98 protein-coding genes, 6 tRNA genes and 1 pseudogene are annotated in these 107,956 nt (G+C 41.4%); 23 read left to right on the forward strand and 82 right to left on the reverse strand.

Features of this window, described 5'->3' with window-relative positions; genetic code table 11:
* The 4 genes from LZG71_RS26355 to LZG71_RS26370 form a co-directional block, all read left to right on the forward strand.
* The coding region (locus tag LZG71_RS26355) for an enoyl-CoA hydratase-related protein (RefSeq protein ID WP_233825626.1) at nt 1–456 on the forward strand (456 nt) is incomplete at its 5' end.
* 142 nt (nt 457–598) lie between these two features.
* Nucleotides 599–675, forward strand: a tRNA-Arg gene (locus LZG71_RS26360).
* A gap of 1,077 nt (nt 676–1,752) precedes the next feature.
* Nucleotides 1,753–3,399, forward strand: a complete 1,647-nt coding sequence (locus LZG71_RS26365; RefSeq protein WP_233825628.1) for a glycosyl hydrolase family 28-related protein — start codon at nt 1,753–1,755, stop codon at nt 3,397–3,399.
* On the forward strand, nt 3,399–5,867 hold the full coding sequence (locus tag LZG71_RS26370; RefSeq protein ID WP_233825630.1) for an alpha-L-fucosidase: 2,469 nt from the start codon (nt 3,399–3,401) through the stop codon (nt 5,865–5,867). The genes LZG71_RS26365 and LZG71_RS26370 overlap by 1 nt, the downstream gene beginning before the upstream one ends.
* Before the next feature lie 1,031 nt (nt 5,868–6,898).
* Here the strand turns inward: LZG71_RS26370 and LZG71_RS26375 are convergent.
* The 6 genes from LZG71_RS26375 to LZG71_RS26400 all read right to left on the reverse strand — a co-directional run bounded on the left by LZG71_RS26375 (nt 6,899) and on the right by LZG71_RS26400 (nt 10,275).
* The gene (locus LZG71_RS26375) at nt 6,899–7,288 is read right to left on the reverse strand and encodes a hypothetical protein (protein WP_233825632.1); all 390 of its coding nucleotides are present in this window, start codon (nt 7,286–7,288) and stop codon (nt 6,899–6,901) included.
* A gap of 104 nt (nt 7,289–7,392) precedes the next feature.
* Complete coding sequence (locus LZG71_RS26380) at nt 7,393–7,614, reverse strand: hypothetical protein (protein WP_233825634.1); 222 nt, start codon at nt 7,612–7,614, stop codon at nt 7,393–7,395.
* 65 nt (nt 7,615–7,679) lie between these two features.
* Nucleotides 7,680–8,639, reverse strand: a complete 960-nt coding sequence (locus LZG71_RS26385; RefSeq protein WP_233825636.1) for a DUF3871 family protein — start codon at nt 8,637–8,639, stop codon at nt 7,680–7,682.
* Entirely contained in the window at nt 8,617–9,450 is an 834-nt protein-coding gene (locus tag LZG71_RS26390; protein ID WP_233825638.1) for an AAA family ATPase, read from the reverse strand. The genes LZG71_RS26385 and LZG71_RS26390 overlap by 23 nt, the downstream gene beginning before the upstream one ends.
* 74 nt (nt 9,451–9,524) lie before the next feature.
* The gene (locus LZG71_RS26395) at nt 9,525–9,857 is read right to left on the reverse strand and encodes a hypothetical protein (RefSeq protein WP_233825640.1); all 333 of its coding nucleotides are present in this window, start codon (nt 9,855–9,857) and stop codon (nt 9,525–9,527) included.
* Between the two features lie 175 nt (nt 9,858–10,032).
* The gene (locus LZG71_RS26400) at nt 10,033–10,275 is read right to left on the reverse strand and encodes a helix-turn-helix domain-containing protein (RefSeq protein WP_233825642.1); all 243 of its coding nucleotides are present in this window, start codon (nt 10,273–10,275) and stop codon (nt 10,033–10,035) included.
* A gap of 136 nt (nt 10,276–10,411) precedes the next feature.
* Between LZG71_RS26400 and LZG71_RS26405 the strand changes: the two genes are divergently transcribed.
* Together LZG71_RS26405 and LZG71_RS26410 are read left to right on the forward strand one after the other, a co-directional pair.
* Complete coding sequence (locus tag LZG71_RS26405; RefSeq protein WP_233825644.1) at nt 10,412–11,068, forward strand: hypothetical protein; 657 nt, start codon at nt 10,412–10,414, stop codon at nt 11,066–11,068.
* Between the two features lie 116 nt (nt 11,069–11,184).
* Nucleotides 11,185–11,523 carry a hypothetical protein gene (locus LZG71_RS26410; RefSeq protein WP_233825646.1) on the forward strand — a complete coding sequence of 113 codons (339 nt, stop codon included), beginning with the start codon at nt 11,185–11,187 and terminating at the stop codon, nt 11,521–11,523.
* Nucleotides 11,524–11,714: 191 nt separating this feature from the next.
* Here LZG71_RS26410 and LZG71_RS26415 read toward each other — a convergent pair whose 3' ends face one another.
* From LZG71_RS26415 to LZG71_RS26430, 5 genes are all read right to left on the reverse strand, one after another.
* A complete protein-coding gene (locus tag LZG71_RS26415; RefSeq protein ID WP_233825648.1) occupies nt 11,715–13,244 on the reverse strand; it encodes an AAA family ATPase in 1,530 nt (509 codons plus the stop codon).
* A 260-nt stretch (nt 13,245–13,504) separates the two neighbouring features.
* Nucleotides 13,505–13,861, reverse strand: a complete 357-nt coding sequence (locus LZG71_RS26420) for a hypothetical protein (RefSeq protein ID WP_233825650.1) — start codon at nt 13,859–13,861, stop codon at nt 13,505–13,507.
* 2 nt (nt 13,862–13,863) lie between these two features.
* The gene (locus tag LZG71_RS30745; protein WP_409013680.1) at nt 13,864–14,133 is read right to left on the reverse strand and encodes a helix-turn-helix domain-containing protein; all 270 of its coding nucleotides are present in this window, start codon (nt 14,131–14,133) and stop codon (nt 13,864–13,866) included.
* Nucleotides 14,134–14,236: 103 nt separating this feature from the next.
* Complete coding sequence (locus LZG71_RS26425; RefSeq protein ID WP_233825652.1) at nt 14,237–14,947, reverse strand: hypothetical protein; 711 nt, start codon at nt 14,945–14,947, stop codon at nt 14,237–14,239.
* A 48-nt stretch (nt 14,948–14,995) separates the two neighbouring features.
* On the reverse strand, nt 14,996–16,240 hold the full coding sequence (locus LZG71_RS26430; RefSeq protein WP_233825654.1) for a site-specific integrase: 1,245 nt from the start codon (nt 16,238–16,240) through the stop codon (nt 14,996–14,998).
* A 341-nt stretch (nt 16,241–16,581) separates the two neighbouring features.
* On the opposite strand from LZG71_RS26430, the gene LZG71_RS26435 reads away from it, so the two are divergent.
* The 4 genes and pseudogenes from LZG71_RS26435 to LZG71_RS26450 all read left to right on the forward strand — a co-directional run bounded on the left by LZG71_RS26435 (nt 16,582) and on the right by LZG71_RS26450 (nt 19,388).
* Complete coding sequence (locus tag LZG71_RS26435; RefSeq protein WP_409013681.1) at nt 16,582–16,947, forward strand: transposase; 366 nt, start codon at nt 16,582–16,584, stop codon at nt 16,945–16,947.
* Nucleotides 16,948–16,990: 43 nt separating this feature from the next.
* Entirely contained in the window at nt 16,991–17,926 is a 936-nt protein-coding gene (locus tag LZG71_RS26440; RefSeq protein ID WP_233825783.1) for a transposase, read from the forward strand.
* A gap of 89 nt (nt 17,927–18,015) precedes the next feature.
* A complete protein-coding gene (locus LZG71_RS26445) occupies nt 18,016–18,408 on the forward strand; it encodes a transposase (protein ID WP_233825657.1) in 393 nt (130 codons plus the stop codon).
* A gap of 46 nt (nt 18,409–18,454) precedes the next feature.
* Nucleotides 18,455–19,388 (forward strand): annotated as a pseudogene (locus LZG71_RS26450) (transposase).
* A 302-nt stretch (nt 19,389–19,690) separates the two neighbouring features.
* On the opposite strand, the gene LZG71_RS26455 reads toward LZG71_RS26450, so the two are convergent.
* The 6 genes from LZG71_RS26455 to LZG71_RS26480 form a co-directional block, all read right to left on the reverse strand.
* Nucleotides 19,691–20,341, reverse strand: a complete 651-nt coding sequence (locus LZG71_RS26455; protein WP_233825659.1) for a hypothetical protein — start codon at nt 20,339–20,341, stop codon at nt 19,691–19,693.
* A gap of 127 nt (nt 20,342–20,468) precedes the next feature.
* The gene (locus LZG71_RS26460; protein WP_233825661.1) at nt 20,469–21,104 is read right to left on the reverse strand and encodes a bifunctional 4-hydroxy-2-oxoglutarate aldolase/2-dehydro-3-deoxy-phosphogluconate aldolase; all 636 of its coding nucleotides are present in this window, start codon (nt 21,102–21,104) and stop codon (nt 20,469–20,471) included.
* Nucleotides 21,105–21,127: 23 nt separating this feature from the next.
* Nucleotides 21,128–22,102: a hypothetical protein gene (locus LZG71_RS26465; protein ID WP_233825663.1), complete on the reverse strand. Its 975-nt coding sequence runs from the start codon at nt 22,100–22,102 to the stop codon at nt 21,128–21,130.
* A 112-nt stretch (nt 22,103–22,214) separates the two neighbouring features.
* The gene (locus LZG71_RS26470; protein WP_233825665.1) at nt 22,215–24,359 is read right to left on the reverse strand and encodes a xanthine dehydrogenase family protein molybdopterin-binding subunit; all 2,145 of its coding nucleotides are present in this window, start codon (nt 24,357–24,359) and stop codon (nt 22,215–22,217) included.
* Between the two features lie 2 nt (nt 24,360–24,361).
* Nucleotides 24,362–24,823, reverse strand: coding sequence for a (2Fe-2S)-binding protein (locus tag LZG71_RS26475; RefSeq protein ID WP_233825667.1), 462 nt, complete (start codon nt 24,821–24,823; stop codon nt 24,362–24,364).
* 370 nt (nt 24,824–25,193) lie between these two features.
* A complete protein-coding gene (locus tag LZG71_RS26480; protein WP_233825668.1) occupies nt 25,194–25,601 on the reverse strand; it encodes a Dabb family protein in 408 nt (135 codons plus the stop codon).
* 245 nt (nt 25,602–25,846) lie between these two features.
* Here LZG71_RS26480 and LZG71_RS26485 point away from each other — a divergent pair, with 245 nt between their 5' ends.
* Nucleotides 25,847–27,049 (forward strand): ATP-binding protein, encoded by a 1,203-nt coding sequence (locus LZG71_RS26485; RefSeq protein WP_233825670.1) that lies wholly within the window; start codon nt 25,847–25,849, stop codon nt 27,047–27,049.
* Between the two features lie 26 nt (nt 27,050–27,075).
* Here LZG71_RS26485 and LZG71_RS26490 read toward each other — a convergent pair whose 3' ends face one another.
* On the reverse strand, nt 27,076–28,152 hold the full coding sequence (locus tag LZG71_RS26490; protein ID WP_233825672.1) for a glutaminyl-peptide cyclotransferase: 1,077 nt from the start codon (nt 28,150–28,152) through the stop codon (nt 27,076–27,078).
* Nucleotides 28,153–28,418: 266 nt separating this feature from the next.
* Between LZG71_RS26490 and LZG71_RS26495 the strand changes: the two genes are divergently transcribed.
* Complete coding sequence (locus LZG71_RS26495; protein WP_233825674.1) at nt 28,419–29,390, forward strand: hypothetical protein; 972 nt, start codon at nt 28,419–28,421, stop codon at nt 29,388–29,390.
* A gap of 120 nt (nt 29,391–29,510) precedes the next feature.
* On the opposite strand, the gene LZG71_RS26500 is transcribed toward LZG71_RS26495, so the two are convergent.
* The 17 genes from LZG71_RS26500 to LZG71_RS26580 all read right to left on the reverse strand — a co-directional run bounded on the left by LZG71_RS26500 (nt 29,511) and on the right by LZG71_RS26580 (nt 46,374).
* A complete protein-coding gene (locus tag LZG71_RS26500; protein WP_233825676.1) occupies nt 29,511–29,840 on the reverse strand; it encodes a DUF3467 domain-containing protein in 330 nt (109 codons plus the stop codon).
* 212 nt (nt 29,841–30,052) lie between these two features.
* Nucleotides 30,053–34,375 carry a DNA-directed RNA polymerase subunit beta' gene (gene rpoC, locus LZG71_RS26505; protein WP_233825678.1) on the reverse strand — a complete coding sequence of 1,441 codons (4,323 nt, stop codon included), beginning with the start codon at nt 34,373–34,375 and terminating at the stop codon, nt 30,053–30,055.
* 90 nt (nt 34,376–34,465) lie between these two features.
* Nucleotides 34,466–38,329 (reverse strand): DNA-directed RNA polymerase subunit beta, encoded by a 3,864-nt coding sequence (rpoB, locus tag LZG71_RS26510; protein WP_233825680.1) that lies wholly within the window; start codon nt 38,327–38,329, stop codon nt 34,466–34,468.
* A gap of 333 nt (nt 38,330–38,662) precedes the next feature.
* A complete protein-coding gene (gene rplL / locus LZG71_RS26515; RefSeq protein WP_233825785.1) occupies nt 38,663–39,046 on the reverse strand; it encodes a 50S ribosomal protein L7/L12 in 384 nt (127 codons plus the stop codon).
* 88 nt (nt 39,047–39,134) lie between these two features.
* On the reverse strand, nt 39,135–39,665 hold the full coding sequence (rplJ, locus tag LZG71_RS26520; protein ID WP_131960411.1) for a 50S ribosomal protein L10: 531 nt from the start codon (nt 39,663–39,665) through the stop codon (nt 39,135–39,137).
* A gap of 1 nt (nt 39,666) precedes the next feature.
* Nucleotides 39,667–40,365, reverse strand: coding sequence for a 50S ribosomal protein L1 (rplA, locus tag LZG71_RS26525; RefSeq protein ID WP_233825682.1), 699 nt, complete (start codon nt 40,363–40,365; stop codon nt 39,667–39,669).
* Nucleotides 40,366–40,397: 32 nt separating this feature from the next.
* Nucleotides 40,398–40,847: a 50S ribosomal protein L11 gene (gene rplK / locus LZG71_RS26530; protein WP_233825684.1), complete on the reverse strand. Its 450-nt coding sequence runs from the start codon at nt 40,845–40,847 to the stop codon at nt 40,398–40,400.
* Nucleotides 40,848–40,924: 77 nt separating this feature from the next.
* Nucleotides 40,925–41,479 (reverse strand): transcription termination/antitermination protein NusG, encoded by a 555-nt coding sequence (nusG, locus tag LZG71_RS26535; protein ID WP_233825686.1) that lies wholly within the window; start codon nt 41,477–41,479, stop codon nt 40,925–40,927.
* Between the two features lie 36 nt (nt 41,480–41,515).
* On the reverse strand, nt 41,516–41,707 hold the full coding sequence (secE, locus tag LZG71_RS26540; protein WP_233825688.1) for a preprotein translocase subunit SecE: 192 nt from the start codon (nt 41,705–41,707) through the stop codon (nt 41,516–41,518).
* Between the two features lie 19 nt (nt 41,708–41,726).
* Nucleotides 41,727–41,797: transfer RNA gene (locus tag LZG71_RS26545), tRNA-Trp, on the reverse strand.
* 104 nt (nt 41,798–41,901) lie between these two features.
* Nucleotides 41,902–43,089, reverse strand: coding sequence for an elongation factor Tu (tuf, locus tag LZG71_RS26550; RefSeq protein ID WP_233825690.1), 1,188 nt, complete (start codon nt 43,087–43,089; stop codon nt 41,902–41,904).
* Between the two features lie 286 nt (nt 43,090–43,375).
* Nucleotides 43,376–43,447 (reverse strand) — tRNA-Thr (locus LZG71_RS26555).
* A gap of 98 nt (nt 43,448–43,545) precedes the next feature.
* Nucleotides 43,546–43,618, reverse strand: a tRNA-Gly gene (locus tag LZG71_RS26560).
* A 58-nt stretch (nt 43,619–43,676) separates the two neighbouring features.
* A tRNA-Tyr gene (locus tag LZG71_RS26565) sits at nt 43,677–43,759 on the reverse strand.
* A 166-nt stretch (nt 43,760–43,925) separates the two neighbouring features.
* Entirely contained in the window at nt 43,926–45,014 is a 1,089-nt protein-coding gene (locus tag LZG71_RS26570) for a hypothetical protein (RefSeq protein WP_233825692.1), read from the reverse strand.
* Nucleotides 45,015–45,026: 12 nt separating this feature from the next.
* Entirely contained in the window at nt 45,027–45,803 is a 777-nt protein-coding gene (locus LZG71_RS26575) for a hypothetical protein (RefSeq protein WP_233825694.1), read from the reverse strand.
* Nucleotides 45,784–46,374 (reverse strand): RNA polymerase sigma factor, encoded by a 591-nt coding sequence (locus LZG71_RS26580; RefSeq protein WP_233825696.1) that lies wholly within the window; start codon nt 46,372–46,374, stop codon nt 45,784–45,786. The genes LZG71_RS26575 and LZG71_RS26580 overlap by 20 nt, the downstream gene beginning before the upstream one ends.
* Nucleotides 46,375–46,642: 268 nt before the next feature.
* Between LZG71_RS26580 and murI the strand changes: the two genes are divergently transcribed.
* On the forward strand, nt 46,643–47,452 hold the full coding sequence (murI, locus tag LZG71_RS26585) for a glutamate racemase (protein ID WP_233825698.1): 810 nt from the start codon (nt 46,643–46,645) through the stop codon (nt 47,450–47,452).
* Here the strand turns inward: murI and LZG71_RS26590 are convergent, their stop codons facing one another.
* From LZG71_RS26590 to smpB, 21 genes are all read right to left on the reverse strand, one after another.
* Nucleotides 47,453–49,981 (reverse strand): glycosyl hydrolase, encoded by a 2,529-nt coding sequence (locus tag LZG71_RS26590; RefSeq protein ID WP_233825700.1) that lies wholly within the window; start codon nt 49,979–49,981, stop codon nt 47,453–47,455. It lies immediately after the preceding gene.
* Between the two features lie 144 nt (nt 49,982–50,125).
* A complete protein-coding gene (locus LZG71_RS26595) occupies nt 50,126–50,413 on the reverse strand; it encodes a hypothetical protein (protein WP_233825702.1) in 288 nt (95 codons plus the stop codon).
* Nucleotides 50,410–50,955 carry a DUF420 domain-containing protein gene (locus LZG71_RS26600; protein ID WP_233825704.1) on the reverse strand — a complete coding sequence of 182 codons (546 nt, stop codon included), beginning with the start codon at nt 50,953–50,955 and terminating at the stop codon, nt 50,410–50,412. The genes LZG71_RS26595 and LZG71_RS26600 overlap by 4 nt, the downstream gene beginning before the upstream one ends.
* A 2-nt stretch (nt 50,956–50,957) precedes the next feature.
* Nucleotides 50,958–51,548, reverse strand: coding sequence for a hypothetical protein (locus LZG71_RS26605; RefSeq protein WP_233825706.1), 591 nt, complete (start codon nt 51,546–51,548; stop codon nt 50,958–50,960).
* An 11-nt stretch (nt 51,549–51,559) separates the two neighbouring features.
* Nucleotides 51,560–51,889: a cytochrome C oxidase subunit IV family protein gene (locus LZG71_RS26610; protein ID WP_233825708.1), complete on the reverse strand. Its 330-nt coding sequence runs from the start codon at nt 51,887–51,889 to the stop codon at nt 51,560–51,562.
* A gap of 31 nt (nt 51,890–51,920) precedes the next feature.
* Nucleotides 51,921–52,691: a cytochrome c oxidase subunit 3 gene (locus LZG71_RS26615; protein ID WP_233825710.1), complete on the reverse strand. Its 771-nt coding sequence runs from the start codon at nt 52,689–52,691 to the stop codon at nt 51,921–51,923.
* A 13-nt stretch (nt 52,692–52,704) separates the two neighbouring features.
* Complete coding sequence (locus LZG71_RS26620; protein ID WP_233825787.1) at nt 52,705–53,292, reverse strand: cytochrome c oxidase subunit 3; 588 nt, start codon at nt 53,290–53,292, stop codon at nt 52,705–52,707.
* A gap of 12 nt (nt 53,293–53,304) precedes the next feature.
* Entirely contained in the window at nt 53,305–54,186 is an 882-nt protein-coding gene (cyoE, locus tag LZG71_RS26625) for a heme o synthase (RefSeq protein ID WP_233825712.1), read from the reverse strand.
* 16 nt (nt 54,187–54,202) lie between these two features.
* Nucleotides 54,203–55,213 (reverse strand): heme A synthase, encoded by a 1,011-nt coding sequence (locus tag LZG71_RS26630; protein WP_233825714.1) that lies wholly within the window; start codon nt 55,211–55,213, stop codon nt 54,203–54,205.
* A complete protein-coding gene (locus LZG71_RS26635; protein ID WP_233825716.1) occupies nt 55,191–57,065 on the reverse strand; it encodes a cbb3-type cytochrome c oxidase subunit I in 1,875 nt (624 codons plus the stop codon). Before LZG71_RS26635 ends, LZG71_RS26630 begins: the two co-directional genes overlap by 23 nt.
* Nucleotides 57,066–57,094: 29 nt before the next feature.
* Entirely contained in the window at nt 57,095–58,204 is a 1,110-nt protein-coding gene (locus LZG71_RS26640; protein ID WP_233825718.1) for a cytochrome c oxidase subunit II, read from the reverse strand.
* A 21-nt stretch (nt 58,205–58,225) separates the two neighbouring features.
* The gene (locus LZG71_RS26645) at nt 58,226–59,581 is read right to left on the reverse strand and encodes a quinol:cytochrome C oxidoreductase (protein WP_233825720.1); all 1,356 of its coding nucleotides are present in this window, start codon (nt 59,579–59,581) and stop codon (nt 58,226–58,228) included.
* Nucleotides 59,582–59,615: 34 nt separating this feature from the next.
* Nucleotides 59,616–60,227, reverse strand: coding sequence for a cytochrome c (locus LZG71_RS26650; RefSeq protein ID WP_233825722.1), 612 nt, complete (start codon nt 60,225–60,227; stop codon nt 59,616–59,618).
* 10 nt (nt 60,228–60,237) lie between these two features.
* Entirely contained in the window at nt 60,238–60,768 is a 531-nt protein-coding gene (locus LZG71_RS26655) for a DUF3341 domain-containing protein (protein ID WP_233825724.1), read from the reverse strand.
* A gap of 45 nt (nt 60,769–60,813) precedes the next feature.
* Nucleotides 60,814–62,247, reverse strand: coding sequence for an NrfD/PsrC family molybdoenzyme membrane anchor subunit (gene nrfD, locus LZG71_RS26660; RefSeq protein ID WP_233825726.1), 1,434 nt, complete (start codon nt 62,245–62,247; stop codon nt 60,814–60,816).
* 53 nt (nt 62,248–62,300) lie between these two features.
* On the reverse strand, nt 62,301–65,393 hold the full coding sequence (locus LZG71_RS26665) for a TAT-variant-translocated molybdopterin oxidoreductase (RefSeq protein ID WP_233825728.1): 3,093 nt from the start codon (nt 65,391–65,393) through the stop codon (nt 62,301–62,303).
* A 49-nt stretch (nt 65,394–65,442) separates the two neighbouring features.
* Entirely contained in the window at nt 65,443–66,729 is a 1,287-nt protein-coding gene (locus LZG71_RS26670; RefSeq protein ID WP_233825730.1) for a c-type cytochrome, read from the reverse strand.
* A 275-nt stretch (nt 66,730–67,004) separates the two neighbouring features.
* Nucleotides 67,005–67,075: transfer RNA gene (locus LZG71_RS26675), tRNA-Cys, on the reverse strand.
* Nucleotides 67,076–67,166: 91 nt separating this feature from the next.
* Nucleotides 67,167–68,999 (reverse strand): 30S ribosomal protein S1, encoded by a 1,833-nt coding sequence (gene rpsA / locus LZG71_RS26680; protein WP_233825732.1) that lies wholly within the window; start codon nt 68,997–68,999, stop codon nt 67,167–67,169.
* A gap of 197 nt (nt 69,000–69,196) precedes the next feature.
* The gene (locus LZG71_RS26685; protein ID WP_233825733.1) at nt 69,197–69,706 is read right to left on the reverse strand and encodes an HNH endonuclease; all 510 of its coding nucleotides are present in this window, start codon (nt 69,704–69,706) and stop codon (nt 69,197–69,199) included.
* A 143-nt stretch (nt 69,707–69,849) separates the two neighbouring features.
* Entirely contained in the window at nt 69,850–70,308 is a 459-nt protein-coding gene (smpB, locus tag LZG71_RS26690; protein ID WP_233825735.1) for an SsrA-binding protein SmpB, read from the reverse strand.
* A gap of 54 nt (nt 70,309–70,362) precedes the next feature.
* Between smpB and LZG71_RS26695 the strand changes: the two genes are divergently transcribed.
* Nucleotides 70,363–70,833 (forward strand): nuclear transport factor 2 family protein, encoded by a 471-nt coding sequence (locus LZG71_RS26695; RefSeq protein WP_233825737.1) that lies wholly within the window; start codon nt 70,363–70,365, stop codon nt 70,831–70,833.
* Between the two features lie 87 nt (nt 70,834–70,920).
* Here the strand turns inward: LZG71_RS26695 and accD are convergent, their stop codons facing one another.
* Nucleotides 70,921–71,763, reverse strand: coding sequence for an acetyl-CoA carboxylase, carboxyltransferase subunit beta (accD, locus tag LZG71_RS26700; protein ID WP_233825739.1), 843 nt, complete (start codon nt 71,761–71,763; stop codon nt 70,921–70,923).
* A gap of 259 nt (nt 71,764–72,022) precedes the next feature.
* On the opposite strand from accD, the gene LZG71_RS26705 reads away from it, so the two are divergent.
* Nucleotides 72,023–72,565, forward strand: coding sequence for an NADPH-dependent FMN reductase (locus LZG71_RS26705; protein WP_255713242.1), 543 nt, complete (start codon nt 72,023–72,025; stop codon nt 72,563–72,565).
* Between the two features lie 45 nt (nt 72,566–72,610).
* Here the strand turns inward: LZG71_RS26705 and ftsZ are convergent, their stop codons facing one another.
* The 17 genes from ftsZ to LZG71_RS26790 all read right to left on the reverse strand — a co-directional run bounded on the left by ftsZ (nt 72,611) and on the right by LZG71_RS26790 (nt 88,374).
* Nucleotides 72,611–74,038, reverse strand: coding sequence for a cell division protein FtsZ (ftsZ, locus tag LZG71_RS26710; RefSeq protein ID WP_233825741.1), 1,428 nt, complete (start codon nt 74,036–74,038; stop codon nt 72,611–72,613).
* Nucleotides 74,039–74,073: 35 nt separating this feature from the next.
* A complete protein-coding gene (gene ftsA, locus LZG71_RS26715; RefSeq protein WP_233825743.1) occupies nt 74,074–75,435 on the reverse strand; it encodes a cell division protein FtsA in 1,362 nt (453 codons plus the stop codon).
* A gap of 15 nt (nt 75,436–75,450) precedes the next feature.
* A complete protein-coding gene (locus LZG71_RS26720) occupies nt 75,451–76,227 on the reverse strand; it encodes a cell division protein FtsQ/DivIB (protein ID WP_233825745.1) in 777 nt (258 codons plus the stop codon).
* A gap of 25 nt (nt 76,228–76,252) precedes the next feature.
* On the reverse strand, nt 76,253–77,656 hold the full coding sequence (murC, locus tag LZG71_RS26725; RefSeq protein WP_233825747.1) for a UDP-N-acetylmuramate--L-alanine ligase: 1,404 nt from the start codon (nt 77,654–77,656) through the stop codon (nt 76,253–76,255).
* Between the two features lie 15 nt (nt 77,657–77,671).
* Nucleotides 77,672–78,769 carry an undecaprenyldiphospho-muramoylpentapeptide beta-N-acetylglucosaminyltransferase gene (gene murG / locus LZG71_RS26730; protein WP_233825748.1) on the reverse strand — a complete coding sequence of 366 codons (1,098 nt, stop codon included), beginning with the start codon at nt 78,767–78,769 and terminating at the stop codon, nt 77,672–77,674.
* 5 nt (nt 78,770–78,774) lie between these two features.
* Nucleotides 78,775–79,929 carry an FtsW/RodA/SpoVE family cell cycle protein gene (locus LZG71_RS26735; RefSeq protein WP_409013683.1) on the reverse strand — a complete coding sequence of 385 codons (1,155 nt, stop codon included), beginning with the start codon at nt 79,927–79,929 and terminating at the stop codon, nt 78,775–78,777.
* A gap of 29 nt (nt 79,930–79,958) precedes the next feature.
* On the reverse strand, nt 79,959–81,302 hold the full coding sequence (murD, locus tag LZG71_RS26740; RefSeq protein ID WP_233825792.1) for a UDP-N-acetylmuramoyl-L-alanine--D-glutamate ligase: 1,344 nt from the start codon (nt 81,300–81,302) through the stop codon (nt 79,959–79,961).
* A 140-nt stretch (nt 81,303–81,442) separates the two neighbouring features.
* A complete protein-coding gene (gene mscL / locus LZG71_RS26745; RefSeq protein WP_233825750.1) occupies nt 81,443–81,769 on the reverse strand; it encodes a large-conductance mechanosensitive channel protein MscL in 327 nt (108 codons plus the stop codon).
* Nucleotides 81,770–81,796: 27 nt separating this feature from the next.
* Complete coding sequence (locus tag LZG71_RS26750) at nt 81,797–82,762, reverse strand: DUF3078 domain-containing protein (protein WP_233825751.1); 966 nt, start codon at nt 82,760–82,762, stop codon at nt 81,797–81,799.
* A gap of 26 nt (nt 82,763–82,788) precedes the next feature.
* Nucleotides 82,789–83,616 (reverse strand): mechanosensitive ion channel family protein, encoded by an 828-nt coding sequence (locus LZG71_RS26755; protein ID WP_233825752.1) that lies wholly within the window; start codon nt 83,614–83,616, stop codon nt 82,789–82,791.
* 29 nt (nt 83,617–83,645) lie between these two features.
* Nucleotides 83,646–83,828, reverse strand: a complete 183-nt coding sequence (locus LZG71_RS26760; RefSeq protein WP_233825753.1) for a hypothetical protein — start codon at nt 83,826–83,828, stop codon at nt 83,646–83,648.
* A gap of 12 nt (nt 83,829–83,840) precedes the next feature.
* A complete protein-coding gene (locus LZG71_RS26765; RefSeq protein WP_233825754.1) occupies nt 83,841–84,479 on the reverse strand; it encodes an RNA polymerase sigma factor in 639 nt (212 codons plus the stop codon).
* Nucleotides 84,480–84,615: 136 nt separating this feature from the next.
* Complete coding sequence (gene tsf / locus LZG71_RS26770; RefSeq protein ID WP_233825755.1) at nt 84,616–85,452, reverse strand: translation elongation factor Ts; 837 nt, start codon at nt 85,450–85,452, stop codon at nt 84,616–84,618.
* A gap of 184 nt (nt 85,453–85,636) precedes the next feature.
* Nucleotides 85,637–86,452, reverse strand: a complete 816-nt coding sequence (gene rpsB, locus LZG71_RS26775) for a 30S ribosomal protein S2 (RefSeq protein ID WP_233825756.1) — start codon at nt 86,450–86,452, stop codon at nt 85,637–85,639.
* A 172-nt stretch (nt 86,453–86,624) separates the two neighbouring features.
* On the reverse strand, nt 86,625–87,011 hold the full coding sequence (gene rpsI, locus LZG71_RS26780; protein WP_233825757.1) for a 30S ribosomal protein S9: 387 nt from the start codon (nt 87,009–87,011) through the stop codon (nt 86,625–86,627).
* A 3-nt stretch (nt 87,012–87,014) separates the two neighbouring features.
* A complete protein-coding gene (gene rplM / locus LZG71_RS26785) occupies nt 87,015–87,458 on the reverse strand; it encodes a 50S ribosomal protein L13 (RefSeq protein ID WP_233825758.1) in 444 nt (147 codons plus the stop codon).
* 217 nt (nt 87,459–87,675) lie between these two features.
* The gene (locus LZG71_RS26790; protein ID WP_233825759.1) at nt 87,676–88,374 is read right to left on the reverse strand and encodes a hypothetical protein; all 699 of its coding nucleotides are present in this window, start codon (nt 88,372–88,374) and stop codon (nt 87,676–87,678) included.
* A 150-nt stretch (nt 88,375–88,524) separates the two neighbouring features.
* On the opposite strand from LZG71_RS26790, the gene LZG71_RS26795 reads away from it, so the two are divergent.
* The 4 genes from LZG71_RS26795 to LZG71_RS26810 all read left to right on the forward strand — a co-directional run bounded on the left by LZG71_RS26795 (nt 88,525) and on the right by LZG71_RS26810 (nt 91,844).
* Nucleotides 88,525–89,253, forward strand: a complete 729-nt coding sequence (locus LZG71_RS26795; protein ID WP_233825760.1) for a DUF1080 domain-containing protein — start codon at nt 88,525–88,527, stop codon at nt 89,251–89,253.
* A gap of 52 nt (nt 89,254–89,305) precedes the next feature.
* Entirely contained in the window at nt 89,306–90,109 is an 804-nt protein-coding gene (locus tag LZG71_RS26800) for a Rossmann-like and DUF2520 domain-containing protein (RefSeq protein ID WP_233825761.1), read from the forward strand.
* 63 nt (nt 90,110–90,172) lie between these two features.
* Nucleotides 90,173–90,703, forward strand: coding sequence for an HAD family hydrolase (locus LZG71_RS26805; RefSeq protein WP_233825762.1), 531 nt, complete (start codon nt 90,173–90,175; stop codon nt 90,701–90,703).
* 25 nt (nt 90,704–90,728) lie between these two features.
* Nucleotides 90,729–91,844, forward strand: a complete 1,116-nt coding sequence (locus tag LZG71_RS26810; RefSeq protein WP_233825763.1) for an acyltransferase — start codon at nt 90,729–90,731, stop codon at nt 91,842–91,844.
* Between the two features lie 30 nt (nt 91,845–91,874).
* Here LZG71_RS26810 and LZG71_RS26815 read toward each other — a convergent pair whose 3' ends face one another.
* Nucleotides 91,875–92,747 (reverse strand): polysaccharide deacetylase family protein, encoded by an 873-nt coding sequence (locus tag LZG71_RS26815; RefSeq protein WP_233825764.1) that lies wholly within the window; start codon nt 92,745–92,747, stop codon nt 91,875–91,877.
* Nucleotides 92,740–93,210: a DUF1016 N-terminal domain-containing protein gene (locus tag LZG71_RS26820; RefSeq protein ID WP_233825765.1), complete on the reverse strand. Its 471-nt coding sequence runs from the start codon at nt 93,208–93,210 to the stop codon at nt 92,740–92,742. Before LZG71_RS26820 ends, LZG71_RS26815 begins: the two co-directional genes overlap by 8 nt.
* A gap of 84 nt (nt 93,211–93,294) precedes the next feature.
* Between LZG71_RS26820 and LZG71_RS26825 the strand changes: the two genes are divergently transcribed.
* Nucleotides 93,295–94,518, forward strand: a complete 1,224-nt coding sequence (locus LZG71_RS26825; RefSeq protein WP_233825766.1) for an exonuclease subunit SbcD — start codon at nt 93,295–93,297, stop codon at nt 94,516–94,518.
* On the opposite strand, the gene LZG71_RS26830 is transcribed toward LZG71_RS26825, so the two are convergent.
* The 6 genes from LZG71_RS26830 to LZG71_RS26855 all read right to left on the reverse strand — a co-directional run bounded on the left by LZG71_RS26830 (nt 94,519) and on the right by LZG71_RS26855 (nt 104,356).
* Nucleotides 94,519–95,553 carry a dienelactone hydrolase family protein gene (locus LZG71_RS26830; protein ID WP_233825767.1) on the reverse strand — a complete coding sequence of 345 codons (1,035 nt, stop codon included), beginning with the start codon at nt 95,551–95,553 and terminating at the stop codon, nt 94,519–94,521.
* 150 nt (nt 95,554–95,703) lie between these two features.
* Nucleotides 95,704–96,090 carry a TraR/DksA C4-type zinc finger protein gene (locus tag LZG71_RS26835; protein WP_233825768.1) on the reverse strand — a complete coding sequence of 129 codons (387 nt, stop codon included), beginning with the start codon at nt 96,088–96,090 and terminating at the stop codon, nt 95,704–95,706.
* A 213-nt stretch (nt 96,091–96,303) separates the two neighbouring features.
* Nucleotides 96,304–97,287 carry a pyruvate dehydrogenase complex E1 component subunit beta gene (locus tag LZG71_RS26840; RefSeq protein WP_233825769.1) on the reverse strand — a complete coding sequence of 328 codons (984 nt, stop codon included), beginning with the start codon at nt 97,285–97,287 and terminating at the stop codon, nt 96,304–96,306.
* Between the two features lie 187 nt (nt 97,288–97,474).
* Nucleotides 97,475–98,353: a transglutaminase family protein gene (locus LZG71_RS26845; protein WP_233825771.1), complete on the reverse strand. Its 879-nt coding sequence runs from the start codon at nt 98,351–98,353 to the stop codon at nt 97,475–97,477.
* The gene (locus LZG71_RS26850; protein WP_233825773.1) at nt 98,343–100,898 is read right to left on the reverse strand and encodes a circularly permuted type 2 ATP-grasp protein; all 2,556 of its coding nucleotides are present in this window, start codon (nt 100,896–100,898) and stop codon (nt 98,343–98,345) included. The genes LZG71_RS26845 and LZG71_RS26850 overlap by 11 nt, the downstream gene beginning before the upstream one ends.
* Nucleotides 100,899–100,927: 29 nt before the next feature.
* Entirely contained in the window at nt 100,928–104,356 is a 3,429-nt protein-coding gene (locus LZG71_RS26855; RefSeq protein WP_233825775.1) for a DUF2126 domain-containing protein, read from the reverse strand.
* Between the two features lie 666 nt (nt 104,357–105,022).
* Between LZG71_RS26855 and proC the strand changes: the two genes are divergently transcribed.
* The 3 genes from proC (at nt 105,023) to LZG71_RS26870 (ending at nt 107,587) form a co-directional block, all read left to right on the forward strand.
* A complete protein-coding gene (proC, locus tag LZG71_RS26860) occupies nt 105,023–105,826 on the forward strand; it encodes a pyrroline-5-carboxylate reductase (RefSeq protein WP_233825777.1) in 804 nt (267 codons plus the stop codon).
* Nucleotides 105,827–105,971: 145 nt separating this feature from the next.
* On the forward strand, nt 105,972–106,991 hold the full coding sequence (locus tag LZG71_RS26865) for a ParA family protein (protein WP_233825779.1): 1,020 nt from the start codon (nt 105,972–105,974) through the stop codon (nt 106,989–106,991).
* Nucleotides 106,991–107,587, forward strand: a complete 597-nt coding sequence (locus LZG71_RS26870) for a HEPN domain-containing protein (protein ID WP_233825781.1) — start codon at nt 106,991–106,993, stop codon at nt 107,585–107,587. Before LZG71_RS26865 ends, LZG71_RS26870 begins: the two co-directional genes overlap by 1 nt.
* Nucleotides 107,588–107,956: the final 369 nt, after the last annotated feature.

The raw sequence follows: 107,956 nt of genomic DNA on the forward strand, positions 1-107,956 counted from the left end.
GGAGCAGGCGCCTCTCTTGCCCTTGCCTGCGATGTAGTGATTGCCAGCGAAAGCGCCTACCTCAGCCAGATTTTCGTCCGTATTGGACTCATGCCTGATGCAGGAGCCACATTCCTTTTGCCGCGCTTAATAGGCATGGCCAAAGCATTTGAAATTGCATCAACCGGCAGAAATGTATATGCTCCGGAAGCTGCGCAGATTGGCATGATCAACCGCGCTGTACCGGAAAATGAACTGGATGCCGCTGTTGACGAAACCGTTGCTTACTACCGCAATGCTCCTACCAAAGCAATAGGCACAATGAAGGCTGTTTTGAACCAATCATACCAGTCTGACCTCGGTAAAATGCTGGAATTGGAAGCCCTTAACCAGGATGCATTAAGCAAAACCCACGACGCTGCGGAAGGAATTATGTCATTTATTCAAAAAAGAAAGCCTGATTATCAGGGTAAATAAAAATAATTTAAAATATTTTCTACCCTACATTTGGTATCAACAAGGTCAATACCTATCTTTGCAGTCCAATTAAGAATGTCGGTTTCGTAGCCGCAGCGGCGGACCGTTCAATTGGATAGAGTATCAGCTGCAAATAATACAAGGTTTCGTAGCTCAATTGGATAGAGCACCTGACTACGGATCAGGAGGTTTGGGGTTCGAATCCCTACGAGACCACCACATTATCAAGGACTTATGAGATGAAACTCGTAAGTCCTTTTTTATTTGATACACAATTTGATACACAAGTGCAGGCCATGTCAAATTCTAAAAAAATTGCTGCGGCAGCTTGTAAAGCGTTAATGTGATGTATTTATTGAATTCAACAAAGCATTAATTACCTGTGCATAATCAATGACTAGCACCTTCATCTACTGATAGATCTCATGACTTCAAAATTGTAGACACATGTTCACACCCATCCGATAAACTCCTATCAACAGATTCCTATAATTTGTAATCTTGTTTCATCAAAAATGATCCAAAAAGAATGCTGGCTTTATGCCCTGTTACGCTCACGTACCTTACACTTTACAAACTAACCAATAACCAGAAATACCTAAATTTGAGGTAAATGCAATAAACCAAATTAGTGTGATCCAAATCTATTCCTAACCTCCTATAGTATTCAGAATAAATATCACATATTGAAAGATGAGTTAAACTTTATCAAAATGGGCAGAAAACATTTTACCTCCATTATTTTATTACTAGCGTTATTGCAATTTATCGCATACGCCAATCCAAAAATTGATCCAATTCGATTCTCAATGGAACTAATGCCACACAAGTATCTTTAAATGAAAAGTTTGAAATCGAAATCTCCGCGAAGCATCTGAACATTCCTTCATTTGCCTTCTTCCATTTGGAAAAATACCAAAATACTGCCTTCCGGCGAGGATAGTTATCGAGTAAGCTTCTCCACTAGCATCGCCGCGGCGCACCGCCCAGTTCTCAAAATATACAAATCGCATCCATAACATCTCGTAAATCAATCCTTCGTTTACGCTTTGTATCAAAAAATACCGATATTACCAACCATTGAGGGTCAGTCAGCCTAATGTACTGTTTAATCAATTTTTTAAGGTTTCGTTACCACAAAGATGATACTATCCTCATATTTTACGAAATCCCAAACACGCTCTAAAAAATTGCTATTCGAATAAATGGACGTATTTCACAAATTTAATCATTCAATTGGGTAAGTAATTTTAAAAAAAAACAGTAGAATATTTTTCACAATAACACATAACTAAAATGGGAGTAATCGAAGAAATGGGAGTTACAATTAAAGGGCAGAACAGGGTTCTTGATTCATTAGAATCATTATCTTATGCTGATAGGGGAAAGCCCTGGACCGACGTGCCCAAAAACCTAATCGGAACCAATAGCAATGGAGGAACCGCCAGCACAACAACTAGCGTTATTACTGTCCCGGTGAATAGTACCGGAGCGGGAACCAAGCTTGAACAGAAAATAGATATCTTGCCAACTGACTCTATTTATCAAGAAGGAGATAGGTTGACTTTTCGAATTGTAGTTTCGGAATCGGTTGAAAACTCTATTGAAAGTAAACTGGACTTTACATTTTATGTAAATGATATGTTGACCACCGTGGAACTCAATGCTGCGCTTTATAATAGTCCAAAAACAGTAGAAATTACCTTTGACTACATCATCCAGCTAGCAAACGGCAATTTGCCAAAATTTAAAATAGCGGTTGCTGTAAAGACTACCACTTCATTTGTTTCTCAAATTCATACATATACAGTTAATTCTTTTTGGGTATATAATAACACCACGAGATTCAAGCAGTTTGTGGAGCAGATATCAAGTGTTGTTTCTCTACCAACACTACCCAATAACAGAGGCGCCATATTTCCACATATGTTTGGGGCAGTTGGAAATGGTGTTACAGATGATACATTGGCGATGCAAAAAGCAGTTGATCTGGCTGTATCGTCCTCCAAGCTGGTCGTTATACCATCCGGGTTATATAAAATCACATCAAGCATAACTATCTCGGGTTCTGTAACCATTATTGGTACAGATAATACTACAATTTATGGAGATTCGAGTAATGAAATATTCGTTGTTAATACAAATGAACCGTTTCACTTCCAACAATTAAAAATATCTAAGAGAGGTATTTTTAATACGAGGTTTCTCATGATCAATAACGGATATAATAATAAAAACAGTAGTATTGAGAATGTAGAATTTTCTGGATTGAATGTAGGCATTTCGTTAAATTATTGCACTGATTTATCCATTAACAAATGTAAAATAATTAGTGGATCTTATGGAATTATAATAGGTGATGCAGACGCTACCTCGGTGAGTAATATTTCAATAAATAACTGTCATTTTGAAAATTTGATACAGGAAAACATACTGGTGAAAAGTGGAACAGGTCTTAAAATAGTGGATAATGTATTTAGGAACACGACTCCAACTAGTAAGGCCTGTGTATTTATATCAGCAGATAGTGGACTGCATGATGGGATAGTCATTCGAGCGAATAATTTTAATCTTGGTGTAAGTTCATGTATATCTATAGGACCTAATAGCTCCGCGATATATAGTAATATTCTTATTGAAAGTAACACAATCAGATCAATAGCAAGCACTAGTGCATACGCAGTCGTTATAACAAATCAGACAAACGACACAAATGGGTTAATTATTTCTAATAATTATGTATTCAATAACAAATGGGGATTTTTGATCTGGTCTTCGAAAAACGTCTCATTAATAGGGAACATTTTTAATGGGCTGAGCGGGAGTACTCAATCGAAGGCACTTGAAATGAGTAATGGATGTACCTATATCAAAATGGGAAACATATATCACAATCAGTTTCTGCCAAACACTTTTAATAACTCAACCCAATTAACCGATTAATGATAACAATCACAACAACTTCCAGCACAGAATATTATGTGGACAAGAACGTGCATGATAGGGACAACGCCATTTATCCTGCGTTTGTTGATAATCTCCCTTATCAATCATGGTCGGAAACACAATCTTTTGATTATTTTCAATTAATGGCCACAGGTGGAAGCAATTATAGTTGGGAACTTATTTCCGGGAAATTGCCGACAGGATTAATTTTAAGTGAAGACGGAAAAATAAGTGGAACCCCAACGGAAGAGGAGAGCTTCTCTTTTAAAGTAAAGGTGACTTCGGGTGCTGAATTTGACACAAAAGAATTAGTCATGTGTGCGCATCCTTTTCGCTCGTCTTGGCTGGCAGAAGCAAAGTTTGGCGTTAATCCAGGATGGGGCGACTCCTGTGATCCAATAATTACACTTAGAGGTGAGATTCCTACATTGGTATCGAGGGCAACAAATTTTAACCCCGTTTCATGGGCAACGCAAATTAAGGCCATGGGAGCCAAATTTGTTGTTTTTCTTACGAAGGGGAACAAGGGTATTCGTTGGTGGCCTTCCGATACATCTACCGAGCTCTCTGCCTGGCATTTTTTTATTAACAGAGATATTGTCGGCGAATTTATATCGGCATATCATAGTGAGGGTCTGAAAGCAATAGGATATTTTGCTGCAGATCACAGTGCTAAAATGAAAAATTTACCTTCGGACGAGTACTATATTCAAGACTATGCAAGAACTGTCGATGGCGTGGACCAAACCATTGGTAGACTCAACATTAGTTTATTGAAACAACTGATACTTAAGGGTATTGATGGTTTTTGGTTTGACATGGGCGCCAATGCAGATATGTATCCTCCATCTAGTGTCGATCCAGATTGGCTTCGCTGGAGTGAATTTATTCCAATGTTACGCTATTATAATCCATATGCTATATTCTACTTGAATCCTGGCATTCATAGAGGTGGGACAGCCTTGAAATATCCCCATACCGACGTTCTTACTTGGGAAGGTAATGTGGATCACGGCAGTGGTCTTGGCCTCGAAGTGGCAATTCCCTCTGTTTTACCAAAGAAAGTAGCACTACAAGTAGATAATATTTTGACCGACAATTGGGTATGGCCAGCCGGTACTCCACTGGATCCTAAGCCATCGGAAATGATCATTAAGTCTATTCTGGAAACTTGGGCCGTTGGTGGTACTTTTGTATTAAATTGGCCGGTTCCTGCTGACGGAACTTTAATTCACAACGCATACACAAATGTCTTATTTGATATTGGCAGTTTTGTATCAGCGAATCAGGGTTACAGCAAAGAGCCTAAAATATCACTGGTAAATTCTCATGCAGTGATTCAAATTGTTGAGAACACGCGTGTATATTATACAACAGATGGGACCATTCCGACGACAAAAAGTAACATCTATTTGTCGCCTATACCACTGGTTAGACGTACAACAATCAAGGCTTTTGCGGTGGAGGTGGACAAACAAAAGAGTAAAATTGTAGAACTCACCTTATTAGGGAGCCTACAGATATCTCAAATGCAAGGCAAAGCTGGCAAGTTGTTTACAGCAGTGTCGGGAGATTCGTTAAAGACAGAACCTTATGGCTATTATCGAGGCATGAGGGTGACGGTAGGTGTAAGCCCCATCATTCTTACCCACATTGGCAGAAAGTCTGTTGGAGTAGGTTCACATCAGGTATTGATACGAAGGTATTATGACAATTTCCCGATACTTGTTGACACGCTAAATACGACGGATATTGAGGAAGATGGATACAAATATATTATAATTTCCCCTCTTAAGCTTGAAGCTGGAACATCTTATATCATTGCCTTTAAAGAAGAAAGTTCAGATCAATTTTACGCGAACCAGTTCAGTTTTATACCGGTTAATAAGGATGTCAGAATTGTAGAAAAATATGTTCTTAATGCGTTGGGAGACCAAGAAATGCTTAGTATCAACGATGATGGGAGCGGTGCCTTTATTAATTTGAAATATAGGATCTTAACTAGGGAAAAAGGGAAGAATCTGGCGCTGGGGGCATCGGTTACATTAAACAGTAATAAGGTTGGAAACAAGAGTCTACCCCCAACTCAAGTTAGTACTTTAAAGATGTATGCAGAGAATGCAGTTGATAATAATCTGTTAACTTTTGCTGCTGCAACGGATGAATATGGATGGAATTTGGTTGTTGATCTTTTGGATATAAAATCTATTAGCCGGATTAATCTATTATTTCAGGAAGGAAACTTTGCCACGGTATTAGATATTTACACTTCGATTGAATACAGGACAGATTTAAGGTTCCTGTGGCGAACTAACAATACAATACAAAAACTGGATTATACATTTAAATTCGATAGCCGTCAAGCGCGATATGTATACATCCAAGCTATTAAGCCCAATGGAGAGAATCAGGAAGGAAATCAGATGGGCATAAAGAGTTTTGAAGTTTTTGAGAAAATCTGGTAATCTAACATATATTAACCAAGACTTGATTTGTCGGACAGACCGGAATTAGTCGGCATCAAGTCATCCACCTTACCTCGAACATTTTTTCTCGCATCCCCTCTCAGTCAATTACGGAGGGGTTGTGAGAGAAAATGCGGATTTATAAGATGGTACTTTACCAATTTCAGTTCAGGTGTCATAGGATGTCTCCAGCTTTCACATAAAATGGTTGGAAATCAACCTTGATGTAATGCACATGTATCAACCGTAACACCAGTGTACTTTATATTATTCGTATCCATCCGACGGACTCGAGCCGATTTTTCCCGTCTCAACTATGCTTTCACCTTCCAATCCAGTTTTTCTTCCCGCATCTACTGATCGAGAGAGTACCTACATGATTTCAAGCACGTAAGTCGATCTTTCTTAATTAGATTTAAGAGCGTCTACAAATTTGCGACGGGGGTGGGCCATACAGTAGACCAAAAGAATATCTGGGTGGTTACCAAAAGCTTTTCATAGACCGCGTAGCCGTCTACCTGCGGCGTACCGGCATAGCCTTCCAGCGTCTACTTAGGATCACTTTGGCCTCGGTCTTTCTGGTAATCAAACAGTGTCAGCTTATCATTGGGGGCATTGAATATCCAATGTTTTAGCCTCAATGGATTCCTTTTTATGGCCTCTATCAAATACTTTCAGCAGCGTTTCATCAGCTATAGACACTTCACTATTGAGGCCAGGAGTTTTAAAAGCCCCCTCAAACGGGCAAGGTGCTACCACCCTTAATGATCCAATCGGAAGCGGTGGAATCGGGAATTTTTGCTACTAACCGTCTTAATTTAACTATAAATCACCTCCCTCCCAACACATTTGACTTAATTATTGCCTATAAAAGCTCCTCTATCCAAACATACTTAAATTGATCAAAAATGTACATTATCAGGACACTCCTTTTCATTCGCACCTTTAACATGTCATGTTTTAGTACAGCCACTCTTTGTTTCCAGATTCCATAATGTAAAGTCTGTCAAAAAAAAATTAGATACAATTCATTAAAATGGACAACCTCTTTTTGAATCAATATACACTTTATGCCCACTTCTATCCGCCATGTCATCCGAAAAACAATAGCATTCATGAATACCAATTACTCTTCCTTCTTTCGTTAAAATGTTAATCTCAATATAATCTTTCGATACGTCGCCACTAAAAATGAAACTCTCACCATTGTTGGCTGAAAATTTACATCTTCCCGGCGTCCTTACGAGAAGGCTATTACCTTTGCGTCTAAACAGGTCAAAACAGTTGGCGAAAATCCTTAAAAAATCCTGCTTCGACTCATTTAGACACTTCACATCCGGATCCAAAATCGATCCGATCATCTCTATATCCAGATCCTCTATAAAGTAAATAAGAGCACTTTTTTGGTCTAAAATGTTCATTGCGTATTAAAAAATAGAGTATTTATCCTTGATCACCATTTGATGATTCCCGCCCAAATAACTAAAAGTAATGTCTGAGCGGGAATTTATTGGCATACAAACTATCAAATAGTAAAGTCGGTGTGACTACACACCTGACCTTCGATCAAATAGAAGAGCTGGTTATCAAAATTTTTGTAGACCATTTCAACCAACATATCTTTGGAAGACATATCGGCCAAAATCGGGACAACTTTGAAGGGACAGAAGAGCCTCTTCAAAATTCCCCTTTCATCAATGATGAGAATAGAAAATGGATCAATGTAATGAAGAGAGGCTTCACTCATGGCTGTTTTAACAAAGTTTGAAGAATAATAAATTCTGAGTAAAAAATTCCTAGAACACATACCCATCAACTCAGAAACCAATTGCCGTTTCCAGCATCAAGCGACTCAACCAGGTTTTGTACCAAATTAGAAGCATTGGCGGAACGGGATAAGAAACCATCTATATAGCTGGATTTATTCGCTCCGGTGAATAGGTTATAAACCTTCCATAAGTTTATCGAACCGTCTTGCTGCCTGCAAAAAGAATGATCCTGATAATAGTCCTTGGCAATGCTGTTAATTTGATAATCACCGAACGCCATTGCGGGAATTTGGCTCTTTTCCTCTGCCGACAGATATTGATACAACTTACACCGTCCAACGAGTGAAGCAAACTGACTTTCAGCAAGTGAATAGTTCGGGAATTGCTGCAACAAAGAAAGCTGCCTTTCAAACTGAAACTCACCTAACAATTTTTGAACAGCTTGCATAAGCTGCATGGAATTCTTCACTTTCACGTCCGACAGCAAACCATCAGTACAAACGCAGAGATTTGTACATACCTGATTTTTGAAACCTACGAATATTTTAAAATGTTCATCTGCTCCTTTTTTGCTCGAAAGATTATCCTGAGAATAGCTTTTCACTCCTCCAATGGTTAAGTTCAAAACGTTCCCGTCTATGGTTTCCCGGATTGAAGGTATCTCTACAACAAACATCATACGTTCGTAGTAAATGGTTTTCTCCCATTCTTCAAGCTGATTGGCCGGTTTGTTTCGAGCATCAGGAATTCTTCCTTTAACCGGATGTGAAACCCTGATGTTTGCAGGAACAATCACTTCGTCTCTGAACTGACTGAAAACTGCTTCCTCAGCTATTGTTATAAAATCCCGGTGGGAAATAAGTGGTTCGTTGTCTTTGGTAAAGACTGGAATGATGTGACTGTTTTCCAATTCAGTAAACAAAATTGGCGCCGTGTTTGCTTCAATAAAAGAAGGAGAGGCTATACTTTGAGACTTTGTGTTATTGATTACTAGCGTATCCATTGGTAGATAAAATTTGGTTTTTACGATTATTAAACTGGCTTCTTAGGGCATTCTGATATAGCGGATGTTGCTCAAAAATTTCTTTAAGAGATTGTATATCAGAACAATTGTTAATTAACATACCTATTTCAAGTTCTTCAAATTTATCCTGCTCACACCAACAGCGTATGAGCTTACCCGTTTCTTCCGTGATAACGAAGTCAGGTTTATCAGCAAAAAATTCGGTACGATCCTTGATCACTGTTGCGTAATGCTTCATGGATAATTGAAATACGAGCGATAACTCATAATCCATGTCTTCACGTTGAATTGGTTTGAGACCTACTTTTTCAGGTATATGCTTCCCATTTTTCTCGTTCAAAACGTAAGCTTGTTTGGAGCGAAGCGTACAAATGATATGTACATCAGATTGGATGATCATATCTACAAATAGCTGATGCCGTGGAGTAAACTTTGACCAATTGGTATAGCTATTCCCTGTTAAAGAAGCATGTTCGCTAAGAATATTCTGCCATTCCGATGAAATTGAATCCAGGATGACTACTTCCATTCCGGCATTTACGCAGGTATGAATTGCTTCCTTGAACTTTTCAGGAGTGAAGGGATAACTGAGTGGCAATACATTGTATGCACCTAAATGAGCATACAATTCTGAACTACGGCTTTCTGTGTCAACCACAGCTATTTTAGTCCAATCATCGGTTAACCCAAAACCAAGCAGTAATGCCGACTTTGTTTTACCACTACCAGCGGGTCCCTGGATTCCGATTTTTATTTTGACATTGTTCCGTTTTGCTTTATGTAACTGCATGGTTTCCAGATTTAAAATTCATAAAAAAAGACAGAGCCTTACGACCCTGTCTCTCAAAACTGTTGGTGGTTTTATTATGCAAATACCGCTGTTTCTGGTGTACCCATTTCAACAGGTTGGTATTCATATCTATGGTGGCGTGTAATTACCTCACCTGTTTCCTGGATGGTGAACTCGTAAGGTTCGCACTCAACTTTGGCAATAGAGCCGGGAATTTGTTTCCCAAGCATGACTTTACAAACGGATTCCGGAAAGGAAGAACTCATACTGCATTTTTTGGTTGTGACGTAATACCTACCAGTAGCTGACATGACAATTTCCGGTTCGTCACTTGTAAGTTCAAGTGCAAAGTACTGACTACCATCCTGTGATGATGTGCGATTTGAATAAGATGTGATTGTGAGCATGACTGTAAAATGTTTAGATTGTTTTTTTGTTTGAGCAGTCGCAGCACGGTTGTATGTAATATATAATATAAACAAAACCGGGGGATACGATGCAATACATCTGTCAGGGGGGCGTGAATACTACCAAAAGATTCATGCTCCCGGCCAGAAAATATTCCCTCTACAAATTCACAAACTATACAGGATGGGAGTACTCGAAGTTAAATAGATCGGCCGGGGCGACTTTTAAAGCAACCGAAAGTATGTATACAGAGGTGATAGAAGTATTTACTTCCCCTCGTTCGATATTGCCAATTTGGTTCTTTGAAAATCCGGCCTGATGACATAACTCCTCCTGACTCAGTTTTTTGATTTCCCTGAGTTTGCGAAGGTTGTCACCAAACGCTTTAAGGTAAGCTTTGTCTCTCGTTTTAGTCACGGTTCAAAACTGAACCGAATAGTAAAATTTTACCACCCAATATATTGGGTATTTAATAAAAATAGATAAATTGTGCCTTCAAGCAGATTTGCCAAACTAAAGATATAATTCAAACATTCATCAAGAAACTTCCACTATGACAACAGAGGAATTTGCCGGTTTTCTGAAATCGACCCTAAACACTACAAAAGCAAATGATTTGTTTTTAAAAGACCTTCATAGTAGTACCGCCGCATCTTTTCTTAAAAAATCATTAGATTCAATTAGGGAATCCAATACGGAACTGGCCTTAAAAATGGTTAGCGCAGTGCTTGAACTTAGTGGCCTCGAGGACAATTCTCAATTACTAACCAGAAGAGCACAGTGTCATGTTTTGCTCCGCAATTACCAAGAAGCAGAGAATGACTATGAGGAGGCTATTTTACATTGTAACCGATCAAGTAACAGTGGATTCAGCCACTTCCTTTTTCTTGAATATGCCGAGTTCGTGTACACGAGAAACCGCAACGGTTCCTCGGAATTTGCACTGCAACGGGCACTTCGGCTTCCTGAAATAAAGGAGTCAATAGCGTTCAATAATTTTGAATTTCAAGCCAACTATTTATTGGCAAGGCTGACATTGGAAGATGGCGATATTGACCAAAGCAAACATTTACTAGAGCTGGCACAAATGAATCTTGATGACCTTCACGAACTTGGGGAATACCCGAAAACTCATTCCATTGAAGCCTATGAACAGCTTAAAAAATTCAGCTCTCTTAGGAAAGATATCTTGGTCGCAGAAACTTTTTGATCTTAGCCCTTCTCTTATTTACTTATAAAAACTCTCAATTTAATATGACTTGGATTATATTTATCATCATAATTGCCGGGGCTATTATCTATAACTTCACAAAGGATAGAGATCAATTGATTTCTAATATAGCTGCGGACGGCGGAATGGCAAAAAAGTATAAGCATCTCGTGGATAAGCTGTCCGCACATCCATCTGCTTACATAAAGAATCAAGGAACCAATGATCTTCTCATTGTTAGCGAAGGGCGTACGACTCACATCTCTTTTTATCTTATGGAAAACTTTGGCACTTTGGAAGTAGAATGGCTGGCAGATTATGGACCAACCGGTCAACTGCAAAAAAAATGGAAGTTCCCTAGTAACGCTTCGCAGCAAAGTATGGTAGAGGAAATAGAATCGTACGTCGTAATGAAAACCAGCCAACTGCTTCGGGGGGGTGTAATACCGTTGTAGTGTTTAAATGAAAATCCGGCAACAGTTACATTGATTTGTAACCTGCGCCGGATTTTTTTATTAAATGATATGATTGATAAGTACACTGATTACTCTATAAGCTGAATACCTTATCCAGAGTTAACCACCTGCCCAACCAATACAAACAGCTATATATGTAAAGTATCTTGGTTGAGTACTAATTTACCCCATTAACCAGGATCAACGGTTAATATCGGGATCAAGTCATACGTTGTAGGCGTACCACTCCTTTGGTTGATCCTCAGAAATTTTGGCTCTCCTAACTCATTCTGAACTGGTAACGCTCTATCTGACAACTCTTGCAAACGAGCTTTCAACGTATTGCCAGAACAATCGAAGTCATTAGAAAGCAGAGTCAAAAGATCTTTCTGGATATAAGGAAAGGCTGTATAGCTACTCAACTTCTCTGCAATACATTCAACGTCAGCTTTGATTCTGCGTAAATCAGTTACCGTTTTTACTAATTTAGCATCGGCAACTTTTAAAGAATTAGTTCCCTGACAAAATTGAATAGCCAGCGGTGGAGCTATTTCAGCATGACGGTTCTTTATTTCTTTCAACCATAAGAGATCTGTAACTTCATTCTTGCTATTTCTTTCAAAACCAACCTGGCATACGTAACTCGCTTTATTTATAAGCTCTGTTCCTGTATGTCCGCGTGCTTTACTTGAACCTGGGTTTTCGTGTATCACCAGAAGGAACGTACAGTTAAATTTGGTGCACAAGTTCCCAATATAATCATTCAATATCATTGATTCTTTAACATCATTAAAGTTGCCGATACAATCTGTAACTACATCAATAAAAACAAACATCGGATTTACTACATCCTGCCGTACCTCACCCAGGTACTCAGCTATTGCATGTAGTCTCTGACCGCGGGGAATATCCTTTATTGAAGTAAACCGCAAATTAGGCACATCCTCTTCTTTATCATATCCGGCATTTAAAATGATGGATTGCATTGATTGCGCAAATTCTTCCTCCATATTCCGCTCCGTGTCTATGTAAACAGCGGTAATCTCTTCGGTAATAAGCTTCTCAAATCCCAAAGTTTCCATCGGAAAATTATCCTTTTTAATGAACAAACCGCACATCATTCCAGCTAATCGGCTTTTGTGAGAACCTTGTGCACCTTGGATTACGTTAATTGTCCCTCGTTTTATTACAGGCCTGCCGTTCCGTTCAAAAATAGCCGGTGACGCAACAATATCACGAGACATTAGATAAGAGATTCGATTCTCATTCTGAAACAAGATGTTAGCCAACTCCTTGTTTGACGTATATGTCCTTTTCTCTGCGATGGCTCTGTCACCCTCAACACCATACCTCCCCACCACAAAATCTAGCAAAAAAGCATCTTTATTTAATTCAGAAGCGTCCAGTGTAACCTGAACGCTCTTCTCTATATGTTCTTCATTAATGATTTCAAAAGAATCAGCCTGAACCGTACCTGTGACATCTGCCACAGCAACATCGCCAGACTCTATATTAGTTGGATCAACTACAACTCCAACTGTATGGGTATCAAGAGACACCATTATGTCATTAAAATCAGGATATACTTCTCCTGCTATATTTAAATGTGCAGCCGTATTCTTAGCAACACTTTCTTCATTAAAATTCAGCCATTTTACTTCATTTACCACGTCCATATCATTTATCTGAACGTTATCAGAAGGTCTTACATCATCTAACATTGTATATTACTGCTGCAAGTCTATTAATGAATTTTATCCCCAAGTCCGACACCAGAATCACGGGGTAGGTTTTGGAACCACCCTGCCATGAGGTACGTCTAAATTCTACCGTAAAGTATCCCATTGCCACGAACTGGGGTGCAGGTATACCTTCATGGATGATCCCGAAGCTGCGACAGAACTTAAATAGGTCTGTGCGGTTTTTGATGTATTGATTTCGAACTAATTTACTAGCCGCTAACATATTGTGCGGAAATTTACTACTTATCATTACTTGAAAAATTTAAGTTGTTAAAAGTTATAGTTTTAACCGGTGTTATAGGACCCAGTTTTTCCTCTACAAGTTTCTCTATGAATTCCAGTCCTGCTGGTGAGATCATTATTTTGTCGTACCACTTCTGCAAGTTATGAGCCCAACATCGCTGTATTTTCATGTAACCATTTTCAATAGCCAAAGCTGTTGGGTAATCTCCTCTCATAAGTCCTTCTTTTCTAAGAAATTTTCGAAGGGTGATTAGTCCAGTAATCTTTGGATGATTAATGTACTTCGCTACGTCGTCGGTGGTGTAGGGAAAAATCCCTTTGGGTGCAACGGCCAAATCTCCTGTAAGCTCCATATCTACCGTTTGATTAGTTGGGAAAATGTGGGTTTTTCGGCTTCCTTTATCCAACTCAGTAAAGATTCTCTGAGAAAGAACAGGGCTCCGTTCCGTTTTGAGTACGGAATTCGTCGCTTACTTACATATGTGTATAGAGTGGATGCAGATAGGCCTAAGAAGACAGAGGCCTGTTTAACGGTCATTACTTCGGCACTGTACGTTGGCAGTACTCTTTCTTCTTTCGAAGCGCTGGTTTCAGCGTGAGATTGGTAAATCATATTTTCAACCATAAATGAAAAAATTTAAATGGGACCGTGGTTGATCCGCATTACAAAAGTCTTCATTTAATGATGAAAATATGGTCGATCGGGTACCCGATATTGCACCCGATATTTACTTCCTTATATCCAATTGTGCTATTTCAGCATCAATCCTTTTCACAATATCGTCTAATCCGATGTTGCTAAAACTAGATCGTAATCGGTTCAAATCATCAAGTGTGGGAGTCTTATTTATGGCCTGATATATGTTAGTATTTTTTATAGGCGTTTTCATATCCCCTCTACCAGTAACATACCTAATAAACTCTGCATATGTTGTATTGTTCTGATTCACACCGTTTTTTTTCAACAAGTACATTATCGCGCGTACTTGCTGCATTAGTGGGGTCTTATTAACAGTTTCTGACTCTTCTGCCGCAGCCATTGGTATATATGTTAGTATTTTCTCAAAAAATGAATCAAACTGTTCCTGAACTTTTTCTCCTTCATATGTTGTCACTTTAACCCTAACTTCTTCTATCTCCTTTTTAAGCTGGTTAAAAAAGGCTGTCCGATCTGCCGGGTTTGAGTTACTATAAGTGAAGTCATCTATCGCTGCACTAATCTCCTGTGCCAGTTTGTTCAAATCATCTCGAACCGCCTGATAAAAATAATAGGGCATATCTTCGCCATGATCCATACCTGGGAGCATCACAAAGCCTTCACGGTGTACATCTGTATGATATTCTTTGTTCAGCGCATCGGCATCATGAAAAGTACTATAAGAATTAAAAAATCCTTCTTGAACATAAATCTTTAATCCTGACAGAGGAGCTGTAACCATATTATCTTTGTCGTTTATACTCTTCTATAAATAGAGGATATAGGTCATTTAATCTGCTATATTCGGATCAAATTCTGTCAAAAGCAAACTGTTGCGACTTTTCACACCATCTTCAAACGAGTCTAAATAGCTCTGAGTAGTTTGCGTATTAGTATGGCCTAATGTTTCGGAAATGTATTCTACCGATACCCCCTTCCATTTAAGTACAGTGGCATAGGAATGTCGCGCCGTGTAGGAAGTAATTGGCTTGGATATTTTTAGATCTTCACCAATTTTTTTCATGTACTTATTCACAAGCTTTGTAAAATACTTAACGAGCTCACGTTCCCGTTGCGGCGTTATGTCCTCTTTTAGAACATCAAAAATATAATCTGTGAGTTTGGCGTTTTTCACTCCCCACTTATCGATGATTTCCTTTGCCGCAGGTGGTAAGTAGATAGTAAGCCACTTTTGATTCGATTTAGTGGACAACTGCGTTTTGGCACGAACCAATCTTACATTATTACCATCTATTTGATTGTATCGCAACCGGCATATATCTTTCAAATTCAACCCGCAGCACAAATATGAAAATATCCAAAAATCCTTAGCCTTATCCATACTACTAGCAGGAGGAGCAGAGTACCTGAATACTTTTTCAATCTCTGATAGTGTTAGCGCCTTTTTAACATTTTCTCCGGCGGGAATCTGAAATTTCGTCTTCTTAAACGGATATAATTCTCTTTTGACTACACCAGAATCTATGGCTTGGTTGTACACAGTTCGCAATGAACGAAGGTAGATACCAACCGTTGTTCTGCTTTTGCCGTCCGCAATCATTTTTCGTTCGTAGCCATCTAAAAAATCGGGCGTCACTTCTTCAAACTTCAATTTAGGTTTATACTTCCTCAAAGAAACCAACGCATTATCGTATGACTGACTCGTTGACACCCTTCCTTCTACTTCTAATTTTTTGACATAATCATTAAGCATAGAATATACATCATGAGGTACAGAATCAACCTTTTTTGAAAAAAAAGCCTTTTCAAAATCTTCAAAAGTAAACACCACCAAAGCTTTGTAGACATTTTCAGCCTTTACTTCTAGTGCTTTTACTTGAAGGCGAATATCTTTCAGCGATTCTAATTTTGAAGTTGGCAATTTACCAAATTCCACTTTCGTCATATCCAGCCCGGTTTTGTAATACTTCCTTCTACGATCATACGTAACCCGCAACTTTAATGGATACCGCTGCTCTGCCTTCTCTCTGCGCTCATCCAAAACCACCTTGAATGTTGGCTTTATAATTCCCATTATCCTATTATATTTGATACACGATTTGATACACAATTCATGCATAAATATACAAAAATTAATAAATATGAAGAATTTAAAATCTAAATGTTAACTATAAATCAAATAGTTAAGAAAGATATATAAATATATACAAAATTGAAGCACCTGACTACGGATCAGGAGGTTTGGGGTTCGAATCCCTACGAGACCACTTAAAAATCAAGGGCTTAGCTTCAAAAACTAAGTCCTTTTTCTTTTCGCTCGCCTACAACGTGGGTCAAATCAAAAACGGATCAAGCGGAAAAGTTGTGGGGCGATTAAAAAAGTAGTTTTTTTGTAGTGAATCAATATTGAATGCATTGCAAGAGTCCTATTTATCCTTAGTCCGCTTCCTATTACCTGAAGGCATCCTCGATTACTTTGAACTTTCCAAAATAGTTGAAGGCTTAACTGGACTGCATATCTATTTGGAAGAGAAAAATCTTCCTCCATCCGAATACAAAGATCGAAAATTAGAGTCCAAGGGCTTTTTACCGGAAGTATACATCCAGGATTTTCCCATTCGCAATCAAAAAGTTATGCTTTGTATTAAGCGCCGCCGCTGGGAAGTCAAAGATACTGGTATGATAGTAAGCAGGGACTGGAATGTAGTGCAACAGGGAACTCGGATGACCAAAGAGTTTGCTGATTTTTTAAAACCGGGCCGCCGGGCGGGACTGTATTGATAATAACCCTATTAGCTGCTCGCAGCTAGGCAAGTATTTCCATCTGGACGGTAAGCAGCTTCAGGAGCAGTATAAAAACCATATTAGTGATTACAAGGATTGGGATCAGCGCGATCATGCGGATAGTTGGCTGCTGTATCCCGAAAATACTGGCACTCATTTGAGTATTGACGAAACTGCCTTATCTAATGGAGAATTATATACGATTGTGACCAATAAGAGTGCCAAGGGCAAAAAAGGGGCGCTTGTTGCCATGATTAAAGGTACACATGGAGATACAGTTATTGAAGTCTTAAAGAAAATCCCAAAGAGGCTTCGAGACAAAGTCGAAGAGGTAACTTTGGACATGGCTGCTAATATGAACAGAATCGTAACGCGATGCTTTGTCAAAGCGGATAAAGTTATAGATCGGTTTCATGTACAAAAATTGGCATATGAGGCTGTCCAAGAGATCAGAATTAAATATCGTTGGGAAGCGTTAGATCAAGAAAATGAAGCCATTGGTGCTGCAAAACAAGCTGGAATAACTTACGAACCCGTAATACTTGAAAATGGGGATACTGAGAAACAATTACTGGCCAGAAGTCGGTATTTGCTTTTTAAGCATTGGGATAAATGGACCAGCTCTCAAGTAAAGAGGGCAAATATACTTTTTGTACGTTTTCCATTATTAAAGCAAGCTTATAATATTTCAATGGAATTGGGCACAATATTCCGATCAAGTAGCTCCAAAGGTGGCGCATTCCCAAAGCTTGGCCTTTGGTATAATAAGGTAGACGATTCTGGTATAGCTTCGTTCAAAACCGTGGTTAGATCAATTCAAACGCATTATGAAGGGATACTTAATTACTTCAAAAACAAGAGTACCAATGCTTCTGCGGAGTCATTTAATGCTAAAATCAAATCATTTCGATCATCGTCCAGAGGTGTAAGAGATATTAAATTTTTCTTATTCAGGCTTACGAAATTATATGCCTAATTCCCCCCAACAATTTGGCTTGATCCTCAAAAACTTGTGGAGCGCGTTGTATTTTTCTAGGTTTGTATTTTAATCAAACTTACTATGTTTTGGAAAGCTTCTTGCCACTTATTGAGTTAATCTTACCGGAGTTTATAATTGATAATTACTTACTGACCCATGTGGAGAAATCAGAAGAGCGTTATCATGTCTATCTAGAAGAGAAGAATTATCCGGCAGATGATGATCCAAGAAAGGCAGACTTACTCTCTAAGGGCTATTTTCCATCCATTACTCTTCAAAATTTTCCGATTCGAGGACATAAAGTTTTTCTTCATATCAAACGTCGTAGGTGGCTCAATCGCGCGGCGAACCGTACCAAGACAGGTAAAGTAGAATACAGAGATTGGAGTGAAGTAGGTGAAGGAACGCGAATGACGAGTGAATTCGCGGCTTTTTTACCGGAACGCCGGCCGAAAGAAATCGGTGGATACCAAGGCTAATGATGTTTGGAGCATTGGACGTTTCTATGGAGTCAACGGCAAAGATCTGCTGCGTCAATACCGTGATTTTCAGAACGGATTCAAAGATTGGAACCAAAGGGGTCACGCAAAGAAATGGCTTTTGTATCCCGAAAATTTAGGCTCACAGCTATCGATCGACGAAACCAGCCTCTCTCGTGGCGAACTCTACACAATTCTCACAAACAAGGCTGCCAAAGGCGGGCGTGGAAGCATAGTTGCCATTGTGGCCGGCACCAAGGCGGAAACGGTTATCGAAGTCATTCGGAAGCTGCCAGAGGTACAACGCAAAAAAGTTACAGAAATAACCCTGGATATGGCTGGCAGCATGTCAATGATTGCAAAGCACTGTTTTCCCAGAGCAGTACGCGTCACTGATCGTTTTCATGTACAACGATTGGCTACCGAAGCCTTGCAGGAAATGCGGATAAAATTGCGGTGGGAGGCACTAGACCTAGAAAATGAAGCAATTGAGCAGGCTAAAAATGACCAAACTGAATATATACCTGAGATACTGTCCAATGGAGACACCCTAAAACAGCTACTGGCTAGAAGCAGATATGCCCTTTACAAAAAGCGGAACACTTGGACTGATAATCAGAAAGAAAGAGCGCTACTGCTCTTTGACTAGGCCTCCCCGACCGCTTTCCAGACCTTAAAAAAGCGTATGATCTGACATTGGAACTCAGTAACATCTTTACTAACACAACTGAAAAGGTCTACGGATTGACAAGGCTGGCCAAATGGCATGAAAAAGTAAGACAATCTGGTTTCAAGTCATTTAACACTGTTGCCAGGTCGATTCGGAATCACTATCAAACCATCCTGAACTATTTTGATAACAGAAGTACTAATGCTTCCTCAGAGTCCTTCAACGCAAAAATCAAAGCATTTAGAAGTCAGTTAGAGGGGTTCGTAATGTCGAATTTTTCCTTTACCGTCTAACTCAATTATATGCTTAATCCAAGTTGCTCCACAACATTTGGGCTTGATCCAAAGTAAACTCCTTGAAAGTATGTTACTAGATTAATAGTTAAAATCTTGCAGTAGCCCCTCGCGGTCCGTAGTCTCGAGACTACGGACTCGTGTAATCGGTCTCTAGACCGAAAAATATTTATTCAAAAAAATCCAAACCTTCCCCCCTCAACAAACCCCGTTATCCATAGTCTCCAGACTATGGACACCTGACCTCGACCTCCCGACCGAAAAACACTATAATCTACGAAAACTCAAACCTGTGCTTCCGCTTGGCCCTTTTTGCCCTTCACTGGCTGGAATAATCTAGTGGCAAATATTTTATCGATTTAACTGGAAGGTTTTTCAAAAGATGACCGGCATAAAAAGTTGTGTCTGCTTTAATTTTAGCTATTATCTTTTCTCCAAGGTGATGTCGTGGAAAGCGTCGTACATAAGCACTATTTACATTTTCCCCAGTGTAATAGATAAGAATGCCAACACGAGGTGTGTAATATGTTACGGATCCAACATGCGATTTATTATAACCTTCATCTCCAATTCCTTCATTAAAACAATACACAGGGATTTCTACATCATCGATTAAATAAATTTTAGATTTAACCAAGGTAGTATAAGCAAGTGAATCAAATGGATAACCTGGATTATAATGGCTTAACGTGTCTTCAAAAGAAAGTGCCAATTTGTATTCATTATTATCAATCGATGCAAAAAAAAGTCCTCTCTCCGATTCATAGACATGTAGCGGTCGTCTATTCTTAATTAGGACATAGGATACTGAATCATTTAAAGGTCTATAGGTTAGAATTATTGAATCTTTTGGAATACTCAAACTATTGCCGATGTAGGAGTCAAATACAATATTTTTTTCTTTGCTTTTTATGTTACAGGAGCTTACAAAGAAGGCAATAATCGCAGTAAATGTCACTAGATTTTTCATATCTTTTTTGTGGATCTGCTCCAATTTTGTATTCTCTCGTTGTCCGTAGTCTCCAGACTACGGACCCATGTAATCGGTCTCCAGACCGACAAATAATTTATTCAAAAGAAATCTAAATCTTTCCCACTCACCTCAACCCCTCAACAAACCTCCTAAAATGCGTCAACAACCCATCCCAATCCTTCGCATCGATTAGTTTTTTGTCAAAGAGTTGTCCGCCAATGCCTAAACCTGTGGCTCCGGCTTTCAGGAATTCGTTCATATTTTCCAGACTTACACCTCCCGTCGGCATGAGTTTAAGCTGGTTCATTGGGCCTCTCAGGTCTTTGATGTATTCTGGGCCCAAAGCAGTGGCGGGAAAAACTTTTACAACATTGGCTCCCAGCGACCAGGCGTTGTAAATCTCAGAAGGTGTATAGGCTCCCGGAAATACCGGAACACCTTTTTTGACACAGGATTTGATCACTTTTTTATTCAGAATGGGCGTTACAATAAATTGTGCTCCTGCATCCAGCGCCACTTCCAGATCTTCTTTAGTGCAAACCGTACCTGCACCTATATTCAGCCCTTCCGACTCATTCGCCAATGCATAACGGATGATATCCCCAGCGCCGGGCGTATTCATGGTAATTTCAATGGTGGTCAGTCCCGCAGCACGGTAAACAGGTAAAATCTGCTTTACCGCCTCTATCGACAGATTTCGTACAATACCGACAATGGGTGCTTTTTCGAATAATTCCCAGGAAAATTTATTGTTGCTCATATGGTTCTCGTTTTTCACAGCGCTTATTTCGAAACGCTAAAGTCATAATTTATCTTCCAATTGATGGTCTCACCTGATTTCACAGATAACTTAATATATGGTTCCGGGCATGCTGTGGTACTACATGCCCAATATACAAGTTTGTCGATAGGTTGGTCAGCGGTAATCCGCACACCTGCCCCACTTTTCAGATTCTGTATCGTTATATCATAATCCGCTGCTGTATCTCCCAATCCTTTCAAACCAGCGCTAAAAACGCTTTCGCCTTTTGCCAATGACCTGGTATATGTAATGGATTTGTTTTCTGTCAAAGCCGTTGTTCCAAATCCTCTTCCTTCGGCGCTTACCTCAAAAGGAAAAGACATTTTCATGTTTTCGTTGGTAGGCTCTTTGTCAATTACAAAGAAATTATGGTTGTAAACACTGGTTTCAATGGATTTTCGCCCTATGTTTTTCAGACTATGCTCCAATACCATTTCGGTTTTTCCTTTTACCAGCCTCACTATTTTTTTGTAACGATAAGCATATCCGGTAGCATCAGTCAGTTCATGAGTGAATTCTATCCGGTTCTTTCTCTTTTTCACCTTCCATTTTCCTCCATTTTTGACCTCATACGTTCTGGCAAAAGAATAAGCGTTATCATCCGGTTTTAAGAGTGTACCCACACCAATCTTTAAAAACTCAGCCCCAACCGCAGCTTCATTAAACCCCAAAACTGAAAACTCCTCAACCGGTCCCATGATCGCATCATGAAGTGTAGGATTGTACTCAGGAAACCATTGTCCAAAAAAATGATGCCCTTTGTATTCCAGCTCCGGCATTACGCCACCCCAGTCAAAGCGTGTTCCTCGGTAATAACCATTGGTTTTATCAGGAAGATAAAGTTCGGCTTTAATAAGTCCATTGGAAATACGCGCCCTTGGAAAATCTCCTTCTTTCACAAATCCCGAAAATAAAAGGAACAACAAACCGGAGATTATCAGCTTTTTTAAAAACATAATTGGATCAGCTTTTATAAAGAAAAACAGTGAAGAAGATTTTATACTAACAAAAATGAGGAGGAATGTGACATTTCACCTCCCTCCTCATGATGCAAATATTAAGTCACAATCAGGAAATTCCTTTAAAAGCAGGCTCTTCTATAAATGGCTGGTTTCTCAATCGTTGTTTGGTTGCCTTGTAGAACGCGTTTGCAACCGCCCCACCTGTGGGTGGCAAAGCCGGTTCACCCAAACCTGTCGGAGAAATACCGTTATCCACAAAATGCACATCCACCTCCGGTATCTCATTCATCCGGATCAATCTAAAACCATTGAAGTTGCTCTGATCCGGAGTACCGTCCTTGAATGTCATATTACCATACATGGCATGTCCAAATCCGTCCACAACACCACCTCGTACTTGCTGCAACGAGCCGCTTTTATTGATCACAATACCGCAGTCAACTGCTGCAATGATATTTTTCAGCACTGGTTTGCCTTTCTCCATAACAACCTCTCCTACCTGAGCCACATAGGAGCGATGTGAAAAGTACACGCTAAAACCCTGATGAACACCTTTTTTCTTACCCCAATTACTTTTCTCGGCAGCAAGTTTGATCACCGCAATCATTCTGTCCACGTCATATTTCACATCGCCGGCAGGAGCTTTTTTTGCTTTTTCGAGGAGCTCCAACCTGAACTGAATGGGATCTTTTCCCGCTGCTTCTGCTACTTCGTCCAAAAATGACTGCTCCGCATACGCAAGAAAATTGGTAATAGGTGCACGCCATGGACCGGTGGTAATCGGCGATTTATGATCAACAGAGTCAATCAAAAGATTTTCTACTGCTCCCGAAGGAAAGTTATCTTCCCGGGTACTGTTACCGGCATTCATTCCGACTCCACGGAGTTTGTAACCGATCAGCTGGCCGGTTTTATCCAGAGCAGCCTCAAATCTGTAGCGCACAGCGGGGCGATAAATACCACCCGTCATATCATCCTCACGCGTCCAGACCACCTTCAAGGGCGCTTTTACAAGCTTGGAAACATGTGCAGCTTCTACGACAAAATCTGCCGCGAGGCGTCGTCCGAAACCTCCGCCTTGCCTGGTGATTTCCACCGACACCTTCTCAGGAGAAAATCCGGTCAGCTTAGCAACCTCTCCTCTTGCACGATCGGGTGTTTGTGTAGGACCTACAAGTTCCACGCCGTCTTCACGTACGTGGGCGAAAAAATTCATCGGTTCCAAAGGGCTGTGAGGCAAAAACGGACATTGGAATTCTGCCTTGATTACTTTCGCAGCATTTTTAAAAGCACTTTCAACGTCCCCGTTTTTACGACGAACAGTTGCTTCGCCATTGTCTAACAGATTTGTAAATATCCGGGCATGATCGGAAGAGCTTTCCAGATCTGCCGCTTTTTCATATTCAATTTTGAGTGCTTGCCGTGCTTTCTGGGCCTGCCAGGTAGATTTTCCGACAACGGCTACACTATTCTCAAACGTAACTACATCCACAATGCCCGGCATTGCCTTTGCAGCTGTCGAATCAACCGATTTTAGTTTATATCCAAAAGCCTTCGGTCGCTGAATGATGGCGAACAACATTCCTTCCCGGTAAAAATCCAGTCCAAAAAGTGGCTTTCCTGTTGCAATATTGTGGTTATCCACGTTACGGACAGACTGCCCGATCAGTTTGAAGTCTTTCTCGTCTTTAAGTTTTACATCTTTGGGTGCAGTGAGTTTTGAGGCCTCTTCGGCCAGCTCACCATACATTGCCGACTTTCCGGATGCTTTGTGGTAAACTTTTCCATCACTGGTAGTGCATTCCGTTGCAGGGACTTTCCATCTTGCAGCAGCTGCCTCCACAAGCAAATGCCGTGCAGTGGCACCTGCTTTGCGCAAGCGCTCCCATGAATGCGGCACAGCTCCGCTACCTCCCGTTACCTGGCGTTCAAAAGCACCCGGATCGAGGTTTCCCTGCACTGTTTTGACAAGTTTCCAGTCAGCATCCAGCTCCTCAGCGATTACCATCGGAAATGCCGTTTTTATACCCTGCCCAATTTCGGGATTAGGTGATATGATCGTGATGATGTTATCAGTACCGATTGACAAATAGCTATTAAAGCTGACCGAACCAGCAACTACCGCTTTTGCGTCTACAACTACAGGTAATGCAGAGGCATTAGTCCAGTTGAAGCCAAGAAAAAGTCCTCCGCCCGCTGCCGCGGCAATCTTCATAAAACTCCTGCGTGATGTATTATCTAATGTTTGCATGATCAGTTGGTTTTAGAGGCTGCGACTTTTACTGCTTCACGTATACGGTGGTAGGTTCCGCACCTGCACACGTTGCCGCTCATTCCGGACACGATTTCATCTTCTGTTGGCTTTGGCTTTTCTTTTAACAGTGCAGCAGCCGTCATGATTTGTCCGGCCTGGCAATAACCACATTGTGCCACATCGACTTCGTCCCATGCCTTCTGCACCGGGTGATCTCCCTTTTCCGACAAGCCTTCGATGGTTGTCACCTTTCCGGTTCCTATGGCGGATACAGGAAGTACACAGGAACGGACGGCTTTCCCGTCCAGATGTACCGTGCATGCGCCACACTGGGCGATGCCGCATCCGTATTTGGTTCCAACAAGTCCGAGACTATCGCGCAACACCCATAAAAGAGGCGTATCGCCCTCTACATCGGCCTGATAAGCGCGTTTGTTTACATTTAATTTGAATAACGCCATGGTGAATGATTGTTTTCTTGAAGATTAGAAGTTCAGGAAATTTTCAACTCTTATGTTTTTAGTACGAAGGAATAGTGAATCCCATACACACACTTCGATTCCGAAGTTACGTAATAATATAGAAATGTCCTGAAAAATAGGAATTTATTCTATCCTATTTACTTGATTATCAAACACTAACAGCGATATAGATACAAAAACACATCGCTGTTAAGCAATTGAAATTCAGATCAGAACATTGCTAAAAGTAAAATAGATGCGGCTGAGAAGAATGGGCTAATGAAGCAATGCCGCCGTGTGAAGATCGTGGGAGATTTGCCGGAGCTAATAATCCGGCAAATCTCAGCTAAATATTGTACCTGAACAAAAACTAAACGTCTATTGCATCATAAACGATTACTTTGTCCCAAAGATGGCTGCAATCTTTAATAAACTTCTGGTGGATAGGATGATCCTGATAAATGGCCTGACCAGCAAGGTCTTCAAAAAACATCAGTTCGGAAACTGCCCAGCTGTTATCAACCACATCACGCTTTTCAGTACTGGCAACTACACCGATACGCAGGTCTTTGATTGCTTCGATTTTTCTGAGTGTTTTCAGACCTGCAACGATTTTGTCACGGTCCTCTGTTGAACCTGGATTTTTAAGCCAGAAAAATACGTGGTGAACCAGTGGAGTTTTGCTTTTTTCAGGCTGAGACGGAGCGGCGATTGAAGCCACGGTACCTGCCGCCAATGCAACAGAGCCTGCAATAAATTTACGACGCGTGTTTTCCATACTTTTTTAAAATCAATTGGAATAAATTTCTATTTACGGATTACAAGATTCAATGAGTCTTTATAATTGTTATTCTGACATAAATAACAGCAATATTTTTAAGAAAATGGCTTGTTTGGCATCTTATGTCTAAGACTGATGTAACAAGCAGAGCATTTCTGCTATAATTGACAAAACACCTCGAATGAAATTAAGTTTCCATCGTAATTGAAACTTTTGTATTTTTAAGAAAAGTTTCAATTACGATGGAAGAAATATTCGAAAGACCTCAGTACATAGATAAGATCAAACCATTCATAGGTAAAGATATTATCAAGATTTTAACCGGCCAACGTCGTATCGGTAAGAGCTATATACTGAAGCTTCTCATAGATGAAATCAGAGCGAACTGTGTAGATGCGAATATCATCTACATTGATAAGGAGCTTGAAGACTTTTCCTTCATTAGCGATCACACCCAACTTAATGAATACGTGCTCGAACAATTGTCACCTGGTAAAGAAAATTTCCTTTTCATTGATGAAGTACAGGAAATTGATTCATTTCAGAAATGCCTGAGAAGCCTGCTCAATCAAAAGCGATGTGACATATACTGTACAGGAAGTAACGCAACGATGCTTTCGGGAGAACTGGCCACACTAATGGCAGGGAGATATATGGAATTTTCTATTCACAGCCTTAGCTACAAAGAGTTTCTCCAATTCAACAAAATTGCTGACACCAACGAAAATCTAAACCTATACCTGACAATCGGCGGAATGCCTTATCTCCACCACATCGGCTTGGAACCTTCCATTGTTTTCGAGTACCTGAAAAACGTCTACGCTTCCATTTTACTGAAAGATGTGGTTAGCCGGGAAGGAATCAGGAACATCCCTTTATTGGAGAACCTGGTTATGTACCTGGCTGACAACACTGGAAGCATATTTTCCGCACTAAATATCAGCAAATACCTTAAATCTCAAAAGATCAACATTCCAACACAGTCAGTAATCAATTACCTCGGTGCATTGACCAATGCTTTTTTCGTACATAAGGTATCCAGAGCAGATATAAATGGCTTGAAAATATTTGAAATAGGAGAGAAATTTTACTTTGAAGACTTGGGACTTAGAAACTGTATCCGCAGCTTTAATTACCGCAATGATATTGGTAAACTCATGGAAAATTCAGTTTATCTCCACTTGCTCCGAAATGGCTATAAGGTATATGTTGGTAAATCCGGCGAACAGGAAATTGATTTTATGGCTGAAAAAAATGGTGAGAAATTGTACGTTCAAGTCGCATATTTGCTTACCGATGAAAAGACCGTCCAAAGAGAATTTGGAAATCTCGTTAGCATATCTGACAATTATCCCAAATATGTCGTAACCATGGATGACTTTAAACCAAGTAACACCTTTAAAGGTATTAAGCAATTACATTTAAGAGAATTTCTAATGATGTAATACCTGAAATCTTCAAAATAACAACATTACAAATTACGTCCACCATCTCCTTTTATATCTTTAAGCTTGATCCTGAACATCACCGGCCAGTTTTTCCCGGTGACGTAAAAAGACTGATCAGTAGAATTGTAGGCAATGCCATTCAATACATCTTTTCTAGCATCGATTTCAGCAGGAATGATACTTTGCATGTCCAGAACACCTACCACCTTTCCCGTCGCCACATCAATTTTGATAATCTTTGTGGTTTCAAAAATATTGGCATAAACATAGCCATTCAAGTATTCCAGCTCATTGATATTCCTCACCGGACCGTTCTGATCATACACTTCCAGATCGCCCGTTTTCTCGTATTCGGTATTGTAGAAATGAATTTTGTTTGAACCATCACTCATCATCAAAGTGGTGTCTCTATGTGTAAGTCCCCATCCCTGAAAATAATAGGTAAAGGTTTTGTCAGGCGTAAAGTCCATATTGTATCTGAAACAAACGCCCGATTGCCACGTAAGCTGATAAATTTTATCATTTACAATGGTGATTCCCTCTCCAAAATATTTCGGGTCCAAATTGAGTGATTTAAGGGCCGCTCCGGTTTTCAGATCAATCTTCAGCAATTGCGACTTACCATTTTCCCCTGTTCCCTCATACAATTCACCTTTATAGAATTCCAGTCCTTCTGTAAAGCTTGTTTTAAGATGTGGAAAGCTGCCGGCAACAGCATATGTGATTTCCTTTGGCGCTACGTCTGACACCAATTCAAAACGTAATGTATCCGTAAACGCAACATTACTTTTTGTTTTTCCAGCTACAACCAGCTGATGCCATCCGGTCTTTATCAGTTTAGATAAAAACGTGACTGAATCCAGACCAGTCAACTTCGATTCATTTATTTCTCCATCAGTTTTAACCTGAAAGTCAGCTACCGGCTCTGTGAATCCGATTTTGACAGAATCACCAATAGTGTATCGGGATTTGGGGAGGTTGGCTATTGAGTGCGGTTCAGTAACTACCGCTTCATTTTCTGATTTCTTCTCTTGCTGACAAGCGTAAAAGGAGACAACTGAGATAAGTACTAAAAGGATATTTTTAGATAAAGTATTCATGAGTAATGCAAATAATTCCTTGATATGGTTCAGATAGCTGAATTTATAATCAGAGCATAAAGGTAACAATCCGGAAATTCATCACCGCAGTTCTTCAATCATCCCATTCTTATTTTTCGGTAAGGCACTTCTACTTCTCACCCATTAACTTTACAACAGTCCTCCATTTACACCTGCACAAAAACCTACAGATCAGTGATTTGAATAGCGAGTTTGTACAGAAAATTGCGTTCAGATCTTTTTTATTCTATTCAACTATAAGTCAGATGAAAACCAGAACCATAGTTACGACAATCCTTGTTTTTTCGGTTGCACTTTCAGCCTTTCGTCTAGTGGAAGACGTTATCGCAACTTTAGGCATGCAGCACCAAAGCGTCCAAAGAAGTATTCTCAACAACATTATTGGGAGGCAAAACCACAGTGAAATTGACGAAAGCCAGGTAGAAGACAGTGGTGGCAATACGGAATCGCCTTATAATCAAATAAAGTCATTTGGTATACCCTATGCGAAGATGTTGTCGGCAGTAGTTGAGGGAGACAAGATCGCTGCAACGAAAGAAATGTGTCAGTATTTAAAAGACTATGTACACAGCGAAAAATTCCTGTCGGATTATGAAAAAGCACGCAAGTCGGCAACACCCACCAGCGAGCCGCCTGCAATGGATCCTGCTACGGTTGAAATGATGAAGCAATCGGTTAAAGACCAGGAAAAGGAATTGGTGAAAATAAAAGCTAGCAAACAGGTACCTGCTGACATGATAAAGAAAGTAGAAGCGGGTATTGCCGATCAGAAAAAGATGATTGCAGCAAGTGGCGATCCCACTCCAAATAAAACAAAGTGGCAAAAACTATATCCTGAAAATCCGGAGGTGGCAATCAGGGCAAGGCTGGAAGAATATCTCAAACTGGCAAGTACAGTAGATTTTAATGCAGCAGTTACGGTAGCAGGCAAAAAGAAAACATTTGCTAATCCTGTTTACGAGAAAAAGGGTTTGAAGTGGAAAGCGATATACAGAGCAGGAAAAGATGTGAATGCGGTCACCACTGCGTTTGTTAAGGAATGGTTGCAGCAGGGAGTAAAATTGGCATCGGTATCCGCTGTTCCATCGGACGACAATGGAGAGAAAACGAAGACCAGTGAGCAAAGTTCCTCACCAACAGGCTCGGAAAACGAAAAATTCACCCCAGCAAAAGGGTTTAAATCCCTGAAAGAGAAGGCGAAAAAAGTATTAAATTGAGATTGGAATATTAGAGAACTCAATTCCATTGATGCCGGTACAAGTCATTCGCAGAACATGCTAGTCTTATACCGGCTCCTATTTCTTTTGGCAGAATATAGTAGCTAATAATGCTATCGGTTATGCCTCTCCACCCGGTCCTCCGAAGCTCACTGGGAAATTAAAAGTTGGCTCGCTATCCTGTGAACTCTGAATCGGACCATATTGATCTTCGTATTTATTAATATTGTCTTTCAAGGCGGCTATCAGTCGTTTTGCGTGCTCAGGTGTGATGATTATCCTTGCCTTTACTTTGGCGCGTGGTACACCGGGCATTAGGCGGATAAAATCAAGGATGAATTCACTGTTAGAGTGGGCGATCATGGCAAGATTGGAATAAACGCCCTCTGCCATTTCTTCTGATAATTCTACGTTAATCTGCTGTTCGTTTTCTTTGTTGGTATCTTCCATGGATAGGTTTAAATATTGTCAAAAACTCCTGATTGGATGGTGTCCGAACGCAACCAAACACAATTTTCAAAAACATGATATTCGCAAAAATTCGTGCATTCGTGGCATGCAAACATTAGAAGTCGGAAATTACTAAAATAATATAGCATGTAAAAACAAAGAGTCGGTTCCACTTGCGCAGAACCGACTCTTTTTATCTATTTGAACTCCGACTATGCCAATTCACGTTTTTTACGTGACTGTTTTTCGCGGGATTCAGCTAACGCATCGTATTCTTCTTTCGAACCTACGATCAGGTTTTCGTACTGACGCATACCTGTACCGGCCGGGATCAAGTGACCAACGATCACGTTTTCTTTCAGACCTTTCAGTTCGTCGCGTTTTCCACGTACAGCCGCTTCCGAAAGTACTTTGGTTGTTTCCTGGAATGAAGCCGCAGAAACAAAACTTTCCGTACCCAATGAAGCTTGTGTGATACCCATCAAAGTAGGTTTCGCAACAGCCGCTTGTGCATCACGCGCAACAACCAATTTAAGGTCACGGCGTTTCAAGCTTGAATTCTCGTCACGCAGGCGGCGAACAGAAATGATCATACCTGGTTTCAATGTTTCGGAGCTACCAGCATCCTCAACAACTTTAAGGTCAAGTATTTTATCATTTTCTTCACGGAATACAACACGGTCAACCGGTTGCATTTCAAGGAAGTTTGTATCACCAGCGTCAAGGATCTCCACTTTCTGCATCATCTGACGAACGATACATTCAATGTGTTTATCATTGATCTTCACACCTTGCAGACGATATACCTCCTGAATTTCATTCACTAGATATTCCTGAACAGCAGTAGGCCCTTTGATAGACAAGATATCAGCAGGAGTGATCGCACCATCAGATAACGGATCACCAGCTTTTACAAAGTCACCATCCTGAACCAGAATGTGTTTCGAAAGAGCAACCATGTAACGACGTTGCGTACCATCACGTGATTCGATATGAATTTCGCGGTTACCACGCTTCACACCTCCGTAAGATACAACACCATCAATTTCAGATACAGTTGCAGGGTTCGATGGGTTACGTGCTTCGAATAATTCCGTTACACGTGGAAGACCTCCCGTAATATCGCGGGTTTTACCAACCACACGAGGGATTTTCGCCAAAGGCTGACCAGCTTTGATGTTGGTACCTGCCTTCACAACCAAACGAGCTCCAACAGGAAGGTTATAACCTTTTTCTGTCTGATCTTTCAACAACGTTGATTTACCTTTAACCACGATAGCCGGGTTTTTGGTTTTATCACGTGTTTCAATGATCACTGACTCCTGGAAACCAGTTTGCTCATCGAATTCTTCACGATAAGTAATTCCTTCTTCAATGGCATCGAATGATACAATACCAGTGAATTCAGAAAGGATTACTGCGTGATATGGATCCCATGTACATAGTTCCTGTCCTTTTGTAACTTTCTGGCCTTCTTTAACCAAAAGCTGAGCACCGTAAGGAACGTTGTTTGAGATCAACAGTTGACCTGTTTCAACATTTACAATTTTCACTTCACCCGAACGACCCATTACTACTGTAATTGCGTCGCCTTCTGAGTTAACAGATTCCACCAAACGAAGCTCTTCAAACTGAATAGTTCCGTCGAATTTCGCCTTGATGTTTGCATCAACAGAGATGTTGGATGCAGTACCCCCGACGTGGAATGTACGAAGTGTAAGCTGCGTACCCGGCTCACCAATCGACTGAGATGCAATTACACCAACAGCTTCTCCAATGTTCACCATATGCGCCGAAGCAAGTGAACGTCCGTAACATTTAGCACAAACACCATTACGTGTTTCGCAAGTTAATACCGAACGGATTTCAACTGTTTCAATGCTTGTTTCATCTATATATGCAGCGATTTCCTCTGTAATTTCCTGTCCGGAAGTAAGGATAATTTCTCCTGACAACGGATCGAATACATCGTGAACGCTTACACGACCAAGAATACGTTCTGATAAAGGCTCAACAATATCTTCATTGTCTTTCAGAGCTGAAATTGCAATACCACGAAGTGAACCACAATCGTTTTCTATTACAACCACATCTTGAGCAACATCATGCAGACGACGTGTAAGGTAACCCGCATCAGCCGTTTTCAAGGCTGTATCTGCAAGACCTTTACGTGCACCGTGTGTTGAGATAAAGTACTCAAGAACGTCAAGACCTTCTTTAAAGTTAGAAAGGATCGGGTTCTCGATGATTTCACCTGCACCACCAGCGATGTTTTTCTGAGGTTTAGCCATAAGACCCCTCATTCCACCCAACTGACGAATTTGTTCACGAGATCCACGAGCACCAGAGTGCATCATCATGTAGATGGAGTTAAATCCACCCTGATCTGTTTCCAATTGTTTCATCAACGTTTCTGTGATACGTGAGTTAACACGTGTCCAGATATCGATAACCTGGTTGTAACGTTCGTTTTCAGTGATAAGACCCATCAGGTAGTTACTCCAAACGTTTTCAACGTCTACTTTCGCCTGCTCGATCAGTTTCACTTTTTCGTCCGGAACCATTACGTCGTTCAATCCCATTGACAAACCACCTTTGAAGGCCATTTGGAAACCAAGTTCTTTGATTTCGTCAAGGAATTGCGCACAACGTGCTACACCGGCCAGTTTGAATACCAAACCGATGATCTGCTGCAATTTCTTCTTAGTAAGAAGTTCATTGATATAACCAACAGATTCAGGAACAGCCTGATTGAACAGAATACGTCCTGCTACGGTATCAATCAATTTTATTTCAAATGTTCCATCTTCGTTACGAACACGCAGACGGCACTTGATATTAGCATGTTTCGAAAGTTTGCCTTCATTGATCGCGATGATAACTTCATCAGGACCGTAGAAAATCATTCCTTCTCCATCAATAGGATACTCAGGTGTGCTTATGCGGCCTTTTGTCACATAGTACAGACCCAAAACCATGTCTTGTGATGGTACCGTAATCGGTGCACCGTTAGCCGGGTTAAGAATGTTATGTGAAGAAAGCATCAGCATAGAAGCTTCCAGAACGGCTTCCTGACCCAATGGCACGTGAACGGCCATCTGGTCACCGTCAAAGTCAGCGTTGAATGCAGTACACACAAGTGGGTGCAACTGTATCGCTTTTCCTTCGATCAGCTTAGGTTGGAACGCCTGGATACCCAAACGGTGAAGCGTTGGAGCACGGTTTAGAAGAACCGGGTGTCCTTTCAACACGTTTTCTAAAATATCCCAGATCACAGGATCCTTACGATCTACGATCTTCTTAGCTGATTTTACAGTTTTAACGATTCCGCGTTCGATCAGTTTGCGAATGATAAACGGCTTGAACAATTCAGCAGCCATATCTTTCGGCAAACCACACTCATGCAGTTTCAATTCTGGTCCTACTACAATTACCGAACGACCAGAATAATCGACACGCTTACCAAGCAAGTTTTGACGGAAACGTCCTTGCTTACCTTTAAGCATGTCAGAAAGTGATTTCAAAGCACGGTTTCCTTCTGAACGTACCGCGTTTACTTTACGGCTGTTATCGAAAAGCGAATCTACCGCTTCCTGCAACATACGTTTTTCGTTACGCAAGATTACCTCAGGCGCTTTGATCTCGATCAGACGCTTCAAACGGTTGTTACGAATAATAACACGACGATAAAGGTCATTCAAATCGGAAGTCGCGAAACGACCACCATCAAGAGGTACTAACGGACGAAGTTCTGGTGGAATAACAGGTACCATTTTGATCACCATCCATTCAGGACGGTTTTCGATACGTGTGTTCGCATCACGGAAAGCTTCAACAACTTTCAGACGTTTCAAAGCTTCCGCTTTACGTTGCTGAGAAGTGTCTGTTGCTGCCTGGTGACGAAGTTCGTACGAAAGTTCATCAAGCTTAATGCGGCTCAACAACATCTCAAGCGCATCGGCACCCATTTTAGCGATAAACTTATTGGGATCCGTATCCGGAAGCATTTGGTTTTCGCGAGGCAGTTTGTCAACGATGTCAAGATATTCGTCTTCTGTAAGGAAATCCAGATAACTCACACCATCCTCTTCTTTCACACCAGCCTGAACTACTGCATATCGCTCGTAGTAAATGATCTGATCCAATTTTTTGGTAGACAATCCAAGCAAATACCCGATTTTGTTAGGTAAGCTACGGAAGTACCAGATATGAGCAACCGGAACCACGAGTTCAATGTGTCCCATGCGCTCACGACGTACCTTTTTCTCAGTAACCTCCACACCACAACGGTCGCAGATGATGCCTTTGTAACGGATACGTTTGTATTTACCACAATGACATTCCCAATCCTTCACAGGACCGAAAATACGCTCACAGAATAACCCACCCATTTCCGGCTTGTAGGTCCGGTAGTTGATGGTTTCAGGCTGGGTTACTTCACCAAAAGAGCTCTCGAGGATAGACTCAGGTGAAGCCAGACTGATCGTCATTCTGGAAAAATCACTATTAAGTTTTTTGTTCTTTTTGAAAGACATAATTAAAAAGTCGTTTGTCTTGTTAGTCGAAATTCAAATTGTATTGCATTTCTAAGGAGCGCTCCGAAAAGCACTCCTTACGACTAAAAATTAGTCCAGCGTAATTTCCAATGCCAATCCACGAAGCTCGTGAACAAGTACATTGAACGACTCCGGAATATTAGGTTTCGGAAGGTTTTCACCTTTCACGATTGCTTCGTAAGCTTTGGCACGGCCAACAACGTCATCCGACTTAACGGTAAGGATTTCCTGCAGAATGTGCGATGCACCGAATGCTTCAAGTGCCCACACTTCCATTTCTCCGAAACGCTGACCACCAAATTGTGCTTTACCACCCAAAGGCTGTTGTGTGATAAGAGAGTACGGTCCGATAGAACGGGCGTGCATCTTATCGTCAACAAGGTGACCCAGCTTCATCATATACATCAAACCAACTGTTACCGGTTGATCGAAACGCTCACCACTTAATCCGTTGTACAGATAGGTACGTCCCCAATCCGGCAAACCAGCTTCTTTCAATTCGGCAGCAACCTCAGCTTCCGTTGCACCATCAAAGATCGGTGTAGCGTAACGGCGACCAAGTTTCTGACCTGCCCATGCAAGAATAGTTTCATATATCTGACCGATGTTCATACGTGAAGGTACCCCAAGTGGGTTTAACACGATGTTCATAGGAGTTCCGTCTTCAAGGAATGGCATATCTTCATCACGAACGATACGGGCAACAACCCCTTTGTTACCGTGACGACCTGCCATTTTATCCCCCACTTTCAATTTACGTTTCTTCGCGATATATACTTTCGCAAGCTTAACGATACCAGCAGGAAGTTCATCACCTACTTCAAGAGCAAAACGATCGCGTTTGAAACGACCCATCAATTCGCTGCGGGAATTCAGGTAATTTTTAAGTACAAGAGAAATCTGAGCATTCAGTTCAGAATCTTCTGTCCATGAATCTGTCAATACATCACCGATAAGGTTTACCTCCTCAGCAACTGCATACTGGCTCTCATCACGGTACGGGTTGTTTGCAGGGAACAAGTTTTCAGAAATATTTCTGACATTAAACTTCATTCCTTTCGAGATCAACTCATCACCAAATTTATGCTTAACACCCTGAGAAGTCTTTCCATCAGTAAGTGTAACCAGCTTTTCAATAACACGTCCACGAAGTGCAGTTAAATCACGGCCATATTTTTTCATTAACAGGCGCAATTCATCTTTGTGCTTAGCACGCTCTTCTTTAGTAGGACGAGAGAAAAGTTTTGTATCAATAACAACACCTTTCATTGATGGTGGTGCTTTCTTAGAAGCATCCTTCACATCACCGGCTTTATCTCCAAAGATCGCACGAAGAAGTTTTTCTTCCGGTGTTGGATCAGACTCTCCTTTTGGAGTGATCTTACCAATCAGAATATCACCTTCTTTAACTTCCGTACCAACCTGAACGATACCGTTTTCGTCAAGATTTTTAACAGTTTCCTCGCTTACATTAGGAATCTCAGCGGTAAGTTCTTCTTCTCCACGTTTTGTATCGCGAACTTCCAATTCAAATTCTTCAATGTGAATAGAAGTGAAGATATCGTCACGAACCACTTTCTCTGAGATTACAATCGCATCCTCAAAGTTGTATCCCTGCCAAGGCATGAAGGCAACCAAAAGGTTACGACCTAATGCAAGTTCTCCACCTTCTGTACCGTATCCCTGGCAAAGTGCTTCTCCTTTTTTAACTTTCTGGCCTTTAAGAACCATTGGTTGAAGATTAAGACAAGTATCCTGGTTGGTACGACGGAACTTAACAAGGTCGTAAGAAACGCTGTCTTCAATAAAACTAACCAGACGATCTGCGTCTGTTCTGTCATATTTAACAACAATTTTCTTCGCGTCAACATATTCGATAACACCATCACCTTCGGCCACAACAAGCGCGCGTGAATCCATCGCAACACGTTTTTCAAGACCCGTTCCTACGATCGGAGCCTGTGGACGAAGCAAAGGAACACCCTGGCGCTGCATGTTCGATCCCATCAGGGCACGGTTAGCATCATCATGTTCAAGGAATGGAATAAGCGATGCCGCAACAGAAACAATCTGATTGGCAGCTACGTCCATGTAAGACGCCTGAGAAGGATCCACCATCGGGAAGTCACCTTCAAAACGTGTCTTGATTTTTTCAACTGTAAAGTTACCATCCTTATCAACCGAGGCATTTGCCTGAGCGATATATTTGGAATCCTCCTCCTCAGCTGTCATATAAATAAGCTCGTTGGTAAGCTTACCCGAGCCATCGATTACACGGTAAGGTGTTTCGATGAAGCCCATTCCGTTAACTTTGGCAAATACACAAAGAGAAGAAATCAAACCAATGTTTGGTCCTTCCGGCGTTTCGATTGTACACAGACGACCGTAGTGCGTGTAGTGAACGTCACGAACCTCGAAACCTGCTCTTTCACGTGAAAGACCACCTGGCCCAAGTGCCGACATACGTCTTTTGTGCGTAATCTCAGCCAATGGATTGGTTTGATCCATGAACTGTGACAACTGGTTGGTACCGAAGAACGAGTTGATAACAGAAGAAAGCGTACGCGCGTTGATCAAATCAACAGGCTTGAAATCTTCATTGTCACGAACATTCATACGTTCTTTGATGGTACGCGCCATACGAGCCAAACCTACGCCGAACTGTGCGTAAAGTTGTTCACCAACAGTACGAACACGACGGTTTGACAAGTGATCGATATCATCGACAACCGCTTTTGCATTGATCAGACCGATCAGATATTTCACGATGGAAACGATATCACCGGTAGTCAGAACGCGAACGTCAAGGCTTGTATCAGAACCTAATTTTTTGTTGATCCTGTAACGGCCAACATCACCAAGGTCATAACGTTTGTCACTGAAGAACAAGCTTTGGATTACGTCCCTTGCAGTTTGCTCATCTGGTGCTTCTGCGTTACGAAGCTGACGATAAATTTGCTCTACCGCCTCTTTATCAGAGTTAGAGCTATCTTTTTGAAGCGTATTATAAATGATGTTATAATCCGCAACATTCATATCTTCTTTGTGCAAGATCACTGATTTCTGACCCGACTCAAGGATTACCTCGATATCGTCAGGAGAAATTGTAGAATCGCGTTCAAGCAGTACTTCGTTACGTTGAATAGAAACTACCTCGCCGGTATCTTCATCCACGAAATCTTCAGTCCAGGTACGTAATACCCTTGCAGCCAAACGACGACCAACTGCCTTTTTCAGGTTTGCAGGTGTTGCTCCTATTTCTTCTGATAGTCCGAAAAGATCCAGGATGTCTTTATCAGATCCAAAACCAATCGCTCTCAAAAGAGTCGTAACAGGGAATTTCTTTTTACGGTCGATGTAAGCGTACATCACGTTGTTCACATCCGTCGAGAATTCAATCCATGAACCCTTGAAAGGAATGATACGTGCAGAATACAATTTCGATCCGTTGGTGTGCTTGCTCATCGAGAAGAACACACCTGGTGAACGGTGAAGCTGAGAAACGATTACGCGCTCAGCACCATTGATTACGAATGAACCACGCTCGGTCATGTAAGGAATGTTTCCTAAGAAAACCTCCTGCTCAATGGTTTCAAATTCTTCGTGATCCGCATCATTACATATCAAACGTAATTTTGCTTTAAGCGGGACAGCATAAGTAAGTCCGCGATCAATAGATTCATCAACAGAGTATTTCGGTGGTTCAAGAAGATAATCAATGAACTCAAGCACGAAATTGTCGCGTGAATCTGCAATTGGAAAGTTCTCTGCGAAAACTTTGTACAATCCTTCGTCCGAGCGATCTTCAACAGATGTATCCAGACTGAAGAAATCCCGGAACGACTGTACCTGAATGCCTAACAAATCCGGATAATCAATAATCTGATTGATCCTCGAGAAATTTTTTCTAGGTGTTGCTTTAATTGTAGCCAAGGCTATGTCTGATTTGGGTTAGTAGAACGAAAAACAAGACGGTGTAACTATGTACAACACGTAATCGCACTAATTGGTTTAAAACCTTAATCGTATGCCTCGTAGAACATTAGAAAAACCGCCCCTGTGCTCCTTTCCTACGAGTAAAGAAGTGTTTCAGGCGAGTTCTTCGGTGTGAAGAAAATAGTCAGTATAAAGTTGTTCACACTGACGTGTATAATCCTAAACGCTGAAAAAGAGAATTTGTTTGGTTTATACACTAAATAGGAAAAGACCTGACGTAAGTCAGGCCTATTTCCTTAGAATTATAGGATGTCGTTGGTGTAAAGCAAATTACTTCACTTCAACTTCAGCACCAGCTTCTTCAAGTTGTTTTTTCAAAGCTTCTGCTTCGTCTTTAGCAACTCCTTCTTTAACTGGTTTCGGAGCGCCGTCAACTAGTTCTTTCGCTTCTTTCAGTCCAAGACCTGTAAGGTCTTTAACCAATTTCACAACTGCCAATTTGCTAGCACCTGCTGATTTCAAAATTACATCAAAAGACGTTTTTTCTTCTACTGCAGCAGCGTCACCACCACCTGCAGCTGGACCTGCAACCATTACTGCACCTGCAGCTGCTGGTTCGATACCATACTCGTCTTTAAGAATTGTAGCCAATTCGTTCACTTCTTTAACCGTTAGGTTAACAAGCTGTTCCGCGAAAGCTTTCAAATCTGCCATTTTTATTTTCGATTTTGTGATTATACAATAAGATGATTTTAAAAGCTCCATTTATGTTAACCCGGAGAGCTCAGCCTGGCAATATATATTAGTCTTCTTTCTCAGATAAAGTTTTGAGAATACCAGCCAATTTGTTTCCACCGCTTTGAAGAGCGCCGATAACATTTTTAGCAGGTGATTGCAACAATCCGATGATCTCTCCAACCATTTCTTGTTTGGATTTCAGAGCGATCAGAACGTCAAGCTGGCTTTCGCCTACAAAAACAGATGAGTCAACAGAAGCTCCTTTAAATTTAAGCTTGTCGCTACCTGATTTCTTCTTGAATTCTTTAATCAATTGTGCAGGAACTTTACCTGACTCCGGGTGAAACATGATACCGGAAAATCCTTTTAGAACTTCATCAAAAGATGAATAATCCGTATCTAATGTTTCTAGTGCTTTCTTAATCAGGGTGTTCTTTACAACACGATACTCAATACCTTTTTCGAAGCAAAGGCCTCTAAGTATGTTTACCTCTCCAACTGACATTCCGTTGGCACTGGTAATGTAGAAGTATGGCGTGTTCGAGAATTTCTGACTTAGTTCGTCAATAATTACTGCTTTCTCTTCCCGTGTCATATTATAATCCTGGAATCGTGTTTTTATCTATAGTAACACCCGGGCTCATCGTACTTGACAAGTGAATGCTCTTAACGTAAGTACCTTTCGCAGATGATGGTTTAAGGCGAATCAAAGTATTGATCACCTCAACTGCATTCTGTGCAAGTTGGTCTGTTCCAAAAGAAACTTTACCTACACTGGTATGAATGATACCGGTTTTGTCAACCTTGAAATCAATTTTACCAGCTTTTACCTCTTTTACAGCCTTAGCAACATCTGGTGTTACTGTACCTGACTTAGGGTTCGGCATCAGACCACGTGGACCCAATACTTTACCTAACTTACCCACTTTCGCCATTACTGACGGCATAGTGATGATTACGTCGATGTCTGTCCAACCTTGTTCTATCTTTTGGATATATTCGTCAAGGCCAACATGATCTGCTCCTGCTTCTTTCGCTTCTGCCTCCTTATCCGGAGTACACAATACCAATACACGAACTTCTTTTCCGGTTCCGTGTGGCAATGTTACCACGCCACGTACCATTTGATCAGCTTTACGAGGATCAACGCCCAAACGGACATCGATATCCACGGAAGAGTCAAACTTGGTATAGGAAATCTTCTTAAGTACGTCCGCTGCTGCCTCAAGTGAGTAAGCTTGTTCTGCGTCGAATTTCGAAAGAGCTTCTTTTTGCTTTTTGGTCAATTTTCCCATGTTCTTTGTTTCTTAGGCGTTTATTATAACGCTCAGTTGTTTTCTTCCCACGGGGCTTTGCCAGCTACGGTAATACCCATACTACGAGCCGTTCCCGCAATCATCTTCATAGCAGAATCAATTGTAAAGCAGTTTAGATCCGGCATTTTAGTCTCAGCGATCGTACGAACCTGATCCCATGATACTGAACCTACTTTTAAACGGTTTGGCTGAGCCGAACCTACTTTTACTTTTGATGCTTCCAGAAGCAAAATCGCGGCCGGGGGGGTCTTAATGACGAAGTCAAAAGACTTATCCTTATAGTATGTAATAACTACCGGCAATACCACACCAGGTTTATCCTGAGTACGGCCATTGAATTGCTTACAAAACTCCATGATATTCAAACCCTTCGATCCTAATGCAGGACCAATCGGAGGTGAAGGATTGGCTGAGCCACCTTTTACCTGTAGTTTGACGTATCCACCTATTTCTTTTGCCATTGTTTTGGAATTTGTCGGTTCATTAATCGTCTAACGGCTCACATGCAAGTGGAAGCTTACCCTGCCCGTTGTTCTTATTAACTATCCTTTTCTACTTGTGCGTAACTGAGTTCCACGGGTGTATTACGCCCGAATATTTTTACAACTACATTGAGTTTTTTCTTCTCATCAAATACTTCTTCTACCAGACCGATAAAGCCGCTGAACGGACCATCGACTACCTTCACTGTCTCTCCTTTTATGAAAGACATGCTCGGTGCTTCTTCCAGCTGTTCAGCTTCATCAACACGTCCTAAGATCCTGTTAATTTCCGACTGACGCAATGGAACGGGAACTTTGGAATTACCTTCCGAGTTTCCAAGAAATCCGATAACACCTGGTATGCTGGTAATTATGTGCAAGACTTCCCCTTTTGACAAATCCGCCGAAATGATAATGTATCCGGGGAAAAAGTTTTTCTCCCTCACCCTTTTCTTTCCATTACGCATTTCATAAATCTTCTCCGAAGGAATAAGAATTTGCGGAACGAATTCTGTGAGTTTTTGCCGTGTTATTTCATTTTCAATGTAGGACTTGATTTTTTTCTCTTGTCCCGACACAGCTCTTAATACAAACCAATTTAGACTACTCATACCATTCTGGGGGTTGCCACTATAATAATAATAGCCTTAGAAAGACTGATAAAACAGCCTTAATGCGTTCTCAAAAACGAGATCCATGATCCCAACAACAAAGGCAAAAATAAGGGACCCTACAAGCACCAATGTTGTGTTAGCCTGAAGCTCGTTAAAAGGAGGCCATGTTACGTGCTGGGTCATTTCTTCCCATGACGATTTCAAAAAAGAAGTAAATTTTTCCATTTTTGCTTTTTACTTATTGCACGGGTGGAGAGATTCGAACTCCCATCAACGGTTTTGGAGACCGCTATTCTACCCTTGAACTACACCCGTGTTTTGTACATTCCTCCCTTTCGGGCTGCAAAGATACAATTATTTTACAAAAAACAAGTGCATTTCAAAAGAAATGCACTTGTTTTAGTGTCATTTACCTCAGATTAGTCAACAATCTCAGTAACCTGACCAGCACCTACGGTACGTCCACCTTCACGAATCGCGAAACGAAGACCTTTTTCCATAGCAATCTTGTTGATCAATTTTACGTCAATAGTGATGTTATCACCTGGCATAACCATTTCAACCCCAGCAGGAAGAGAAATCTCTCCTGTTACGTCCGTGGTACGGAAGTAGAACTGAGGACGGTATTTGTTAAAGAATGGAGTGTGACGTCCACCTTCTTCTTTCGAAAGTACATAAACCTCGCCTTTGAAAGCAGCATGAGGCTTAACTGAACCTGGCTTGCAGATTACCATTCCGCGACGAATATCTTCTTTGTTGATACCACGAAGCAATAGACCTACGTTATCACCAGCTTCTCCACGGTCAAGGATTTTACGGAACATCTCAACACCAGTTACGGTAGATTTAAGACCTTCTGCTCCCATACCCAAGATATCTACAGGCTCACCAGAGTTGATTACTCCTCTTTCGATACGACCAGTTGCAACAGTACCACGACCAGTGATCGAGAATACGTCTTCAACAGGCATAAGGAAAGGAAGATCAGTCATACGAGGAGGAATTGGAATGTAGCTATCAACAGCGTCCATCAATTCTTCAATCGTTTTAACCCATTTCTCTTCGCCATTCAAACCACCCAAAGCAGAACCTTGGATTACAGGAATGTTGTCTCCATCGTAATCGTAGAAGCTCAAAAGCTCACGGATTTCCATTTCAACAAGCTCAAGTAGTTCAGGATCATCAACCATATCCACTTTGTTCATGAATACTACAAGTTGAGGAACACCTACCTGACGAGCCAAAAGAATGTGCTCACGAGTTTGTGGCATTGGTCCATCAGTAGCAGCTACTACGATGATAGCTCCGTCCATCTGAGCAGCACCAGTTACCATGTTCTTTACATAATCCGCGTGACCTGGACAGTCAACGTGAGCATAGTGACGGTTTGCTGTCGCGTACTCAACGTGGGATGTGTTAATTGTGATACCACGTTCTTTCTCTTCAGGTGCATTATCAATTGATGAGAAATCACGAAGTACTGCTAAACCCTTTTTCGCCAACACAGTTGTGATAGCAGCAGTAAGGGTAGTTTTACCGTGGTCAACGTGCCCGATAGTACCAATATTTACGTGGGGTTTCGAGCGGTCAAACGTCTCTTTTGCCATGACTTAAGTACGCTTAAAATTAAAAGTTATTACGAATTTATTAAACACTAATGATTGATCCTGTTTAGCTTACTATACCAAGCACTCCAAAACCAATTAAACTAAATACAAAGATCAAAATCTTTCTGAGCTATTGAGAAACTGTTCCATTCTACAACTTTTCAAAGTTAGAAACATCGCTCAATATTTCTCCTGAACTATTGAGGGGATTTGAACGGCACCGGCCGCCCTGACCTGACCTCTTCCTTACCAAGAAAGTGCTCTACTCAATACTTCAAAATTCCTGAGCTATTGAGGGGATTTGAACCCCTGACCTCTTCCTTACCAAGGAAGTGCTCTACCCCTGAGCTACAACAGCAAAACATTTCCATTTTTCTTAAACAACCAAAAAGCGATCAGCGAAAAAGTTTCAATATGAATGTTTTCGCTGATCGCTTTGACGGTGTCTTAAAATTGAGCGGAAGACGAGGTTCGAACTCGCGACCTATAGCTTGGAAGGCTATCGCTCTACCAGCTGAGCTACTTCCGCAATTGTGTTGTGCCTGACTTTTGACTGGTATTTCAAAAATCAACTCTGGCTCAAACTGTGGGGGCGGATGGATTCGAACCACCGTAGGCGTACACCAGCAGATTTACAGTCTGCCCCATTTGGCCACTCTGGTACACCCCCTTTTCAACATTTCAATACATCCGTGAAAGCCGCTTGTTTCACTTTTGGAGCTGCAAAATTATACCCTTTTCTGATATTCTCAAATTCTTTTTGAAAAAAAATTAAATAAAAATATGGGATCGCGTTAAAAAAACACGCAACGATCCCATATTCAATCAGTTGTGATTTACAATCTTATTCCGAAACTAATCATATTTATTTTAGGTCCCCGGTTTTCTTCGTGCAGGGTATTCAAATCGTAATTCACAAATAGGTCGACAAAATTCCGAAAGCCAAGTTCTGCTCCTATGCCATATCGAAAATCATTCAGGTAATAGTTCATACGCTCTCTATCTTTATCCTTGGTTCCTTCTCTTTGCGTTTTGGAATAACTTCCCAGACGATATCCTCCATAAACACCTGCACTGATGTAGGAAACAAAGGAATTACGAAAGCTAACCGTTGGCATCAAGGACAGATTCACATTGGGCACAACCAGTTTACTTTTTTTCATTTCTACCTCTTTACTATCTTCTATAATTGAATTAAACTCAACTCTTTCAGCTCCCTTTACTATGGTATTATTACCATCATACATCAGATTGTACCAGGAGAAGTCAACGCCTAAATCAAGATGAAAACTCGCTTTTTTACCGCTCGCGATTTTGGCACTTGTGATATATCCAAGGCTCACAAATCTGGATCCGAAAGGTCGCAGGTCATAATCCTCTTTATTGTAGACACCTGGCTCGTTTGATCCGTAAGTGTTTAACCCCAAGGCAAAAGCAAATCCCTTTCTAGGACTGGATCCGCCACGTGATCGGGTAAAATTCTTCCCCAAACGTTTATAATCAATATCCTTGGAATCTTCGGCATCTTCGTCTTTCACGGAAACTCCGCCGGCATCAATTTTCACCTCTGTATCCCCATCCTTCACATGTATACCACGTATGCCGATCCTTACATAATCCTCTTCTGATTTGTCTTTCACATATCGGTTGCCGTCAATTTCCTCTCTCAAATAAGTTGTATCTGCTTTGGTAGAATCCAGTCTTACCTGAAGATCTTTCAGCAGTGCGTTTAAGTCATACTTCATAATCTTATCCAACTCCTGCCGATTTTCTCCGTAAATGATGAGCCGTGTCTTATTTCCGAAAGTTACGATGATGGAATCTTTTTGAACTTTGCCCTGAGACAAGCTGCTCACCCGTGCTTCCACACTGCTACCCAAAACAGATAGCAGTAAAATCAATGCTAAATACAATTTAGTTTTCATGGCTAATAGATATTATAGTTTTGTTCTCTCTTTAATATTTTGATATTTTTCTGATACTTTTTCCTCTCCGGTTTTTAATCTGTCATCCACACGTGCTACAAGCGCCTTAGGATTAAAACCGACATCTTCCCAGTCAACAGTCTCGCCCTGCTTTGCATTTTTCAACTGACGGAATATTCTGGTGAAGCGCGACGGCTTTTCTTTTTCTTCATTCACAACCGGCTCTTCCACCCGAACAACAATTGTTCTGTTTTCCTGCTTAGGCACCTTTGTTTCAGTGAATGCAACATGCGTGTTTTCCATGTTTTTGACAGTAGCTATTTCGGGTAGAGATATCTCAGACTGCGGTTCCAAAACGACAGGAGCATTAGTAGTTGCAAGCCGAGCTGGTTCATTCAACACCTCCTTCTCCTTTTGAACAACACGAGGAGAAATGCGGGGCCTCATCTTTTCAACTTTACTACTGATGTTTTTTTCCGGAACCACCTCTGCCAACTCCACGGCCGCTTCCTGAGTAAGCTGAGGCTTGGCTGAGCCCTGCGGGATCTCTACCGGATTCTGATGACCAGCCAGCTGAGGTGTTACTTCTCCCGACTGATTGATCCAAACTGAATAACCTGCCATCAATGCAACTGCGACACCGGCTGCTGCATACCAGATCCACGCCGTCAAACGTCGCTCTTCCTTCTTTTTCCCCTGATTTAAACGATCCCATGCCGTAGCAGAAGGTTGTTTCTCTAAGCCATGGAGCTTAGTCCTGAAAATATCATCAATAGGATGCTTTTTCATAATTCACTTTTTTTTTAAATCCTACTTCCCATTCTGCAACCATTTTTTGCAACAAAGCCCTCGCCCGGTGAAGCTGTGATTTGGACGTACTTTCTGTAATTCCCATCATTACGGCAATTTCGCTATGTGCATAACCTTCAATGGCATACAAGTTGAATACAGTTCTATAACCCACTGGCAAATCTCCGATAAGTTCCAGCAATTCCTCCGCGTTCAGGTTTTGATCTGCCAATGTATAATCCGGGATATTTTCTGCCTCATCAGATAATGTGTCCTCCAAAACCCTCTTCTGCTTCCTCAGATGTCCCAGTGCCTCATTGACCATGATCCTCCTTATCCAACCTTCAAAACTTCCTTCTCCGCTAAACTGATCAATTTTACTAAAAACCCTCATGAACCCTTCCACCATAATGTCTTCGGCTATCATTTCGTCACCAGCATAGCGAAAACACAGCCCCAGCATGCGCGAGCTATATTTTTCGTACGCTTGTCGCTGTCCTTTTGGATCTTGCTTCCTAAGGGCTTTAACAAGCTGCGCTTCCTGATTAAATAATGATAAAATTCTACTCATTCCATCTGGTGGTTTCGGTAGCAAGATGCTTAATTATGTATCTGAGGTTGCATGAGCTCTCTATCTTTTTTAAAATAAAGAACCCTTTTTTATTGATCCATATTCTTGACAAACTCAAACACAAACATATCTAACTGAAAATCAAAAGAATATGCATTTACAAATAGCATTTACCAGTGAACCATAAAACTTCTTTTTCTCTCAAAAAAAATATATTGGGTTTCATCTTTTAGCTTTGATGTCATAATCTATATCAAAACACATTTGCATGTTTGATTCAACGGCTCCGATAGGAATATTTGATAGCGGTATTGGCGGGATGACCGTCGCCAGCGCTGTAACACGACTTTTACCAAAAGAAAATACCATCTATTTTGGTGATACGGCCCATCTGCCGTATGGTGATAAATCAACAGCCGCAATTCAGGCATATTCTATAAAGATCTGCAACATGCTTTTACAGCAAAATTGTAAACTGATACTGATTGCCTGTAATTCTGCCTCAGCTGCTGCATTTGAACTTGTGAAAGAATATGTCGGGAGCAAGGCGCACGTCCTGAACGTAATTGACCCGGTTGTCGATTATATCAAGGAACATTACGATGGGAAAAGTATTGGACTGATCGGGACAAAACAAACAGTGCTTTCTAATGTGTACAAAAAGAAAGTAGATGCACTAAACAAGAACATTCAGTTAAAATCGCTGGCAACGCCATTGCTAGCCCCAATGATTGAAGAAGGATTTTTCGACAATAACATCAGCGAAAGCATTATATCCAGCTATTTGTCCGATCAATCTTTGAAAGATATTGAGGCACTTATCCTGGGTTGTACACACTATCCGCTTATAAAAAAACAAATAGCCTCATTTTACGGAAGCGATGTTGAGATTCTGGATAGCTCAGAAATTGTGGCCAATTCGCTCCGCGCCATATTGGATCAACATTATCTGATCAATGAAAAAGGAGAAGGTAAACGGCAATTTTATGTTTCCGATTATACCCTCTCCTTTGAACAGTCTACCAATATATTTTTCGGCCGGCAAATCCAGCTGGAACATTATCCTCTCTGGGAATAATTATTCATTGTAAATGATTTTTACCGGCCCTAATAATCCCGAAGGCATTGGCTTCCATGCCGATGCATCGAATGGCTTGTAGGTAATATCAGCTACGTTGATATCATAGAATTTTTTCCAGTCCGGAGTCTGTTTATCTCTAAGGCGCATGTAATTGGCCGACAAATTGGTAACCTCGATTTCCAACAGGTTACCCTTCGTTTTCAAAATCCCCGGCTTTACGTCAGCAATAAAAGGAATTGACCAATAAGTGCCGATATCTTCCCCGTTGATCTTTATAGAAGCCACTTCCCTTACGTCTCCCAAGTCCAGTTGCAATTCACTCTTATTAACGACAGACTTGGGTACATCAAATTTCACAGTGTATTTCGCCGTTCCGGAAAAATAAACGGCTGAGTCAGGAAGTTGGGTCCATGAATCAAGGGTTTTGATCTTTGCACCTTTTGGCAAAGACGGCCTTCCCTTCAGAAATGTAACATCCCACGTGCCATTAACTGCAAAATCTCTTTTGATAACGACAGGATTGCGTGCATTCTTGACCCCTTCCGAAGCTTCTTCCAAAAAGCAGGACTGCCCCGGCAACAGTTTCAGATAAGCCTGAGATATGCCTGCACTGTCACGAAGGGTCATTAAAGATTTACCAGACATCGGATCGTTTTTAGATATAAGCCTTGCCTTACCCAATGTTATCCAACCCTCTGAGAACCTGTTTGAAAGATTACTCACAAAATAAATTGCCTTACCCTCTTTATTTTTCTTTCGGATATAGGTCAGCCCTTTTTTTGCCAACTCCTCTTGTACAACACCATTTTTCAAAAGCATTTGATCCACATCATCGCCTACCTGTGTAGCTGGTAGTTTTTTTAGTTCAGTAATCTGATCTGTAAATGTCTTCTGTCTTTCTTCACGCGCTGCCATACCCGTTACGGTATCCGGCATTTTACCCTGAAAAATAACTCTACCTCCGGCACGGGCAAGCCTAAGAATCTGATTAAGTGTTTCAGCAGGCATGTAGGTTTCTGCCGGAATCAAAAGCGTTTTATACGAAGCGGCCTCCGAAGCCAAATTTCCTTTTTCATCGATCTTTAACCTGTCCAACTGCCGATCCGAAACATAATCAAATGAATAACCTTCGTTCCATAATTTTTGAGAGAGTTTCCCAAACGGCAAATCAAGCAGCCAGCGGTCTACATGGTGTACTTCCAGAAGATTAATTCCCCCCGAAGATTTTGAAGGTTTGGCCCATAGATCGTGTATTGGGAAATATACCAATACGTCGTTATCGGGTTTGCTATCCTGTAATATGGTCTGGCAATTTTCGACGTACTTATTCAATAATGAAAAATGTTCTGCAAAGTGCGAGGTAGGTCCAAAATTCGTGGAAGCGTAAAACAACCATCCCGGATATGCCTCGTCAATGGGAGAATAGGTTGTTCCGTGGTAAAAAATATGATTGATTCCCGAAACAAACAACTGGTCGATCTGAGGTTTGATCTGGGAAAGAGATACTTTAAAGTGGTTTGCAAGCCAGGTAGCTGTTTCTGAACTCACCAGCTTTTTACCCGAAAAATGAGCCGCAGAAGACGCGAACTTCATCGCCAATGGATTTGGCGTCCCAAATTGTTTGATCGAGTAATCCGTATCCACTCTCAGGCCAGGAATTGAGAATCGGCTTGTACCAAATGATTCCGTTTCCGGGATATCGGCTTCGTCATACAGATCCAACAAATTACCTGGTGAACCATGAGCCTGATAACGGGTTAGAAAGTTATGATCCTTACTCCACTTCGCCCACTGATTAGCATAACGTTCCCGAAGCAGCTCGGCGAGAGTCTGTTTGTAATCCATCCGTACAAACTCAGCATCCACTTTATTAACCGAATCTTTCAGCAGAGAGAGCATCGGTTTCAGATCGTAACCACGTCTTGCTTCAAACTCCTTTAAAAAATCCTCCGTCCAGTTGGCACCGTAAGCCTCGTAGGAATCCATGTACATGGAGCGAGGTTTCTCTTTTGTATTTGCAAAGGCAGAATCAAACCGTGTCAGATATTGAGACATTGCACTTTTATGGTACGGATCAAACACCAATCCTTCTCCACCAGGCGCTGCACGTTTAACCATCTGTTTTGTATTCTTCACGGCTGGCTCACCATCTATCACCTCCATTTGTTTCGCTCCGAGCGTAGTAGGTATGTTAGGTCCGCCAAAAGGCCATCCTGTTCCTGTTGTCATGTCTACACCCAGTCCAAGTCTTTTTCCCGCTCCGACTGTATGCTGCATCATGTCGAGCCATTTGGGGCTCAGAAATGGTATAAAATCAGCCTCAGCTCCCTTTGCTCCGTAAATCGGGATAATGTGTACACCACCCACACCCGCTTTCTGAAAGATTTCAAGTTGCTTGGTGATATCCTGCTTCTTCACAGCACTGCCCATCCACCACCAGTATGTCCAGGGTTTGGCTGTGGAAATGTTCTGAGCACTCGTGTTGATACAAGGGAATGTTAGTAAGAAAAAAAGTATATATCGCATATTTAAAAACATTTTTGAAGTAAAGACGGCACCGGGTTTTCTTACCCTTCATTTTGCTTTTTTTTCACCGCATTTTAAGTTGCCTGACAATAAAAAAGCGGAATCATTACTGACCCCGCCGGCACTTATTCATGGTGATAATTACTAATTCTGTTGGTAAGCCTGTCTGAGTCTCGAATTGATAAACTCACGCTCCTGTTGGTTTTTCTTACTATTACGATACCATAGGTATCCTATCACTCCTACGATAAGATAGGGCATTACAAATAGGTAAACGATGCCCGTATTCAGCCCCACTCCTACATTGTTACGACCATTACCCATGGAACTCTCTACGCTCCCTCTGCACATGGCACATTGTGCCCACAGATCTGCTGATGAAAGAACCAGCAAAGCCAACATTCCTACGAATACTAACGCAAATTTTTTCATACGTAATAAGGACTAATCATTAGGTAAACGATCACACCGCTAATACTTACATAAAGCCATATAGGAAATGCGTATTTGACGGCTTTCCTATGTTGTGGCAATTGATTCGTGATCCCAAAATATACTGCTCTCAGAACAAACCACACAACTCCTATTGACAATACGATATGCGATATCAATAAAAAGTAATAGGTGAATCTTAGTGTACTCCCAGTGCCGCCAAAAGGCGTAGATTCATTGGAAATGTGATACAATATGTAACAAACCAAAAAAACAGCTCCTAACACAAATGCAGACATCATCATTTGTCTGTGTGCATTACGATTATTCTTTTTAATGAAATAGTAACCCAAAATGAGAAACAGCGCAGTTAATGAATTAATAACGCCGATTACGTGTGGAAGCACTTTGGTCCACGCTCCTAGCTCTACTTTCTGACGAATACCAAGGATTGCCGCAACCGCTACCGGAATGACAATCGCTAGTACATTAATTATACGCTCGTATTTCTTTTGATTTTTATCTAATAATAAAGTGGCCATATCTATTTTTCAAACCCTTGGTCGTCTATACTCAATATCTTAATCTCCGCCATCAGCCGATCCGTCTCTTCTGAATCAGCTCCATTGTAATAACCTCTTATGTGCCCATCACGGTCTATCAGCATCCATCTGTTTTCCGGAGCACCAATCTTTTTAGTATCTACAAATTCATTCCATTTAAGAATGCTATCCCGATCGTGGCTGCTTAACTGAATATTACGCCATCCCGCCTTGGCAACACTACTATCCGAAACTGTACGCTCATGCAGTGATAGTAACTCAAGCCCTTTCACCCCTTCTTGGAGAGCATAAATACGATTCAGATTGTCACGCATAACTCGGCAGCTGTCATCACATTGCTCGCTGAGATAACTTACAACGGTGAGGTTACCATTTAAAGCGAGTTTCTCACCCGAAACTGTGTAAAACAATGTATCGCCATTGTTTCCCCTGATCAAACCCTGCGTATCTGTTACAGGATGATAAAACGGAACGTTGTAGTGATTGGTTGCAAAGAAGCGCAGGAAGGTAAAAATCAAAGCCGGTATTACTAATGTAACGATCAGTAATCCGGCTTTGCCATATTTTTTCATATTAATCTAACTCAACCAAAGATGGCCTGGAAAATTGCATCTCCTTCCAGAAGAAGAGCTAAAATCAACCACGCAACGAAAATAATAGGAACCAATATCGACCATATTAACGACTTGGCCTCATGTTTTAAGTGCATAAATTCACCAACAATGTAGAATGCTTTCACAATCGTCATTACAATGAAAATACTGATTTTTAAAACACCATGAGGTACTGTGAAGGCGATGACGAATTCCAGTGCCGTCAGGATCAAAAGTATCCAGAAAGTTTTCCAGATTGCTTTACGCTGCTCCGCACCTGCGTTAGGATCCTGATTGTGTATATGATGAACTTCTGACATATGATCTAATGATTAAAAACGTTTCTGATAGTTAAACCAAATAAAAGAATGTAAATACAAATACCCAAACAAGGTCAACAAAGTGCCAGTATAGACCTACTTTCTCTACCATTTCATAACTTCCACGTTTGTCATAGAATCCTGTGGCAGCACGGAAGAAGATAAGAATATTCAAAATCACACCACTAAATACGTGCGTTCCGTGGAAACCGGTGATGAAGAAAAAGAAGTCCGCAAATGCAGGAGGTCCGTATTGGTTTTCAGTCAGATTAGCCCCGAAGACCGTTTTGGTAACTTCCACTCCATTTTCTATTACCTTGAAAACTGAACCAGTATCTGTTCCATGTATAAAGTGAGACCATTCCCAAGCCTGGCATCCAAGGAAGGTAAAACCTCCTAAGATTGTCCATAACATATATTTTTCAACTCCTGCACGATCCATCCGATGCCCGGCTTCCACTGCAAGTACCATCGTTACACTACTTGCAATAAGAATGAATGTCATGATACCGACAAACACAAGAGGTAACGACATTCCATGCAGGAATGGAACCGCTTCATATACTCTTTCTGGTATAGGCCAGTATAGATTTGAAAACTTGAAATCAGCAAAATCACCTAAGTATGCAGGAAAGCTAAATCTCTGATACCCATAAGATACGAGTAGTGCAGAGAAAGTAAACGTATCCGATATGAGGAAAAACCACATCATCAGTTTACCGTAACTCGCTTTCATCGGCTCAATACCTCCCATCCACATTTTGGGTTCTACTGAGCCAGGTGTTGTTACATGTGCAGCCATTGGTGAAAAATTATCAATTAAAAGTCAATAAAAAAACAAAAAGGTATAACCAGAGAATATCAAGAAAGTGCCAGTATGTGGTACATATCTGAATTCTCCTCAGATTCTTAGAATGAACATTTAAGCGGAAGCTTGCTGTTAACGCGGTTACCAAAACAATCAAACCAGTGATGATATGGAAACCGTGCAAACCGGTGAAAACATAAAAAAACGATCCTGATGGGTTTCCTACAAAGTAAACGTTCATCGCCACCAGTTGTTTCCAGCCTTCAAATTGCATCCACAGGAATAACAAGCCCAACACAAAAGTAATAGAAATTGCTATTTTCAATTGTTTGAACTGATCTTTTTTTGCTGCCAAATATGCCCAGTGCATTACTACACTACTTGCAATCAATACCCCGGTGCTATACCAGAATATCTTTGGCATCTCAAATTCAAGCCAGTTTCCTTCCGCTCTTCTTACCAGATACGCACTCGTTTGAGATGCAAAAAGCATGATGATGCTCACAAGGAACAACCACAGTATAAACTTAACCGGATCCATTGCTAATGGAGCCTTTGGTTCTCTATCTAAATTAACTTGCTGAATATTCTCCATCTCTTTCAATTATCACAATTTATCCAACAGAAACGCAATCTGTACGATTGGCAAATATAAAAACGAACCAAACATCAACTGCTTAGCTGTTTTATCCGTACACTTCCTCATCAAATGGAATGTCTGAGCAAGGAACAACACACCAAATACAGTTGCTACCAAGGCAGAATTAATACCCGTCATGCCCAGTTCATAAGGCAACCAACCAATTGGTATCAAGAACACAGTATAAATCATTATCTGCAATGTGGTATCCGAATCCTTCAAACCATTCGCCGGCAGCAATTTGAAACCTGCACGTTTGTAATCCTCATCCAACACCCATGCAATAGCCCAAAAATGTGGAAACTGCCAGAAAAACTGGATTGCAAAAAGAATTCCAGGTTCCAGCCCAAAGTGATTTGTAGCTGCTATCCATCCAATCATTGGAGGAAATGCTCCGGGTATCGCACCTACGAAAACTGCAATGGGTCCCACACGTTTTAATGGCGTGTAAACGAATCCGTACAGCACCAGAGACAGCAGTGAAACAAGGCCCGTTATGAGATTAAAAACTGATATAAAAATCACCAGTGATACAACACCCAAAACAACACACCATACGATAGCCTGCTTCACAGTAATTCTACGGCTTGGCAATGGTCGTGAGGCTGTGCGCTTCATCATCTTGTCCAAATCCTTTTCTATGATTTGGTTAATGATATTTGCCGAGCCAGTGATCCCGATCGACGCAATAACGAAGAGAGTAAGTTTCTCCCAACTTACATCCTTAGCTCCAAGGCAATAACCCATTGCTCCTGAAAACGCTATAAGCGAAGCTAATCTGAACTTTAATAGCTCAAAAAGTACCTTTACTCTTTCGCCTATTGATAAACCTGCTACTGCTGTTGTCATTATATCACTCCAATTTCTACGCCACTTCCCTTATTTCAAAATCTTTTCTTAAATACTTCTCGCTATTGACCAACAGCCATATTACAAATTGCAAACCGATCAAAAGTATAGCAAGTGTTAAGTGCATTGGTTGTGCAAAAGGAGGTATCCCCCAGTAAGCCATCACAATTCCGGAAACTAATTCCAGTCCCAAAATGATCTGGCAGGTTCTTGCTATTGTTTTTACTGTTTGGCTCGTTGTGGTCTTATCGACTGTATACAACCAAAACAGATTTACAGCTAACACTACGATTGAGAATGACCGGTGAATATAAAACCTGCCGTCCAACTGATCAATCAAAAGGTCTCTGGCATCATAGCCGAGCAAACGAACCACCTCATCTACATTTTCTCTTACCTGGGTTCCCAAAACGATCTGAATCACTGAAAGCGCCAGAACAATCCAACCTGTTCTATTGAGCACATCCCTGCCTCTACCAGATTCAAAAGTCTTTTTAGAGAATGCCGACCAGGTAAAAAGATAAAGAAGGATGAAAACAATAACAATTGCAACCAACATATGCACTGTAATCATCACCGGCATTAGTTCTGTTGACACAACTTTTGAACCGAGCCATCCCTGAAAACCAACCAGAACAAACGCTGCAAGGCTGTAATAGAATATCTTTTTATTACCAGCTTTAAGGTAAGGAACCGATGCAAGGAGTGTTAAAAAAATCATTATTCCCGTAACCACTCCTATCAGCCTGTTCACATACTCAATCCAGGTCTTTACCGGGTTAAATTCAATTTCCCCCTTTAACTTTGCCCCGTAAATGGTTTTATAATCATGAGGCAATTCGGAAAGTTGCGTGGGGGGAACCCATCTTCCGAAGCACTTTGGCCAGTCAGGACAACCCATTCCAGCTCCGGTACTCCTCACAACACCACCCGCAATTATCACGCAATAAAGCGCTATTACTGTATTTAAAGCCAGCCTTCTGAATCGACGGCTGGCTTTAAAATTAATGTGAGTTGAACTGATCATTAAAGTTTTGCGCCTCAATCTCTTTTTCTGTCGCAATCAATTCATTCTCATGAGGGAAATTGGACTCCAAAGTTTGTGAGTACGGAATGTTCTGTGGAATAAAGTCTTCCTTAGCACCTGGCTTGCTGTAATCATATGACCAGCGGTACACAGCTGGTATTTCACCTTCCCAGTTTCCATGACCCGGAACAACAGGCGTAGTCCATTCCAGTGTATTCGAACGCCATGGGTTAAGAGGAGCTCTCTTACCTTTAAAAATGCTATAGAAGAAGTTCCAAAGGAAGATAAACTGTGCCAGGAATGAGAATATCGCTGCTACTGATATGAACATGTTCATGTCCATAAACTTATGCGTAAAGTCGTAGCTCGTGAACTGGTAATATCTACGAGGGAAACCTGCAATACCAACATAGTGCATTGGTATGAAAATCAGGTAGATACCTATGAATGTAAACCAGAAGTGAATCTGTCCCAAAGTAGGATTCATCATACGACCGAACATTTTAGGGAACCAGTGATAAACACCGGCAAACAATCCGAATGCAGAAGCCGCACCCATTACAAGGTGAAAGTGAGCAACTACGAAGTAAGTATCATGCAATTGAATATCCAATGCACTGTTTCCAAGAATGATACCGGTGAGACCACCTGATACGAAAAGAGAAACAAGACCAATTGAGAACAACATTCCAGGTGTAAACACGATGTTACCTTTCCAGAGTGTTGTAATGTAGTTAAAGCCTTTAACAGCAGAAGGAACAGCAATAATAAGTGTCAGGAACATGAAGACCGATCCCAGGAAAGGATTCATACCTGTCACAAACATGTGGTGAGCCCAAACAATAAATGCAAGGAATGCAATACCCAACATGGAAGCAATCATGGCACGGTATCCAAAAATAGGCTTACGTGAGTTAGTTGCGATAACCTCTGATGTAATACCCAATCCTGGAAGAAGTACGATGTAAACCTCAGGGTGGCCCAGGAACCAGAATAAATGCTGGAACAAAATTGGGCTACCTCCTACGTTCGGTAAAGCTTCACCATTGATGTAAATATCAGAAAGATAAAAACTTGTTCCGAAGTGACGGTCCATGATCAACAACAATACCGAAGAAAGCAATACCGGGAAAGATATAAGACCCAATACCGCAGTAATAAGGAATGACCAGATTGTCAAAGGAAGTCGATCGAAAGACATTCCACGAGTTCTCAGGTTAATTACAGTTGTAATGTAGTTGATACCTCCAAGAAGCTGAGACACGATGAAGAATGCCATAGATGCAAGCCAGAGCGTCATACCTGCACCGGAACCCGGATGAGCCTGAGGCAGTGCGCTCAATGGAGGATAAATTACCCAACCACCGGCTGCTGGTCCTGTTTGTAGAAACAAAGAAGCAAACATCAATACACTGGCCAGAAAGAAAAACCAGTAAGATAGCATGTTCATAAAACCAGATGCCATATCCCTCGCTCCAATTTGCAATGGGATCAGGAAATTACTAAATGTTCCACTCAGACCCGCTGTTAATACAAAGAACACCATGATGGTACCGTGCATTGTAACGAGGGCAAGATAAAAATTAGGATCCAGCTTACCCGTTTCACTAATCCATCCACCCAAAACAGGTTTCAACCAGGAGAGATTAGAATCCGGCATACCCAATTGAATACGGAAGATCACAGACATGGATATTCCTATCACAGCCCAGATAATCCCGGTAATCAGGTATTGTTTTGCTATAATTTTGTGGTCTTCACAGAAGATATACTTCTGCCAGAAGTTTTGAGACTCATGGTGATGTTCGTGTGCATCGACATGGGCGGTATCCATTCCTTCAACAGCTGACATATACTATAATATATTTTAAATTATTATTACTAACGGATACTGCTACCCGCGCTTACACCTGCTGCACTTGCCGTAGCCGAGCTATCAGCTGGTGCTTCGGTAGTTTCAGGCAATCCTTTCATTGCTTTCGCTTTCAAATTATCAGGTACTTTGGCAAGATACTCTGGGTATGTCTGAAGAAAAGTCTGTTGTTCAGAGCACCATTTCTTGTATGAAGCCTCATCGTCAACAACCAGGTTGATCTTCATAGAAAAGTGTCCTTGTCCACAAATCTCAGTACAAGCTATTTCATATTTGAAATTAGGATCATTAAGCTCTGCCTGCATATCGGCTGTTGTTTTATCAGCAACAAACCAAAACTTAGTTGGCATACCAGGAACCGCATCCATCTTCACACGCATGTGAGGGATAAATACACTGTGCAAAACATCACGGGCACGAATCTTTAAAAGAACAGGTCTTCCTACCGGAATGTGCATCTCCGTTGGATTTTGGAAATCGTCAAATGAATTTTCATCCGACAAATCAATACCAACTTCATTTTGTGCATCGATCAACTTGTAATTGTAATTTCCAAGTTTGTTGTCATTTACACCTCCGTAACGAACGATCCAGTTGAACTGCTTACCGGTGATTTCAATTACTTCAGCATCGCGTGGAGCCTCAGATGTAATGTCAGACCATGCTTTCCATCCTGTGAATACAAGAAGTGCCATAACGATAGCAGGAATAATAGTCCAGATCAATTCAAGTTTATGATTGTCAGGATAAAATGAAGCACGGTGATCTTTCTTATACTGATATTTCCAGGCAAAGAAGAAAATCAAAAAGTTAACTACTGCGAAAGGTATTGTTAATATTCCCATCGAAAACCAGAACAAATCGTCTGTTCTTCTTCCGTGAACTGATGAAGCTTCAGGAAGGAAAAATTCACGTGCATGCAGATATGACCATACAATTGCAATGGTTCCTAAAACCAGTACTATTATAAATAAAGCCCCATTGACCTTATTTCCAGACGGCTCTGCGTCCTCCGACTCCTCCTTCTTTACACTCTTGATAACATCCTGGAGTCTGGAAATCACAACACCTGTGAGAACCACAAAAACAAGAGCAACTAATGCGATGATATAATACATGATAATGAACAGGTTTGCAAATTAAGCGATATCGTGATGTAATGACTCTTCCAACATTGGATGATGTCTTGGTATCAGATTAGCCTTTTCTAACTGAGACGCTACGGAATACGCGAAGGCGCTAAGGAACAATACAAAGAAACCCCACTCCAAAGGACCAAATCCTGCACTAGAACCCATTGTTCCAGGCATAACGTTAGTGTAAAAATCCATATAGTGACCAATGATTACACACCAGCAAGCTACTTTCAATATTGAATGTGTTGCCTTTGCGTCTCTTGTCATCAGGATAAGGAACGGTAAGAAGAAATTAAGAATCAAGGTTATAAAGAATGGAGCCTTGAAGAATCCATCATAACCTCTGAAACGCTCAATGAAATAGATTGTTTCTTCCGGCATGTTGGCGTAGTAGATCAAAAGGAATTGTGCGAACCATACATAAGTCCAGAAAATACTGAATGCAAATACGAACTTACCTAAGTCTCTAAGGTGACTGGCATTAACAGCACGTAGATATCCACGCTCTCTCAACATTACAATTGTCAGTGTGATCACAGCCAAACCAGCAACATGCCAGCTAGCCAATGTGTACCAACCAAACATTGTACTAAACCAGTGTGTGTCAATCGACATTACAAAGTCCCATGCCGATGTAGAAGAAGTAACTCCAAACACAACAAGAAAAGCAGTACCTAAGCGTATTGATTTATCATAAAATTCTGTTCCTCCAATTTCATCTTCTTGCAAAGAATATTTACGAATCACTTTCCACATTCCGTACCATGCAACAAAATAGAATATTAATCTACCTACAAAGAAAGGTGTATTCAAAAATCCTTGCTTGCCTGCGATGATAGGATCGTAATGTTCACCTCCAACTTCATATAAACTTGCATCCGTCCAGTGAAATAAGTCATGACCGCCAAAAAAGAAAGTGATCAACATAACAATACCTGTTACTGGAAGAAAGGCTGGTAATGCCTCAGGAATTCTTTTAAATACTGCAGACCATCCAGCTTGCGCAAGATAGTTGTAGGAAATAAAGAACATACCTATTACGGAAATACCTGTAAAGTAAACTGCATTCACCCAAAGGTTAGCCCAAATTCTTGCAGCAAGACCTTTAACATGATGACCAGCTTCCGCCGCCACATGTGCTTTGCCTGCATTTTCCGGGGTTGGATGAGCAATAGCTGATGCTGCATGCTCTGCTCCATGTGCTACTGCTTCGTGATGACCTCCGCCGCTGGCAGCCAAATAAGCTCCCAAAGCGATCAAGGCGACCCCAACGGCTCCACCTATGATTAAGTTCCTTTTAGCCCCCGAAGTAAATTCAAACCGTTCTTCTATAGAAGGAATCGAATGTGCTGATGCCATTATAAATTATTATTACTCAGTTATCAAAATGAAATTAAGCTCCCTTTTGCAGTTTTTGTACATAGTGTACAATTTTCCACCGCTCTTCCGGATTAATCTGTGAACCATGAGGCCACATACGTGCCTTACCATGTGTAATGACATGGAAAATATGTCCTTCATTCAGATTTTTGTAAGCGTCACTAGCATAATTAGGAACCCCTTTATACATAGCAGCAACTTTACCATCTCCTGCTCCCGATGCTCCATGGCAATGCTGGCAATATCTTTCATACATTACCTTTCCTTCTGCCAATGTCTTATCATTCAAAGGAACCGGATTTTTGAGTACCTTTTCAGCTATTTCAATGCTGTCCGCAGGAATGTTATAAACCATAAGATCTACTTGCGCCGAATCGCCGTCACCGAAACTAGTCTTATAATTACGTCTCGCAACTGTACCTTCTACCGGTAAGCGCATAGTTAAACCCATTGGATTAACCGGGTTGGGTTTCTCCTGTTTGTATGGCTCGTAACCTACAGGCAAATACATGTTAGGGGCATACTCTTTTCCCGGATTGTTAGGATCACGGTCACAGCTTACCATAGCAAGCATTACCATGACAATAAGGGTACCCGAATATTTATATATATTTTTCAATTTCATCGTCCAAACATTAAAATTGCTTGATGTTAACTTCCTCTGCTCCGCTATCTCTCAGGACACGTGATATTTCATCTTCTGACATTGAATTTCTTCCCATGTCAATCGCCATCACAAACTTATTATCCGTAGATCTTACATCAAATCTCTTGTGGTTATGCGCCGCAGGGCTTAAACCGTTAGAGATAAAGAATGTGGTTACCATCCCGAATGCAGTAAATAATACCGTAAGCTCAAATGTAATAGGGATGTAGTTTGGTATAGAAATAGGATCTTTACCACCAATAATCATTGGCCAGTCGATACCCATTGTCCAGATCATAAGCGTTAATGCCACACAGCATCCGGTTACACCAAACATAAAAGCTGCAATACCAATTCTGGTACGTGGGTGTCCCAAAGCTTCATCCAATCCGTGAATTGGGAATGGAGAATAGACCTCCTGTATTTTCACTCCGGCTTTCCTAAGGCGTGGTACCGCGTGTAGAACAGTATCGTCATCGTCATAGACACCGACTAAATATTTACCAGTTAACTCTGCCATATACTAATACTAATGTTAAATTCTTTCTATTCTGATATCCTATACTTACTCGCTGTCCTTATTGAAGGCCGGCTCAGCTGTGCCTTGTTGTCTCACTTTAGCTACACCAGCAATTTTCTTTGGCAGATTTGCAGATGTAGAGCGAATTACAGCTTTAACCTCGGCCATATTCACAACAGGTAAATATTTAGAGAACAGCAGGAATAACGTGAAGAACAAGCCGAATGAGAAAATATAATCTCCGATATCATACATCGTTGGCGAGAACATTGCCCAGCTCGATGGAATATAATCTCTGTGAAGTGATGTAACAATAATTACAAAACGCTCGAACCACATACCAATGTTTACCACTACTGAGATAAAGAAAGTAAACGTAATGCTGCGACGTAATTTACGTGACCAGAATAACTGTGGAGAAATTACATTACAAGTCATCATCGCCCAGTATGCCCACCAGTAAGGTCCAGTCATACGGTTGAAGAAAGCGTAATATTCATACTCAACACCTGAATACCATGCGATAAAGAACTCAGTGATATAGGCAACACCCACAACAGAACCCGTTAGTGTGATAACCTTATTCATTGTTTCGATGTGCTCAAGAGTAATGTAATCCTCTAGACGATAAACTACACGTGTGATAAGCATCAGGTTTTGTACCATCGCAAATCCGGAGAAAATTGCACCCGCAACGAAGTAAGGAGGGAAGATTGTTGTGTGCCATCCCGGTATTACCGAGGTAGCAAAGTCCATACTTACAATGGTGTGTACAGAAAGTACTAGAGGTGTAGAAAGTCCTGCAAGAATTAAGCTGATATATTCGTAACGCGCCCAGGTTTTCGCTGATCCATCCCAGCCCATTGCAAATGTTCCGTACATAAGACGAGAAATTTTGCTGGTTGCACGGTCACGGATGGTAGCAAGGTCAGGAATAAGACCAATGTACCAGAAAACAAGAGATACTGAGAAATAAGTACTGATCGCAAAAACGTCCCATACAAGAGGTGAGTTGAAGTTAACCCATAATGAACCGAAAACGTTTGGAAGAGGCAATGCCCAATATGCCATCCATGGACGCCCCATGTGCATAAGGATAAAAGAAGCTGCACAAATAACGGCGAAAATGGTCATCGCCTCAGCAGCTCTGTTAATAGATGTTCTCCACTTTTGGCGGAAAAGCAAAAGGATTGCAGAAATAAGTGTTCCTGCGTGACCAATACCAACCCACCATACGAAGTTTGTAATATCCCAGGCCCAACCTACGGTTTTGTTCAAACCCCAAACACCGAGGCCTTCCCACCAGGTCCATGCCAAACAAACGGATCCATAAGCCAAAACGACAAGAGAAATACCGAAAGCTATTTTCCACTCTTTGGTAGGAGCCCCTTCAACATGGCGACATATATCCTCCGTTACGTCTGCGTACGTTTTTCCACCTTGAATAAGGGGTTCTCTCACGGGTGAAGTAACATGCATACTACTCTAATTTATAATGATTTAATCTTCAAATTAATACAACTATACAGAAATTAAGCGTGCTCTTTCTTTGCCTCAGCCTTCGCAGCAACATCTTTATTACGAACCTTCGTCAGATATGAAATCTGTGGACGAACGTTGATCTCTTCAAGCATATGGAAAGCCCTTCCTTCACGCTCTTCTGAAAGAAGTTTTGATATTTTACTTTCCGGATCATTCATGTCACCAAAAGTGATTGCATTGGTTGGGCAAGAACTACCACAAGCCACATTTACATCTCCGTCCGCTACACGCCTTCTCTCCTTTTTAGCTGTTAATTTAGCTTCTTGGATTAAGTGAACACACATTGAGCATTTTTCAATAACTCCACGTGATCTAACTGTTACATCCGGGTTAATGACCATTTTACCCAGATCATTATTAAAGTTGTAATCGAAGTTATCGTTATCGAAGTACTTGAACCAGTTGAAACGACGAACTTTATAAGGGCAATTGTTTGCACAATATCTGGTTCCAACGCAACGGTTATACGCCATTTGGTTTAATCCTTCTGAGCTATGCGTCGTTGCTAATACCGGACATACCGTTTCACAAGGTGCATTGTTACAATGCTGGCATAACATCGGCTGGAAAGTAACTTCAGGGTTTTCAGAAGCGATCTCCAATCCTCTCAAATCCTCTACATCGGCATCACTGCTGTAATAGCGGTCAATACGCAACCAGTGCATTTCACGCGCATTGATTATTTCCTGACGACCAACAACAGGGATGTTGTTTTCTGCCTGGCAACTAACCACGCAGGATCCGCAACCAAAACATGTGTTCAGGTCAATGACCATTCCCCATGAGTGATTTTTGTATTGATGTCCATTCCAAAGAGACAGATCCGTAGCATCTACTGATCCTTCCGAAGTAGGTATTTTAGGAACAAATCGTCCTGCCATTGGATCTTGCTGGAAATGTGCTAGCACTGTTTCCTGAAGAACCGACTTACGATTCATTACCGTATTATGCGTCTGTGTTTGAGCTATTTCTCTCGTTTCGCCTGTTTTAGAAACCGTTACATCTCCTGGTGCGAATGATAAGAAGCCTTCTGCGAAAGTTGCAAGAGGGTAAACATTTTTACCTACTCCGTTTGCAGACTTACCAGCTTTCTCACGACCGTATCCAATTGCGATTGCAACTGTACCAGAAGCCAAACCTGGCTGTATAATAACAGGAACTTCAATTGTTTTTCCTTTAAGATCAACCTTGACAACATCTCCCTGAGCTACCCCAAGTTCCGTTGCTGTTTTCTGAGAAAGACCAGCGTGGTTATCCCAGCAAGCTTTTGTAACTGGCTCAGGGAATTCCTGTAACCATGGATTGTTAGCTACCGCGCCATTTCCAATACCTACATTTTCAAATATGGCAAGTTCAAGTCCCGTTGAGTTCGCTTTATACTTTTTAGCAATATTAGCAACAGAAGCGGCAAGGTTACCAGTGAAAGCAGGTGCAGAAGAAGTGACAGTTCTGTTGGATGCGAAAACGCCATCATGCAGCGCTTTCACCCAGAATTTTTCAAAGTCACCAGAACCTCCCTGAGTATATATATTTTTACGCCAGTACGACTTCATGTATTCATGAAAATCAGCAGGTTGATCTGCCCATTTCAATAAACTTGATTGTGCCTGTCTGGTACTGAATATCAAACCGATAGTGGGTTGAGCAAGACTATAAAAACCAGCCTTAGGCTCTGCATCGTTCCATGACTCCAGATAATGAGGAGCAGGAGCGATATATTTGAACAATGAAGAAGTTTCATCAGCGCGATCATTAAATGATACGCTCAGACTAACTTTTGGCAAAGATGCTGCAAGTTCAGCTCCACGAGGATGGTCATAAACCGGGTTAGCGCCATAAAGAATTACAGCATCTACTTTTCCACCTTTTACTTCATCAACGAAACCATTCATTGCGATATCATCGCCCTGACGCAAGTAAACCGGATTGTCTATATCGATGGTTGAACCATAGCTACCCAACAGGCTGTTCAAAGCATTAACAACCACCTGTACCGATGGATCATTAACACCACAAACGACCAGCGCCTGACCTTTTGCCGCAACCAATTCAGCAGCTGCCTTGTCAAGATTCGCCACTTCAATACTTGGAGCAGCGATCGCCTGACCGCCAAGTTTCGCAGCAACTTTGTTATATAAAGCTGTTACTACCAATCCCAATTGAGATGGCTTAACAGCTGTCCTATAATCAGCATTCGAGCCTGTAAGAGACATAATTGCCTCAAACTGATACAAACGTGACATTTCTTTCTTACCATCTTTACCGCTTCCTACTGCACGGGCCTGAGCAAATTGTGCAGAGTAATTCTCAGGAGCGATCCATGTTCCAAGAAAATCAGCGTCAATTCCTACGACTAATTTTGCCTTGCTGAAATCGTAAGCCGGAAGTACCGCCTTACCGAAAGAAAGCTCATTACCTTTTACCAATGCGGAAGACGAGTTGGCATCATATACAACGTGTTTTGTTGTAGGATACTTTGTTGTAAAATCCGCAATTACTGATTTGGTTGCCGGGCTAAGGATAGTTGAAGAAAGTATTCTTATTGCTCCACCTTTTGCTGCAATTGATTTCAACTGATCAGCAATTTCCTTATCAATAGTGTCCCAGCTAACTTTTGTATCTTCTCCTTTTTTAGGACCTTTCAGTTTTTCGTTATCATATAGCCCTAATAATGATGCATGCACACGTGCACTTACACCACTAGAAGCCTGGGAAAGTGAATTTCCCTCAATTTTAATTGGTCTCCCCTCACGGGTCTTTACAAGAATACTTGCATAGTCACCACCTTCAGAATACGTAGATGCATACCAGTTTGAAATGGTAGGGAACTCTCCCTCAGGCTTGTTTACGTAAGGTATTGCTTTTTTAACAGGCGCTTCGCAGGCAGCAAGAGAAACCGCTGCCATTCCGAAACCCAAAACTTTTAAGAAATCCCGGCGATGTGTTCCAACTCCATCAACCAAACTCTCATACTGACTTTCAGTTGGTCCATCAGGAAATTCAGTTGCTGCATTTTTAACAAATTTCTCGTCGTTCCGCAGCTCTTCAATTCCCCGCCAGTATCTTTTATTAGTATTTTCCATAAAACTATTCAATACAAATGAGTCGTATTCCTGTAGTATTTTATATTGATTAATAGTGGCATTTAGAACATTCCAAACCACCGATATCAGCAACTTTTAAAGCGTCTTTGCTTTCTGTACCATGCAACTGTACAAGTTTGTCGTAGTACTGGTTGTCTTTTGTATTAACCTCAGTTTGACGGTGACAGTCAATACACCATCCCATTGTAAGGGAAGAACGCTGCTGAATCACTTCCATTTGGGCAACATCACCATGGCAGGTTTCACATTCAACACCACCTACATTTACGTGTTGCGCATGGTTAAAGTAAGCCAGATCAGGAAGGTTGTGTACACGAACCCACTCAATCGGCTGGTTGTTTTCTATAGAAGTGTAGATTTTCTGAATCTCCGGAGACTCTTTCTTGATCACACCGTGGCAGTTCATACAAATGTTTGCAGAAGGAATGTGTGCAGATTTACCTCTGTTCACACCGGTATGGCAATAATTACAGTCAATTTTATACTCTCCGGCGTGAAGCTTGTGAGAGAATGATATTGGTTGCTTAGGAGCATAACCTTGCTGAATACCTACGCTGTATGCACCATCAAGTGTCGCTTTCAACACCAATAGGACAAATATCCAGATTGTAGCAGAACGAATGGAAGGATCCGTTGCGATGTTCTTTACTGAATTACCGAACCTTGTCAGGAAGTCAGCCTTAGGAGCTGTTTCCGTTCCACCGGTTACTGCTTTCGAAAGTAGAGAAACGATAACAAGCAAGACGCCGAGTACCAGTAACATCACAACTACCAGCGCAACCACCACGATCATAAACAAATCTGATGGACCGGAGTCAGCTGCACCAGCGGCAGCAGGAGCACCACCAGCAGCGGCAGCGGTAGGAGCAGGCGCAGCAGCAGCCTGATCTACATAAGCAAAAATCCCTTTAATATCATCTTCTGATAAATTAGGGAAACTTGTCATCTGAGCTTTCGAGTACTCGTTATATAACTTAACAGCGTATGGATCTCCCGAAGCAATAACTGCCTGAGAATTTTTAACCCATTTAGTTAACCAGGCCATATCCTGACGTGTAGTAGCACCTTTAAGACCAGGACCAACTACTCGCTCATCAGTTACAGCATGACATTGAGCACAATTGTTTTTAAAAAGTGACTCACCTTTTGCAGCATCACCACCACCAGCGGGAGCAGCTCCTGCAGCAGCCGTACTATCCTGAGCCCATAGCAAACCCGGGGCGCTGAGCATAATGGTCAGAACGATGGCTACAAATGTTTTCGAGCACTTAATGAAGGAACAAAACTTAGAGTCTTCAGGGAATGGTATATACATAATCAACTATTCATTATTCTTCAACAGACAAAACTAGTGTACGATTTTTTATCCACAAAAGTATTTGGAGTATATTTTGGAAGGACATCTTATTTATAATTCTTCTAATTTATAGAGTATGACGAAAGTCATAAATGAGGATTATACTTTCTGAATTTCAAGTATTTAACAAAAAAATACCACTTGCGACTGCCAGAAAATGTGGCGTATCTCAAATGGTATTTTATCAAAATTGACCTGATGCAACGAACGCAAAACAGGGCATAATCCTAGCGAGGTTCCGAGCGGATTCGAACCGCTGTACGAGGTTTTGCAGACCTCTGCCTAGCCACTCGGCCACGGAACCATTATCGGGTTGGCTGTTGCTGTTAGCCTCAGCCAACCCGGGTGCAAAAGTATTAAATATTTTCTCTACTCCGCACTTTTATTCGTTTTTATTACTTTTTTTCTTTCTTTTCGCTTTCTTCGAATTGTTCTTTCAAAGCAGAAAGTACGCTTAAGTCTCCAAATGTTGACTTCTCGCCTTCTTTTATTGAAGAATCAGAAGCAGAAGCTTTAGCAGCTTGAGAAGATCCAGCGCTCTTAGGTGCTTTTTCTTCTTTTTTCTCAGCAGCAGCAGGTGCAGCAGATGGCTTCACTTCTGAGTGCGTAAGAACGATCTTCTTCTCATCTTTAAGGAATTCAAGAACTGTGAAGTCAAGGCTCTCACCTACTTCTGCAACAGAACCGTCTTCTTTTGTAAGATTTTTGATCGCTGCAATTCCTTCAATTCCATAAGGAAGTTCAAGTGTTGCGAACTTATCACCTTTTGCAACGATAGTGGATTTGTGAACAGATCCGATTGCAAAGATAGTCTCAAAAGTATCCCAAGGATTTTCTTCAAGTTGTTTGTGACCCAAAGCAAGACGACGGTTGTCCGCGTCAAGTTCAAGAACTACAACTTCAAGTTCGTCATTTACTTTAACGAAGTCAGAAGGATGTTTGATTTTCTTAGTCCATGACAAGTCAGAAACGTGAACAAGTCCGTCGATTCCTTCTTCAAGTTCGATGAACAAACCGAAGTTGGTAAGATTACGAACAACACCTTTGTGACGAGTACCAATTGCATACTTATCTTTCAATGAACCCTGAGTCCATGGATCTTCAGTAAGTTGTTTGATACCAAGTGACATTTTACGCTCCTGACGATCAAGAGTCAATACAACTGCACTGATCTCGTCGTTTACGTTCATAAACTCCTGAGGATTGCGCAGGTGCTGAGACCATGACATTTCAGAAACGTGGATCAAACCTTCAACACCTGGTTTGATTTCAAGGAATGCGCCGTAATCAGCAACGTTAACAATACGTCCTGTAACTTTTGATCCAACCTGGATTTCTTCTGCAAGAGAATCCCATGGGTGAGACTGAAGTTGTTTCAAACCTAAAGAGATACGTTTTTTCTCTTCATCAAAGTCAAGAACAACCACGTTCAATTTCTGATCCAAAGCAAGAAGATCAGATGGGTGGTTGATACGACCCCATGAAATATCAGTAATGTGAAGAAGACCATCTACACCACCAAGATCGATGAACACACCGAAGTTTGTCATGTTCTTGATTACACCTTCAAGTACCTGACCTTTTTCAAGGTTATTCAGGATTTGTTGACGTTGTGCTTCAAGATCTTTTTCGATCAATATTTTGTGAGATACAACTACGTTATCATTTGCGTAATTGATCTTAACAACTTTCACTTCCATACGCTTTCCAACAAAAATGTCGAAATCACGAATTGGTTTCACATCGATTTGTGAACCTGGCAAGAAAGCCTCGATACCAAATATATCCACAATAAGACCACCCTTAGTTCTTCTCTTAACGTTGGCATCAATAACCACGTCTTCGTCGAACGATTTCTGGATGTTATCCCATGCAGTAATAACTTTCGCTTTTTTGCGGGATAATACAAGCTGACCTTGTGCGTCCTCCTGGTTTTCTACATACACTTCCACTTCGTCCCCGATTTTCAAACCAGGAAGGTCACGGAATTCATTGAATGAAACGATACCATCAGATTTGAAACCGATGTTAAGAATCACTTCACGATCTGTAATACCTACTACTACTCCTTTAACTACTTCTTTTTCCTGAACAGGAGAAATGGTAGTGTCATACATTGCTTCAAGGCGAGTACGGTCAGCAGCTGAGTAACCTGTACCGAAACCTTTGTCTTCTGCTTTTTCCCAATCGAAATCAGGAAGTGCTTGTGTTTGTTTTTCCTTAGACATAAATAGGACTTGTTGCTCTGGAATACATCAGCTCGCGAGCGAAATAGCTGAAATTGATGAAAATGATATAATTTTAAAAAAACAGAGCGCAAAGGTACAAGTTCTGCTGGTTAAAATCCAGAGACACAAGTGATTTTAATTAAATAATATAGAAAAAGGTATTATTTGCAAAGAAAAGCGAGGGACAACGCGGAATGTTAGCGAGCTCGCTCCTTTACGCCAAGATAGGGAAGCCAATTTTCATCTGCCAATCCTGAGAAATCACGGATGAACATTAAGAAAGAGGGCCGAAAAGGCCGTTGACGTAAAGGCATCCCAACTTCCTCAGGTGTATGATCTCCTTTGCGGGAATTACAACGTTTACACGCCGTAGCTAAATTATCCCAGTTGGTCTTGCCGCCACGTGATTTGGGAATAACGTGGTCGAGGGTGAGATTATCGTGGGTTCCGCAATATTGACAGCGGTTCCCGTCCCGCTTGAATACGTTGTGTCGGCTCATCACCACCCCGCGGTAAGGAAGGTGAATATAGTGGTGAAGGCGAATAACGATTGGCAAAGGATATTTGCTGCTTACAGTTCGCAAAAAATCATGCGGCGACTCTGCCAGCATTTCTGCCTTATTCATGTATACTAACAAAAACGCCTTTGGAACGGTGCAAACACTTAATGCGCTGTAATCCTGATTAAGAACCAGTACTTTACCCATGAGCCTTTGAGGTAATTGATTCTGACAATATATGAAATTTTGCGTAAAAAAACCTGCATACAAATTTACAAATAGTCAAAATTTAACATCAAACCCATTGAGAAACAACATGTCCGGCTCTATGCGACACCGCAGAGGGCATACTAGTAACCTCCCCGGTCTGTCTCACGCTTCACATCACGCTCTTTTATGGTTTCTCTCTTGTCATAAAGCTTTTTACCTTTTGCCAGCGCTATATGTAATTTCGCAAAACCCCGCTCACTCGTAAAAAGGCGTACGGGTACAATCGTGAGACCCTGATCCTTTAAGTTTTCTGTTAGACGCTTCCGTTCTCTTTTGGTGATAAGAAGTTTGCGGTCCCGCATCGGGTCATGATTGTAATGAGTACCTTCTGTATAGGGCGATATATGAAGACTTCTTACGTAAAGCTCATTATCCATAAAAAGGCAATACGCATCCTGGAAATTCACTTTTCCCTGCCTGATGGATTTTATCTCAGTACCCGTCAGCGACAATCCTGCTGTAAACTCTTCTACAAAAAAATATTCGAAGGATGCCCTTCTATTCTTTATATCTACTTTTTTAACTAATTTTTCCGACATTCTTTTTTTATTGAAAGAGGTGTAAAATTAACCTTTTCTAAAACTATACCAACAATGGTTTTTCATACCAAATGTCAGATTCTCCTTGTTATACTTCTACTAGCCTTTGGACAAGATCACGCCATGGCTCAGAACCAGCATGAAAAAATACGAGCAACAATTGATCGCTTTTTTGACGGAATGCGTACTGGAGATTCATCGCTTGTTAGAAGTACACTTGCTACAAAATCTTCTTTATCCACTATATTAAAGAATTCCACAGACTCACTCATCATCAGACAGGAACCTGCTGAGCAATTTATAAAAGCGGTAGGAACGCCACATAATGCTATTTGGGATGAAAGAATTTATGACATTATTGTTCATATAGACCAACCAATGGCAACTGTATGGGCTCCGTACAAATTTTATGCAGGAGACAAATTTTCTCATTGCGGCGTAAATGTATTCATTCTCGCATTATCAGCAACAGGATGGAAAATCAGTAGCATAACTGATACGAGAAGAAAAGACAATTGCCCATGAAAACGATCTCCTGAATAAAGAAAAACTACATGACTTAAACGCCGGAGGCGGTTGTCATGTAGCTATAACTTGTCAAAAAAAGCAAGGTCAACTCAACATGGTGAGCAAACTTGTAAGTTTATCTTTCAGGTCTTTGCGGTCAACAATAAAATCAAGGAAACCGTGCTCCAATACAAATTCAGCACTTTGGAATCCTTTTGGCAGATCTTTTCCAATCGTCTCTCTAATTACACGAGGCCCTGCAAAACCAATTAATGCTTCGGGTTCTGAAATATTAAAATCTCCAAGCATCGCGTAAGAGGCTGTTACCCCACCTGTGGTAGGATCGGTAAGCAAAGAAATATAGGGGAGTTTTGCTTCTGAAAGTAATGCAAGCCGGGCAGAAGTTTTAGCCATCTGCATTAAAGAAAATCCTGCCTCCATCATACGCGCACCTCCTGATTTCGATATCATCAGAAAAGGTAATTTTTTCTTCAGCGCATAATTAATAGCCCGGGCAATTTTTTCACCTACAACAGATCCCATCGAACCGCCGATAAAATTAAAATCCATACAAGCGATAACGATTTCCAGATCGTTCATTTTACCATAACCAGTTCTTACTGCATCGTTAAGACCAGTCTTCTGTATTGTGGATTTTACGCGATCCGGGTATGCTTTTGTATCTACAAACTGCAACGGGTCTCCCGATGTCAGGTTAGCATCCAACTCCGTAAATTTATTGTCGTCGAATAAAAGTTCAAAGTATATATCCGAACCCACCTTGTCATGATAGTTGCAATGGGGGCAAGTATAAGCGCTCATTTTGTGCTCACGCGTAGGCGTTACTTTTTTGCACTGAGGACACTGGTACCATAGCCCGTCCGGTGCTTCACGCTTCATTTCGGTGGGTGTATTAATACCTTTTTCTTTTCGAATAAACCAAGACATACTATTATGTGAGTTAACGCCTTCAATAAGGAACTGAATACCAGATCTTTATATTATTTTCATGATGAATTAAGGGGTCAAATATAGCAATAAATCTTGGGTAAAAGGAAAGAGCGGATTCTTATTCCCAATTATCAACGCCGTTGATTCAAGTAAACCATGGCTATTTACTGAACATATTCGCCCGAAAATTGTTTCTTTACAAATAACTTAACATTACATCCGATTGAAATACCGCGATTTTACGATCGCCTGTCCAATGAGTCTATCTGATCAGCCTATTGTAATTATTGTTGGCACGAACCGCCCCGATTCGATGTCCCGAAAAATTGCCGAATATTACCAGGATATCCTGAATCAATTGAATGCTCCGAGCTTAATTCTGGATCTTGTTCATTTACCTCACGATTTCACAGTTTCAGCCATGTATGAAAATATTGGTAAAAATGAGAAATTCAACGGTTTAAGAGCCTTGTTGGAACAGACTAATAAATTTGTCTTTATAGTACCTGAGTACAATGGTTCTTACCCGGGCGTTCTGAAAGCATTCATCGATGGTCTGCCGTACCCGAACAGTTTCTCCAATAAAAAAGCTGCGCTGGTAGGCCTATCTTCGAATACACAAGGTGCAGCCATAGCCATGAGTCATCTGAATGACGTATTCAGCTATTTGGGTATGAATACACTGGCGCTTAGAGTTAAACTGGCGCAGATAAAATCTCATTACAGCGAGAAAGTCATTTCTAATGCGTTATACAAGGAATTGCTCGAAATGCAGGCTGAACAGATCATTCGGTTTTAGAAGATTCCACCAAAATAAGAAAGAGGAGCTTAAAGCTCCTCTTTCTTATTTTAACCAGTGTTGTTCCATCTCGCTGGCCGGTATTGCCGGCCGCTTCCAGAGGTCAATCTGACTTCTTCTATATGCTGGTCCTTCAAGGTCTGTATACTTTACAATTCCCTCTTTGAAGAACTTAACCATCGCATTTATTTTGTCCGCCTCTTCGTTAGACCAATCATCTTCACCCGATGAATCAATGATTGATACATGACGCATATCTCCTTTGGGAACCACAATCTCATCATCAAGTATCAGATCTACTGAGCCGGTTCTCGTACCACTTACTTCTCCTGTAAGTACAAGTTCCTCTTCAAAAGCATCTTCCGGCTCCAGCACAACGGGAGCTACATATGCAGCTTCTTCGCTCGCTCTGATCATACTTTTAGTCTGCATTCCGGGAATAGGCGATTCAATGCTGTCAAAACCCGCCGCTACGATGGTAACGCGTAGTTTATCTCCCAGAGAATCATCTGTAATTGTACCCAGCTTAAACATACGCGCTTCGCCGCCAACCTGAGACAAGACAAACTGCCAGATCTCACGCTGCTCTTTCATGGTTGCTTCTTTTTTCTTACTGGTAGCAAGTGTAACCAAAATACGTTTTGCGCCACGTATATCACGATCGTTCAATAACGGAGAATCCAGAGCTTCTTTGATAGCAAGCTGTGCACGATCGGTTCCGGAAGCCTCAGAGGTTCCCATCACCGATTGACCTGCTCCTTTAAGAACCTTCTCTACGTCTTTAAAGTCCGTGTTGATATTACCATTCGTGGTAATAATTTCAGAAATACTTTTTACCGCATTGAGCAAGATACCGTCAGCTTCCGCAAAAGCCTGGGTAAGTGTCATATCCTCGTAAAGCTCTTCAAGCTTATCATTCAAAACGACCAGAACTGTGTCACTGAATTCTTTCAGTTGCTCAATCCCCTCAAGTGCCTGTTCCTTTTTATCCAGTCCTTCCCATGTGTAAGGCGCTGTAACTACTGCAACAGTCAACTTGCCCATTTCTTTGGCCAGCTGTGCGATTACCGGAGCTGCTCCTGTACCAGTACCACCACCCATACCGGCCGTGATGAATACCATTTGGGTAGACCCTCCGAGAAGTGCTTTAATCTCTTCTATGGTTTCAAGGGCTGCTTCTTTTCCTTTAGTTGCGTCTGTTCCTGCTCCAAGACCCTGCGTAAGCGTAGCACCCAGCTGTATTCTTACAGGTACGGGGCTATTGGCCAAAGCCTGGCGGTCGGTATTACAGACAGCAAATTCTACATCTTTGATCTTTTTTTCAAACATGTAATTGACTGCATTGCTTCCTCCACCGCCTACGCCTATTACTTTGATGATAGCAGGCTCAGCCTGACTTCCTCCATTGGGGTCTTTCACGATTTCGTTCACAATATAATCCTGGTCTAATGCGTGCAACAAACTGGTATTCATATTCCCGGGGTTGATTGGTGTAATGCTCTTATATTTCAATATTCGTCTGTATTATCTTCCTTCTTTCCCAGAAGATTGTCCCAAAAAAAACGGCCTGGTTTTTTGGTCTCCTCTTTATCAGCCTTTTTAACGGGTTCCTGATGCTGGTGGTGATTGTTCTGAACATGGTTATTATTCACAATCACCGGTTTACATACCGACTTCACACGCGGGTCAATGGATTTTATACCAGCCCACGCCAAACCGATTGCAGTGGCGAAGGTGGAATTACTTACAGCGTCCGCTTTTACTGTACGCGCAAGGTTTTCAGGAAAACCAACCCTTACAGCCATTCCTGTAACCTTTTCAAAAAGAATTTCAATTTCTGCGATATCGGCACTGCCACCACTCAACACAATTCCTCCAATCAGTTTCTCCTGATACCCTGACTTAAGTATTTCAGCATAAACCATTGCCGCGATTTCTTTGAGACGCTCTTCGATAATCAAAGCAACATTTCTTTTCAAGACAGGTTTTGGTGCTCTTCCCGCCAGAAAATTGACCAGAATTTCCACATTAAGTGGTATATCTCCGGATACAGCTACGCCATATTCTTTTTTCAGTTGCTCGGCATTTTCAATCTGTATGCCGCAACCCGTTGCCAGGTCACTGGTGATATGCCTGCCGCCAATCGGAAAAGATGCAATGTGACGAATAACACGGTCCTGATAAATAATAAGATCTGTCGTATGATCTCCGATATCAACCATAGCAATACCCGCCTTAATCTCATTGTCTGACAATACTGCCAGGCTTGTTGCCAACGGCGCATATACCAGCTTATCAAATTTCAGACCCGGATCAGCTTCTAATAAACTTTTTTTGGTTCTTTGAATTGACTGGTTGTTCGCAGAAACGATCAGGAAATTTCCACCAAGTTTAATTCCTGTTCTCCCAACAGGCTCTCTCACCCCGGTAGAGTTATCCACCGCAAAATCAATGGGCAAAACATGAAGTACGTCGTAATTTGGTTCCGTTTTAGCCCTGTACATGTCATCCACCAACTGGTCAACATCTCTTTGAGTCACCTCCTCACCTGTTGAAGCAGATGGACGAATCACTCCGTCACTCTGAGCACTAACTCTTACGTGGGCTCCGCTGAAACTCACATTTACAACTCCTATATCCAGATCGGAACGTAAAGAGGCTTCTGCCAATGCTTCTTTAATTGCTGCTCCAACCTGCTTTATATTTTCGACTGAACCGTTTACAACTGCTCCGCTAGGCACAGCTACCTCACTAAATCCAAGAATTTCTATATTACTTTGGCGCGAACCGGAGGTGGCCCCCTGCGCCGCTATCACTGCGATTTTTGTACTGCCAATATCTACTCCTACTACTATTTTGTCGTGTGCCATGCTGATGGTGAATTGTTATTCACAAACTATTTGATCTTGAAACTTAATACTTATTCTTGAATATCTACTCCAATCCTTGCTCAGAACCTTCTCATAAAATAAGTGTAACTTATTAAATTTGGACTCAAAGCCTTCTGCCGTGCCAAATTCTATTCTCTGATCCCCGAATACTGTCATCAGGTGAACTTCACCTTCTTTGTCAGCATCCAATTGAGCTACCTGTGCCTTCCAGAACGGATCCGTATTCAAAAAGCGAATCAGCTCCAGTAACGACTCCCCCTTTTCACTTTTCAGCTTTTTCGCATCCCGGAAATAGGCACCGGTAACGATAAGAGCCCTTGCCGAAAAACTATCCGACAAGGGAAAAAAATCTCCTTCGTCATTAATATAGTATCCATCTGAATTCCTCCACTCTCCGCTTTCTGAGGTATTAATCCATCGTGCAAGCGGTTTCTCCTGTTCTACATTAACGACAATATTACCCCTAAGGTCACGGGATACCTGACATTTTTTTATCAGTTTGTTTTTTTTGACCCTATTTTCAAGCTCTCCAAGGTTCACTTCATCCAGCCGGGTTCCTATTAAAGGATCCCCGCCATTCTCAGTTAGCAACATTCTTACGTCGGTCTGATTCAGAAAATAAGCCCCTGAATCTCCTTCAATGGAGAAGACCAGATTGTTACATCTCTGACTTCCAAGCCTGCTCTCTGCCATACCAATTCCTGCAAGAGGAAGAATGAGCCATAAAGCACGTTTAAAAAATTGCCAAGAATATTCAAATTTACGTAACATCTCAGTAATATTAAAAATGCTTTTACTAATTATTAGTTACCGGAGTGGTCAATATAGACTTTATTGGGACTACTAAGGTATCAATATCTCCCGCTCCTATCGTTACGACCACCTCCGTGTCAAGGTTCTGTAAGATCTCCAATACGTCGTCCTTCCCCACAATTCTCTTATCTGCAATGCTAACCCTATCCAGAAGCATTTGAGAATTGACTCCCTCAATAGGCAATTCTCTTGCCGGATAAATTTCCAGAAGTAAAAGCCTGTCAGCAATAGATAAGCTCTCAGCAAAACCATCTGCGAAATCTCGTGTCCGGGTAAACAAGTGTGGCTGAAAAACTGCTGTAATGTGCCGACCAGGATACAATGCTTTAACCGAGTTCAGGAACGCTTCAATCTCAGTCGGATGGTGTGCATAATCGTCAATGTAAACCTTATCACTCCTTTCCACCTGATATTCAAAGCGGCGTTTTACGCCTCTGTAACTCTCCAGAGCCTCTTTTATTTTTTCAGGTGCTACACCAAGATATAGCGCCGAGGCCGCCGCCGCAACCGCATTTTCAATGTTATGATATCCAGGAATAACCATGGCTACATCCTTAATGCGGCCATCAGGGTGTACAAGATCAAAAATAAACCTCGCCTTTTCAATTCTTATTTTATCCGCAAAAAAGGCCCCTTCTGTTAACGAATATGTAAAAACTTGTGCTTGTGTAGACGATTCCAGCTCCAAACCGTGGCGCATAAACAATACCCCGTTTTCATCAATCTGGCTTACGAATTCTTTAAAGGAATCGAGCACCGCTTCGTGTTTTCCATAGATGTCCAAGTGATCAGCATCTGTGGAAGTTACAATCGCGATCTCAGGATAAAGCGTCAGAAACGACCTGTCAAATTCATCCGCCTCCACCACACAAACCACTTCTTCCAGATTATCCGTAGGTTTGTTTAATAATAAATTTGTACCATAATTCTGAGTTATCCCCCCTAAAAATGCAGTACTGTTCACATCTGCCTGGCGTAAAATATGCGCCACCATAGATGATGTGGTCGTTTTCCCATGTGTTCCGGCAACTCCTACTGTCCTCAGATTTTTGGTGAGCATTCCAAGCACCTGCGACCTTTTCAGTATCAGAAAATTATGATCTCTGAAATACAGCATTTGTTTGTGTTGAACTGGTACAGCCGGAGTATAGATAATCAATGTCTGATCCGGCTGAGCTATAAAAGCTTCCGGAATGGCGGGCACTTCATCTTCCAGTGTAACTTCAATTCCTTCCTCGATCAATGTGTTTACAAGCGTAGTAGCCGTTTTATCATAACCTGCTACCTGGAACCCATTCGCTTTGAACCAACGAGCAAGCGCACTCATACCAATACCTCCGATACCTACAAAATATATGTATTTCCAATTCATCATGGATGAACTCATAATCTTTTCAATTTACTATTTAACCAATTTCAGTACCTCAGCTGCAATATCATCAGCAGCAGAAGGTCTTCCAAGTTTCTTTATATTAGATTTAAGTATTGCCTGCTGCGACAGATCTTCAAGCAAATCAATTGCCTTTGTTACCAACTCCACCGCCGTCTTTTCATCTTTTACCAGTATAGCAGCATGTTGCTCTGTTAAGCTCAATGCATTTTTTGTCTGATGGTCTTCTGCTGCGGCTGGATAAGGAACCAGAATGGCAGGCTTGGCTACCAGGCACAATTCAGACACGGACAATGCTCCTGCACGTGAAACCACAACATCTGCCACCGCGTAGGCCAAGTCCATTTCATAAATAAACTCAAAAGCCTTCACACGATCAGTGTCGAGTCTTTGAATAGATTCCCTGGCCTTTTCAATAAAGCCTTTTCCCGTTTGCCACAATATCTGATAACCCGCATCAAGCAGTTTTTTCAGACCGTTATTGATGCTCTCATTAATGGATCTCGCACCCAGGCTTCCACCCATCACAAAGAGTGTTTTACGTTCCGGCGAAAGATCAAAATGAACCAGCGCCTCATTTTTCCTCCCTGAAACATCCACAATATCTCTTCTTACCGGATTCCCTAATAAAGCCAGTTTAGGCTTTGGGAAAAAGGCCTCCATTCCAGGGTAAGCTACACAAATTTTTGCAGCTCTTTTCGCCAGTAGTTTGTTGGTCACCCCTGCGTAGGAATTCTGTTCCTGGATCAGAATCGGAATTCCTGCCAAAGAAGCCATCATAAGCAATGGACCACTCGCAAAACCACCCACTCCAACAGCCACATCCGGTTTAAACTGCTTTACAACATCTCTTGCCTTCAACAAGCTGTTCACCAGTTTGAATGGAAAAGCAAGATTATCCAATGACAACTCTCTTTTTATACCAACAATCGGCAGACCTACAATCTGAAAACCTGCCTTTGGCACCTTTTCCATTTCCATCTTACCCAAAGCGCCTACAAAGAGGATTTCAGTATCCGGTTCTTTTTTCAAAATGGCGTTGGCGATAGCAATAGCTGGGTAAATATGCCCACCAGTCCCTCCACCACTAATAATAATTCTTTTTGCCATTTTGCTTAAATTCTCTTCTCATCCATTTTTTCGCCCCTGCTCACGCTCAATATCATTCCCATCGCAATTCCTGTAAATAGCAATGAGGTTCCTCCCTGACTAAAAAACGGCAATGTTTGACCCGTAACCGGAACAAGACCAACCGTTACGGCCATCGCGGAAAATGCCTGACTGACGACAACAAAGGTTAGTCCGGCAGACAATAATCCTCCAAAGGGTCGCTTTGTAGCTTCAATTGCTTTGAGCCCGCGATACAAGAGGATAAGATACATAATTATAAGGATTGTTCCTCCCAGTGTTCCATATTCCTCCACTGCAACTGCGAAGATAAAGTCTTTCTGAGGTTCAGGCAGAAACCGTCTTTGCCGGCTTTTCGCAACGCCTTCACCGTATAATCCACCCCGGGCCATAGCCATGTAGGATTGCTGAGATTGATATACAACCACATCCTTATCAAAAAATGCCGCTATACGATTCTGAGCTGTTCCCGATCGCTGGGTCGAATTAAGAAGAATGGCTAAGGTTGCAAAAAACACTAGCCCGATAGCCGTAAAAAACAGGTAATGTAACGGAACCTTGCCTACATACATCAATAGGAAACAGATCCCAGCAAGCATCATTGCGGTAGATACGTTGCTCGTAAAAATCAATCCGCAGACAAGGCCAACCAAAGCAAGTGGCTCCATGAAAAGTTCACGCGTATTCCATCCACCCTTGATGTGTCTTGCCAAAATGAGTGACAAATGTGATATTAAAGCTACCTTGGCCCATTCCGATGGCTGGAAACGCTGACCAATGATTGGAATTTCAATCCAGCGAGAGGCATCATTAACGGAGGTCCCAAAAAACATGGTAAAAATCAGAAGGAGTATTGAGCTCCACACAGCAAGACGGGTAACATACACAAATTTGATGTATGGAATCCGATGCACATAAAACATCACAACAAGCGATAAAAAACACAATACGGAATGCTTGTACAGATAATATTCTGTATCTCCGTCTTTCTGGCTGTAAGCATCCTTGACCGATGCACTGTACACTACTACAATACTCCATAGCAGCATAATAATACAAATTCCCCATATCCAGGGATCTCCTTTGAGATTAGTTCTGATCCAGGTCTGGGTTTTATCTCTTGATTTCTGCAAGAGCTCCATTCCATCCAAGTTCTTTTCTTGCGTCATCGTTAAGCCAGATTTCTTACAGCAACTTTAAATTGATCTCCCCGATCTTCATAATTTTTAAACAAATCGAAACTTGCACAAGCCGGTGAAAGTAACACAACATCACCTGGTTCGCTCCATTTTTTAGCCTGCTTCACAGCGTCCTCAACGTCTTGTGTAATGTAAATCTGAGGGACAATATCAGCGAAATAATCTCTCAGTTTTTCATATTTAACACTCAGAATAATAAGTCCTTTAACCTTTTTTCTTACCAACTCCTCAATCTGACCATATTCATTGCCTTTGTCGACGCCACCAGCGATTAATACAACCGGCTCCGAAAAGCTTCCCAAGGCATAAAAAACGGAATCCACGTTGGTAGCTTTCGAATCGTTGATGTAAGTAACGCCATTAATCACTTCAACCTTTTCTAACCGGTGGGGTGCATTTTGGAATGACAACAATCCCTCTTTGATTTTATCCTCGGTAATACCCACTATCTGAGCCACCAGAATAGCGGCCATTGCGTTGATCGCATTATGAGGCCCTTTTATTGGCAGTTTGTCAAAATCCTGAGAAAAACCAGATTTATCGAAATTGCTTCTCAGCTGATTTTCTTCCAGAAAAATGCCATTCTCTACCGAATGATCAATTGAGATTCCCAATTTTTTTGACAGAACATCTCTCTTTTCCAACTCTGTTTTAATCACTTCGCTATCATCAAAATAGATGAAATGATTCTCAGCAGTCTGATTTTTAATAATATTAAATTTGGAATCCGTGTAGTTCTGAAATGAATATCCGTATCTGTCGAGGTGATCGGGTGTGATGTTTAGCAATACCGCAACATCAGGTTTAAAGCTGATAATATTATCTAACTGAAAACTACTGATTTCCAGAACGTAATAATCAAATGCTTTTTCGGCAACCTGCCAGGCAAAGCTGTCCCCTATATTTCCGGCAAGCCCGACATTAAATCCAGCATCTTTCAGCAAATGATAGGTCAACAGAGTTGTAGTCGTTTTTCCGTTGCTTCCCGTTATCGCTATCAGTTTTGCATCGGTGTATTGTGCTGCAAATTCTATTTCAGAAATGACAGGAATTCCCTTTTCAACCAACGCCAGTATCAGAGGTACAGTATCTGGAATCCCGGGACTTTTGACAACTACATTGGCATCCAAAATAACTGATTCGGTATGTTGCTCTTCCTCGAATGAGATTCCCCTTTCAATCAGCTCTTTACGATACTGATCATGCAAACGCCCCCGATCCGACAGAAATACATCAAACCCCTTAGATTTGCCCAGGATAGCAGCTCCAAGACCACTTTCTCCCCCACCCAAAACGACTAATTTATTAGACACAATACTGTATTTATCAAGTTGCAAGCTGTAAACAACGAAGGTAAATCTTTTTCAAGGGAACTTTTGCAGGCAGCAACCTAAAAATTTACATGCATAAAAAAAGGGCACTTATCATGCCCTTTTCACTATTTTCAACTATTTTATTACTCCTTCGGAGTCTCGGTCAGTCTTAATCTGTTGGCAAGTTTCACAATGAGGAAAATAACCCAGGCAATGATAACGAACTGGATTAGTACTTGAATGAAGTTACCATACTTAACAGCAACTTCCGGCGTATCTCCAACTGCTTCTTTCAATACGACTTTTAACTGGGTAAAATCGACACCGCCAATCAGAAGTCCCAATATCGGATTAATGATATCCTCTACCAGAGATGTGGTAATTTTGCCGAAAGCAGCACCAATGACAACACCGACAGCCAGATCGAGCACATTACCCTTGGCAATAAAAGTTTTAAATTCCTGAAGCATAGTTAAGCGTATGTTAGATAAGACAATTTATTTGAATGAGTAAAGGAATCCGACACTGAGACCTTGTGCAAATTGAGCACGACTGGCCTGATCTTTATCGTAGATTACAATGGTACCAAGGTTAACATTGAAATACTTCGCAATTTTCGCTGTGATCTGAGCATCCAAACGGTGATCAAAATGGAATTGTTTATCCTGGATACCAATCGTTCTTGGATTATCCGAGTAGGAAGTAAATGATAGATACCTGAATTTAAGATTGATGTCCTTGGCAATATCCTTATCAAAGTTTGCCACCAACTGCACAATACCCACTTCATTACGAAAACGCTTGCCTATTTCTACGCCATAATTTTTTTGATCCGGCGTATTCAGGTAAATATCCCTATCCATAACGATGGTTTGACGCAAAGCTGCGGGAGCAAAGTCGATAAAGAAATAAGGAACGGGTTTATATTCAATACCTATCGCTTCGGTTACATAGGCAGGCGAAAAAAAACCGGAAAGCTTATTCTTAATAGTTTTTGACGCGTCTGACGTATCTGCAACATAATCGTATCCTGGTGCAAATTGGGACAGGAAGTTAACGTTACCAAACAAGCTCCATTTTGAAGTTAACTCTCTGTTGTATTTCGAATCAAAAAATATACGATCAACATTCTTTCTACTTTGCTGACCTTTGTTTCTAACCACCCCATACTGTGACTGGAAATCATTACGCCAGGAGTTTTTACCTTTCTTTACTTCCCTCAGTGCATTGAAGAATAGTCCCAATGCTAACGAATTAACGCCACCACCTGTCCAGTTCGAACTGAAAGATCCTTGATTAAGATTTGCTCCGAATTCTGTCTTCTTTATAACTGTATCACCTGGTGTTTTAAGTTTGTTGGCATTTAATGAATTAGACAAATCCACTTTTTGAGAAAAGCTCTGTTGGTTGATGAACAACGTTGTTATAAAAAACAGAAAACTTATCCTAATCTTCACTTGCATAAGAGTAACGTTAGTTAATAAATAAATTAGTTAAAAATTTCCACTTGCCTCGTCTGGAAAAGTTGTAAAGGCACTATTGTTGTCGTGGTATCATTTACAATGGTTACGGATGTATTATCAATTTTAGTAATTACACCTTTCACATTGTCAATTTTGATAAGCTGCCCCTCCCGATAGTTCTTTTTACTGTAAAAGGAAGATATAATGTTGGCAAGAACATCTCTTGAAGCAATGCCATAACCGATACCAAAAGCTATTACAACACCACCAATCACCAAAAGGAAGCTCGACTCTAACATGGCGGTCTCCATTCCTATTTGTTTCAGTGCGGTGATGAAGGTAATAATCAGGAAGAAAACAAAAGCAATATTACCTATCAGCTTCGCCGAAGCTATGTTAAAGGATTTGCATAGCGCCGTCACGGCAGTTTTAATTGCATCGGACAGCATAATCCCGATTTGTAGCAGGATGGCACCAGCAATCAATTTAGGGATAAAATTGACAAGAGATAACACCATATTGGTGATGGTATCCACTCCGAGTTTTTCTGCTGCCAGGGTTAAGAAGATCAACAGCAGGTAGTAGTAAAATATCTTGGCTACGATGTCACTCAGTGAAATCTCTGTTTTTAATTGTTTGATGATTCCAATCTCATTCAATCTATCACCGATTCTGTCAAAACCGATTTTACTTAAAATCTGCTGGATAATTATTTTAACTGCCTTTGCCACCAGATATCCAATAATCAAAATAATGAGGCAACCTAGTACCCGTGGTACGAAGTCTTCAAATTGACTGATAAGTGCAGCAAAAATGTTTCTAAGGATTTCTGAAATATTGGGAAGATTGCTCATTGTTGGTATAGAAGTGTTCGTCAAATCATTTATTCGTTTTCATTAAAAGACAGCCCGATTGTAATTGCTGACAAAAAATGCTCAGTAAAAAGTGTTACCACCTGCATCGTATTTCGTATTGTGTCGACCTCTGCAACCAATGCGTGTTTCAGGTACTCGGGTACCTCGTTGTCAGGTTCTAGTTCTTTGAATACTGAATTTCCGCTTGCCATTTTGCTGAATGTTTATCCTATATGATTTCTCATCAACTCAATCATTTTTACTGCGAGAATAGTAAGGAAAATAATGGTTTCCAGGTACTTCTTGCGCAGCTTTTCGCGCGATCTTAACAAGCGCATTTTAATGGCGCTTTCCGTAACATTGAATATGTCTGCGATGTCCCGAATACTAAGGTCATCCATATACTTCATAAACAACACACCTTTTTCATCAACTGTAAGCTGATCAAGAGCTGTTTTCAGATTTTTAGCCTGAATATCATCTCCATCAAATATGTTATTTAAGTCAACATCGTCAGGCACTTCTATCGGCTCTTCCTGAAGAACTTCTCCCCGCTTTTTATTTGTTCGCAACTGATCCATACAGTGATTGTATGTAATTGAATACAACCACGTGGAGAACTTGGCATCCTCTTTAAAAGTACCGAGCTTGAAAATCAGTTTCAGGAAGATGTCATGTGTAAGATCTTCCGCTTTCGCGATATCTTTTACAAAAGACAGGCACTTGTGATAAACCTTCTCCGAATATCTTTCGTAGAGCTTCTCGAAATATCGGTTCTCCTGAGTTTCTACAAAAAGTTTTACCAATTCTTCATCACTCAAATTATGACGTGCATAATCATTCTTCGATGTTCTGACCGCCATATTATAAAAAAGTAACTACGTATACCATAGAAAATAGAACTGGGCCAACAATATTTCTCGTAAATATTAAAAAACAACGCCTGGTATACAAGCAGATACCAGGCGTTTTCATATATTATTTTATATCTAAAAAAACTTAGGCTCCAATAGCAACACGGTTGAAAGACTTCACAGTAAGCCCTTTTGCCGTTTTTTCAAGCAATTGGCGTATCGTCAAAGACGAATCTTTAACAAATTCCTGATTCAAAAGTGTATTGTCTTTGTAGAATTTCTGCAACTTACCTTGTGCAATTTTTTCAAGCATTGCTTCTGGTTTGCCTTCTGCACGAGCTTGTTCTTTTCCAACCTCGATCTCACGCTCAACAGTCGCAGCATCAACGCCATCTTTGTCAAGAGCAACTGGCTTCATTGCTGCAATTTGCATTGCAACGTCTTTTCCAAGTTCTGTTACATCTGTTCCGTTCACACCTTCAAAAGCAACAAGTACTCCTAGTTTGCCATTTGAGTGGATGTAAGAAACAACCTGATCAGCGGTTACGTTTTCGTAAGAAACGATTTCAAGTTTCTCTCCCAATTTACCTACCAGGTCAATGATGTTTTCGCTAACAGGACGTCCGTCTGCAAGTGTTGCAGCAAGCAAAGCTTCTTTGTCAGAAATGTTATCTGCAACAGCTTTGTCCAAAATGCTCTGAGCAAGGTTTTTGAAATCTTCAACGTTAGAAACTGGTTCAGTTTCGCATGCCAAAGCAACAATTTTTCCGTTTGTTCCGTCAGCGCTGATGCTAACCAATACAGCTCCTTCTGAAACAGCGTTGTCAGCACGTTTTGCTGCAACTTTTTGTCCTTGCTTACGAAGAATATCAACAGCTTGTTCGAAATCGCCATCAGCTTCCTGAAGCGCTTTTTTACAATCCATCATGCCTGCGCCAGTCATTTGGCGGAGTTTATTTACATCTTGTGCGGTAATTGCCATGATTAAATGAGTATGATTAATATTTTTTGTGTGAAATCCGTTACGGTAACTTTATGAATTGATTACCAAACTAGTTTTCAAAATAAATTCTAAAAAACTGTAGCCCATAGCAAAATGGCTATGGGCTACTTTATCTGTTGAGACAGGATGCGGTTAAATTAAACCAAATCCATATCGCCCTTCGTTACTCTACGTCAGAATCAGCTGCCGCCTCAGCAACCTGTACCGGTGCTGCTGCTTCTTCATTGCCTTTGTCAACCTGACGTTTGGCTTCTTCTTCCTCTACCAGGCGCTGATCGTCTTTATCTTGTTTGCGTTCCATCAAACCTTCTTCGATCGCTTTTCCAATCGCCAAAGTAATCATAGAAATTGCTTTGTAAGCATCATCATTACTTGGAATAGGGAAGTCAACCAGTTCAGGGTTTGAGTTTGTATCACAGATCGCGAAGATTGGAATGTTCAATCTTTTAGCTTCTGCAACCGCAATGTGCTCGCGTTTTACATCAACGATGAAAAGGGCAGCAGGAAGACGAGTCAAGTCAGCTACACCACCTAACACTCTTTCCAGTTTATCCTTTTCACGTGTAAGCATCAGGCGTTCTCTTTTCGCAATATTGCTAACCGTGGTTTCGTCTTTTAGCATCTTCTCAAGAGTCTGCATTTTTTTCAAAGACTTGCGAATAGTACCGAAGTTTGTAAGCATACCACCCAACCAACGATCAGTTACGTAAGGCATTTTAAGGCGTTTTGCCTCTTCCGTTACGATTTCCTGCGCTTGTTTTTTAGTAGCAACAAACATGATCTTACGTCCCGAACGAACGATTTGCTTCAATGCAGCTTCCGCGTCATTAAGGCAGCTCAAAGTTTTGTTCAGGTCAATGATGTGGATCCCGTTCTTCTCCATGAAGATGTATGGAGCCATACGTGGATCCCACTTGCGGGTAAGGTGACCAAAATGAACACCTGCATCCAATAGTTCTTTATACTCTATTTGTGCCATTGCCAAATTTGATTTAAAAGATTTTTATAGTTTTTGTTACGCAGCACAGCACATCGGGCACGATAAGTACTGTCTGGACTTTTTGAGTAACAAGTTTTTAGTAAAAAGTTTACAGTACGATGACTGTGAACTGAAAACTGTTAACTCAAAACTGCGCGGCGGACCGCTGGTATTAACGTTTCGAGAACTGGAATTTACGACGAGCCTTAGCACGACCGTATTTCTTACGCTCAACCATACGAGGGTCACGAGTAAGGAATCCTTCTTTCTTCAACGCACCACGGAATTCTCCGTTATATTCAACCAAAGCACGTGAAACCGCCATACGGATAGCTTCCGCCTGACCTGTAACACCACCGCCTCTTACGTTCACCTTGATATCATAACCATCGTTTCCGCTAATGGTTGTGAAAGGCTGCTGAAGAACGATCTGGTGTACTTCAAATGGGAAGTACTCCTTGTAATCGCGGCCGTTAACCTTGATATCTCCTTTGCCTGGCGTCATATAAATACGAGCCACAGCTGTTTTTCTTCTACCTATTGTGTTGATAACTTCCATGAATTACAACTGGATTTCTTTTGGTTGCTGTGCACTGTGCGGATGTTCTGCAGCAGCGTAAACAAACAGGTTTGTAAATAAACGACGTCCCAAACGATTTTTTGGAAGCATACCTCTTACAGCTTTCTCGATTACACGCTCAGGGTGTTTTTCGAGCAACTCACGGGGAGTTTGAAAACGCTGACCTCCCGGATAGCCGGTGTGACGAACATAAACTTTGTCCGTTAACTTTTTACCTGTCAACTTAATTTTATCGGCGTTGATAATGATAACATTATCACCACAGTCCACATGAGGAGTGTAGCTTGTTTTGTGCTTGCCTCTGATAATTTTAGCAACCTCACTGGCCAAACGACCAAGAATTGCATCTTTAGCATCCACAACAATCCACTCCTTGTTTACTGTGTTTTTGTTCGCCGAGATGGTTTTGTAGCTTAACGTATCCACGATTAACAAAAAAGATTTAATTGATTTTCAATAAATTACACTGTAACAAGACAGTCCCATCGCAAAATGGGAGTGCAAATATAGAGTTTAACAATTTGAATTACAAGTATGTTTGAGAATTTCCGAGTTAAAGTTACTTTGGAGCACATAAACGTGCACTTAACTGTCAAGCCGAAATGAGCAGTTCCATCGTACTCAGAAACATAAACCAACCTGATTATTGAAGTATACGGAATGTGAGTGCGACATAAGGCATCTCATAACGAGATGAGAAACGCCTTTCACGGTTATCCAGAAGAACTTTTCCATCGTTATTTTTTGTCACGTAGGCTAACTGACCAAATGTATAGCCGATTTTCACACCTGCTCCACGCGTCAGCCTTATTCTTGCATAGATTTCCGATTGCCCGTTATAATTATTTAAAAACAGCGGCAACGCATTAAAAATCACCGGTCTTGTTGCTACCCATTGATCGTAGTATGCGCTACCCGACCCGGGAGAATTTGCGTTTCCCGGATAATTGGCTCTGCGGTTTGACCCAAATGAAGCACCGATAATGTCAGTGTTTGCGCCAATATCTATCCGCCCCACTTTGACACTCACCGAAGCTACAAAACTGACGCCGTTTGTAGATATTCTGCGATATTCCAACAGGTTAGCAGATGGAGCCACTGCCTGTGACATCAGGTTTGTTGCCTCTCCGTAATATCCCCAGGCTCGTATTCCTAATCCAGCTCTTAGCCAGGAAAGTCGACCCAAAGACGCATCCTCGTGATACAAAACAGACGGAGCCCAGCTATTACTTCTAAAACCCGTCCCAATATCAATACCTGCCTCAACACGGTCATTGTTTTGAGCAAATACGCATACAGATAAAAACAAGGTAAATACAAGGGTGTGTATAATAATTTTCATTTCAATTAAATTAGCGTGGTTAATAAGCAAAAGTAATATTTCTAAGAATACCCGACACTTACATTGAGTATGTAAAACAAATAATACCGACCGCAAAAAACTAATTAACAAATTTATTATCAGATATTTATAAATATAACCACTGAATATATGTCCGTAACAAGCCCTAAAACACCTATCAGAATCATTGGTTTATTATTTTATTTCCTGCTATTGTCTAACACTGGGAAATCGCAGAATTCAGATCAGCTGGCCTTTCGCCCACTGTTTAATGGAAAAAACTTACAGGGTTGGATTGACGTAAATACTTCCAAAGAAACATGGAAGGTGAAAAACGGAACTTTGATATGTTCGGGAAAACCGATCGGCGTTATGCGCTCGGATCGTCAGTACGAAAACTTTATTCTGGAAGTGGAATGGAAACACATGGAAGCAGGTGGCAATTCCGGTATCTTTATCTGGAGTGAGGGAACACCTCAGGAACATGATCCGTTGACCAAAGCCATTGAAGTACAAATGCTTGAACTCGATTATGCTCCACAGCACAACGCTACCGACGACTATGTGCACGGCGAATTATTCCCGACCATGGGCATGAAAGCAATTCCCGACAATCCTAGGGGAATCAGGAGTAAATCTTTGGAAAAGCGCTGCAAGGGAAAAGGTGAATGGAATAAGTATGTAGTAGTTTGTGTAGACGGAACAGTGAAGTTGTCAGTGAACGGGAAGTTTGTTAATGGTCTGAGGGAATCTGAACACAAAAAAGGCTACATATGCCTGGAAGCGGAAGGTGCAGAAATTCACTTTCGTAATATGAAGATTATGGAGTTACCTTCCGGTATCACTTCGCCGTCACAAACTGCGCCTTTGGTTGATTAGTTTGTGAAGGTTATCTTACCCCCAAATCTCTCAGACATAGAAAACCCTCTTTATGAAAATCTCCTTTGTCGGTTCAGGAAATGTTGCGTGGCACCTCTCTCAGGCGATGGAAGAAGCTGGCCACTGGATCTGTGAAATTTATAGCAGAAACCCGCAGAATGCACGTAAACTGGCATCAGAGTTGTACGATACCAATATTCAGCCCGATCTTAATTTTTCAGAAAGTAACGCAGAAGTCATCGTTCTGGCAGTTTCTGACGACGCACTGGATCAGGTGATTGAGCAGATCGTTTTCCCGGAAAATGTGATTGTGGTGCATACTTCCGGCACACGCACCCTGGCCGAATTTCAAAAGCTGATCGAAATTTATAGTGACGTATTTGTTCATACCGGTATTTTTTACCCCCTGCAAAGCTTCACCAAAGGATTCCCGATAGACTACAAAGAGTTGCCCTTATGTATCGAATCGAAAAATGAACTCATTGAAAACAAACTCATTGCTCTTGCCCAAAGTATCAGCGATAATGTAACCCGGTTGGATTCAGATGAGCGTTTTGTACTACATGTCGCAGCTGTTTTCGCCAACAATTTTACCAATTACCTGCTGGGTGTTTCTCACGATCTTATTTCAAGAGAGCAGTTGAATTTCGACTTGCTGAAACCCTTGATCCAGACTACAATAGATAAGGCTTTTTCTTCGGATGATCCTGTTGCAGGGCAAACCGGACCGGCCCGTCGCGGGGATTGGGTGACGATCAACAGACATCTGGAATATCTGCAGGAAACCAATCCGGAATGGATCGACATTTATCGCTTAATGACTGATAAAATCCGCGGTCTGTATCTTTCAAAATAACTCCTTTAAGCAACAAGGAAAAAAGTTCGGTTATATTTGCACCATTCACTATATCCGGAATTGATGGAATTTTCTTTGAATGAGCGCTTTAAGCGAGTTACCACTTTTATTTTTGACATCGACGGGGTTATGACGGACGGAAGCGTTATAGCTCTGGAAAGTGGTGAGCAACCACGCATTTTCAATGTTCGTGACGGATATGGTATTAATCGTGCCCTTAAAATGGGATTTCGTGTCGCCATTTTATCGGCACAGAATCAGGTTGGCGTAAGGAAACGCCTTGAATACCTGGGTGTAAAAGATATTTTCATCGGGACATCTCCGGACGGCAAACTTCCCATATTCAGAAAATATCTGGAAGAGACGAGCCTTACTGAGCAAGAGATCGTTTTTATGGGCGATGACTTACCCGACTGGGAAGTGATGCGAACAAATGTACTTGGTGCATGCCCGGCCGATTCCGCAGAGGAAATTCTTGAACTGGCCGACTATATCTCTCCAAAAAACGGTGGTTATGGAGCGGTACGAGACGTAATCGAACAGGTAATGAAAGCCCAGGACAAATGGATGACCTGGTTTGAGGAAACAAAATAAGGGAAGAAATCAGATAAAAGAATAAGTGAAACAAAAGCGTTACTTCCCCAATTTAAATGGTATCCGCTGCATTGCAGCACTATTGGTGGTTTTTCATCATCTCGAACAAGCCAAACACGCCTTTGGAATTGCCAATATTTATGAATTGCCTATCATACAACATGCCGGCAGGCTGGGTGTTGGATTGTTCTTTGTTTTGAGTGGCTTTCTGATCACCTATTTGCTTTTGGATGAAAGAGGACGTTTTGGTAATGTAGATGCTAAAAAGTTTTATTTACGCCGGATCTTTCGCATCTGGCCAATTTACTTTTTGATCATAGGTCTGTCTTTTCTCGTCTTCCCCCACCTTGAACTTTTACATTTTCCGGGAACAAACGAAAAACTCTCTGTTCATTCGGCTGAACGGATCGCATTGTTGCTTCTGGTACTCCCCAACTATGCTTTCGTACTCTACGATCTTCCCTACTGGTGCGCGCAAACCTGGTCAATTGGTGTAGAAGAGCAATTTTATTATCTCTGGCCCTGGCTGATTAAATATCCAAAAAAACGCATTTTTACGATTGTAACATTTCTTGCCATCACTGTCTTCCTTCTGTATACGGGATTACATTTCCTCAATGAAACCGAGGAAACAGAAAGAGCGATAATTGGAACATTCATCGGACAGTTTCGTATACAAACAATGGCACTTGGAGGCGTATGTGCATGGCTGGTATACAATGATAAAAATCAGATTCTGAATTTTATTTTCCGTAAAGACATGCAGATTGTCGTTTACAGCCTTCTTATTATTCTATTTTTCTCAGGACTTCATTTTTCAGGATTCCTGGAAGTCTACGCTGTTTTCTTTGCATTCTTTGTATTAAATGCCTCCTGCAATCCAAATTCGATCGTCAGTCTTGAAAATCCGGTCATGAACCATTTGGGCAAAATATCTTACGGGCTTTATATTTATCACGTGTTCGTGATCGTGTTGCTTATCAACCTTTTGCAGAAATACGCACCTGCGCTCACCGGAGGAACTTACCAGTTTGTAGTTTACTTGCTTACATTGATATTTTCCGTGGCTGTTGCATCCCTTTCTTATTCTTACTTCGAAAAACCATTGTTGGCTTATAAAGACAAGCGATTCGGTCGTTGATTTTTTACCAAAGTAAACTTAGAATACCTATCATTTGGTGGATGTCCCGGTTTCCACCAGCTCTGTCATTGTATAAAACTTCAAATTCTGCGCTTTGGCTTCTTTGAGGATGGTTTCCAAAAAGGAGACGTTGAAGCCATACTCCCCATTGACAGGCTTGGCATATAACGGCTCGTGCCCGAAAACCATTAGTGCAGTATTACTTTCTCTGGCTTTGATAATAGCATCTTTTATTTCGCTTTCCGTTATTTCGGAATCCTGATCGATCAATAATGCGTCTACAACGCTTTCCTGATCGAACTTATAATAGATCCAGTCCATGATACGCGGAGCCAGTGTATACAACGGTATTCCTCTAAAAACCCTTCTTGAAATAGCCACGTCCCTCAGAATTTTAAAACCGCTCGCAAGCAACACCGAATCCACTTGCGCATCGTGGTTGCCTCCCGGATGCGCATAAGAGGTTGGATTAAAACCAGCTTCTGCCATCCATTTCATACCCGGAGTAAGTTCTGTTTCTACATATTTGCCGACTCCGTGCGCAATCAGTTCTGTCGATTTCCCATGAATTGTTCCATGAAAACCGATCTCATGCCCGTCTGTCTGCAATTGTTTCAATTTCTCAATTTCATCCTTTTTAAGGCTATCTCCGCAAGTGATAAAAAAGGTCACTTTGGCATCATACTTTTGAAATAGTGGCCTTAGTGTATACCATTCATCAATAAAATGGTCATCAAAGGAAATGGCAATTCCTGCTTTTTCAGGAGTTTTGTTTTTTTGTTGGCAGGAGCCGGCCATTAAACAAAGCGAAATCAGCAATGGTAAAAAAGTGCGCTTTGCGAAAAAGTCCAATCCAGGTTCAGCAAATAATTTATGGGAAGTATTGTCTTTCTCTCTACTCATTGTCATCAGTGTTCATTGGCAGTGAACTATTCTCAAATAGCTCATGTAATTTCAATGTTAAGTGGTGCGTCCAGCTTACTTTCACTAAAACACTCCATCTGATGTCGGCTGCTTCCAATTGTGACATTGGCGATGACACAATTGCACTGTGTTGATTATCAGCAAATTTGCTTTGTGACATTGCTAATGTCACAAAATTCATATTTGAATAAGTCTCGTAAAAAAGCTTCATCCGATAAAGGCCTCTCCGGTTAAACCCACGAAGCCCAGGATGTGACGTTCGAATAAAATCAGCAAGCTCATCTACCTTTTTTTCGCCCCAGTTTGCATTACTCAGTTGCCTAGAAATGTAGGAACCAACCTTCCAATATAAATTAATCAGTTCCGTATTAACAATCCTTAAGGCGTTAATTTGTGTATTTTTGATCAATTCCACAATCTCAGCAAACTGTATTTCCGACATGATTCAATTTGGTTAAAACTTTGGAATATGGTGATTATCAAATTCAACAATGAACTATTACTTTCGCTAAATTAACAAGTCATCATGAAAATCCTTCATACAGCCGACTGGCACATTGGTAAAAAACTGGATCAGTATCCCCGGCTGGAAGAACAACGGCTTGTGCTGGCGGAGATCTGTGAAATTGCAGAACGCGAAAATGTTGATGCGGTGATCGTGGCCGGCGATTTATTCGACAACTTTAATCCTTCTTCCGAAGCAACAGAGTTACTTTATACAACCCTGCACAGACTTTCTGCAAATGGCACTCGCGCCGTTGTGGCTATCGCCGGCAACCACGATTCCCCCGAACGCATCCAGGTTCCTGATGCTCTGGCGAGGGTTTGCGGGATCATATTCGTTGGCTTTCCCAATACGGAAGTCAGTAAGTTTTGTACACAGGGAAAGGTGGAAGTAGTACGTTCCAACAAAGGATTTATGGAGCTAAGCCTCCCGAACGCTGATTTTCCTCTGCGCATTATTCATACACCTTATGCAAATGAACAGCGGTTAAAAACATTTTTGGGAATTGAAGATTCCGAGGATGCATTGCGTGATCATTTGCAAAGTCATTGGCAACAGCTTGCCGATCAATATCTGGACGACAAGGGCTTCAACCTTCTCGCAACGCATTTGTATGTCATGAAAAAGGGAGACCCTGATCCCGAAGAAGAACCGGAAGAAGAACGTCCTATTCTGCACATTGGAGGTGCACAGGCTATCTATACCGAGAATTTCCCCAAACAGGTTCATTATGTTGCACTCGGCCATTTACACCGGTATCATTCAGTTGATAAAAATCCGCCTGTTGTGTATTCGAGCAGCCCGCTTGCATATAGTTTTTCGGAAGCCAATCAGAACAAACAAGTTGTGTTACTTGATGCTGCTCCCGGAAAACTCATCAGTTATACACCTATTGAGCTAAAACAGGGTAAAAAACTCAAAAGAGGAAAATTCGAAAGTATAAACGAGGCAATAACATGGTTACAGGAAAATGAAAATGATTTGGTTGAGATTACGATCGTGTCCGACAATTACCTTGAAGCTGCTGATAAAAAAAGACTCAACGAAGCTCATTCCGGCCTAATCCAGATCATCCCGCAAATCCGCCGTATCAATGAAGCGGAGCAGGCAGCAGAGATTGATCTTTCACTTAGCATAGAAAAATTATTCGGCGAATATTTCAAAAGTAAAAACAAGGGACAGGAACCTTCGGAAGGTTTGATGGAGGTTTTAAGGGAGGTTTTGGGGACGGAGGAGGAAGGATAATTACCTTTCCAGCCACTTGATCCACTCAGCCGCTACTGCATCCCCCTGGTAAATTTTATCGATAATTTCACCAGAAGGATTTTTCTTCAATTCAAAGAATTGATGGTTGTAATTTGGATAGGACTTAAATGTCAAATTCCTTTTCCCTGCGATTTCAAACTCTATCGGAAGCATATCCATATTGGCAGCAATCTCTCCATCTTCAGTTCCATAAGTAACATAAAGTGGGATTTGTATTTTTAGTAAATTATCCAGATTTCTAATTGAGAACGAGTACCATGCCCGGTAAGTATCGCCGAAGGATTTTTCGACAGATTCAGGATTACGGCAGATATCTTTCCACACCTCATACAATTTATCAATCTCCTCCTGAGCCTCTTTAACAGTCATGATTCCGCTTTTAGCATCCTGGCGTAATCGGTAAATGATATTTTCAAATCTCCTTTCAGGATTACCTGAAAACAAAATTGCATGTGTGATGTGTTTGTTACGGTTGGCAACAAGGTCGGCGCCAACCGTAAACCCTTCCGAGCCTCCGCAAAAAACGACCTTCTTAGAATCAACCCAGGATTGTTTTACCAAAAAATCAATTACCTGATCGCACTGCTGTACATATTTCTCCCGGTAGTTATTTTTTAGATATTTTTTAGAAACAAAAACTTCAGAAGTATCTCCATTTCTCATCGCCTTTTGATATTGATCCAGATAAACAGAATCTGCAACTAGTCTTACACCAGGCTTGCTGATCATCACGAAATGATATTTGTCTTTAAAATCTCTAAACCGAAAAGGAGATACAGGCATGTAAAATCCATCTTTATACTGATGGATAATCGGCATGGGCTGGGAACCCTGACGAAACAAAAAGAGCGGCTTCTTCTGTTTCAAATCATCCTTATTCCCAAACACGATGAAAGTTGTAGTGTCTTTACCATCGGGCAGGTGAAAGATCTGGCAAAGATTTGCCAACTCTTTATGCTGCGCAAATACCTCGACGGAGAATAACAGGCAAGCTATTAAAATTAATCCTCTCATGTTTTTAACCAAAAGAAAAGAACTCCAGGCTACATTCATAGCAAGAGAGCTTAATTTAAGATTCTTTAACACGGTGGACCATAAAGCAATAAAGGCAGACAAAACCATCCGTTTTGCCTGCCTTTAAATATTTCTGCGATTCAGTAAAATTTAGCTCGCTCTTTTCAATTTTGCTTCGATCGTCTGCTGTGTATGAGGAACAATACGCAGGCGCTCTTTCGGGATCAGCTTACCAGAATCGATACATACGCCATAAGTACCATTTTTGATGCGTACAAGCGCATTTTCTAACTGAATGGAGTATTTCTGCAAACGTGCAGCCAGTTGGCTAAGGTTCTCACGCTCGCTTGCGTCAGCTCCATCTTCAATGGATTTCGCTGTACTTGCTGTATTATCAGTACCGCTGTCGTTCTTTTTACTCAGACCTCCTTTAATGTAATTCAGCTCATTCATTGTGGCTTCAAGTTTGCCAAGAATAAGCTCTTCAAATTCCTTTAATTCCTCTGATGAATATCTGGTTTTCTCTTCTTGTTGCATAATCCTAATTGATTTTGAATGAATCTGTAATTAAGGAGTGTTTCAAAGCACAAAAGTAGTGGTATTCTGGCTATTTCGGAACAATAACTTTAATCAAAAAAGCAAATACCTGAAATTCTCAGTATGAAAAGCAACTGATTAATCGAAATACCTATAAAAAATGAAGCCATCACCCTTTTCAAGGCAATGGCTTCGCAGAAGTTTCCTTCAAAATTATTTTTTATACGTTACCGATTTCACAGCTTCAACCACACGCTTCACGCTTGGAAGAATCTCTTCGATCAAAGTTGGTGCATAAGGAAGTGGCACATCGCGGTTCGTAACACGGATCACTGGTGCATCCATAAAGTCGAATGCATGGCGCTGGATGTGGTAAGTGATTTCAGTAGAGATAGATGCCAATGGCCATGCTTCTTCAACCACAACGCAACGGTTGGTTTTCTTTACAGATTCAATCACAGTTGCATAGTCTATAGGCCTGACAGTTCTCAAATCCACTACTTCCACATCAATACCTTCTTTTTCAAGCTGCAATACCGCCGGCATTACTACCCGTGGGATCATTTTACCAAATGAAACGATGGTAACATGTTTTCCCTGGCGTTTGATATCCGCTTTGCCCAAAGGAATAAGATATTCCTCTTCCGGAACCATCATTTTATCCCCATACATCACTTCCGATTCCATGAAAATAACCGGGTTATTATCACGGATCGATGCTTTCAAAAGTCCTTTTGCATCATACGGATTAGAAGGAACAACTACTTTCAAACCTGGCGTATTTGCAAACCAGTTTTCAAAGTTTTGCGAATGCTGAGCTCCGAGTTGTCCTGCGTTACCTGTTGGTCCGCGGAAAACGATCGGGCAACCGTACTGTCCGGCTGACATCGAAAGTATTTTTGCTGCACTGTTGATGATCTGGTCAATCGCAACAAGGGAAAAGTTGAAAGTCATAAATTCGACAATCGGGCGAAGACCGTTTCCTGCTGCACCTACTGCAATACCTGCAAAACCAAGCTCAGCAATAGGAGTATCGATCACGCGATCCGGTCCAAATTCGTCCAGCATTCCCTGGCTGGCTTTATAGGCACCATTATATTCCGCAACTTCTTCTCCCATTAGGAAAATACTCTTGTCAAGGCGCATCTCTTCCGACATGGCGTCGCGAATGGCATCTCTAAATGCTATTTCTTTCATCCGTAATTTTATGATTATTTAATTCTAAAACGGAACCTATCAATATGTCACCATTTGCAGGCTAAACAACTTTGAAGGGCTACATCAAACTAAGGTTCTGTATACTGGTTTCAAAATGATCAGGTAAAATTAGAGAATCAAGGTCAATTCTCAAATTTAATAGAGGTGATATATACCTCTATTTAGTTTAAACAATTGGAATTACGTCTACCTCCACTTTAAGTTCATGTTTCCCGTAACTGAAAATGATGCCTTTCAGCGGAGTAACGTCACTGTAATCCCTTCCCCATGCTGTCACGATATGGCGTTCACCAGGTACTACATTATTTGTGGGATCAAAATCGCACCAACCGTAATCAGGAATAAAAACCGAAATCCATGCATGAGAAGCATCCGAGCCCTGAAGTTTTTCTTTTCCAGGTGGCGGTAAAGTTTCCAGATACCCGCTTACATAGCGTGCAGGAAACCCGAATGCACGTATACAGGAAATAGCGAGATGTGAAAAATCCTGGCAGACGCCTTTCCTGGCGGCCAATACTTCCTTTATTGGTGTATTGACTGTACTGAAATCAGGCACAAAATCGAATTGGGTAAAAATTTTACTGCAAAGAGCCTGTACACAACTGTACAAAGAACTTCCGTCCTGAAAGCAATCTTTTGCGAAATCACGGATCTCTTCATCCCATTTAACAAGTGGACTTGGCAGGATATATTCAAGTATTGAAACCCGCAAAGGTCGGTCTTCCGAAATACGCAACCTCGCTTCTTCACAAGTAATCACCGACTTTTCAGAAGGATCACCAGTAGTTTCACTTAAACGTTCCACAACACTTGTGGCCAGTACAGTGAGTGTTTTATGGGGAGAGTGAAGCGAAAAGTAATGCGTCGTATTTCCGTAAAAGTCAATGTGTTCTATAATTCTTGCAGGTTCGGGCTCAATTGAAATCGTGAAGTCCCTGCACAGCTGCCTTGGCAATATTCTGGGTGTAAGGCAAAGCAGGCTATGATAGTTATTCACCGGCTCAGCATACTTGTATTCCGTTTTATGGGTCAGTTTATATTTCATCCTTGTCGCTGTCCATCCGGTTAATGAAAGAATGCTGCATCATGGTATGGCTGAAATACATGTTGGTGAGCGTAAATGAAACCGATGAAATCAGCCTGGAGATTTCTGACAGAAGATGGAACAGTTCTTTTCGTTCCAGATTACGATCATAGGTGATCAATGCTGAAATATCAGCCAGTTTCACCAGGGTGCAGGCTTCCAGAGCCAACTTTTGCGCTTCATTTAGTCGTTCTCCACGCATGTTTGAAGGCAATTTACCCAGATTATTTTTGAGCTCATCGAGCATATAAACCAGTGAAAACGGATGCGTGCGTTCCAGCATGATCAAATCCAGCATGGCTTCAATGCTTAAATGTGACTTATAAATCTGACGGTAACTAACCAGTAAATGATGGTTGATCAGTGTAGCTTCTATCAGCTCATTTTCTACACTCTCACTATTTTTGGCACCAAAGTTAGACTGAATAACACTCACTTTTGACATGATCCGTTCGATCAGTTTTCCTGTTTCCAGCAGGAAAAAACTAATGTCTCTTGGCATACTCTCGGAAATGATTCCCAAAAACATAAACATGTTATTGTGAAGCCCTTCCAATGTCTTTTGAATATTATTGCTATTCATAGAAGACGCATTCATCAGCTCATGATAGCCTTTATCAATCAGATCCACAATCCGCCAGGTTTCAAGATCCCATTGGTTTCTAACCGCTCCGACAGAATTCAGAAATGCACCGATATTGGCGGCAATCGTACCCGGACGGCTGCTGTTCGATACCAGATCAATAATTTCAGAATACGGATCTTGCAACAACTCTTCTTTTTCTATAAAACCAGGATAGGTGTATGAAAGATGCGTTAGCGATTGGAGCAATATCTTGATATGTTCCTGCTTTGCCGAGCCGCCAAAGTTTCTATCCAGATTGAGCACGTTGATCGTGATGTTCATGAACTTGATCACGGCCATGGTACGCTCGCAATAGCGTCCTACCCAGAAAAGATTCTCAGCACTCCGGCTTGGCAGCGATATGTGTTTGTTAACTGCCGCTGGCGTAGTGAGTACAATTTTCTCCTGAACCTCTTCCGTTTTATCAGAAACAATCCAGGTATCTTTCGACAACCCACCGTATTGATTTGAAATTACAAACCGATCTTTCACAGGTGAGCTTCTGGTAAGTCCTCCCTGCATCACATGATAACCTTTTTCATCCGCTACCAGAAACGCACGTAATGCTGCATATCGCGGCACAATATTTCCATCAATCAGCGATGGCGTTGTTGACAGGCTCACTTCCTGCTGAGCAATATATTCTCGCGGATTAAGCCTGATCATCGAAATCAGATCAGCTCTTTCACTTTGCGACAGCAACCTCCCGTAAATCGATCTGAACTTGGATCTCCGATTCGCCTTTTTTATAATCAGTTCGTCGATATGTTCGGCAACGTAATTCATTTCCTTCGTTTGCCCGCACCACCACGTAGCCACAGAAGGCATGATCAGCTTTTCGCCTAAAAAATACAGGCTGATATTATCCATGAAAGCCAGGAAGGAATGATTTTCCAATACACTGCTTCCCGGCGGATTCAACACCTGCACATTTCCAAGTCTGATCGCCTGAAGTAATCCAGGCACACCGAGCCTGGAATCTTCACGAAGTTCCAGAGGATCACACCAGTCGTCGTCAATCCGGCGGATGATGACATCTACCTTCTGGAGACCGTCAATGGATTTTAGCCAAACCACTCCGTTTCGCACCATCAGGTCGTCACCCTGAGCAAGTGTATATCCCAAATAAGAAGCCAGGTAAGCGTGCTCAAAATAGGCTTCATTGCTCGGTCCAGGTGTGAGGTAAACGATATTAGGCGCGTCTTTACTTTTGTCAGACAAGCGCAGCACCGTGTTTTGCAAACTATTGAAATACGGCGACAGTTTACTGACGTACATGCCATCGGCAAGCTCAGGAATGAGCTTGCTCATCACGACCCGGTTTTCAAGGGAGTAACCAGAGCCTGAGGGTGCCTGCGTACGGTTGTCGAGAACCCACATACGTCCGTCGGGGCCGCGGGCCATATCGGCCGCATAAAGTGTGAGTTGGCTGCTGGATGGCAGTTTGATATCGGTACATGGTCTGCAAAAACCACTGTTATCAAAAACCAGTTCGGGCGGAATGATGGCATCTTTTACCAGATTCCGCGGACCATAAATATCACGCAGGGTCAGATCAAGCAACAACGCTCTTTGCTGCAAACCCTTTGAGATCACATTCCATTCTTTTTGTTCTATTAAAAATGGAATGGGATCGAGCTGCCACGGACGGTTCATTCCGTCAGGGCCGTCGTATACGTTATAGGTAACTCCGTTTTCACGAAGCTTACTTATGATTTCAAGATTTCTGCTTTGTAATTCATCCAGCCCCAGCTTTTCCATTGTGGAAAAAAGAGCCTGCCAATGGGGCTTCACGCGACCGTTTACATCCAGAATTTCATCATAAGAATCAATTCCGTTTTGATAAGATTGTAAAAGATTCACGGAAGTCTCGGTAAGCATAATCTATAAAATGAATAAAGTCAGGTTGTCTAGTTCTTGGCATGCCAGAACTTCCTCAAATCCAGCGTATTCGGATACTCTGGATTGATAAGTTCTACAGGCGCATCTGCTTTCATCTCCTTTTTAGTCTCAGCTACAAATCTTGAAACACTGCCTGTATTTTTTTCCAGAATAGGCACTTCCTGCTGTGCAGAAGGTGTGTGCCCAAAACCCTGGAACAGACTGATTTTCCGTGATTCTGCCTCAAAACTATTGACCGGATAAGTGTCAAAACTACGTCCTCCGGGATGCGAAACGAAATAGGTACAGCCGCCCAATATACGGTTATTCCAGGTATCTACAATGTCAAAAACCAGTGGCGCATCTGCCCCGATTGTCGGGTGTAATGCTGATGGCGGATTCCACGCTTTATAACGAATTCCAGCAACGTACTCCGCTTTAATTCCCGAACTTCTCAGTGGAACGCGGCATCCGTTACATACCAGAATGTGTCTTCCTTCAACAAATCCTGAGATTTTTACCTGCAAACGTTCCAATGAAGAATCCACAAAACGCGCAGTTCCGGAATTGGATAATTCCTCTCCTAACACGTGCCATGGTTCAATTCCAAGTCGCAAATCCAACTGAATGTTATCAACAGTGATGCCGCCGTAATGTGGAAAACGGAACTCAAAGAAAGGATCAAACCACGAAATGTCAAAATCGTAGCCTGCATCTTTCAGGTCGTTCACCACATCGACCATATCCAGATACGCAAAATGAGGCAGCAGGAACCGATCGTGCAATTCAGTACCCCAGCGAATGAGCTTATGTTTGTATGGGTTTTTCCAGAATTTGGCGATCAGTGCGCGAATAAGCAATGTCTGCACCAGATTCATGTGTTTGTGCGGAGGCATATCAAACGCCCTGAATTCGAGCAGACCAAGTCGTCCGGTAGACGAATCGGGTGAATACAGCTTGTCCATGCAGAACTCCGAGCGGTGTGTGTTCCCGGTAATATCCACAAGCAAGTTTCTAAATATCCGGTCCACCATCCAGAAAGGAACCTCCTCTCCTTCCGGAATTTGCTCAAAGGCGAGTTCTACTTCATACAAGCGTTCGTCCCGACCTTCGTCAATACGCGGCGCCTGGCTGGTAGGACCAATAAACGGTCCGGCAAAAAGATAACTTAAAGCCGGATGATGTTGCCAATAGGTCAACAAACTTCTGAGCAGATCAGGACGGCGTAGAATCGGACTGTCAGCCGGTTTTGCTCCCCCAATGGTAACGTGATTACCTCCACCCGTTCCGGTATGGCGGCCATCAACCATAAATTTATCCGTACCCAATCGTGAGAAAAATGCTTCCTCATACAGCGCACTGATGTTATCTACTAATTCTTTCCAGGTTTTTGCAGGATGAATATTCACTTCAATCACACCCGGATCCGGCGTAACATTCAATTTCTGAACACGATAATCTGATGGTGCAGCATATCCTTCTATGCGAACCGGCATTTTCAGTTTATCCGCCGTTGCCTCAACAGACGTGATCAAATCCAGATAATGTTCCAGATAATCCGTTGGTGGCAAAAACACATAGATGATGCCCTCTCTCTCCTCAATACTCAGCGCTGTTTTGATGATGGGTATGTCAAAGAGAATTTTATCATCAGATTCTTTCTCTTTTTTAACTTTTTTATCGTCCTCTTCTTCCTCAACGGTAACGTTCAGAGGCAGTTCGTATGCAGGCGCAACAGAACCATATCGGCTTTCAACGGCCGGCCTGAAATTTCCCAATGCCGGCAAATCTTCAAACGGACTTCGTTCAATGGGTTGCTCTCTTCTTTCCTTCGCGACTTCCGGAAGCGATTTCAAGGGTAAACGGAAACCAATTGCCGAATTTCCCGGTATCAGGAAACAGTTATTTCGTTTAAACTGCCATTCCGAACTCGACCAGTGTTTGCCTTTTTCATTCCAGGCAATAGGCAAAACGTAGCCGGCAGGATTATTCAGCCCTTTTTCAAGAACCTTCGCCAACGTCCGCCGTTCAATCGAATCTTTTAAATTGACTTTAAGAGGATCAATGTTAACCGGCAATTTCCCTTCTTCCATCGCCCAGTAAATCGGGTCTTCGTAAGCAGGCGTTATATTGTTGGTATCTATTCCAAGATATTTTGTAAGCTCGGTTGTGAACTGTTCTGCTTCTCGGAAAGTATATTTGGTTTGTCCTTCCTTGGCCACCAAATCATCGTTCTGCCACATCGGAACGCCATCATTTCTCCAATACAATGCATATTGCCATCTTGGAAATGCCTCTCCCGGATACCATTTTCCCTGACCGAAATGTAGCAAACCCCCATGTGCAAAACGGTTTTTCAGTCTTAATGAAAGATCGTAAGCCAGTTGTCTTTTTAGCGGACCATCAGCAGCCGTATTCCACTCGGCAGACTCAAAATCATCAATGGATATAAAAGTCGGCTCTCCTCCCATCGTCAGGCGAACATCGCCTTCCTGCAAATCCTTTTCCACGGCTTCACCCACCTGCATCACCTTATTCCACTGCTCTTCAGTATAGGGCTTGGTAACGCGCGGATCCTCGTGAATACGGAAAACCTTGTTATCAAACTCAAAACTAACCTCGCAAATATCCGTTGCGCCGGATACCGGTGCCGCACTGGCGTAGTCGGGTGTACAGCAAAGTGGTATATGACCTTCACTCGCAAAAAGTCCCGAGGTAGCATCCAAACCAATCCATCCCGCTCCCGGAACGTAAGCTTCTGCCCAGGCATGCAAATCCGTAAAATCTTCTTCCGGGCCCGACGGACCATCCAGTGATTTGATATCGGAAGTAAGCTGAACCAGATAACCGGAAACAAAGCGGGCTGCAATTCCCAAATGCCTTAAAACCTGCACAAACAACCAGGCAGAGTCCCGGCAGGAGCCACTTTTTATAGCCAATGTATCCTCACAAGTCTGCACGCCCACTTCCATCCGGATGTTGTAACCGATGGAATTAAAAATTGCCTGATTCAGATGCACCAGAAAATCAACAATTTTGATACCATTTCCCGGTCTGTTCTGAGCAATCCATTCCATCAGTTGTGGCCCCGACTCCCTTGGTTCCAGATACGGCCCCAATTCCTTTTTTAAACCCTCCTCATAGGCAAATGGAAAACTTTCGGCGTACTCTTCCACAAAAAAGTCGAATGGATTAATCACCTGCAACTTGGCAATGACCTCCACTTCTATACTTAATTCAGTAGCTTTTTCGGGAAATACAACCCGTGCCTGATAGTTTCCGAAAGGATCCTGCTGCCAGTTGATGAAATGGTTTTCAGGTTTTATTTTAAATGAATATCCTTCTATTGCAGTTCGGGAATGAGGTGCAGGGCGAAGTCTGAAAATATGCGGTGAAAGAGAAACACTCCGGTCGAATTTGTACTTGGTTTTATGGGAAATAGCAACTTTTATAGCCATAATTGGAATATTACAATGATTTAAGATAATTTGGCAGGATGAAATATTCCAAAGCCTAAAAAAATGTATATTAGTTATTTTTCAAAACATATCGATGCAATAATATGTTTTAGCGAAATTATATTTTCTATAATTTAAACTAAGCAGTAGCGAAGGAAATTGACATAAACAATGTAACCGAGCCACCTGACCGTGATGTTCGGGTGCTTGTCACACTGAGCGGAGTCGAAGTGTCGGCAACCAAGTATAATTTATTGATAATCAATTTTAAAGAAAACAATAATGTTAGCTCGGCAAATTTCAACCTACGAAGTCAAATTCCACAGGTCGTTAACCACTTGTTAGCATTCCTCATAATTAAATAGGTATTCCACATCCCTGGCTTCTACTTTTTTCTTGATAAAAAAGTAGCAAAAAATCAAGGCGAAAAAATGCTTCCACTCGCATCCTTCCCGCACCCCGCTTTTTCGCCGTAGCCCACGCACGCGTTACCCGAAAAAAATTTCGTCAATTCACGCTCAAGTTAATACCTAAGAATACCAAACGTGCATCAACTGAGATTCATTCAATAATTAATTACGTGAATGTGCTTTTCAACCTCGTTTTTCAGATAAAAGTTGCGTAATTCGTCTGTTAACTCAATACCATTATACTGATCCCCAAAAGATGAAAATTGCAATTATTGGCTGCGGCAACATGGGTATGGCTTTCGCCCGTGCCTTCCTGAAATTTGATCTGGTAAAAAAAGAAGACTTCCTCCTTGTTGAAAAGAGTGAAGACCGCACCGAAAAACTAAGCAGTTTTCAGCCCGGTGTGATCACAGGTGTAATCGGCCCGCAGGTGGGAGAATATGACCTGATCATTCTATCTGTTAAACCACAGGATTTCCTTTCCGTTTCCGCATCGCTGCGTGAAGTGATTACTGAAAAACAGGTTGTGCTGTCGATCATGGCGGGAATTACCATTGAAATGATACAAAAAAACCTGAACCATAAACCGGTTATCCGTGCTATGCCTAACACCCCGGCGATGCTCGGCATGGGAATTACGGCATATTCCGCATCGCCGGAAGTGGAAATAAATCAGCTGCGTAAAATAGAAAACCTGATCAACGCAACCGGACGTTCCGTATTTTTGGAAGATGAAGAACAACTGAATGCCGTGACTGCATTGAGCGGCAGTGGACCAGCGTACTTCTTTTATGTAGTAAAAGCGATGATCGACGCCGGCAAACAAATGGGCTTTGAAGAGTCCGTAGCAGCATTGCTCGTAAAACAAACCATGTTAGGCTCTTACCATCTGATCAATACTGCCGACAAATCCCTCGACGACCTCATCAAAGCCGTTGCCTCCAAAGGCGGAACAACCGAAGCCGCATTAAGGCAATTTGAAGATGGTGGTTTGGATGAGACTTTGAAGGCGGGGATTATTGCGGCGCAGGTGAGGTCGAGTGAGTTGTCGAAGGGGTGATTTTCTTGCTCGCCTCCCGTTTTTATAAAATAGCATAAAGTATCGTATTCGTTCACTTAATAGCGGAATTAATTCAGCATTTTCGTATAGGAGAGAATAACAGCAAAGCCTAAACGACAGAATCAACCTTTAAACAAATTATAACATGACAAAAAAAATATGCTTGTTTAACCATAAAGGTGGAGTAAGTAAAACAACGACAACTTATAACCTAGGTTGGAAACTAGCCAGAAATGGAAAAAAAGTAATTCTTGTTGATGCGGACCCTCAGTGCAATTTGACAGGGCTTGTTCTAGGAGAAGACTTTGATGATTTTTATATCACTAGGCCTAAAGACAATCTGAAAGCAGGAATTTCTCCTGCATTTGAAGCTACACCAATACCTCTAGCTGCGATAGATTGCTTTCAAATACCTGAAAATACAAACCTATACTTAGTGCCAGGACATATTGCACTTTCAGAGTATGAGGTCCCATTAAGTATTTCCCATCAACTTTCTAATACAATACCAACATTAAAAAACTTGCCAGGAGCAATGAATAGTTTTTTAGAATTGGTGGCTGCAAAGTATCAGGCTGATTACATTATTATTGATATGAATCCAAGCCTAAGTTCAATAAATCAAAATCTCTTTTGCCTTTCTGATTATTTCATGGTTCCAACTTCACCAGACTATTTTTCAGTAATGGCAATCAATTCCCTAAGTAGTGTCCTTCCAAAGTGGGAAAAATGGGCAAAGATGGCAAGAGTTGCATTTAGCGATAGTTCGTATCCCTTTCCTACAACATCTACTAAATTTTTAGGAACGATTGTGCAAAATTTTACAATAAGAAATGGTGAGCCATCAGAAGCTTTTCAAAAATGGATTGATGCAGTAGCTAAGTCCGTGAACGAAACTTTTTTACCTGCAATAACACCCGAAGGAATGATGTTGGATTCAACAAAATATAAACCCGAACAACCAAATAACGGTTATTGTTTGGCGGAAATTCCAAGTTTTTCAGGACTGATTCCTCGTTCTCAAAGAGGGAGAATGCCGGTGTATGAAGTTCCTGACAAATTATTAGGTGTGGGTACGGTATTAGAACAGTACAAAATTATTCGGGACAGATTTTTACAAGTCTTTAATAATCTGGCGGATGATTTTGAAAATATGACTAAATAATGAATCAAGCCTTTTCTCAATTTTTGACCAATGTTGAAGAAGTTAAAAAAATACATTTAATTTCCACTAGTCTGAATGTTCCTACTTCTTCAATCGTTGACACAAGCAGTATACTTCGCTCTTGCATTGTTCTGAGTATAAGTGCTATTGACCATTTAATCCATGAGCTCACATTGATTGGAATGTATGAAATTTTCAATGGCACAAGACCAGCTACCCCCAAATACAGTAGCTTCAATGTATCATTAGGGTTTATGGCTGCTATCACAGCAGCCCCTCCACTCGTTACTTTTGAAAATGAAATTAGAAAAAATTTAGGCTGGCAAACATTTCAAAGACCTGAAAAAATAAAGGATGCAATATCACTTTTCAGCACTTTGCAATTATGGCAACAAGTGGCCATTTCAATGGCAGACTCAGAAATGAATATTAAAAATCAACTTAATCTAATTGTAGACAGACGAAATATGATTGCGCATGAAGCAGATATAGAACCAATATTTAAAACAAAAAGACCAATTAGTGACACAGACGTAACAGGGACGATTGATTTTATTGAAAGATTAGGTACCACAATTTACAATTTAGTTAAATGATTTCCTGTTGCTAACAGGTGTCTGCCACAATGATAGGCGACACGATTAATAAAAGTAGTACGTCTCTCTTGCACAATGCGGCTCCAAGTCCGCCATTAACCTAAGTTCACCCTGTTGGGTGTAGTCTCCAGACTACGTCCAGGTGTCATCGGTCTCTGACCGAACTAAATGAAATAAGTATAATGTCCATATACAGCCGACACAACTCTCAAAAAACGAGTGTAAAATTTACCTTCGTTGATCGAACGAGAGTAAATTATGCTCTTTTTTACTCTCGTATTAATGACATTTGTAAAACTTACTCTTGAAAATAAGTGCGCGGCGGACCGTCGACAAGTCGGTACGAAACGTCCCTTTCGTACCGACTTG

The sequence above is a fragment of the Dyadobacter sp. CY312 genome, assembly GCF_021390535.1.
GTDB lineage: Bacteria > Bacteroidota > Bacteroidia > Cytophagales > Spirosomataceae > Dyadobacter.

What these genes read in the sequence shown, in the direction of transcription:
- LZG71_RS26365 (WP_233825628.1), top strand. Translation starts at nt 1,753, where the DNA reads ATGGGAGTAATCGAAGAAATGGGAGTTACAATTAAAGGGCAGAACAGG.
- LZG71_RS26370 (WP_233825630.1), top strand. Translation starts at nt 3,399, where the DNA reads ATGATAACAATCACAACAACTTCCAGCACAGAATATTATGTGGACAAG.
- LZG71_RS26375 (WP_233825632.1), bottom strand. Translation starts at nt 7,288, where the DNA reads ATGAACATTTTAGACCAAAAAAGTGCTCTTATTTACTTTATAGAGGAT.
- LZG71_RS26380 (WP_233825634.1), bottom strand. Translation starts at nt 7,614, where the DNA reads ATGAGTGAAGCCTCTCTTCATTACATTGATCCATTTTCTATTCTCATC.
- LZG71_RS26385 (WP_233825636.1), bottom strand. Translation starts at nt 8,639, where the DNA reads ATGGATACGCTAGTAATCAATAACACAAAGTCTCAAAGTATAGCCTCT.
- LZG71_RS26390 (WP_233825638.1), bottom strand. Translation starts at nt 9,450, where the DNA reads ATGCAGTTACATAAAGCAAAACGGAACAATGTCAAAATAAAAATCGGA.
- LZG71_RS26395 (WP_233825640.1), bottom strand. Translation starts at nt 9,857, where the DNA reads ATGCTCACAATCACATCTTATTCAAATCGCACATCATCACAGGATGGT.
- LZG71_RS26405 (WP_233825644.1), top strand. Translation starts at nt 10,412, where the DNA reads ATGACAACAGAGGAATTTGCCGGTTTTCTGAAATCGACCCTAAACACT.
- LZG71_RS26415 (WP_233825648.1), bottom strand. Translation starts at nt 13,244, where the DNA reads ATGTTAGATGATGTAAGACCTTCTGATAACGTTCAGATAAATGATATG.
- LZG71_RS26420 (WP_233825650.1), bottom strand. Translation starts at nt 13,861, where the DNA reads ATGGAGCTTACAGGAGATTTGGCCGTTGCACCCAAAGGGATTTTTCCC.
- LZG71_RS30745 (WP_409013680.1), bottom strand. Translation starts at nt 14,133, where the DNA reads ATGGTTGAAAATATGATTTACCAATCTCACGCTGAAACCAGCGCTTCG.
- LZG71_RS26425 (WP_233825652.1), bottom strand. Translation starts at nt 14,947, where the DNA reads ATGGTTACAGCTCCTCTGTCAGGATTAAAGATTTATGTTCAAGAAGGA.
- LZG71_RS26430 (WP_233825654.1), bottom strand. Translation starts at nt 16,240, where the DNA reads ATGGGAATTATAAAGCCAACATTCAAGGTGGTTTTGGATGAGCGCAGA.
- LZG71_RS26455 (WP_233825659.1), bottom strand. Translation starts at nt 20,341, where the DNA reads ATGAAAAATCTAGTGACATTTACTGCGATTATTGCCTTCTTTGTAAGC.
- LZG71_RS26460 (WP_233825661.1), bottom strand. Translation starts at nt 21,104, where the DNA reads ATGAGCAACAATAAATTTTCCTGGGAATTATTCGAAAAAGCACCCATT.
- LZG71_RS26465 (WP_233825663.1), bottom strand. Translation starts at nt 22,102, where the DNA reads ATGTTTTTAAAAAAGCTGATAATCTCCGGTTTGTTGTTCCTTTTATTT.
- LZG71_RS26470 (WP_233825665.1), bottom strand. Translation starts at nt 24,359, where the DNA reads ATGCAAACATTAGATAATACATCACGCAGGAGTTTTATGAAGATTGCC.
- LZG71_RS26475 (WP_233825667.1), bottom strand. Translation starts at nt 24,823, where the DNA reads ATGGCGTTATTCAAATTAAATGTAAACAAACGCGCTTATCAGGCCGAT.
- LZG71_RS26480 (WP_233825668.1), bottom strand. Translation starts at nt 25,601, where the DNA reads ATGGAAAACACGCGTCGTAAATTTATTGCAGGCTCTGTTGCATTGGCG.
- LZG71_RS26485 (WP_233825670.1), top strand. Translation starts at nt 25,847, where the DNA reads ATGGAAGAAATATTCGAAAGACCTCAGTACATAGATAAGATCAAACCA.
- LZG71_RS26490 (WP_233825672.1), bottom strand. Translation starts at nt 28,152, where the DNA reads ATGAATACTTTATCTAAAAATATCCTTTTAGTACTTATCTCAGTTGTC.
- LZG71_RS26495 (WP_233825674.1), top strand. Translation starts at nt 28,419, where the DNA reads ATGAAAACCAGAACCATAGTTACGACAATCCTTGTTTTTTCGGTTGCA.
- LZG71_RS26500 (WP_233825676.1), bottom strand. Translation starts at nt 29,840, where the DNA reads ATGGAAGATACCAACAAAGAAAACGAACAGCAGATTAACGTAGAATTA.
- rpoC (WP_233825678.1), bottom strand. Translation starts at nt 34,375, where the DNA reads ATGTCTTTCAAAAAGAACAAAAAACTTAATAGTGATTTTTCCAGAATG.
- rplL (WP_233825785.1), bottom strand. Translation starts at nt 39,046, where the DNA reads ATGGCAGATTTGAAAGCTTTCGCGGAACAGCTTGTTAACCTAACGGTT.
- rplJ (WP_131960411.1), bottom strand. Translation starts at nt 39,665, where the DNA reads ATGACACGGGAAGAGAAAGCAGTAATTATTGACGAACTAAGTCAGAAA.
- rplA (WP_233825682.1), bottom strand. Translation starts at nt 40,365, where the DNA reads ATGGGAAAATTGACCAAAAAGCAAAAAGAAGCTCTTTCGAAATTCGAC.
- rplK (WP_233825684.1), bottom strand. Translation starts at nt 40,847, where the DNA reads ATGGCAAAAGAAATAGGTGGATACGTCAAACTACAGGTAAAAGGTGGC.
- nusG (WP_233825686.1), bottom strand. Translation starts at nt 41,479, where the DNA reads ATGAGTAGTCTAAATTGGTTTGTATTAAGAGCTGTGTCGGGACAAGAG.
- secE (WP_233825688.1), bottom strand. Translation starts at nt 41,707, where the DNA reads ATGGAAAAATTTACTTCTTTTTTGAAATCGTCATGGGAAGAAATGACC.
- tuf (WP_233825690.1), bottom strand. Translation starts at nt 43,089, where the DNA reads ATGGCAAAAGAGACGTTTGACCGCTCGAAACCCCACGTAAATATTGGT.
- LZG71_RS26570 (WP_233825692.1), bottom strand. Translation starts at nt 45,014, where the DNA reads ATGAAAACTAAATTGTATTTAGCATTGATTTTACTGCTATCTGTTTTG.
- LZG71_RS26575 (WP_233825694.1), bottom strand. Translation starts at nt 45,803, where the DNA reads ATGAAAAAGCATCCTATTGATGATATTTTCAGGACTAAGCTCCATGGC.
- LZG71_RS26580 (WP_233825696.1), bottom strand. Translation starts at nt 46,374, where the DNA reads ATGAGTAGAATTTTATCATTATTTAATCAGGAAGCGCAGCTTGTTAAA.
- murI (WP_233825698.1), top strand. Translation starts at nt 46,643, where the DNA reads ATGTTTGATTCAACGGCTCCGATAGGAATATTTGATAGCGGTATTGGC.
- LZG71_RS26590 (WP_233825700.1), bottom strand. Translation starts at nt 49,981, where the DNA reads ATGCGATATATACTTTTTTTCTTACTAACATTCCCTTGTATCAACACG.
- LZG71_RS26595 (WP_233825702.1), bottom strand. Translation starts at nt 50,413, where the DNA reads ATGAAAAAATTTGCGTTAGTATTCGTAGGAATGTTGGCTTTGCTGGTT.
- LZG71_RS26600 (WP_233825704.1), bottom strand. Translation starts at nt 50,955, where the DNA reads ATGGCCACTTTATTATTAGATAAAAATCAAAAGAAATACGAGCGTATA.
- LZG71_RS26605 (WP_233825706.1), bottom strand. Translation starts at nt 51,548, where the DNA reads ATGAAAAAATATGGCAAAGCCGGATTACTGATCGTTACATTAGTAATA.
- LZG71_RS26610 (WP_233825708.1), bottom strand. Translation starts at nt 51,889, where the DNA reads ATGTCAGAAGTTCATCATATACACAATCAGGATCCTAACGCAGGTGCG.
- LZG71_RS26615 (WP_233825710.1), bottom strand. Translation starts at nt 52,691, where the DNA reads ATGGCTGCACATGTAACAACACCTGGCTCAGTAGAACCCAAAATGTGG.
- LZG71_RS26620 (WP_233825787.1), bottom strand. Translation starts at nt 53,292, where the DNA reads ATGGAGAATATTCAGCAAGTTAATTTAGATAGAGAACCAAAGGCTCCA.
- cyoE (WP_233825712.1), bottom strand. Translation starts at nt 54,186, where the DNA reads ATGACAACAGCAGTAGCAGGTTTATCAATAGGCGAAAGAGTAAAGGTA.
- LZG71_RS26630 (WP_233825714.1), bottom strand. Translation starts at nt 55,213, where the DNA reads ATGATCAGTTCAACTCACATTAATTTTAAAGCCAGCCGTCGATTCAGA.
- LZG71_RS26635 (WP_233825716.1), bottom strand. Translation starts at nt 57,065, where the DNA reads ATGTCAGCTGTTGAAGGAATGGATACCGCCCATGTCGATGCACACGAA.
- LZG71_RS26640 (WP_233825718.1), bottom strand. Translation starts at nt 58,204, where the DNA reads ATGTATTATATCATCGCATTAGTTGCTCTTGTTTTTGTGGTTCTCACA.
- LZG71_RS26645 (WP_233825720.1), bottom strand. Translation starts at nt 59,581, where the DNA reads ATGGCATCAGCACATTCGATTCCTTCTATAGAAGAACGGTTTGAATTT.
- LZG71_RS26650 (WP_233825722.1), bottom strand. Translation starts at nt 60,227, where the DNA reads ATGAAATTGAAAAATATATATAAATATTCGGGTACCCTTATTGTCATG.
- LZG71_RS26655 (WP_233825724.1), bottom strand. Translation starts at nt 60,768, where the DNA reads ATGGCAGAGTTAACTGGTAAATATTTAGTCGGTGTCTATGACGATGAC.
- nrfD (WP_233825726.1), bottom strand. Translation starts at nt 62,247, where the DNA reads ATGCATGTTACTTCACCCGTGAGAGAACCCCTTATTCAAGGTGGAAAA.
- LZG71_RS26665 (WP_233825728.1), bottom strand. Translation starts at nt 65,393, where the DNA reads ATGGAAAATACTAATAAAAGATACTGGCGGGGAATTGAAGAGCTGCGG.
- LZG71_RS26670 (WP_233825730.1), bottom strand. Translation starts at nt 66,729, where the DNA reads ATGTATATACCATTCCCTGAAGACTCTAAGTTTTGTTCCTTCATTAAG.
- rpsA (WP_233825732.1), bottom strand. Translation starts at nt 68,999, where the DNA reads ATGTCTAAGGAAAAACAAACACAAGCACTTCCTGATTTCGATTGGGAA.
- LZG71_RS26685 (WP_233825733.1), bottom strand. Translation starts at nt 69,706, where the DNA reads ATGGGTAAAGTACTGGTTCTTAATCAGGATTACAGCGCATTAAGTGTT.
- smpB (WP_233825735.1), bottom strand. Translation starts at nt 70,308, where the DNA reads ATGTCGGAAAAATTAGTTAAAAAAGTAGATATAAAGAATAGAAGGGCA.
- LZG71_RS26695 (WP_233825737.1), top strand. Translation starts at nt 70,363, where the DNA reads ATGGTTTTTCATACCAAATGTCAGATTCTCCTTGTTATACTTCTACTA.
- accD (WP_233825739.1), bottom strand. Translation starts at nt 71,763, where the DNA reads ATGTCTTGGTTTATTCGAAAAGAAAAAGGTATTAATACACCCACCGAA.
- LZG71_RS26705 (WP_255713242.1), top strand. Translation starts at nt 72,023, where the DNA reads ATGAGTCTATCTGATCAGCCTATTGTAATTATTGTTGGCACGAACCGC.
- ftsZ (WP_233825741.1), bottom strand. Translation starts at nt 74,038, where the DNA reads ATGAATACCAGTTTGTTGCACGCATTAGACCAGGATTATATTGTGAAC.
- ftsA (WP_233825743.1), bottom strand. Translation starts at nt 75,435, where the DNA reads ATGGCACACGACAAAATAGTAGTAGGAGTAGATATTGGCAGTACAAAA.
- LZG71_RS26720 (WP_233825745.1), bottom strand. Translation starts at nt 76,227, where the DNA reads ATGTTACGTAAATTTGAATATTCTTGGCAATTTTTTAAACGTGCTTTA.
- murC (WP_233825747.1), bottom strand. Translation starts at nt 77,656, where the DNA reads ATGAGTTCATCCATGATGAATTGGAAATACATATATTTTGTAGGTATC.
- murG (WP_233825748.1), bottom strand. Translation starts at nt 78,769, where the DNA reads ATGGCAAAAAGAATTATTATTAGTGGTGGAGGGACTGGTGGGCATATT.
- LZG71_RS26735 (WP_409013683.1), bottom strand. Translation starts at nt 79,929, where the DNA reads ATGGAGCTCTTGCAGAAATCAAGAGATAAAACCCAGACCTGGATCAGA.
- mscL (WP_233825750.1), bottom strand. Translation starts at nt 81,769, where the DNA reads ATGCTTCAGGAATTTAAAACTTTTATTGCCAAGGGTAATGTGCTCGAT.
- LZG71_RS26750 (WP_233825751.1), bottom strand. Translation starts at nt 82,762, where the DNA reads ATGCAAGTGAAGATTAGGATAAGTTTTCTGTTTTTTATAACAACGTTG.
- LZG71_RS26755 (WP_233825752.1), bottom strand. Translation starts at nt 83,616, where the DNA reads ATGAGCAATCTTCCCAATATTTCAGAAATCCTTAGAAACATTTTTGCT.
- LZG71_RS26760 (WP_233825753.1), bottom strand. Translation starts at nt 83,828, where the DNA reads ATGGCAAGCGGAAATTCAGTATTCAAAGAACTAGAACCTGACAACGAG.
- LZG71_RS26765 (WP_233825754.1), bottom strand. Translation starts at nt 84,479, where the DNA reads ATGGCGGTCAGAACATCGAAGAATGATTATGCACGTCATAATTTGAGT.
- tsf (WP_233825755.1), bottom strand. Translation starts at nt 85,452, where the DNA reads ATGGCAATTACCGCACAAGATGTAAATAAACTCCGCCAAATGACTGGC.
- rpsB (WP_233825756.1), bottom strand. Translation starts at nt 86,452, where the DNA reads ATGGCACAAATAGAGTATAAAGAACTATTGGATGCAGGTGTTCATTTT.
- rpsI (WP_233825757.1), bottom strand. Translation starts at nt 87,011, where the DNA reads ATGGAAGTTATCAACACAATAGGTAGAAGAAAAACAGCTGTGGCTCGT.
- LZG71_RS26790 (WP_233825759.1), bottom strand. Translation starts at nt 88,374, where the DNA reads ATGAAAATTATTATACACACCCTTGTATTTACCTTGTTTTTATCTGTA.
- LZG71_RS26795 (WP_233825760.1), top strand. Translation starts at nt 88,525, where the DNA reads ATGTCCGTAACAAGCCCTAAAACACCTATCAGAATCATTGGTTTATTA.
- LZG71_RS26800 (WP_233825761.1), top strand. Translation starts at nt 89,306, where the DNA reads ATGAAAATCTCCTTTGTCGGTTCAGGAAATGTTGCGTGGCACCTCTCT.
- LZG71_RS26805 (WP_233825762.1), top strand. Translation starts at nt 90,173, where the DNA reads ATGGAATTTTCTTTGAATGAGCGCTTTAAGCGAGTTACCACTTTTATT.
- LZG71_RS26815 (WP_233825764.1), bottom strand. Translation starts at nt 92,747, where the DNA reads ATGAGTAGAGAGAAAGACAATACTTCCCATAAATTATTTGCTGAACCT.
- LZG71_RS26820 (WP_233825765.1), bottom strand. Translation starts at nt 93,210, where the DNA reads ATGTCGGAAATACAGTTTGCTGAGATTGTGGAATTGATCAAAAATACA.
- LZG71_RS26825 (WP_233825766.1), top strand. Translation starts at nt 93,295, where the DNA reads ATGAAAATCCTTCATACAGCCGACTGGCACATTGGTAAAAAACTGGAT.
- LZG71_RS26830 (WP_233825767.1), bottom strand. Translation starts at nt 95,553, where the DNA reads ATGAGAGGATTAATTTTAATAGCTTGCCTGTTATTCTCCGTCGAGGTA.
- LZG71_RS26835 (WP_233825768.1), bottom strand. Translation starts at nt 96,090, where the DNA reads ATGCAACAAGAAGAGAAAACCAGATATTCATCAGAGGAATTAAAGGAA.
- LZG71_RS26840 (WP_233825769.1), bottom strand. Translation starts at nt 97,287, where the DNA reads ATGAAAGAAATAGCATTTAGAGATGCCATTCGCGACGCCATGTCGGAA.
- LZG71_RS26845 (WP_233825771.1), bottom strand. Translation starts at nt 98,353, where the DNA reads ATGAAATATAAACTGACCCATAAAACGGAATACAAGTATGCTGAGCCG.
- LZG71_RS26850 (WP_233825773.1), bottom strand. Translation starts at nt 100,898, where the DNA reads ATGCTTACCGAGACTTCCGTGAATCTTTTACAATCTTATCAAAACGGA.
- LZG71_RS26855 (WP_233825775.1), bottom strand. Translation starts at nt 104,356, where the DNA reads ATGGCTATAAAAGTTGCTATTTCCCATAAAACCAAGTACAAATTCGAC.
- proC (WP_233825777.1), top strand. Translation starts at nt 105,023, where the DNA reads ATGAAAATTGCAATTATTGGCTGCGGCAACATGGGTATGGCTTTCGCC.
- LZG71_RS26865 (WP_233825779.1), top strand. Translation starts at nt 105,972, where the DNA reads ATGACAAAAAAAATATGCTTGTTTAACCATAAAGGTGGAGTAAGTAAA.
- LZG71_RS26870 (WP_233825781.1), top strand. Translation starts at nt 106,991, where the DNA reads ATGAATCAAGCCTTTTCTCAATTTTTGACCAATGTTGAAGAAGTTAAA.